We start from the raw sequence: 115,343 nt of genomic DNA, 5'->3' as shown, positions 1-115,343 counted from the left end.
GCCCCGCCCCTTCGGAGCGCGAGACAAAGTCCGATTGCCGCGCTTTCAGCAATGCCCGTTCAGAGGCGACGATATCGGGCGTGCGCGTGGCATAGGCGTCGGGCACGTCAAAGTCGTACTGCCCGGCCAGCTCTGCCTCCAGACGCAGACGGCGGATTTCAAAGGCGCTGATCTGGTCGCGCAGGTCGTCCACGGCAGATTGGAACTGGGTACCATGCAGACGGGCCAACACGTCGCCCTTCTCCACATGATCGCCCTCGCCCACGGCAAGTTCTGCCAGAATACCACCTTCGAGGTTCTGGATAATCTGGGGTCGCGAGCTGGAAATCATCGACCCTTCGGCACGCACGATTTCGTCGACCCATGCAAAGGCAGCCCACAGCAGGAAGACCAGCACGGACGCGCCGCAGAGCCAGATCACCATGGACGGCCCGCGCATCTGCCCCGTCATCTGCGCGCCCAGTGGCGTGGTGCTGAGACTGCTCATGCGACGTGCCCCTTCTGTCCCGCCAGATGGGCAAGCACTTTTTCCTTGGGCCCGTCGATGGTCATGCGGCCATCCTGCAGCACCAGCGTGCGTTCAGTCAGCGCAAGGATCGGGGCGCGGTGGGTCGCGATGATCGCGGTGCGCCCTGCCATCCAGCTTTGCAACCGCGAGACCAGCGTTGCCTCCAACCTTTGGTCCAGCGCTGCTGTGGGTTCGTCCAGCAGGCAGATCGCCGGATCCTGCAACCACAGGCGCGCCCAACCGATGGATTGACGCTGCCCGATGGACAGGCCGGCGCCCGCGTCCTTGATCTCTAGGTCCAGCCCCTTGTGGTGGTTGCGCACGAAAGGCCCCAGACCTGCGAAATCAAGGGCGGCGTGGAGGCGGTCGTCGTCGCGTTCCAGCATGGTGAGGTTCAGGTTGTCGCGCAGCGTGCCCGAGAACAGGCGCACGTCCTGTCCCAGATAGCCGATCAGCCGGCGCAGGTCGCGCGGCTCGATCTGGCCCAGCTCTGTGCCGTCCACCAGAATGCGCCCTTCGGTCGGGGCATAAAGCCCGCTGAGCATCTTCAGCAATGTCGATTTGCCCGATCCATTGGCCCCCAGCACGGCGACATGCTGCCCCGGCTGGATCAACATGGCTTTGATGTCCACCGTCGGGGCACCGTCATCCTCGTAGCGGAAGATCACGTCGCGCAGTTCGAACTGGCCTTTCAGCTTTTCCCGGCGCAGATAGGTGCGCGCCTCTGCAGTGTCCTGCGGCGCGGCGACAATCGCGTCGAGCCCGTCAAGCGCGCCTTTGACATTGCCCCACCGCGCCATCGTGCCCGACAGCTGCGTCAGCGGACCCAGCGTCCGGCCCGTCAGGATACCGACCGCGATGATCGACCCCACGGTAAATTCCCCCGCAAACACCAGATAGGTGCCCACGATGACCGCCGCGACATAGGTGGCCTGCTGAACACCTTGGCTCCAGAACGTGAGGAAGGACGCGAGCTTGCGTTGTTCTGACGATTTGACGGACGACAGGGTGTTCAGCTCGGTCCACAGGCGCAGCACGCGGTCCTCTGCCCTTTGGGTCTTGACCGTATCAAGCTCGAATATCGCCTCGTGCAGCAGCCGCGAGGATTTGGTCGACGCGCCTTGGGTCTCCTGCGTCAGTTGGATCGCTTTCTTTTGCAGAAAGAACCCCGGCACAAGCATCAGGATACCGCCAAGCACCAGCACCCAGACGACATTCCCCGCAATGCTGGCCACGAGGAAGAGGAACACGAAGATAAAGGGGATATCCGCGATCGTGCCAATGGTCGACGCGGTAAAGAATTCACGCACCGATCCGAATTCGCGCATCGCGGAAAACAGCTGGTTTGGGGCGTGGCCGCGCGTGTCGGACCGCATCCCCAGCAACCGGCGCATCAGGATGTCCTGCACCGACAGCTCGATCTGCCGCCCTGCCCCATCCATCAAACGCGCCCGCGCCATCTTGAGGAAAGCTTCCATCAGCAACGCGAGCCCCGCACCGGCGGCGAGCACCCAAAGCGTCGCTTCGGACTGATGCGGGATCACGCGGTCATAGACCTGCAAGGAAAACAGCGCCACAGCGACGGCTAGCAGGTTCGCCACAAACGACCCCGTCGCAACCTCTATCAGCTGGCGACGAAAGCGCGGGAACTGCCCCCAGAACCAATGCGCAGGTGCGCCATCGGTCTTATGGGTTTCGGCCACCGTTTTCAGCGAGGCTTCGGCCCGCAGGATCAGCCCCGCAAAGAAGGGTTTGAAATCGCTGATCGGCACCATCGCGCGATTGTCGGTGCACGTCGTGTCATACAGGATCAGATCACCACGCTGCTGCCCCATGACAAGCAAGACCTGCCCCGAGGTCATATAGGCAAGCGCAGGCCACATATCCTTAGAGATCCCCCGCGCACGGCTGACTTGTGTCACCAGCCCTGCGCTTTCCATCCCGCGGGCCAGTGCTTCGGCCTCTGCCTGCGGATCATTGCCCTGCAAGGGGGCCGTGGCGACGATTTCAAAGATGTCGCGTGGCGCGGTGGTGACGCCCAGCAGTCCGGCATAGGTCGCGGCCAGTTTTGCCCGCGCCATCAGACGGTCTTCGGGGCGGTTGGCGTTCTCTGCCTTGGGCCGGGCTGCATCCGCCGCCGCCATCCGACCCTGATTGCCGTTGGTGATTGTCAGCGTAAAGGTCGGCTTCTGGGTCAAATCGCGCTCCCGTCCGCCAACACGCCCTGTATCTGCGCCATCTCGATCTTCAGACGCACGGCCTCGTACTTGAGGGTGATCTGCGACTGCTGCTGACGCGCATAGGTCTCGTAGACGCCGACGACATCCATGACCTGACGCTGACCGGCGTCATATTGTTCCTGAAACAGGTCGAGGTTGCGTTTGGCCTGTGCCGCAAGGGTCGCGGCCTCGGCAGCCTGACGGGTCTTGGCGGCAAGCTGTTTTTCCAGACGGCGCAGCACGCGGTTGGCATCCTCGACCGATTGCCGGACCTTGCGGGTCGCGGTTTCCTCGGCCATGGCCGACGCATCAAGCGAGGCTTTTGTGCCCAGACCCAGCAGCTGATCCGATTCAAGGGTCAGCCCTGCGCCGCCCCCTTCACCGATGGTCGCACCCGCCGACAGCCCCGGCAGCAATCCGGCGCGTTCCACCTTGGCGGCGGCGATGGCGCGGGTCTTTTCGGCCTCGGCACGCACAACGGACAAAGGCGCACCGGCAAAGCTGTTCACGGGCACTTCGGGCAAGCCGTGCAGCGTATCCAGCGGGCGGATCGACATGGCGTTCAGCTCGGACATCGACGTGGCTTCGCGTTCGACGGAGGCATCAAGCGTGGCGCGGATTTCAAGGAGCTTCTGGCGCAGGATCGTCAGGTCGGACACATCGGACACGCCGCCTTTGACCCGTTCCTGCATCACCCATTCGAAATGCGTCATATCCTTAAGCGCGACACGGTTCAGCGCGGCGGTATCGCGCGCCTCGATCGCATTGGTATAGAGCTTCAGCGCAGTCGCCACGCGGTCGTTCGTATCTTGCGCCAGCGACACGGCAGCGACCTCGACATCGGCCACGGCAAAGGCGCGTTCACCCGCACGGCGGCCATTGTCAAACAGCACCTGATCCACCACCAGATTGGCCGCCAGCGACCCCAAGGATGTCAGGCTGACCTGCGGCCCGATCTTGGGCAACCAGTTCTTGCTTGCCGCTTCCGAGCGGAGGGTGGCGGCGCGCAGCTCTGCTTCGGCGGTACGGCTGTTGGCGGCCAACACGGCAGAGGCCACCTGATCCGACACGGTGTCATCCGGCAGAACAGAAGACCGCAGCGCCAGACCCTGAATGATCTGGCTGTCTGCGGTGATTTTTTCGGCGTAGGTGGGTTTGATCGCCTGCGAGGCATCGGGGGTGCGGAACCGGGTAACGATGTCAGATTGCATCAGGTCACCGGGCACCATGCCGCTGCCGAAATCCGACATGCAGCCGGATAGGGCCAGCGCTGCTGCGCACATGCCCCCTGCCCGTTTTACACTCTGCCTCATTATCCTGCCCTTAACGTGCCGGTTTTTTTATTCTGGAAACGCCTGCGGTCGTTGCCGCCTGCGTGTGCCAACCGCGCCCCCTTGAACAGAGGGCGCGGTGCAATCTTTAGACGATGACGTTGATATCGTTGTCGATCATCAGCGTGGCTTCGTCGCCCAGTGTATAGATGTCATAGGTTTGATCCCCACGCACCTCTGAACCGCCACGTACCGCGCCTGTGATCGTCACGGTGTCGTCGTTATGCCCGTCGATGATCAGTTCGTTCGTATTGCTCGACAGGTTGACCAGCGCGGTTTCCGTGATCGTCAGATGCGCCTCTTCGGCGAACTGGAGATCAACGGTTTCGATGTTGTAGTTTCCCAGGTTCGGGTTGGTCAGGGTCAACTGCGTGTTCGCCGCTTCATCATCCAGCGCCAGATACGTGCCGGAAAAGTTTCCCGCAGCGTCCGTGGCCGTGACAATCAGGTCGGACCCGTCTGGCACATTGCTTTCGAACTGGAAGTTACGCTCGCCAATGGCGTCGATGTCAAAGCTGGTCGATTCCACTTCCGAGATGGAGCGGTCTGCGTTCACCTGATGCACCTCAAGCGTATCGGGGCTGATCTCGGTCGAGATGCCACGGATACCGTCGCCGTCGCGGGTATAGGACGCGATGACGGGGCCTTCGGGCGCATAGGTATCGATTGCGAGCGTGTCGGTGATCGACGCGATGTTGCCCACATGGTCCGTCGCGGTGACAGAGATGTCGGCATCATAGGTGCCCTGACGGATTTCCGAAGGCGGGATCGTGACCGACCAGTTGCCCGCGCCGTCCACAAACGCGGTGTAGTTGGTGCCGTCAAAGTTGACCACAACGCTAGATCCCGCTTCGACCTGACCGTTCAGATCAATGCCGGTCTGGGCTTCGCGTGCGCTGACCACAGCGTCGCTGCCGCCCGCTTGGTTCATGTCGAGCGGATCCACGACCGTGTCGATCAGCACCGCGTGGCTTGCCGTGGCAGAGTTGCCCGCGGCATCCGTCGCCTTGACCGAAACGGTGGTGTTGATCGTGCCCTCGGGCACTTGACCCGGCGCAAAGGTGACGGACCAGTTGCCATTCGCATCCACCGCGCCGTTCACCGATGCCGCGCCAAGCGACACGACCACGGACGAGCCGATTTCAGAGGTGCCGGTGACCAGAACGCCGCCATTCGCCAGACGCTCTGCCCCGCTCACGATGTCATCGCCTTCGACGGTGTTCAGCGACAGATTGTCGACGCGGGTGTCCACGCGCACGCTGTCAGAGGCGCTGCGGCTGTTGCCCGCCGCGTCGGTCGTGGTTGCGGTGATGTCGGCGGTATAAACGCCTTGGGCAACTTCGCCCGCGGCGTAATAGGCAGTCCACTGACCGTTCCCATTTGCCACAACCGTATGGGTAACACCCGCCAGCGTGACCTGCACAACGGTGCCCGCATCGGCGGTGCCCGAGATCGCCACACCGTCGCTTGCCTCGGCCGCGTTCACCACGTCGTCGCCCTCAACGGGCAGCGGGCTGATGGTCAGCGAACCGGCTTCGGTATCGACTGATACAGACTGCGATACGCTATCAACGTTACCTGCCGCGTCGGTGGCGGTGGCGGTCATTGTGCTGGTGTAGGTGCCTGCGGGGATGTCGCTGGGGGCGAAGCTGACGGTCCATGTGCCGTCCGCCGCAACCGTGGCCGCACGCGACACTTGGCCAAGCTGGACCATAACAGTCGAGCCGGGTTCAACTGTGCCGGTCATCACGATGCCCTGCGCCGCCTCTGCCGCGTTCACGACCCCGTCGCTGCCGCCGGTCTGGCCGGTGAAGGCAAGGTTGTTGACCAAAGTATCGACATCGACTTGGCCGGTTGCGGTGGCCGTGTTGCCCGCCGCATCGGTCGCGACTGCGGTCACTGTCGCCGTCGTCTCGCCCGTCGGAATTTCGGAGGCCGCGAAATCCGCGGACCAGTTGCCGTTTGCGTCAACCACCGCGTCACGGGTCACACCCCCAAAGGTGACCTGAACGGTCGACCCGGGCTGCGATGTGCCGGTCAGCGTCACGCCGTCGCCACGCTCTGCCGCGTTGATCACGCCGTCGACTTCGACAGTATCCGCCGCAATCGCGACTTCAGAGACGGTATCGACGACCAGCTGCTCGGTCGAGGTGGAGCTGTTGCCGAAAGCATCGGTGGTCACGATGGTGACATCGCTGACGTATTCGCCTTCGGGCAAGGTGCCCGCCTGCCATGTCGCGGACCATGTGCCGTTGTCGCCCACAGTTGCGGTGCGGGTGATGCCACCGATGGTCAGCTGCACAGTCGAACCGGGCTCCCCCGTGCCGTTCAGGGTGACACCGTTGCCAAACGATGCGGCATTATAGCTGTCGCCCACGGATTGCGTGCCCGATGTTACAGCGACGGTCGGTGCGATGGTATCAACCACCAGCGTTTCGGTGGTGGTGGAGGTATTGCCGTATTGATCGGTGGTCTTGATCAGCACCTCTGTCTCGTATTCGCCCCCCGCCAGCGTGCCGGGTTCGAATGTGACGGACCATGTGCCGTCTTCGCCGACGGTGGTGCTGCGTGTGACATCCGCGACGGTCACGTCAACGGCCGCGCCCGCTTCACCGTTCCCGGTCAGCGTGACGCCATTCGCAAAGGATTCGCCGTTAAAGAAGTCGCCGACACTCTGCGTGCCTTCGGACATGGTGACCGTGGGGGCTGTGGTGTCGATGACAAAGCTCGGCCCGTCAAGCACGATCTCATTGCCGTCCGTGGTCACGACGACTTCGGCTTCATAGGTGCCGTCGTCGGGGAAGTTATCGCCTTCGAACACGGCTTCGAATGTGCCGTCGTCACCAACTGTTGTTGTGACTTCTTTATCGCCGATGGTGACCACGACCTCGGACCCGGGCTCGCCGCCGCCAGTGACAACGACCTGCTCTACCGCGCCGTCGCCGCCGACCGTGCCGGTTGCGTCGGGTTCATTCACGAACGGAGGTGCGACCGAAGGGCTGCCGCCATTGCCGCCACCGCCGCCGCCACCGATGACAGCTGCACCACCGACAACCGCCGCACCGGCTGCTGCCGCGGCACCACCACCGCCAACGACGCCGCCCAGCAAGGGTGCCGCCAACATCGACACTTCGTCGTCACCCGCGCCCGGCATGACACCGCCCGGCACAGACGCCACATCGCTGCGGCCCAGATAGATCAGATCGTCAGAGGGGCTCCATTTGCCCCACTGCTCGGTCGGGCCGTATTGCGCATAAAGCCCGCCGCCTTCGGCCTCGACGAATGCGACTTCGTTCAGATAGCCATCCGACGAAATGAACAGGCGGTTCGCGGCACCGGTTTCGTTAAAGTAATTTTCGATGGTGATGACCGACCCGTCATTCAGCGTGAGCACAAGATCGTTGCGCGACCGCTGATGCGATTGGAAATCGGTCTGACGCAGGTTCAGCGAGATTTCCTGACCTGATGTCGCTTGGATAACATGGAAGTTTGCGTATTCCGCAACCGTGCCACGCTGCAATGCGCCCGCTTGATCGCGAACGACGAAATCTATCGTCTTCATAATATCTGCTCCACCTCGGTGCGCATTCTGCGCGCGACACCTGAGAAATTTTATGACCGCCAACGCGTTGATCGCATCGTGCAGCCGCCTGATTATGTCCGTCGTAAAAAACGAAACGTATTATTGAGGCAGAAGGTAGCCGCTTAGACACATAAAAGCCAAGGTTAAAGTGAAACGCCACATTCTTGCCTTATTTCAACAGTGCAACACGGCCACAGTTTCTACCACTGCGGGAAAGCGTTAATAATAGTTAACGTTGCCAGATAATTAACCACCTCATTTCACTCAGGAAAAATCCCCATGAGTGCCACACTGCAAGCCCGTGCAAACGGTTGACAATATTGGGCTCCCCCCTGACCTTTGCGGCATGGATACCGCCCAGAACACCCCGCTACCACTGATCGAAGACCCCGACATGGGCATCACCCTATCGGATGGGTGCCGGCTTTCCGCACGAGTCTGGCGCCCTGAAAATTCCGATACCGCGCCTGTGCCCGTGATTCTGGAATACCTCCCCTACCGCAAACGCGACGGCACCACCGCACGGGATGCGCTGACCCACCCTTGGTTTGCCGAACGCGGATATGCCTGCGTGCGGGTCGATATGCGCGGCAATGGCGACAGCTATGGCGTGATGGAGGATGAATACACCCCCCAGGAGCAGGCCGATTGCATAGAGGTGATCAACTGGCTTGCCGCGCAACCGTGGTGCAGCGGAACGGTAGGCATGATGGGCATCAGCTGGGGCGGCTTTAACGGGCTGCAGGTCGCGGCCCATGCGCCAGAGCCGCTTAAGGCGGTGATAACGCTGTGTTCCACCGTCGACCGCTTTGCCGATGACATCCACTATAAGGGCGGGTGCCTGTTGAACGAGAACCTTGGCTGGGGGGCGACGATGTGGGCCTATTCCAGCCGCGCGCCCGACCCTGCCCTGCGCCCCGACTGGCGCGAAATGTGGCTGGAGCGGCTAGAGGCAGAACCGTTTCTCCCCGCGCTTTGGCTGCGCCACCAATCGCGCGACGCCTATTGGAAGCAAGGGTCGGTGATCGAGGACTATAGCGCGCTCAAAGCCAAAGTGCTGGCGATTGGCGGCTGGGGCGATTCCTACAAGAACGCGGTCCCGCAGTTGGTTGAAGCCTTGCCCGGTGCGAAGGGGATCGTTGGGCCTTGGGTGCACAAATACCCGCATTTCGCCATTCCAGAACCTCGTATCGGCTTTCTGCAAGAGGCGCTGCGCTGGTGGGATAGGTGGCTCAAGGGGATCGACACGGGCGTCGAGGACGACCCCGATTATCGCGCGTATCTGATGGACGGCATGCGCCCTGCCACGTGGACGCATGAACGCCCCGGCCGCTGGATCACCGAACCCACAGGCGCGACATCGCATCTGCCCACCAAGACGTTGCATATGACGGATGAGGGCCTGCAAGACACCGCTGCCCCGCTGGACCGCAGCGTCGCCTCCCCCGCGCATTGCGGCGCGGATGGCGGGGAATATTGTGCGATCTGGCTTGGCCCCGAAATGCCCGGCGACCAGAGGCAAGACGATGCGCTATCGGTCTGCTTTGACAGTGGGCCCCTGGCGCAGCAGATGGATATCCTTGGCGCGCCGCGTCTGCGCCTGCGTCTGGCCTGCGACAAGCCACAGGGCCAGATCGCGGTGCGGTTGAACCATATCCACCCTGATGGGGCCTCGGCGCGGATCACCTATGGCGTGCTGAACCTGTCCCATCGCGACAGCGCCGAACATCCGCAGGCGATGGCGCCCGGCACCATGACCGACATCACGCTGGACCTTGACCACATCGCCTATCGCATCCCCAAGGGGCACCGGCTGCGGGTGTCGATCTCTACCGCCTATTGGCCCCTGCTCTGGCCTGCGCCCGAAGCGGCAGAGGTCACGCTGTCGTCAGGCCAGATCGACCTGCCGCAGCGCCCGACCAGCGGCGGGGACGAATACAGCTTTGCCCCGCCCACCTCTGCCGCCGCGTGGGAGACAGAGACACTGCGCCCCGAAAACCACATCCGCCGCCAAGAGATCGACCGCGTCACGGGCATCGTCTCTCTGATCATCGAGGATGACTTCGGCAAGCTGCGCGATGCCGATCACGGGCTGATCGCGGGCTCTGTCGCGCGGGAGGAGTGGCGCATTCACCCCGACGATCCGCTGTCCGCAAAAGGCACCTGTCACTGGACCGAAGAGCTGGAGCGGGACGACATCATCCTGCGCACAGAAACCCGGTCGCAGATGTGGTCGGACGCGACCCATTTTCATCTGACGGCCCGCCTTGAAGCGTACGAAAACGACAAATTGATCTATGAACGCGACGTGACGGAAGACATTAAGCGACACTTTATGTAACAAACTCGTCACATGGCCGCCGGTATTACCACTTGCGACACGGGCCGAAATGCTTAACGTTGTGCCACCAGTCAATAAAAAAACCTGCGCACGAATGCGTGGAAGTATCACCTAAAACAGGGAGTTCTCATCATGGATGATCAACTGAAACATATGACCGGCCAAGTGGCCAAGGGCACTATGACACGCCGCGAATTCGTCGGGCGTGCCGCTGCTTTGGGCGTGACAGCCGCCGTCGCCAACTCGATGTTGGCGAACCACGCGCAGGCTGCGGCCCACGAAGCACCGATTCGCGGTGGCACACTGAAAATCGGGTCGTCGGGCGGTGAATCCACCAACACGCTTGATCCTGCGCTGACCGCCTCCGAAGTGCCGCTGAACAACCTGCGCCACCTGTACGAAAGCCTTGTCGAGGTCGATCCCAACGGGGAAATCGAAAACCGCATGGCCGAAAGCTACGAGGCCTCGGCCGACGCGAAAACCTGGGCGTTCAAGATCCGCAAGGGCATCCAGTTCCACAACGGCAAGGAAATGACACCCGAAGACGTGCTGAAAACCATGCAGCGCCATTCGGATGAAAACAGCCAATCCGGTGCCTTGGGCATCATGCGCGGCATCGAGAACATGAAGGTCGATGGCGACAACTTCATCGTTGAACTGGGCGTCGGCAACGCTGACCTTCCCTACCTGCTGGCCGACTACCACCTGATGATCCAGCCCGATGGCGGCATGGACAACCCCGGCGCGGGCATCGGCACCGGCCCTTACACGCTGGAAGTCGACGAGCCCGGCGTGCGCCACGGCTTCAAGCGTAACGAAAACTACTGGGACGCCGACAACCGCGGCTTTACAGATTATAACGAGGTGCTGGTACTGAACGATGCCACCGCACGGACCGCGGCGCTGCAGTCGGGTCAGGTCAACATGATCAACCGCGTTGATCCCAAGGTTGCCGCCCTACTGGACCGCGCGCCCAACCTGACGGTGAAATCCGTTGCCGGTCGGGGCCACTATGTGTTTATCGCCCATGTCGACACCGCACCGTTCGACAACAACGACCTGCGTCTGGCGCTGAAATATGCGATCAACCGCGAGGAAATGGTCGACAAGATCCTGCGCGGCTACGGCACCATCGGGAACGACATGCCGATCAACGCCTCTTATCCGCTGTTCGATGAATCGATCCCGCAGCGCGAACATTCCATCGAGAAGGCGAAAGAGCATTACGCCGCCTCCGGTCACGATGGCAGCCCGATCATCCTGCGCGTTGCAGACGGTGCCTTCCCCGGTGCGGTCGATGCGGCATCGCTGTTCCAGGAATCCGCCAAAGCCGCCGGTATCCCGCTTGAGATCAAACGCGAGCCGAACGATGGCTACTGGTCCGAGGTCTGGAACAAACAGCCGTTCTGCGCCTCTTACTGGGGTGGCCGTCCGGTGCAGGACCAGATGTATTCGACCGCCTATCTGTCGACCGCGGACTGGAACGACACCCGCTGGAAGCGCCCCGAGTTCGACGAGATGCTGCTGTCGGCCCGCGCCGAACTAGACGAGGCCAAGCGCAAAGAGACCTACTCCAAGATGGGTCAGATGATCCGCGACGAAGGCGGGTTGATCCTGCCGATGTTCAACGACTTTGTGGATGGTGTCGCCAACAATGTCGGCGGCTGGGTCGAAGATCCCAACGCGGAACTGTCCAACAACAAAGCCGGGATCAAATGCTGGGTCAAAGACGCATAAGGTAAACCCAGCTTATGCATCCCATCGTCAAACTGATCGCCCAACGCTTAGCGTTGGGCCTTCTTCTCCTCTTTGCCGCGTCGATCCTGATCTTCGTAGGCACCTCGATTTTGCCCGGCGACGTGGCACAATCCATCCTAGGTCAATCCGCCACGCCCGAAGCGCTTGCGAACCTGCGCCGAGAGCTTGGCATGAACGATCCCGCCATGACCCGCTATTTCGCCTGGCTGGGCGGCGTGCTTCAAGGAGACTTGGGCACCGCGCTGACCAATGGCCGCGACATCGCAGAAAGCCTTGGCGGGCGTCTGAAGAACACGCTTTTCCTCGCCTTCTGGGCTGCTGCAATCTCTGTGCCGCTGGCGATCTTTCTGGGCCTGCTGGCCGTGCGCTACAAAGACCGCTGGCCCGACAAGCTGATTTCGGCCGTCACGCTGACCACGATCTCTATCCCCGAATTCATGATCGGCTATGTGCTGATCTATTGGGTGGCGATCAAATGGCGGCTGTTTCCGTCGGTGGCGATCATCAACGATAGCATGAGCCTCGGGGCCAAGCTGAACGCGATTGCCATTCCGGTGATGGTGCTGACGCTGGTCGTATTGGCGCATATGATGCGCATGACCCGCGCCGCGATCCTGAATGTGATGCAATCGGCCTATATCGAAACAGCCGAGCTTAAGGGCTTGGGCATGTTGAAGATTATCCGCAAGCACGCCTTCCCCAACGCCATCGCCCCAATCGTCAATGTGGTGATGCTGAACCTCGCCTATCTGGTCGTCGGCGTCGTGGTGGTAGAGGTCGTCTTTGCCTATCCCGGCATGGGGCAATATCTGGTCGATCACGTCAGCAAACGCGACGTGCCCGTGGTGCAAGCCTGCGGTCTGATCTTTGCCGCCGTTTATATCGGGTTGAACCTTGTGGCCGACATCGTGTCGATCCTTGCCAACCCGCGCCTGAGGCATCCCAAATGAGCGCCGCGCATCTCCCCCCGAGGCAATGCGCGACGCACGGGGCCGCAGTTCAGCTTCGCATCAACGCGACCCCCTGCCGCATGCCCGTATCGCCACCTGACGTTGACCCATTCATTTGTTTGGGAGCGAACCCATGAAAAACATTCCAATCTCCGCCATGATCGGCCTGTTCTTTACCAGCGTCTATTTCATCATGGCCGTCTTTGCCCCCTGGCTCGCCCCCTATGGCATGGCTGAAATCGTCGGCGATGTGTGGGAGCCTTCGTCGTCGGAGTTCCTGCTGGGCACCGACAGCATCGGGCGCGATCTGCTGTCGCGTATGATCTACGGCGGACGCACCACGATCTTTATCGCCACTGCAGCCACCATCCTCAGCTTTACGCTGGGGTCCATTCTGGGCTTTTTCGCAGCCGTCTCGGGCGGTTGGGTCGACCAAGCCATTTCGCGCTTTGTCGATCTGATCATGTCGATCCCGTCGCTGATCTTTGCGCTTGTCGTGCTGTCGGTGATGCCGACCACCGTGCCGATCCTGATTATCCTGATGGGTCTGTTGGACAGCACCCGTGTCTACCGTCTGGCGCGCGCTGTGGCCGTGGACATCACCGTGATGGACTATGTCGAGGCCGCCCGCCTGCGCGGCGAGAAGATCGGCTGGATCATTTTCCGTGAAACCCTGCCGAACGCGCTGTCGCCGCTGATCGCCGAGATGGGCCTGCGGTTTATCTTTGCGGTGCTCTTTGTGTCGACGCTGTCGTTTCTGGGTCTGGGCGTGCAGCCCCCTCAAGCTGACTGGGGCGGCATCGTGAAAGAGAACAAGGAAGGCATCAACTATGGTATTCAGGCGGCGCTCTACCCGGCCTATGCCATCGCCACGCTTTGCATCTCTATCAACCTTGTTGCGGACTGGATTTTGAACCGCACCACATCGCTGAAAGGGGGCCGCGGATGACCGAGCCACTTCTCAAGGTACGTGGCCTGAAAATCGGCGCGACCGCCTATCCGCCCGGCGAAAAGCCGATTGATATCAAGATCGTGCACGGCGTCGACTTTGATCTGCAACCCGGCAAGGTGCTGGGGCTGATCGGGGAATCCGGCGCGGGCAAATCTACCATCGGGCTGGCCGCGATGGCCTATGGCCGCGGCGGGGTAGAGATCACCGGCGGCGAGGTTTGGGTCAACGGGCGGGATATCCTCAAGGAGCGCCTGCGCGCCGTGCGCCGCCTGCGCGGCGCCGAGGTGACCTATGTCTCGCAATCCGCGGCGGCGTCTTTCAACCCCGCGAAAAAGATCATGGATCAGGTGACCGAAGCCGCGATCTATCAGAACAAGTTTACCAAGGCCGAGGCCGAGGAACGCGCGGTTGATCTGTTCCGCAAGCTTGGTCTGCCGGACCCAGAAACCATCGGCAACCGCTACCCGCACCAGGTGTCTGGCGGGCAGTTGCAGCGCTGCATGACCGCGCTGGCACTGTGTCCGCAGCCCGATCTGGTGGTCTTTGACGAACCCACCACTGCACTGGATGTGACCACGCAAATCGACGTGCTGGCCGCCATAAAAGAAGCCATCGCTGCCACCGGCGTTGCCGCGCTCTATATCACCCATGACCTCGCGGTTGTGGCACAGGTCAGCGATCATATTATGGTGCTGCAACAAGGGGATATGGTCGAATACGGCACCGTTGATCAGATCATCAACGCGCCCAAGGAAGACTACACCAAAGCGCTTGTATCGGTCCGGTCGATCCGCCACGAGGAAAAGACACCGACCGATACCCCTGTTCTGCGGGTCGAAAACGTCACCGCCCGCTATGCCGGCACGGATTTTGACGTGCTCAAGAAGATCAACGTCGATATTCATCCGGGCCAGACATTGGCTGTCGTGGGGGAATCCGGCTCGGGCAAATCCACGCTGGCCCGCGTGATCACCGGCCTGCTGCCTCCAAGCGACGGGACGATCACCTTTGACGGGCGCGAGCTTGCCCCCGCCCTGGCGCAACGCCCCATCGAAGACCTGCGCGAGATGCAGATGATCTACCAGATGGCCGATACCGCGATGAACCCGCGCCAGACCGTGGGCACCATCATCGGCCGCCCGCTCGAGTTTTATTTCGGGCTGAAAGGCAAGGCAAAGCAGAAGCGTATTCAGGAACTGCTGGACGAGATCGAATTGGGCGACGGGTTTCAGGACCGCTATCCGGCAGAGCTGTCGGGCGGGCAGAAACAACGTGTCTGCATCGCCCGTGCGCTGGCCGCCAAGCCCAAGCTGATCATCTGCGACGAGGTGACAAGCGCGCTTGACCCGCTGGTGGCAGATGGCATCCTCAAGCTGCTGTTGAACCTGCAAAAGATCGAGGATGTCGCCTATCTGTTCATCACCCATGACCTCGCGACAGTAAAAGCCATCGCAGACAGTATCGCTGTGATGTATCAGGGTGAAGTGGTGCGGTATGGCACCAAAAGTCAGGTGCTGTCACCGCCCTTTGACGATTATACCGACCTGCTGCTGAGCTCTGTCCCCGAGATGAAGATCGGCTGGCTGGAAGAAACCATCGCACATCGCAAAATGGAAAGTGCTGGCAATTAGGCCTGTGGGCAACGAGGCGGTTTGTATCGGACAAATACAAGCGCTGTGGCCCGCCGAAGAGGTATCGACATGAAGAACAAGCTGCTTTTGATCATCCTCGACGGTGTGCCCTACCGCAATTTCCGCCGGCTGTTCGGCAATCTGGAAGGCTGGGTCGATAGTGGCGAGGCGCGGGTCTGGACCCAGCGAGCGGTGCTGCCGTCAATCTCTGCCTCCTGCTATGCCTCGATCCACACGGGTGTGGCACCGGCTGAACACGGCTGCACCGGCAACGGAAATGTGTTCCGGCTAAAGCACAAGGACGTCTTCGCCCAGACCCGTGCGGCGGGCGGTGTGACAGGGGCCGTGGCCCATTCTTTCTGGTCGCAATTCTTCAATCGCCACCCCTTCGACTATGTGCGCGATGTGGAATACGACGAACCCGATAGCGACACGATCAACCACGGGCGGTTTCACACGATGACCGGCTACGGGCTGGTGAACCAGATGACCCCTTCGGATGTGGATCTGTTTGGCTCCCTCACCAATCTGGCGCTGCGGTTCGGGCTGAACTACGGAATGCTGCACACCTGCACGCTGGACAGCATGGGGCATCGGTTTTTCCACGACTGTCAGGAAATGGACCACGCCTGCGCCGTCATGGACGAGATGCTGGCCCCCTTCATACCGAAATGGCGCGCCCTGGGGTATGAGGTGATCGTCACAGCGGATCACGGGCAGGACGAACGCGGGCACCACGGCGGACGCAGTGCGTTGCAGCAGGAAACCGCGCTGTATTACTTTGGCGATGCCGAAGGGCCGTCCGAAGATACGGTGATCGACCAGCTGCAGCTCGCGCCGACGATCCTTGGCCGTCTGGGTGCGCCTGTGGCCGATACGATGAAGGCGCAGTCTTTCCTGAAATAATGCCTTTTCTTAGGCCGTGCTGATCGCAGGCCACTGCCCTGCCCCGACAGCGCTGATCGCCGCTGTCACCTGATCAAAGAATGCCCCCGCCTTGCGTGACATCACCCGCGCGCGCAGACAGCCGTGCACAAGGCCCGCGGCCTCGTGCCAATGGGCCTGCCCGCCTGCCCCGTTGATCGCGGCGGCATAGGCTTCCCCATCGCTCGACAGCGGGTCACAGGCGACCGTGAGGATCACCGTAGGCGGCAGGTCGGTAAAGTCGGTATCGTGCAGCGGGGCGTAGCGTGGATCGTCCACAGGCGGCACCCCACCGGATCGCACCTGCTGGTAAAACTCCATATCCGCAACCGTCAGCTGCGGCGCGTTGGCGTGGGTGATATAGCTGCCCTTGCTGCGATCTCCGCCCAGTCCGGGATAGATCAGAACCTGACCCGCTATGCGCCCGTCATGAGTTCCTCGCGCGGTATGGGCGACGGCGGCAGCAAGATTGCCGCCCGCACTGTCCCCCGCCAATACAATCCCGCCGTCATATGCGGCTGCAATCGCCTGAAACGCTGCCCATGCGTCGTTGAAGCAAGCGGGAAAGACGGCCTCGGGGGCGAGCGCGTAGTCGACAGAGATCACACGGTAGCCGGTCGCGGCGCAAATTTCGGCGCAGACATCATCGTGACTGTCGAGCCCGCCAACAACAAACCCGCCGCCGTGATAGTAGACGACCGTGATCGCGGATGTGTCGGCCTCGTAAACGCGACATGGGACGCCGCCGAAGGCCACGTCCCATGTGCGGACCCCATCAGGGTGGGGTTGGTGAAAAGCAGCGCACATCCGGTTATAGACAGCGCGCTGCTGGTCGATGGTGAGTGACACCGCGTCCGGTGGATAGAAACTGTCCGAGCGGTCCATATAGGCCCAGATTTCCTCATCCAGTAGAACGCGGTAGTCGGGTTGGATCACGCGGCCTCCCAACCGAAGGTAAAGACGTCCAGCGATGCGCCGACATCAGCCTCGCTTGCGCCATTCATGGCGATTTGCGCAACCAGACCGCGTTTCTTGTCATCGGTGACAGAGGCAACACGCGCGGGCAGACCGGCGGCTTCCAACGTCTCGTCATAGACGCGCGTGATCGCGTTTTTGCGCAGGTCGGGCTTGAAGATCTTGCCGACGGCGGTTTTGGGCAGCTCGCTCATGATGGTCATGTGCTTGGGCTGCGCCGCGCGTTCCTGCACGTGCTCTTTGCAGAACTCAAGCAGTTCGGCTTCGGTGATCGACGCACCTGCGACCAGTTCGACAAAGGCGCAAGGTACCTCGCCCGCGTGGGCATCGGGCTGGCCGATGGCACCGGCAAAGGCGACCGCCTCGTGACCCAGAAGCGCCTCTTCGATCTCGGCGGGGTCGATGTTGTGACCGCCACGGATGATCAGGTCTTTGGCGCGGCCTGTGATCCAGAGGTATTTGTCGCTGTCGATACGGCCCAGATCCCCTGTCCGCAGGTGCGTGCCCTGATAGTAGAGATCCTTGTTCTTATCGGCTTCGGTATAGGTATTGCCCGCATAGACGCCGGGGTTCGAGATACAGATCTCGCCGATCTCGTCGACCTCTGCCTCCACCAGCCCGTCGCTGGTGCTTTTGACAATCTTCACATCCGTATAGGGGAAGGTGATCCCGATACTGCCCACTTTGCGCACGCCGTCCGTCGGGTTCGACGACACAAGGCAGGTCGCCTCTGTCAGGCCGTAGCCTTCGATCAGCGTGATGCCGGTGGCCTTTTCAAAGCGGCGGAACAGTTCCAGCGGCAAGGGTGCCGAGCCGGAGAAGGCGGTTTTCACGGTCGAGATATCAGCGTTGATCGGGCGCTGCATCTTGGCGGAAATCGCCGTAGGGACAGTGATGATGAAAGTGATTTTCCAGCGCTCGACCAGCTTCCAGAAATTGTCGAACACGCCGTCCCCACGATAGCCCTGAGGCGTCGGGAAGACCACATGCGCACCGGATTTCACCGCCGCCATAAGGATCACGTGGCAGGCGAAAACGTGGAACAACGGCAGCGGACACATGATGTTGTCGTTTTCCGTATACAGCAGCGTATGCCCAAGCCAGCCGTTATAGACCATGCCGGAATACTTGTGCTGCGCCACTTTCGGCATGCCCGTTGTCCCGCCGGTGTGGAAGTAGAAGGCGACGCGATCCTCTTGCGGATCGTCGAATGTCAGCTCGGCCGGTTGCTTGGCGATTTCGGAATTGAAGTTCTTGTAGGTCGCTTGATTGGTGACCTTCAACTTTGGACGGATCAGCGGCACAATCCACGACTTTGGCGCGGTCAGATAGCGGCACAGGTCCACTTCGAGCACGGTCGTGACATTCGGTGCCAGCTTGACCGCCTCGGCGGTTTTCTCGGCCACATCCGTCTTGGGGAAAGGCCGCAGGGTCACAACGACCTTGGCATTGGTTTCACGCAGGATCGATCCGATCTGCTCTGCCTCGAGCAACGGGTTGATGGGGTTCGCGATCCCTGCGACCGCACCGCCCAGAAGCGTGATGACCGTCTCGTTACAGTTTGGCAGGACATAGGCGACCACATCGGTCGGCCCCACACCCAGCGACCGGAACAGATTGGCCGCACGGCCCACCTGCCCCCGCAACTGCGACCAGCTTAGGGTTTCCGCGTGATCTTTCGGCCCAGAGAAAATCTGGTAGCTGATCGCGTCGTGGCTTGGAAACTTTCCGGCGGTTTCGCTCAACATGCTCCAAAGTGTTTTGGGCACGTCGCGGTCAGCCCACGGCATTTCTGCTTCGATTGCGTTACGGTCTTCTACACCGGCAAATGACATTATGTTCCTCCCTTAGTGGTGCGGTTTGCCCGCATCCCGTTATTCCCTGTTGTCAAAGATGATTGCTAATTTCAGCTTTCGCAAGCATTTGCAGGCGCTCAAACGCTGCGTTCAAGCCCACTGACCCAACGGAAGGCTCGAAAAAAAGCGGCAGACGCCGCCTGCCGCTCTCTTTTATGGGGTAAAAGCGCGTGGCACACCCCTTTTGTGTAGTGCGATTACTTGGCAGGAATACGCAGCATCTGACCGGGATAGATTTTATCGGGGTGGGTCAGCATGGGTTTATTCGCTTCAAAGATTTCTTCATAGCGCGCGCCATTGCCAAGGGTCTTGGCCGCGATGGCCCAAAGCGTGTCGCCTTTTTCAACGGTGTGGAAGGTGCCGTCCCCCTCGCCGCCGTCCATGTCTTCTTCAACCGCGGCAACGCCTTCGACGTTCCCCACGGCCAGAATGACCTTTTCTTTCATCTCTTGGCTCGCTGCCTTGCCCGAAACCTTGACCTTGTCGCCTTCGACAGAAATATCGAGCCCTTCTGCATCAAGCCCGAGGTCTTTCAATTCATCCTGAAGCGCGGCTCCGGTGACTTCGGTATCATCACCGCCGCCAAACACTTTCTTGCCGGCGTCTTTTACGAAACTCCACAAACCCATGTTGTTCTCCTTCTGGATCCATTCGGGTGTGATTGTTTCCATTTAACCGTGAAATTCACAAGGTTTTTTATACGTCCGCGCGCCCATCGGTGAATTGCAGCCGCGCCAGGCGCGCATAGAGCCCCCCCTTGGTGACCAGCTCGTCATGGGTGCCCATATCGACGATCCGCCCTGCTTCCAGCACGACAATGCGATCAGCCTTTTTCACCGTCGCCAAACGGTGCGCGACGATCAGGGTGGTGCGGTCCGCGCTCAACCGATCCACGGCGGCCTGCACGGCGCGTTCGCTTTCGGCATCCAAGGCGCTTGTGGCTTCGTCCAGCAGCAGCACCGGCGCGTCGCGCAGGATGGCGCGGGCGATGGCGATACGCTGCTTTTGCCCGCCCGACAGCATCACCCCGCGTTCGCCCAGATAGCTGTCGTAGCCGTCGGGCAATGCGCTGATGAACCCGTGGGCGGCGGCGGCGTCGGCCGCGGCGTCAATCTCGGCGTCTGTGGCGTCGGGGCGGCCAAAGCGGATATTCTCGCGGGCAGAGGCGGCGAAGATCACCGGATCTTGCGGCACCAAGGCGACCGACCGGCGGAAGGCCGCACGCGAAACATCGCGCAGATCGACCCCGTCAAGGGTGATCCGCCCGGAGGCAGGGTCATAGAACCGCAGAATCAACTGGATGATCGTGGTCTTGCCTGCACCCGAGGGCCCGACGAACGCGACCGTTTCACCGGGGTTGATCGACAGGTTGATCCCGTCCAGTGCCTGCACATCAGGTCGTGCGGGGTATCTGAAATGCACGTCCTCAAAGGCAATCCGACCGGCGACAGGGCTGGGCAAGGCGATGGCCGCAGCGGGGTCTTGCACGGTGTCTTCGGTCCGCAACAGCTCTACCAGACGTTCCGTGGCACCGGCGGCGCGTTGAAGTTCACCCCATATCTCGGACAGCGCCGCGACCCCGCCTGCCACCATCACGGCATAGATCACGAATTGCACCAAGGCGCCGGGGGTCATCTGGTCGGCACGCACATCCCGCGCGCCCATCCACAAAACGCCCACGACGCCGGCAAATACCAGAAAGATCACAATAATCGTCATCAGCGCGCGGGTCTTGATCCGACGCTGCGCCGCATCATAGGACGCTTCGGTCATCTGTGCGAATTGCGATTGGCTGGCGGCTTCATTGGTAAAGGCCTGAACGGTCTGCACCGCGCCCAAACTCTCGGACGCATTGCCCGAGCTGGCCGCGATCCAGTCCTGATTTTCACGGCTCAGCACCCGCAAGCGCCGCCCCAGAACAAGGATCGGCACAATGACCGCCGGTACGATCAACAACACCATCGCCGTCAGCTTGGCCGAGGTGAACAGCATCAGCACCAGCCCACCGGTCACGATCAGCATATTGCGCAGCGCGATGGACACGGACGACCCGATCACCGACAGGATCAGCGTGGTGTCCGTGGTGATCCGGCTCAGCACCTCGCCGGTCATCAGGTTCTCGTAGAACGCCGGGCTCATAGAGATCACGCGATCGAACACCGCCTTGCGGATATCGGCAACGACCCGTTCGCCAAAGCGCGTCACCAGCGCATAGCGCAGCCCCGTGCCCACGGCCAGAAGGGCCGCGATGATCAGGGCGGCAACGAAGTACTGGTCCAGCAGTTCGGCCTCGCCGGTGCCGAAGTTATCGATCACGCGGCGCACGGCCAGCGGCAGCGTCAAAGAGATCATCGCCGTGAGCACCAGCGCCAGAATGGCCGCGATCATCAGCCCGCGATAGGGTGCAAGAAACGGCAGCAGCGCACGCAGGGCCCCCAACTCACGCGATTTTTCGCGTTCTTCGGTGCCGGGGCCGGGCGTCGGGGTACGTGCCATGAGATATCCTTTGGAGTGCTGCCGTGTCATCGCCCGCACATCGCGCGGGGTCAAGGGCTGCACCCCTAAGGCGCTTGCGACAAAAGCGCATTGATCCAGCGCAAATAGCCAAAATCAAAAGGATGTCGGGAAAGGAGTGGAGCGGGCGGCGGGAATCGAACCCGCGTCTTCTGCGTGGAAGGCAGAGGTCTTACCATTACACAACGCCCGCGCTACGGGAGGAGGGGTAAGTCATACGCTGCGGGTCGTCAAGGCCGTCTGCACGCGCGAAATGCAGCAAAGATCAAAATGCGCCATTTGCCGCCCTTTACCTGGCCCTGCCGATGGCGCAAATTCCGCGCTACCAAAGGTCAGAAGGAGACGACGATGCCCAACCCGCTTTACGACGCTTTATTCGGTCGCCACATCGGGCAAAACACGCCGTTCCTGATCCTGCCGGACGGGCGCACCATCACCCACGACCAATTCATCCGCTCTGCCGCGCGCTATGCCAATGCGTTTTCGGACAAGGGGCTGACAGCGGGCGACCGTGTCGCGGTGCAGGTCGGCAAATCGCCGGATGCGCTGGCGCTTTATGCCGCTTGCGTACAGGCAGGGCTGGTGTTCTTGCCGCTCAACCCCGGCTACACCGCGTCCGAGGTGGATTATTTCGTCGGCAACTCGGGCGCGCGGCTGCTGGTTTGCGATCCTGCCGATGTTCCCGAACTCACGCCGGTCGCTGCCGCCGCCGGTGCTGCGGTAGAGACGATGGACAACACCGGCCGCGGCACGCTGCGCGATCTGGCGGCCACCCTGCCCGACACATTCGATACCGTCGACCGCGGGGCCGAGGATCTGGCCGCCTTCCTCTATACCTCGGGCACCACAGGCCGATCAAAAGGCGCGATGCTGAGCCAGCGCAACCTGCTGAGCAACGCCGAAACGCTGGTTGATGTCTGGCAATTCACCAAGGCTGATGTGCTGCTGCATGCGCTGCCGATTTTCCACACGCACGGGCTGTTCGTGGCGACCAATATCATGCTGCTCAGCGGTGGCGCGATGGTGTTCCTGCCCAAGCTCGATATCGATCAGTTGATCCGTTTCATGCCGCAGGCCACCGCGTTGATGGGCGTGCCGACCTTCTACACCCGTTTGCTGGGCTCTGATGACTTCACCGCCGGGTTGACGGCGCATATGCGTCTGTTCATCTCGGGCTCTGCCCCCTTGCTGGCCGAAACGCACAAGCAGTTCGAGGAACGCACAGGCCACCGTATTCTGGAACGCTACGGGATGACGGAAACCAATATGAACACGTCGAACCCCTATGACGGGCCGCGGCGCGGCGGGACCGTCGGCACACCCCTGCCGGGGGTCGAGCTCAAGATTTGCGACCCCGATACCGGCGAGACCCTACCACAGGGAGAGATCGGCGTCGTCGAGGTCCGCGGGCCGAATGTTTTCCAAGGCTATTGGCAGATGCCCGAAAAAACCGCCGCTGAACTGCGTGCGGACGGGTTCTTTATCACCGGCGATCTGGGGCTGATTGATGAAGACGGCTATGTGCAGATTGTCGGGCGCGGCAAGGATCTGATCATATCCGGCGGCTATAACATCTATCCCAAAGAGGTCGAACAGGTGCTGGACGATCAACCCGGCGTGCTGGAAAGCGCCGTGATCGGCGTGGCTCATGGGGATCTGGGCGAGGCACCGGTTGGTGTGCTGGTCGCCGATGGCAGCCGAGATCTGGACCTAGAGGCGCTGTCGCAGACCGTCGCGCAATCGCTGGCGCGGTTCAAATGTCCGCGCAAGCTGGTGGTGATTGATGCCCTGCCCCGCAATACGATGGGCAAGGTGCAAAAGAACCTGCTGCGCGAAACCTATGGGGATCTGTTCAAGGGCTGACTACGGGTGCGGGTCGCCCACACAGGGCGTGCCGCCTGCCACCCAGATCGCCAGCGCCTCCTGCATCTCGGGGATGCTACCGGGGGCCGCCTCGCGCCCTGCGCCGGGGTCAAAGCCCCATGCAACAAAGGCCGACGTTCGCAGGTGATCGGACAGGTCTTCGGGCGCAAAGGCACCGTTGCTGTCGGGGTCACGCAGTTGTGCGCATATCTCGGCGCTGGTCTTGCCTTTCCACGCCATCTCAATCGGGGGAAGCCGCCATGCGTCCGCAATCATCGGCGGCGCGTGCGGGACGTTATTTTCCGACGCGGCGCTGATGTGGCAGGTACGGCAGGGCATCGTCTCGGCCCCGATGCGGCTTTCATCGGCAAGGATGTTCATGCCGTGCACGGGCGCTTGGTCGGCTGCCTCCTCGTGGCCCAACCCCTCCCAGAGCGGCACGCCAGCAGGGCCCACGTGGCAATTGGTACAGCGCGGATGTGAAACGACCGTGTGGATATCATCCCACGCCGCCAGCGCCGCTGCGCGATCGGGTGCTTCTTGCGCAAAAGCACCACCCGCGCAGACCAGCGCGATGATCCCCCCGCGAAGGGAGATCATACAAAATCAATCGACTTGGACAGCGGCAGTTCGCGGATACGCTGCCCCGTCGCGGCAAAGATCGCATTGGCCAAAGCAGGTGCTGCGGGGGGGACGGCGGGTTCACCGATGCCCCTGATCTTGTCGCCATTCTCAAGCCCGCGCACCATGATCAAAGGCGTCTGATGCAGGCGCATCCCTTCGTAGGCGTGGTAGTTATCCTGCTCTGCCACGCCGTCGCGATAGGTCAGCTCGCAGTTCATCGCGTGGCCCAGGCCAAAGATCACACCGCCTTGCAACTGCGCCTCAAAGTTCACGGGGTCCAGCACGCGGCCCACATCGGCGGCGACAAATACCTTGTCGATACGGATGCCGTCGGGGGTGTTGGTGACCTCGACCACCTCGGCCACGGGCACGCCAAAGGCCAGCGTAAACGCCAGCCCCCGCCCCCGGTTCGGCCCCAGATCGCTGCCCCATTCCGACATCTCGCCCACGGCCTCCAGCACCTTGCGCGATGCGTCGTGCCAACACAGGCGCAGCCGCTCTTGCAACGGGTCTGCGCCCGCGGCGTGGCACATCTCATCCATGAAGCTTTCGTGCATGAACCCGTTGCCCGACGCACCGACCGACCGCCAAGAGCTGATGGGCACCATCGCTGGCGTGCGGTAGCCGGTGACGCGGTAGTTGGGGATCTGGAACGGCTGGTCCCAGGCCCCCGCGACAATCGCCACATCAGGACCGAAGGCGGGCTGGTTCAACCTTGCGAGCGAGGATTCAGCGACCGAGGGGGCCGCGATCGACAGATCAAACGCCGCGATACCGGCATCCGCCACAGCACCGCGCCCGCGCGCAATGGCCAGCGGGCGGGGGAAATCATGGGTGAAGTCTTCCTCGCGCTGCCAGATCATCTTGATCGGCGTGTCAGGCATCTGCATCGCGATCTCGACCGCTTGGGCGATATAATCATCCTCAAGGCGCCGGCCAAAGCTGCCACCGGACATCAGCACATGCACGTGGATGTCATCCCCGTCCAACCCCGTCAGCCGCGCCATATTCGCCTTGACGAAACGGGGGATTTGCGTGCCGGTCCAGATATCCAGCCGCCCCTCGGTGAGCTTGACCACGACGCTCATCGGTTCCATCGGGGCATGGGCCAGATAGGGGATGCGGTATTCCGCCTCGACCACCGAGGCATCTTGCAACGCCTCTTCTACATCGCCTTCGTCCTTGAACCGGCTGTCGCGGTGATCCTCGGTGAAAGAGGCCGCCACAGCGGCAAACTGGTCAGCGCTGTCACCGATATAGGGCGACGGACCCCAGTCACATTCAACCGCCTGAGCCGCCTGAAACGCGCGCCATGTGTTATCCGCCACCACAGCGATGCCGCCGGTGATGGGCAAGACTGCGCTGACCCCGCGCATCTGGCGTGCCGCCTCGGCGTCAAAACCGTTCAGCCCGCCGCCAATCGACGGATTGGTGCGGGTCGTGGCGATCACCATACCGTCCATCTGCATGTCGATGCCGTAGATCTGCCGACCGGTGGATTTCGCCACGATGTCGGTCCGCTTCTGCGGCTTGGTCAGATAGCGCCATTCCGATGGATCACGCAGGGTGACATCCTGTACCGGCTCGATCTCAGCGGCGATGCTGGCAAGGTCGATGTATTCGATCTTCAACCCATCGGGCAGCACGATGCAGCCGTTCTCTGTCCCCAGTTGGTCGCGCGGCAGGCCGGTCTGCTTCATCGCGGCCTTGATCAGCGTCTCGCGTGCGACGGCACCGGCCATGCGCAGGCGATCATACATATCAGGCACGGTGGACGAGCCGCCGGTGATATGCAGCCCCATCAGCTTGCCCATGACATCGACCGCACCGCGCCCGCCGCGTGCCAGCATCGTGTCAGAGGTCGCCGCAATCGGCAGCGCCTCTGCCCCGACAACGCCGTTGTAGTAAATCGCATCCGCCGGACCGGGCGACAGCTTGGCGCTGCGTGGGTCAATGTCGAGCTCTTCGGCGATCATATGCGCCTGCATCGACCACGCGCCCTGCCCCACATCCGCGCGCGGCGTGATCAGCGTGATCCCTTGAGCGTCGATCTTGACGTAGGGGGTGATCGCGGTTTCGCCGGGTTTCAACCCGTCGAGCAGCGGGTTCTCCCCCTCGCGTTTGTAAAGATAGGTGCCAAAGACGACGCCGCCTGCAACAGCGGCAGAGCCAATCAGGAAGCTGCGGCGCGCAATTGTTTTCACACGTCCCATATCACACCGCCTTGAGCTTGATCGCGGCGGATTTAACCGCCTCGCGGATACGGGGATAGGTGCCGCAACGACAGAGGTTCCCGCTCATCGCGGCGTCAATCTGGTCATCCGTAGGGGTCGGGTTCAGCTCGAGAAAAGAGGCCGCCTGCATGATCTGCCCCGATTGGCAGTAGCCGCATTGCGCGACCTGCAGGTCGATCCAAGCCTCCTGCACCGCATGGCGCACCGCCGGAGAGCCCAATCCTTCGATGGTGGTAATCTCACCCTCGACATCGCCCGCAGCCAACTGGCACGACCGGACCGCGATCCCGTCCATATGCACGGTGCAGGCCCCGCATTGCGCGATCCCGCAGCCGTATTTCGGGCCGGTGATCCCCAGAACGTCGCGCAAGACCCAGAGCATGGGCATGTCTTCCTCGACGTCCACATCATGGGTCACGCCATTTACTGTAAGTTTCATGCCTTGTCTCCCGACGTTCACTCTATAAATACCAGCGGAATCGGGGTGGTAAACCCAATCTGTCCCGCATCCCTTCGTGCCCTCACGTCAAAACATCGTGTCACGAGGGGTTTCAGAAAACATAAAACGCCGCCCCCGTGAGGACGGCGTTTGTCGCAAGTTTTACGAATTCGCGCTTAGAATTCAACGACGGCGCGAATGGATTCACCCTTGTGCATCAATTCGAACCCTTCGTTGATCTGGTCCAGCGTCAGCTTGTGGGTGATCATCGGGTCGATCTCGATCTTGCCGTTCATGTACCAATCCACGATCTTGGGCACATCGGTGCGGCCCTTGGCCCCGCCGAATGCCGTGCCTTTCCAGACGCGGCCCGTGACCAGCTGGAACGGACGGGTCGAGATTTCGGCCCCCGCCGGTGCAACACCGATAATGATCGACTCCCCCCAGCCCTTATGCGCGGCTTCAAGCGCCTGCCGCATGACCTTGGTATTGCCTGTGGCATCAAAGGTGTAATCCGCGCCGCCTTTGGTCAGCTCGACCAGATGCGCGACCATATCGCCCTCGACCTTGGTGGGGTTCACAAAGTCGGTCATGCCGAAGTAGCGGCCTGTCTCTTCCTTGTCGTCGTTCAGATCGACGCCGACAATCTGGTCGGCCCCCGCCATGCGCAGGCCCTGAATGACGTTCAGCCCGATGCCGCCCAAACCAAAGACCACGCAGCGCGCGCCGATCTCTACCTTGGCGGTGTTGATCACCGCGCCGATGCCCGTAGTCACACCGCAGCCGATATAGCAGATCTTGTCAAAGGGCGCGTCCTTGCGGACCTTGGCAAGGGCGATCTCAGGGATGACCGTGTGATTGGCGAAGGTCGAACAGCCCATGTAGTGGTGGATCGGCGTGCCATCCATCATCGAGAACCGCGTGGTGCCATCGGGCAGCAGCCCTTGGCCTTGGGTCACGCGGATCGCCTGACAGAGGTTGGTTTTACCCGACAGGCAATATTCACACTCGCGGCATTCTGGCGTGTAAAGCGGGATCACGTGATCGCCGACCTCGAGCGTGGTAACGCCCTCGCCGACCTCAAGCACGACGCCTGCGCCCTCGTGGCCCAGAATGGCCGGGAAAATCCCTTCGGGGTCGTCGCCCGAACGGGTGAATTCATCGGTGTGGCACAGGCCGGTGGCCTTGATTTCGATCAGGACTTCACCCCGCTTGGGGCCTTCGAGATTTACGTCCATCACTTCAAGCGGTTGCCCTGCGGCAACGGCGACGGCGGCGCGTGTTTTCATCATAAGAAGCGTCCTTTTGCTGTTTCGGCCAAAAGGACGAAAAAGCGCTGCGATGTCAAGGTCAGGGGGATGCCGGACAGGCATAAGGGGGCGCTGCCCCCGGCACCGCTTTGCGGCCCCTCCCCCGGGATTTTCATCCATTTGGAAGGGCGGATATGCGTTTGCGCGCCGCGTGTTTTTCCTGTCCAATCGGCAGCGCGACAATGAACACCCACCGTGACCGAGGAGAAAAACATGGCCGACCGAACCGAGATCGGTATGACCACCCGCCGTGCCGTTTTGGGCGATGCCCATGTGGACCGCGCTGAAGCCGCCAAGACCGAGTTGGACGCGCCGTTCCAAAGTCTGATCACCGAAGCGGCCTGGGGCACCGTCTGGGCCAGCGACAAGATCAGCCGCCGCGAACGGTCGATGCTGACGCTGGCACTGCTGGCGGCAACCGGCAACTTCGAGGAAATCCCGATGCACATCCGCGCCACCGCCAATACCGGTGCCAGCAAATCCGATGTGATCGAGGCGTTCCAGCATGTTGCCATTTATGCGGGGGTGCCAAAGGCGAACCATGCGCTTAAACTCGCCAAACAGACCTATCAGGAAATGGAAGCCGCCGAATGACCGATCAGAACGGAGCGTTCTTTCACCGTGACCGGAGCTGGCACCCGCCCGCGCTGGCACCGGCCTATAAGACATCGGTGGTGCGGTCGCCGCAAAAGGCGCTGATCTCGATGAATACCACGCTGAGCGAGCAGACCGGCCCGGTCTTTGGCCACAATATGCTGGGGGCGCGGGATAATGACCTGACCCTCAACTACGCCGCCCAAGGCGAGATGGCGATTGGCCAGCGGATCATCGTGCATGGTCGTGTGCTCGACCAGAACGGGCGCGGTGTGCCTGGCGTGTTGCTCGAATTCTGGCAAGCCAATGCGGGCGGGCGCTATCGCCACAAGAAAGAGGGCTATCTGGCCCCGCTCGACCCCAATTTTGGTGGGTGTGGCCGCACGGTGACCGATGAGAACGGCGGCTACAGCCTGCGCACGGTCAAACCGGGTGCCTACCCCTGGCCCAATGGGGTGAATGACTGGCGCCCTGCGCATATCCACTTTTCCGTTTTCGGGCAGGGTTTTGCGCAGCGCTTGATCACGCAGATGTATTTTGAGGGCGATCCGCTAATCTGGAAATGCCCCATCGTGCAGACGATCCCGTCGCGCGCCGCGGTAGAGCAGTTGATCGCGCCGTTGGACATGGACAATACCGTGCCAATGGATGCGCGGGCCTATAAATTCGACATCGTGCTCAGGGGCCGCCGGTCCACCATGTTTGAAAACCGGATGGAGGGGAACTGATGCAAGAGCTGACCCAGTTGAAAGAAAGCCCGTCGCAGACCGCAGGGCCCTATGTGCATATCGGCTGCGTGCCGAATTTTTGCGACATCACCGGCGTCTACCCCGAGGATCTGGGCGCGCGTATGGTCAGTGCCGAGACCAAAGGCGAACGGATCACGGTGAAGGGCACGATCTATGATGGCACCGGCACGCCGCTGAAAGACGCGCTGGTCGAGATCTGGCAGGCCGATGCGGCGGGGCTCTATCCGGGCAATGACCCCCGTGGGGCCGCCGATCCGAACTTTACCGGATGGGGGCGCAAGGCGAGCGATTATGACACCGGCGAATGGCAGTTCGACACCATCCGCCCCGGCGCCGTGCCCTTTCCCGACGGGCGTATGATGGCCCCGCATATCAGCTTGTGGATCGTCGCGCGCGGGATCAATATCGGCTTGAATACACGTATGTATTTCCCCGATGCCGATAACAGCGCCGACCCGTTGCTGACCCGTATCGAACATCAAAACCGCGTTGCGACCCTGATCGCGGAGAAAGAAACCGATGGCGTCTATCGGTTTGATATTTACCTTCAGGGCGAGAAAGAAACAGTGTTCCTAGATGTCTGATCCATGCATTCTTTGCGTTGCCATCACCGGCAGCGTACCGACCAAAGCCGCCAACCCCGCCGTGCCCGTCACGATCACCGAGCAGATTGAAAGCACGCATGAAGCTTTTGAAGCCGGGGCGAGCATCTGCCACGCCCATGTGCGCAATGACGACGAGACACCCTCCTCTGACCCTGAAAAATTCGCGCGGTTGAAAGAGGGGCTGGAGAAACACTGCCCCGGGATGATCATCCAGTTCTCGACCGGCGGGCGGTCAGGTGCGGGCAAGGCGCGCGGCGGCATGCTGTCCCTGCGGCCCGATATGGCCTCGCTGTCGGTGGGGTCGAACAACTTTCCCACACGCGTCTACGAGAACCCGCCGGTTCTGGTGGATTGGCTGGCGTCCGAAATGCGCGCCCATGAGGTTGTGCCCGAGATCGAAGCCTTTGATCTGAGCCACATCCTACAGGCGATCCAGCATCACAAGGACGGCAAGCTGTTCGGGCGGCTTTATGTGCAATTCGTCATGGGGGTGAAAAACGCCATGCCAGCGGATAAAGAGGTTTTTGACTTCTACGTCGCGCAGTTGAAAGCCCGCGCGCCCGAGGCCGCGTGGTGTGCCGCAGGGATCGGGCCGAACCAGATCGTCGTAAACGAATGGGCGATTGCGGCGGGCGGTCACACGCGGGCCGGCCTGGAAGACAATGTGCGTCTGGACCGTAACACGCTCGCCCCATCCAACGCGGCGCTGATCAAACGCGCCGCGGATCTATGCGAGAAATACGAACGCCCCGTGGCGACCTGGCAGCAGGCGCGCGAGATTCTGGGGCTGCGCAGCGCCTAAGGCATCCGCTGTCGCCCCGGGCTTTCGGCGGGCGACAGCACTTTCATCGGCTTTGCTGGATTTGCGACTGTAATTGACTGGCGCTGACGGCGGCGTTGATCCGCACGACGGCGACGCCGAGCCTCAGTTCCGCACCACGGCCTTCGTCGATTGTGATGGTCGGGGCGGCCGGCCAGTCGGATAGGTCGAGCGTATAGTCGTCCTCCCATCCGGTAAGTGTCGTCACGCCGCCATAAGCCACGTGGAAGGTCGCACGCCCTTTGCCGGGTTCAATCGTGTTGTGCCCGCTGCCGATATAGATCTTATCATCCCCGCCTGCGGATTTCACGCGGTTACGGCCGGGGCCAGTGTGGATTTCGGACCCGCCTTCGCCATCGGAAATATCGTCATTGCCCGGCCCGCCGTAGATCTTGCTGCGCCCTGCCCCGCCACGGATCACGTCGTTGCCCGCGCCCCCGTCGAGGATGTCGCGCCCATTGCCGCCGATCAGCGTGTCATTGCCCGCGCCTCCGTAGAACAGGTGCACATCCTTGCCGCGCCCTGATTTGGCGATCAACATATCGTCGCCGGCACCGCCATAGAAGGTCGCGCCCGCGTATTTTGCACCGATCATCACATCGGCCCCGCGGCTTCCTTGGACGTTCACCGCGACCCTTTCGGAGGTTTCGAAGTTCATCGGGGTATCGGGATGCGCCACAACCGCAATGGGCTTGCCCTTCGATGGGTCTTGCTCTTCCCGGGCGACGACAGTGGCGATGCGGATATTCTCGATATAGGCGGGCATGTGCAGCACATAGTCATCTGGCCCCGCCATATACCACAACGTATCATTGCCGCCGTCTTCATCTTCCGAAATCTTTTCGGCATTGGCCCCATAGGCCCAATAATCATTATCCGCCGTGCCCCCCGCCAGCACCACAGAGCCGTCCAGCGCCATCATCGCATTGACCCCGCGCTGCGGGTTCTCGAACCCGCGCAGGTCAAGCCCGAGGTCCAGCGCATTATCCACCATCGTCCGGCGCAACGCGTCGAGAGGGGCCGTTTCCACGATATTCGTCGTCTCGCCGGGGTCGGCGACCAGATCATAGATATGCTCTTCGCCGTTGGGGTAGCGGAAGTAGCGGTATTGGCTCAGATCGGGATCGGCGGCGCGCACGGAGAGCGTGCCGAAAACGCTCGTCACCGGAGATTTGCTGTCGTCATACGATCCGAAACTGTCATCGATCAGCGGCAGCAGACTTTGGCCCGACGTCCAGTCGGGGCGGTATGGCAGCCCCGCCAGGTCCATGATCGTCTTGGGCACATTGTGCAGCGATACGGGCATCTCGACCACGCGGCCCTGCGTCATGCCTGCGTGCCAGATCCCCAGCGGCACATGGGCGGCGCTGTCCCACTGGCTCATCTTGTGGAAACTGTCGTGGGTGCCAAGGTTGAACCCATTGTCTGACAGCAACAGGACGGTGGTATTTTGCGCCAACTCCGAACCGCGCAAGGCGTCCATGAAGCGGCCGATTTCCGCATCCACATGGCTGATGGCCGCGAAATAGGCGCGTACAACCTGTCGCCACGCATGATCGCCCGCCTTCTCCGGGGTCCAGGGACCGTTGGCGATATAGGCGGCCTCGTAGACGGCCATGCCCTCCTGCGGGCCAAAGTAATCTTCCGGCGCGGCTGACTTGGGCCAGACAATCTGGTCGGGATCATACTGCTGATAGAAGCGGTCGGGGCATTGCAGGTTGTAATGCGGGTGCTTGAAGCCCAGCTGGATCAGGTGCCGCCGCGCAGGGTCGGCCCGATCCAGATAGTCGATCGCGTTCTGCGCCACCCTATTGTCGTAGAAGCGGTCATCCTGGCTGCCATCGTCATCGGGATGGTTGACGCCCGCGATCCCCGGCCCCTTGTCGAGGTATTTCTTGACCTTGGATCGCCGCCCCGCATCCTTTGCCTCAGGCTGTTCGTGAAAGAGGATGCGCGCATACTCATGGGGCATGGGTTTGTAGTTGCTGTCGACCTTGCCCGTTGTGAACGTGCGAAACCCGTTGCGGCGCAAATCATATTGCCAGCCCGCCGTTGGCGGCAAGATATCGCGCCAAAACCGGTTGAGATCGACCAGACCCGTGCGAAACGGTGACAAGCCCGTCGCCAGTTCCGCCCGGCACGGCGCACACAGCGGCACGGTGGCATAGGCGTTGGAAAACCGCGTCCCCTCGGACATGAAGCGGTCGATATTGGGCGTGCTGATCTGCAGCCCGAAGGCCGTTCGCCACGTGAAAATATCGATCATGTCATCGATCCAGATGACACAGATATTGCCACCAGCGGTGTCGGTTCTGGTAAAGCTCATGGGCGTTCCCCTGTGTTTCGGGGCGCTTCGGCATAGCGGCAAGTGCGCGCGACCTGTTCAAGGGCGGCGGGCGTGCTGGCAGCATGATCAAGCCAGATCAGCACGTCATGCACCACCGATGTGCCCAGGGTCTTGAGGATCCCCTTGCGGTGGGACCGGCAGCCGATGAACAGATCAGCCACACCGTTCAACGCCGCCGCCAGTTCAGCGCTTGGTCGGGTGCTCTTCTGCGGGATTGGAAACACATCCCCGACCGGTGCGGCGGTCAGGTGCAACTGCCCTTGGTCAAAACCTGCCAGCACCCAATAGTCCTTACCCGGTGCGGGGATAGAGACCTCGACCATACCCGCATCATCCCGCCAGATCAGCCGGCCCTCGCTTTCGCTGAGAAACAGGTAGTTGTCGCTGGCGTCGGGGTTCACCGTCAGGAGGCTACGCGCCTCTGCGTCGGGCGAAGTGACGCGGATGGCAAGGCAGAAGCAGTCCTGCTCGACCAGTGCCGCATCAACGACAAAGCCGCAGTTCACCCCGCGCGTGAATGCCACCCCGCCGCCCTCCAGCAACGTGCCATTGTCGTCATTCGGATCGACAGGGCGCGCGCGCGGGCCAAGTCCGTTCTCGGCGGCCCATTGGGTAATCGCCTTTTGCGCATTGAAGGTCATGGCGGGGGCATGGGCATGGTACCAGACCGCCTGCGCATCATTGGGGTGACAGGCGTCCACGACGCTGGCCTGCGCTGCGTCATCGCGCAACAAGGCACCTTCGGGCAGGTCGATATCGACATAAAGGGGCGTGATATCTTGCATCAGTGCACCGGCAGCGCGGCAGGCAGCGCCCAACGGTGTAACATCTCTCCGGTTCGGCTGGCATAGCAGAACCCGTCGCGCAGCGCCCCTCGATTGGCGGGCATCCCGTCGTCGCTGGGTGCGGCCCCGATGGCGTAACACAGCGTCAGCCCCTCCCCCGTCGGAGGCTTGTCACAGGTGATCAGCAGATCGTTACGGTCTTTGGCATCAACCTGCACGCTGGTAATCTTGGCACCGGCACTGTCCCCTTCAAGGCGGAAACCACAGGCACCACCGGCATTCAGCGGGTCGGCGGCATCCAGCACAAAGGGGCCCATCCCCTCCCCGCGGCAACGGATCACGCTGGGGTTGTCGAGCTCACGCTCTGCCAGCAGAAGAACGGGGCAGTTCCACGGCTGGTCGCTGTTGCGCGCCTCGATCGCGCAGGCTTCCATCTCGGCCATTTGCAGCCGCGCGATATCTGTGGGCCGGCCAAATTCATCCAGCGCGAACATATAGCCCGGTGCCGCGTAGACGTGATCGTGCCCGCCCTTGTTCCATGCCAAATCCCACTGCGCGCGCAGCACGTCCGAGTCCGATACATCCCGCGTCCCTGCATCAAAGACAGCCGTAAACAGCGGCTTGCGCAAGCCGTGGTCGGCGAAGATATCCGTGATACGGCGCATCAGCGCGTGCATGGCGGCGCACCATTCAGGTCCGGTGCTCAGAACATCTTCGAGCGTGAAATCAAGCCCCACAGACAGGACCTTGGCCGGTTTACCCAATGCGCGCGCGGCGGCACAAAGGTTGGCGACAGTCTGATGAAAGCTGGTAAGGGCGGCCCCGTCGATCAACGCGGTGATGCTGGCGCTGCTATCGGTTTCGGTGCGCGCATAAAGCAGTGGCAAGGCCCGGTGCTCCGCGTGCCTGCGACGCAGAATTTCGTCGGCGATCAGGCTGTCGCGGGTCTGTTCGGTCAGGCGCTGCATCAGGTCAGTGGGTGCCAGCGTTTCTGTCCCCGCAGCCCCAGCGGGCCCCAGGTCATCACCGGTGGTCACCACGTGGTAGGGGAAGGACAGTGTTTCATCCGCAGTCACCGCCCGCCGCGTGCCCCCGATGGCCAGAACACCAAAGACCGCACCCGACGTGTCGGCGATAATGTCAGGCGCGCTGGCGTCCGGGGCAGCGGTGATTTTGCGGCGGAATTGCCGCGTGCCTTGGGCACCGGGCAGGTTCGCGTCAAACACGTACCATTCCCCCTGCTCTCGAAGGTTCCACGCATCGACATCGCCCAACACAGCCGCATCGACGGGCAGCACCTGCCCCCCAGCGGGCAGGCGGCGGTGGATATCCGCGATGACACTGTCCGAGAGGTTCAGGCGCAGGCCCGTTTCGTCAAAGCCGATCACGTCGCCGTTCTTTGCCCGAAGAAGGACACCGCGTTTACTGGGGGCGTGGTCTGGCATTTGATACGTTCCTATTGGCGGGTCGGGCGCCGTTTCGCGCCCCCTTCAGCATCGTTTATGTCACCATCCCCGAGGCGGCAAAAGCACCGTAGCCGCCATCCCCTTCGGGAAAGCCGTCTCAGGTCGCATGGGCAGTCTGCTTTGGCTCGATGATAACAAACTCGGGCATGCTTTGGTCCTGGTCGGGCGAAAGGCTCGGGTCTTTGACCTTGCTCCGTTGTGCATGGAACGCGGCCACGGCAGGCCCGAACAACACGACACGCGTCACAGGGCCAAGCGTCACCCGGCTAAGCAATCCGCCGCCCAGTTCCTCGTAGCTGATGCGCAGAACATCCGGCTGATGGTCCGCGATCATCTGGTTCACCCGCGCAAGGGTTTCGGCATCGTTGTCGCAGATCACCGGCGCGTTGATCATGGACAAACGGTCGCCCATTTCAAGCGCGTTATGGTCCAGCACGTCGCGCATGATCGCCAAGCGCGAGCTGTTATCCTCTTGCGCCAAAACCGTCGCACCTGACACCGTTTGCGCGGCATGAATCGACAGAAAACCGATCCCCGCGCCAAGGTCGAGCACCTTTTGGCCATCCTCGACCATGCGCCCGGTCATGCGCGCCATGCGTCTTTGGTATTTGCCGCGCATCACAAGCTCGAGCGTGCTTTGCGCAAAGATACGTACATCCGCAGGCAGGGCGATATCGTGGTTGGGCACCCAGTCCACCGCCGTTTGAACTGATACGTCAATGTCGCCCGGAACGAACCCGTCGCCGCCCTCTGCGACATCCGCGAATGCGGCTTCCGGCACGCTACGGCGTTCCTCGGCGGGGCGGTCGGCGACGTTTTTCTCGACCTGAGACATCAGCTTGGCGATCTCTTCGGGGTCGCGGGCCTTGGGCGGCTTGGCCACGATCTGCGTGATCGGCACCTCGGATGCCTCAAGCAGCGATTGCTTCAGCTCTGCATAGGCGTCGGTCGCGCGGTATTCTTCAAGCCGTGCCTCGACCTTTTCGATAGCGGCATAATGGAGACGCGACAGAACCGGATCAGTCAGCAGCTCCTCCATGATCTGCTTGCGCCGTTCAGTATAGCGCAGGATCTTGTCGTCGTAGACCTCGTTGCGGTCCTGCAGCGACCAGTAGTCGGCGTTATACTTGTCTTTCTTGTTGTTCACATTGCCGCGAAACTTGCGGATCGCATAGCTGTCGACCGATTTGACCGCATAGTGGTTCATCTGCGCCCATTGATAGCCCACGGTGCGCCGGATCGACCGCCAGCCGCGGAACTTGAAGTAATCCTCCATCGGCTGGCCGGATCCGTTGAGCCATTTCACAGTGTCGGGAAAGCCGGTCTCCAGATGCTTGTTCTTGATCGACGGGCGATGGATGCCGATTTTCCATTTGTCAGGGTCAAACTTGAACAGCGTCTTGACGCCCCAGCCCTTGTTCCACGTCGGCGGGGCCGCATAGAGGTATTGTTCGGTCACCGGATCGCGCGACCAATCGACCACATTGCCAGAGCCGAAGATGCGCCAGGTGATCACGATGCCGTTGGCATCCCCCGCCGCGTCCAGCATCGGGTCCAGCGTGCCGTCGCCATAGTTGATGCAGAGGAATTCATCGGCATCGAACATCAAGATCCAGTCGGCCTCGGCGACTTTGGGTTCGGCCTGCGCGTATTTCATCGCAGATGGCTGCGGCTTCACCCCTTCGGGGATATCGTTGCGCCGGTGGTAGCCCAGACCCAGCTCTTCAAGCCGGATCAGCATGTCATCGGTGCCATCGGAACAATCGTTTGTGTAAACGAGTATCTTGGTGAACCCCACGGCAAGGTGATGGGCGTACCACTCCAGCAGGAATGGTGCCTCGTCCTTCATCATAGAGATGGCCAGCAGCTTGCCGTGCCGGCTGGTGTGCGGTTTCAGATTGATGGCAAAGGCCCTTCGTAACGCGGCTTAGCGCAGCGCTTTGGACGGGTCGATCCCGATCTTTTCGCACATCCGCGCGGCATAGGAACCGGGCAGAGGTTCGTTCTTTTCCCACCACGGTTTCGTGCCATTGGTATAAAGGTGCACAGACAGGGTTTTGCCGGTGAAATGCCCTTCGACGCGGCCATGCGGGTCATAGAAGATGTCGTTCAACTGGAACGGCACCGGATACAGCACCTCGCGTTCGCTGGCTTTTTCATACTGGCCGGTCTGCTTGGCGAAATAGGTAAACGCCTGTGGGCCAAAGGCCGTACGCTCGGCATTATAGATGCGGTGCGCGTGGGTCAGTTTGGGGTCTTGGCGGTCGTATTTTTTGCGCTGGTTCTTGTTCCACCATGCGGGATAGTCCGGCAGGTTATCGTAGTAATCCAGCAGTTGATCCATCAACTCGCATTCCTGCGGCAACCCCACGACACCACAGTTGAGAGCGCCAGACATGCCGTGGCGGCCAAAGATATATTCCTGATCCTCGGGGAAAGGCTGGTGGCAGAAAGCGTCGCAGTCGATCCAGATCGCGCCGGTCTTCTGGATCATCTTGTAGCGGAACACATTCGACAGAAACGAGGCGCTGGTCGCGGCGACCAGCTCGCGGTCAATGTCCATGATCTCGGACGCGGGGCGCACCTCGACCCCTTCGGGGGCGTTGTCGACTTTATCGGCGCAATACAGGATCGTTTTATGACCTGCAACGACATGGGACTTGAGGCAAAGCTGGTTCAGATAATGAAGCTTTTCGCCAATCCAAAGGGAGGCGACAGGGCGACGGGTGTTCATGATATATGGGGCCTCTCTGGTGGCGCGAAACGCGGGGCTGAAATGCACCGTGGTGGTTTCAAATACATTGGCAGAACGATAGCTTAGCCGACCCCGGCTTGTAAACAATCCTAAGCCGACGCGGCATCGCCTGTGGCAACGATTGACTTGCCCTGACCCGCATGAGAGTCATTTACCCAACCTTTGATATCCTGACCCAAGGGACTGCCCGCCCGTGACACGTATCCTTGCCGTAACCTGCATGCGTAACGAAGGGCCCTATTGCCTAGAATGGATCGCGCATCACCGCGCGGCGGGGGTGACGGATTTTCTGATCTTTACCCATGATTGCACCGATGGCACGCCGGCCCTGCTGGACCTGCTGGATGATGTGACCCATGTGCCCTTTACCCCCGAGGGCGACACATCGGTGCAATGGCAGGCCATGCGTCTGGCCGATCGCCATGATCTGATGAAACAGGCCGATTGGGCGCTGTTTTTCGACGCGGATGAGTTTCTAACCCTCGCAGCACCGATGCGCGGGCTGCCCGATCTGATCGCCTCTGTCCCCGCGGATACCGACGCGATTGCCCTGCCGTGGCGGTTTTTCGGCGCGGACGGGCAAGAGGCGTTGCAAGATATGCTCACCCCGCTGCGGTTTCGCCATGCGGCCCCTGATCCGTTCTTTCTGCCTGCGGGAAGCTTCTTCAAGACCCTGCACCGGCCCGCTGCCTTTCAGAAGCTCGGCGTGCATCGGCCCAAGAAAAAGCGCGGTGTCAGCCCGCTGTGGAATCTCGGGGGTGTTCAGGCCGCCCCCGGGGGCTTTGCCGAAAATGACAACCGGATCAACCTGTTCGGCGTGATGCAGAGCCAAGCGCGCGCGCGGCTGAACCACTATTCCCTGCGCTCGGCGGGCGAGTTTATGGTCAAGCGCGGGCGCGGCCTGCCCAACCGGACGACAAAGCGGCTGGATCTGCATTACTGGGCGGAGCGTAATTTCAACACCGTCGCTGACACGATGATCGACCCGATGCTGGACGCCACAATGGCAGAGGTCACCCGCCTGCACGCCCTGCCCGGTGTGGCCAATGCGCACGCGCGGGCGGTGCAGTGGCACCATGACAGCTTTGCCGCATTGATGACCGATCCGGCAGAAGTGCAATTCTACTGGCATCTGCTGTTGCTGGGCAGCAGCACCCCGCCCACGGCAGAGCAGGCACAGGCCCATCTGCTGCGCCACGCGGGCAGCTAAGCCCTGTTTCATCTGACACCACGACACAAAAAAGGGCGCGACCGGATACCGGCCGCGCCCCTGGCACTCGTTACCTACCCTTAGGCGAGGTCAAAACGGTCGAGGTTCATCACCTTGGTCCAGGCGGCGATGAAATCGGTCACGAATTTGTCTTTCGCGACATCACCTGCATAGACCTCTGCAATCGCGCGCAGCTGCGAGTTCGACCCGAAAAGCAGATCAACAGCGGTCCCGGTGTGCTTCAGCTCACCCGTGGCGCGGTCGCGGCCTTCATAGATGTCGTCCGTCGCGGTCTCTTCCGCCTTCGACCACACGGTGCCCATATCCAGCAGCGTGGTGAAGAAGTCGTTGTTCAGCGTGCCGGGCGCATCGGTGAACACGCCGTGTTTGGCGCGGCCCACGTTCACGTCCAGTGCACGCATCCCCCCGACCAGAACCGTCATCTCTGGCGCGGTGAGCGTCAGAAGCTGGGCGCGGTCGACCAGCAGCTCTGCCGTGGTGACCGAATAGCGGGTCTTGGCAAAGTTGCGGAAACCGTCGGTGACGGGTTCAAGATAGGCAACCGAGTCAACCTCGGTCTGTTCAAGCGAGGCATCGCCGCGGCCCGGTGCGAAGGGCACGGTCACGTCATGGCCCGCGTCCTTGGCGGCTTTCTCGATACCGGCGGCACCGGCCAGCACGATCAGGTCAGCGACAGAGATTTCTTTGTCCCCCGACTGCGCGTTGTTGAAGTCTGCGCGGATCGTTTCCAGCACGCCAAGCACTTTGGCCAACTGATCGGGTTCGTTCACTGGCCAGTCTTTCTGCGGTGCCAGACGGATGCGCGCGCCATTTGCACCGCCGCGCTTGTCGGACCCGCGGAAGGTCGCGGCAGAGCCCCAAGCAGTGGCCACCAGTTCCTGAACGCTCAGCCCCGACTCCAGCACTTTGGCTTTCAGCGATGCCACATCTGCGTCATCGACCAGCGTATGCGTCACGGCGGGGATCGGGTCCTGCCAGATCAGCTCTTCGCTGGGAACGTCCTTGCCCAGATAGCGGGCAATCGGTCCCATGTCGCGGTGGGTCAGCTTGAACCAGGCACGGGCAAATGCGTCTGCAAATTCCTCGGGATTCTCGTGAAAGCGCTTCGAGATTTTGAAATATTCGGGGTCTTCGCGCAGCGCGAGGTCAGAGGTGAACATGATAGGCGCGTGACGCTTGGACGGGTCATGCGCATCCGGCACGGTGCCTGCGGCGTCGCCGTTCTTTGGGGTCCACTGCACGGCACCGGCAGGGCTTTTGGTCATTTCCCACTCGAGCCCCAGCAGGTTGTCGAAATAGGTCATGTCCCAGCTTGTCGGAGTTTGCGACCATGCGCCTTCAAGCCCGCTGGTCAGGGCGTGGATGCCGTGGCCTGTCTCGTGCTTGTTGGTCCAGCCAAAGCCCTGTGCTTCCAGTGGCGAGGCTTCGGGATCGGGGCCGGCATTCTCGCCACCCACGGCACCATGCGCCTTACCAAAGGTGTGACCACCCGCAATCAGTGCGACCGTTTCATAGTCGTTCATTGCCATCCGGCCAAAGGTGTCGCGGATGTCATTGGCAGAGCCTTGGAGATCGGGTTTGCCGTCCGGCCCTTCGGGGTTCACATAGATCAGGCCCATCTGCACAGCGGCCAGCGGGTCTTCCAACGCGCGCTCTTCGCTGTAGCGTTTGTTGCCCAGCCATTCGTCTTCGGGACCCCAATAGACATCCTCTTCGGGTTCCCAACGGTCCACGCGGCCACCGGCGAAGCCGAATGTTTTCAGTCCCATCGATTCCAGCGCGATATTCCCGCACAGGATGATCAGGTCACCCCAAGAAATCTGGTTGCCGTATTTCTGCTTGATCGGCCACAGCAAGCGGCGCGCCTTGTCGAGGTTGGCGTTATCCGGCCAGCTGTTGAGCGGCGCGAAACGCTGCGTGCCCGTGCTGGACCCGCCACGGCCATCCGCCGTCCGGTAGGTGCCTGCCGCGTGCCATGCCATACGGATGAAGAACGGGCCATAGTGACCATAGTCCGCGGGCCACCAGTCTTGCGAATCCGTCATCAGCGCATGCAGGTCAGCCTTGACCGCGTCAACGTCGAGCTTCTTGAACTCTTCGGCATAGTCAAAGTCTGGCCCAAGCGGGTTCGAATCGATGGTGTTCTGGTGCAGCAGCTTGAGGTTCAGCTGGTTCGGCCACCATTCGTTCAACGACCGCGCACCGCGCTTTGAGTTGCGGCCGTGGCTGCCGACGACCGGGCATTTGCTGATGTTTTCGACGTCATTTCCGTCCATGGTGGTCTCCGATGTTATCTGTCTGGTGCGCGGCTTTGCACCGCGTCACGGGGGATGGATGTCGGGGGCGCGATACGGTCTGCCCCGTCTTTCTGGAATTGTTCTAACAGCAGTTATTGATTAGTTTAAGTTGGCATTTCCTATCAGTTTGATAATAATTAACTATGACCAACATCACCCTTAAACAGCTTCGCTACTTCGAGGCCGTTGCCCATCACCGTCACTTTGGCCACGCCGCCGAGGCCTGCGCGATCTCGCAGCCCGCCTTATCCGTGCAAATCAAGGAGTTGGAGCAGAACTTGCAAACGCCCCTCTTTGATCGCGGCGGGCGGAATATCACGTTGACCAGCTTTGGCGTCGATTTCGCGCCGCGCGCGCGGGCGATCTTGCAGGGGGTGGACGAGCTTCAGGATATGGCGCGCGCCTCCAAGGACGGGCTGATGGGCCGGCTGAGAATCGGCATCATTCCCACCATCGGCCCCTATCTGCTGCCCTCGATCATCACCAAGCTGACCCGGATGAACCCCGCGCTGGATATCCACGTGCGCGAAACCATGACCCCGCGGCTGATCACCGAGCTGACTGAGGGGCGGATCGACACCGCCATCGTCGCCCTGCCCGTGTCAGAACCCTCGCTCACCGAAGTCACCCTGTTTGACGAGAAATTCATGCTGGTGCGCCCCGAGGCTGATCGCGGCAAGCCGATCCCCAGCAGCGCACATCTGAACGAGATGAAGTTACTGCTGCTTGAGGAAGGGCATTGCTTTCGCGATCAGGCACTGTCTTTTTGCGATATGCAGTCGGAAACCGCGCGCGAGGGGCTGGATGCGAGTTCCCTGTCCACGCTGGTGCAGATGGTCGGCGCGGGCATCGGCGTGACGCTGATCCCCGAGATGGCCGTCGCCGTGGAAACGCGGTCGGCGCAGGTGGCGGTCAACGCCTTTCCCGCGCCCGAACCGACGCGCCGTGTGGGGATGATCTGGCGCAAGACCAGCCCGCTGGCCAGCAAACTGTCCGAAATCGCCGACCTGATCCGCCCGACCTAAGCGAGCGGATCATCGTTTCATCGCGGTATCAGCCCAACCGCGCCAGCAGCTCGCGCGACGGGTCGCCGGTTGCGGGCAGCCCCTGGCTTTGCTGATAGGCGGTGATCGCCTTGCGGCTGTTCGGGCCGATCACACCATCGGTGCCGTCCGTGTCAAAACCGCGGGCGGTCAGCCGTTCTTGCAACGCCTTGCGGTCGTCAATGGTCAACCCGTATTTATCGGGGCCAAAGCTGGCCTGAATAGGCCCGCCCCCTGCGATACGGTCCGACAGATGCCCGACGCCAATCGCGTAATTGTCCGAGTTGTTATAGCGCTTGATCGCCTTGAAGTTGTTAAAGATCGCAAAGCGCGGCCCGCCTGCATCCGGCTGGAGGATCTGCACCGGCGTCGCAGAGCTTGCCGCCGCGGTGCCCATCTCTGCGCCCCATTTCTGGCCGGACTTCCAGCCCGACTTCGCCAGATAGGCGGCGGTGGAGGCAAGTGAATCCGACGGGTCGTCAGACCAGATGTCGCGTTTGCCGTCGCCGGTGAAATCTACCGCAAAGGATTGATAGGATGTGGGGATGAACTGCGTGTGGCCCATGGCGCCGGCCCAGCTTCCGGTCAGACCGGCAGCCGAAACATCGCCGCGCTCAAGGATACGCAGTGCCGCGATCAGTTGTTTCTCGAAGAAGGCCCCGCGACGCCCGTCATAGGCCAGCGTCGATGTCGCCGACACGACCGGCACATTCCCGCGCCGTTCCCCGTAAAAGCTTTCCAGCCCCCACACGGCGGTAACAACTTCGGCAGGCACGCCGTAGCGCGCCTCTATCTGGCGCAGCACGCCCTGGTGGCGCGCGAATGCTGCGCGTCCTTTGGTGACACGCTCGTCCGATGCTGCAATGGCAAGGTAATCTTCAAGCGAGCGGCTGAATTCCGTCTGGTTACGGTCCCGTTTGACCACCCCCGGTAGATAGCCCGCCCCCGCAAAGCCACGACGCAGCGTGCTGTCGGAAATGCCCTGCGCCGCAGCGCGTGACTTGAACGCCGAAACCCACGCGTCATAGCCCGCGTTCGGTTGGGGTTGCAGGTCCGGTGCCAGCCCCGCATCGCTGCGCGGCGCAAAGCTGCCTGCCCTGTTGCCGGTGCTACAGGCCGCAAGACCCAATGCTGCCAATCCGACGGTGAAACTTCTTCGAGAAATGCTCATACTGCCCGCGCCCTTGTTTGTTATGACTTCGGCATAGAATAGCCGAAGCACGGGGGCGGGCAAAGCGGATGATACGCCTTGGCAAAGCTTTGCCTATTTGGTCGGCACGTAGAGCGGCACGGTCGACATCGACATTTTGGCAGATCCGTTCTGCACATCGCGCGCGTGGCTGATATAGACCAAGGTGTTGTTTTCCTCGTCGAAAATCCGTTTGACCTTCAGCGTCTTGAAGATCACGGACCGGCGTTCGCTGAACACCGTCTCGCCCTCGTCATCGCGCGAGATGTCCCCAATCTCGATCGGGCCGGTCTGGCGGCAAGAGATGGAGGAATTCGATGGGTCCTCGAACCAATTGCCCTTTTGCAGCCGGTCGATCAGACCGCGTTCAAAATAGGCCAGATGGCAGGTAACGCCCTTGACCTCGGGGTCTTGGACCGCCTCTACCACGATGTCATTGCCCAGCCAGTCCACATCGACATTGCCCACCACATCAGCGGTAGCTGCAAGAGGAAGGGAAAAGCCAAGGGCGGCAATGGGGGCGAAGGCGGCGCGTTTGAAAATACTCATGCATCCATACGCGCGGCGTGCCTGTTGGTTCCCGCGTCGCCGCAAGAAAAGACCCAGCACGCGCAGATCAGGTGACCCGCGTCCAGAACCCCGCCTTATGGGCATAGCGTTTGCGCAGGCGCCGGACAAAGGCGTCGTGGCCTTCGAAAACTCCGTAATCCTCGATCTCGATATCCGCGGCGGCGCAATCCATCAGGTGATCTGCCGCCTGCGCGTAGCGCGACTTGGCGCTTTCCCACAGCGCGGCTTCGATCATGGCGCGCCAACACAGCGCTGCCGCCAGAGGATGGCGCGCCCGCAGCGCATCGGCGGCATCAGAGAGAGGGGCGACATGGGTGCCGTTCAACGTCTCGGCGCGTGCTTCAATCATCGCTGCAAGCCCGCGCAGGTCGGGCCACGCGAGGAAAAAGGCGATCGCCGCGTTGAGATCCTTGAACGTGGCCGCATGGGCCTTGGCGGCCTCCTCTACCTCAAGATCATCGAAATCCGGTAGCTGTTTGAGGTGCGCCCGCAGCATCTCGGGGTCGAGCGTTTCGGTAAAACAGCGCCAGCGGTGGGCTTGCGCCTCGTCCTCGCGCCCCGATGCGATCAGCGCGTGGATATAGGCCGCGTCCCATGCCTGCCGCCCCGCCTCTTTCCCCTTGGGGCGCGCACCCTCAAGAACATCAAGCGCGGCATCGTGATTGCCAGCGGCCGACCAGAGCGCCGCCACCTCGACCGCGACGGTGGGCCGCGCCAGATCGGTGGGAGAGAACAGCGAGATGTAGGTCTCCGTATCCCCCTGCGCCAAGGCCACCTCGCGCAGATGCATCTGGACAAAGCGTTTTTTGCGTTGTGCGGCGTAGTTCGCATTGCGCCCGCGCAGCTCGCGCAGGAATTGCAAGGCGGGGTGATCCTCTGTCGCGTCCAGCGGCGCGGCCTCGAATATCTGGATCAGCTCCTTCAGATGTGCGAGCCCGCTGTCGCCCAAGGACGGGGCCATGCGCGTGATAATCCCGTCAAAAGCGCCATCCGTATTCCCCTGCACCGCCTCCCACGTGCGTTCCGCCAGCGCGATCGGGTCCAGCGGGGCGCGGGCGGCAATCTGGCTGATCTCAGCAAGCGCATCGGCAAAGACGGCCCCCACGTCCCCCTTGCTGTCGTCCACCCGATCCATGACCGAAGGGGCAAGCGCTAGAAACTCCCACAGCAGGTCGAAGGCGTCGGCGGGGGCGTCTGGGGCGATATTGTCGATGATCATCGCGGATTGGGTGCGCAGGTCTTTGATCAGCGCCGTCCGCTTGCGCCACCCGACATAGCTTTTGGCCCGCCGGATTGTGACCAGCCGCTTGCGCACATCACGCGCGAGTTCAGCAGGGCCTAGGTTGTGGCTCAACTCAAGCCGCAGACGACGTTTCATATCGGCACTGCCGGTGCTGACCTCGATCAACAGTTCGGCCAGCCGCTCCGCCCCGAGGGCGGCAAGATTTGCGGTGTTCAGGGTCTTTTTCGACATGGGGCCTTGCTACATCGGATTTGCGGCCCGTCAAAGGGGGCACGCGGCTCGGACGCGTCAGGCAAAGAGATAGACGGTGACGCCCCAGCCCGCCAGTTCGGCCAGTTTCTGCATCGCGCCGATCACGTCGCCGGTCTGCCCGCCGATTTGCCGCAGCGCCAGCGCGGCCACCAGCGCGGTGGCCACGACGACCCCCGCAAAGATCACCGCCGCCGCGCCAAAGCCCAAGGGCAGCAGCCCAATCAAGCCAAAGGCGACCGCGATATAGACGCAAGTCGCCGGCACCTGCGCCGCGCCGTGCCCCAGCCCGTCGGCCCGCGCGGCAGGCATCCGCGCCAGCCAGAACGGCAGCATCGCGCGGCTGGCCATCGACAGACCAAGCGCGGCAGGCACGACCAGTGCAGGATGATCCAGCCGTGCGATCAGCGCCACCTGCAGCGCCACCGTCAGGATCAGGGCCATCACCCCGTAGCTGCCAATGCGGCTGTCGCGCATAATCTCGAGCTTGCGCGCGCGGGTCTGCCCGCCGCCGAACCCGTCGGCCATATCGGCCAGCCCGTCTTCGTGCATCGCGCCGGTCAGCAGTGTCGTGGCAAAGATCAGACCAAGGGACGCAACCGTCGGGCCAAAGCCCGCCGCGTGCAGCACCCAGTAGATCAGACCGGCAGGCAGCATCGCGACCGCCCCCGCCAAAGGCCAGCCCCAGGCCGAGGCTCCTGTCGCCGGGATCGGATCGCGCAGATATCCCACGGGGATACGGGTCAGCAGCAGCATCGCCAGCCGCGCCTCTGCCACCCGGGCGCGCAGCATCAGCCGTCCGCCACGCCGGCTTCGGCAAAGGTCGCCATGCCGCTGTGGCACGCCAGCGCCGAGCGCAGGATACCAAGCGCCAGCGCGGCGCCCGATCCTTCGCCCAACCGCATGTCGAAATCAAGCACGGCCGTCTTGCCGATCGCATCCAGCAGACGTTTATGCCCGGGCTCGACGCTCAGGTGCCCGATCAGACAATGGTCCAGCGCCGCAGGGGCCAGCGCGAAAAGCGGTGCGACAGAGGCGGTGCAGATGAACCCGTCAAGGATCACCGGAATACGCCGTTGCCGTGCGGCCAGCACCGCGCCGCAGATCGCCGCCTGCTCGCGCCCGCCCAAGGTCATCAGGATAGACGCCCCATCCTGCGGGGTAGCGGCGTGGCGGGCAAGTCCGCGGGTGATGGCGTCGACCTTGCGGCGCAGACCTTCGTCGTCCGAACCGGTGCCGCGCCCGACCCAATCTTGCACAGCCCCACCAAAGACCGCCGCCGTCAGCGCTGCCGCGACCGTCGAATTACCAATCCCCATTTCGCCCAGGATCAAGACACTGGCCGCCGGATGCAGCGCCGCCGCCCCTGCGTTAAGAGCCGCGACACAGTCCGCCTCGCTCATCGCGGGGCCTTGCGTGAAATCGGCCGTGGGGCGGTCAAGGTCCAGATCAATCACCGACAGCTGCGCGTCGTTGGTGCGGCACAGCTGGTTGATCGCAGCGCCCCCCGCCTTGAAGTTCTGCACCATCTGGGCTGTCACCTCTTGCGGGAAAGGGTTCACCCCCTGCGCGCAGATCCCGTGGTTACCGGCAAAGACGAGGGCCTGCGCCATGTCGATCTGCGGCATCGCCTGTTGCTGCCACCCCGCCATGAACACCGCCAGTTCCTCCAGCCGGCCCAGTGATCCGGGCGGTTTGGTCAGCGCATTCTGCCGGTCGCGCGCGGCGTCTTGGGCGACGGCATCAACCTGAGGCAAATCGCGGGTCAGCGCGTCAAGGTCGGACAGGGAAGTCAGGGGAAAAGTCACATGCGCCATGCAAAGGGGTCTCTTTCGTTTGGAAATCTATCGTATGTCGGGATCATGGGTCAGGCAAGCGAGGCCGGAGCCTGCGCACTGCCCTTCAGCGTCAGGGGCAGACCACAGCTGACCAAGACGACATGCCCCGCCACCGCTGCAATGCGCTGGTTCATCAGGCCCGAGGCATCGCGGTAGCGCCGTGCCAGCGCGGACATCGGCACGATGCCCCCGCCCACCTCATTCGTGACCAGCACCACCGGAGAGGACTGTGCACGCAAGCTGTCCAGCACTTTTTCAAGCTCCGCCTGCCAGTCGCGTTCGGCGTGCATCACGTTGGACAGCCACAGCGTCATGCAATCGACCAGCCGCGCGCCCGCCCCATCGGTACGCTTCAGCGCGCCGCATAGATCAAGGGGCTCCTCCACCGTGTCCCAACCGTCACCGCGTTGCACCCTATGTGCGGCGATGCGGTGCTCCATCTCGGGGTCGAAGGCCTGGCTGGTGGCAATATAGACCAGCGGCAGCCCGTAGGCGCGTAGGTGGTTTTCGGCAAAAAGGCTCTTGCCCGATTTTGCACCGCCGGTGACCAGCGTGATCTTGTCCATGATATCCGCCCTTTGCCAAGCGGGGCGCGGGCGAATGCCCTGCCCCGGTGGCGATCAGAATTCCACACCGGCCTGTGCGGCGATACCCTGTTTGCGGAAAGGATGTTTGATTTCCTTCATCTCGGTCACCAGATCCGCAATCTCGATCAAGGCGTCGGGCGCGTTGCGGCCGGTGATCACCACATGGGTCATATGCGGCTTCTCGGCCTGCAGGAAATCGACCACATCCTGCACGTCGATATAGCCATAGCGCAGCGCGATGTTGAGCTCGTCGAGCAGCACCATGCGGTTGTTGGGGTCGCGGATCAGCTCTTTGGCTTTTTCCCATGCGCGTCCGGCGGCGGCGATGTCGCGTTCGCGGTCTTGCGTATCCCAGGTAAAGCCCTCGCCCATCACATAGACCTGACAGATATCGCTAAAGCGGTCCTCAAGCAGTTGACGGTCCGCGGACACCCGTGCGCCCTTGATGAACTGCACCAACGCGCAGGGGAACCCGTGCCCGATGCAGCGCATGATCATCCCGAAGGCAGAGCTGCTTTTACCCTTGCCGGTCCCGGTGTGGACGATGATCAACCCCTTGGTCACGGTCTTTTCCGCCATCATCTTGGCGCGGGCCGTCTGGACCTTCGCCATCTTTTCGGCGTGGCGCTTGTTCTGGTCTGGGGTGCTGTCGGTCATCTGTTATCTCTCCTCGTGCCGTATCTGGTTGCCTGCCCTGCGTACGTCTTGCACCGCCCGCAACGCCAACGGCGTGCCGCAGACCCAATCGGGCGAGCTATACACCATCCGGCCGGTCTTGGCGTATTGTGCGAGCGCAGGATGTAGCATGATCTCTTCGGATCGGGAACCTCCGGGATAGGGTGTCGTGGTGACCAGCACATCGGGGGCGTTCATCACCAGTTCTTCCAGCGCCAGACGCCCGCTGGTCCGGCGTCCGAGTTTCTGCGAGAGGTTGCGCAGTCCGCCGGTGGTCACGATGTCGTGGCCCAAAGTATCCACCCCCAGCGAATAACCGTTCGGGTAATAGAACGCCGCAACAGGGGCATCGGGGGCCAATGCGGGCTGTGCGGCCAATGTCTGTTCGACGTCGCGGGCCATCGCCTCTGCCCGCGCGGGCTGTTGCAAGAGGTCGCCCATCCACCGGATCTGCGCGGGAATATCGTCAAGCGCCTTGGTGATCGGCATCTGCTCTACCCGCAGGCCAAGGTGGCGCAGCATCGCAAGGGTCGCTTTGTCGGAGTATTGCCCCGCCAACACCAGATCCGGCGCGGAAAGGTATATTTCTTCAGCACCGCCCGCGTTCTGCGGATGTGCCGAGGCTTCCTGCGCCAACGACGACGATCGCGGATCGCGCGCCAATCGGCTGAGAGAGGTGATTTGATCAGAATCCGCCAGTAGCAGCACCATCTGGTCCGTGCACAGGTTCATCGACACCACACGGGGCAGGTCTGCGGCGCTGGCTGACGTGACGGCTATCAGAGCGGCCACCAGCCCCAGCAGCACCCGCCGCCCTGTCAGAGTGATCCGCCGGATCACGCGCCGTCTTCCAACGCGGTCTCTAACCGGGCCCAATCACCGGCCGGTCCGGGCAGGCCCAGACGGATCCAGCTGTCGGAATAGGGGAAGATCCGCGACCAGATGTGATGTGCGGCCAAGCCGTTTTGCGCAGCCCTGGCATCCGGCGTCGCGTAAGTGCGAAACAGCGGGGTGCCGCCTACCAGCCCCCACCCTGCCCGCGCCGCCATCGCATCCAATTGCGCCGCCTCGCCTTGCAGGCGCGCGGTGGTCTGTGCCGCCCAATTCGTGTCGTTCAGTGCGCGCAAGGCGACCTCTATCGCCATGCCGGAAACGGGCCATGGCCCCGTCATCGCGCGCAGCCTTTCGGCCAAAGGCGCTGCCGCCAGCACAAAACCCAAGCGCAGCCCCGCCAGCCCGTAGAACTTGCCAAAGGACCGCATCACAAGGATATTTCTCGGCAGTTCGGCCCCGCCGCGGACCAGCGACACCTCTGGATCAGGGTCGGCAAAGCTTTCATCCACGATCAAAAGTTCGACCGTTTCGGCAAGCGCGCGCAAGGTGTCAGGGGCGTGGCGCTGCCCGTCGGGGTTGTTCGGGTTGACCACCACGGCAAGGGCATACCCTTCAAGCGCCGCAAGATCGGTGGCCTCGGTGACCTGCCAGCCTTCGGCCCGTAGTGCGGCGGCATGTTCGTTATAGGTGGGCGACAGGATCGCGGCTTGCCCGGGCGCGATCAGACGCGGCACCAGCTGGATCGCCGCCTGCGCCCCTGACACAGGCACAACAGCACAGTTTGCGTCATAGGCCCTCCGCGCGGCGTCTTCCAGCGCGGCAAGGGCACTGCGTTCGGGCAGACGGGTCCATGCCTCTGGCGAGATCGGCCCCACCGGATAGGGCACCGTGTTGATCCCCGTGGACAGGTCGATCCAATCAGCGCGGTCGCCGCCGAACGCCTTGATCGCCCCATCCAGATTGCCGCCGTGGTCCCGCATCGCTTGCCCCTGTCAGATCAGCGCCACCAGCGCCAACACGACTGCTAATACGAACATGGCGCGAAGGTAAAGCGTCAGCGCCCGTCGCAGGGTGGTTGCATCGGCCGCTGTTCCTTCGGCATTGAGCCAGGGTTCATCCGCGATCTCTTCGCCGTACACACGCGGGCCGGACAGGCGCACGTTCAGCGCACCGGCCATCGCTCCTTCGGGCCAACCGGCATTGGGGGACCGGTGGTGACGCGCATCGCGCAGCATCACGGCGGCGGCGCGGCGTGGCTGGCCCGACACGATCACGAACAGCAGCCCCGTTGCCCGCGCCGGGATCAGATTGACCAGATCGTCGAGCCGCGCAGCCACCATCCCGTAGTGACGGTAGCGCGCGGACCGGTGCCCGATCATCGAATCCATCGTGTTGATCGCCTTATAGGCCACCAGCCCCGGCAGCCCCAGCAGCACGCCCCAAAACACCGGAGCCACCACCCCGTCCGAGGCATTCTCGGCCAGGCTTTCGATCGAAGCACGGGCAATCGCGGCAGCGTCCAGCTGATCAGGATCGCGCCCGATGATCATCGAGACGGCATAGCGTGCCCCTGCAATATCTCCCTGTATCAAAGGCGTAGCGACGGCCTGGACGTGGTCGAACAGCGACCGCGGTGCCAGAAAGGGCCACGCCAGCAGCCCGCCGACAACGTAGCCCGCCCAGCCAGACGGCAGCAACGCGGCGACCACAATGGCAGGCAAGACCGCAAGCGCAAGCACGAGGCAGACCCCGACACCGCCCAACAGGCGCAACCGTGCGGGCGATGTATTGGCGCTATTCAACCGCGTCTCGATCATGCGAATGGCGTGGCCGATCCAGGACACCGGATGGCCGATTATCGCATAAAGCGGCGCAGGCCAGGACAAAGCCGCCTCGATCACAAACCCCAGCATGATGCCCGCCGCACCGATCATGCGTCCCCTCCGGTTGTGAACCGCATCGCACCGGTGAGCCCGTGGTCTGACAACAGCTGTTCAGCATCATCGGGGGCGGTGCCCGGCGCAAAGATGAACGCGCGCGCGGACCCTGTGTGCGCACGCGCATAGCCCAAAGCACCGAGCCGCTGCGCCAGTATCGTGCTCGGGTCGTTCAGGGGGCCGCGCAACGCGGTGGTGCGATCTGCGCTGATGCGCGCCAACCGCGCCACCTGAGGCAAATCACCCTGCGCCACGGCGCTTTCCCAGGCTGGCAACAGGTCGGCAATATCCGCAAAACCGCTATCCGCCGCATCGGTCCGGATCGGTTCGCCAAAGTAGCCGCCGATGATGTCAGCCCGTGGCGGCGCGCCCAGCGCCCCCTTGCTTTGCGCCAACCGCGAGGCCCAGATCACGCGGTCCGGATGCGGTAACATTAACGGATCGGTGGCCCCTTCCACCGCCAAGCACAGCGACGGCAAACGGTCTTCAGCAATACCCGCAGCCCGCGCCAAAGCCACCAGCGCCGCAGTGGATGCACCGGCCCCGACCCCGACGGGAAGGTTACCAGACAAGGTAAAACTGCCCCCATTTTCCCCTGCGGCCTCTAGCAGGTGTCGAAGCTGCGCGAGGCTCACCGCTGCGGGTTTACCCTGCGTCAGGTCCAATGCCCCCCCGCGGGTAAACCGCGCCCGCACCCCATGTGCACGGCACAGCATCGTGACCAGAACCACAGGGCCCTCCGGCCCCAACCGCCCCTGCACCCATTCACCGAAGTGACCGAAAACAGGTGGAGTTTCTGCAGACGCTCCTGATTTGTCGAAAATTGTCTGCAAAATACTGGCTTTCGTGCGGCGCGAGAGAATTGGTGCCGACATATTCACCATCCGCGGGCAAACGGCAACAGAGCAAGGGCCTATGGATTCAAGGCTTTTCCGCATCTCGCCGCCTACCGATTCTGGGTGGGACGCTCTCGAAAGTATAGGGCGCTATTCTGGAAGGCAGGGGGATTGTACCTGCGCATTGTCGCTCGCGTTAACCTTGTATGAGAACTTTAGACATATCCCGGGGGGCAGGAAAGACGGCGAGGTCGTCTCCGGCCAATGTACAAGGTGTTTGGGACACCGCAACAAGAGGTCCGTCTGATGTCGATTTCAAAGTTAACCTTTACAACACTGAATTGTGCTGCCGCTTTGGCGGCTTTGGTCGTTACAGGCTCCGGCAAAGCTGATGCCGGCGAGTTCGAACTTGATTGGGGCACCTACGACTGGCCCGGTGGCAATCTTGGCCCGCTGACACGCACCCTGCGGGACCAATATGGGTTCGAGGTTGACCTGACCTTTGAACATACGGGCAACTACACCGCCTTCAGCGGCGAAGGGACACCCAACGATTCTGCTATCTTTGGGGGCAATGTGGAATCGCTCGTAGTCATTTCCAACGCGCCGCGAAACCGCGGGCGTATCGGGGATGCGCGGACAACTTCCTCCATCTCCTCCAGTTCGGGCGGGGTCGCCTTTCCGATCGACAATCTACAGGTCGACATTTTGGATATTGACGCCAGCGATAGCAACGCCGGGTCTGACCGATGCGATCTTGTGACCGCCTTTGGCGATAACGGCAATCCGACGCTGGCACCGGTTAGCGCGGCACCCGCACTTCTGGTCGGCCCCGGTCCCGGGTCTGGCTTCACCGGCACCATCGGCGCGAACCAGGCCCAATGTATCTATGTCGAAGGGTTCGGGGCCTCGCCCACATCGAACAACGATGACACCGGCACCGTGCGCGCGACCTTCCCCGACAGCACCTCGACGGTCACCTTCTGGTATGATGAATCTATTGCCGACGTGCGCAATTATAACCAGTTCACCAATTATGATCCCGCCCCGCGGGGTATCGGGATGTTTGGTGCGGCAACGTTCAATGTGGATCAAAGCATTTCATTGACACGTACCGCCAGCCCCAGCACAGGGACGCAGGGTGAGACTGTGACCTATACCTACACGGTCACAAACACCGGCGCGCTGCCGTTCAACACCGGGCAGGACATTGTGATCAACGACGATCTGCTGGGGCCTGTGCTCTGCCCCGCGATCACCACGCCTGTCGCCCCGGGTGGAACGGTCGTCTGTCAGGAGGACTACACCATTCAGGCGGCCGATGTGCTGACGGGGTCCGTGGACAGCAACGCGGTTGCGGGCATTGGCCGCATCGGCCAGCCTTTTGTTTCACGGTTGCAGTCGAATTCTGAATCCCTGTCCATCGTCAGCAGCGTGCTGTCAGGCGAGACCGGTTCGCAAAGCTGCACGCCTCAGTCCGTCTTCCGCCAGCCATCGACCCAGTTGGCAGGGTCCGGCAGCCGGACGAATGTAACCCCGTCAGACATCTTCCTGTTCGACGACGTGACAACCGATATAAACGGCAACCCGATCGATGTCGTCATGCAGGTCACCAGCATCAATAATGCGACCGCGCTTGAGCTGGACACCTCGCTTGAGGCGCGCATGACGCCAGAGGACGACGCATACATCACCTACCGTCTGCGACTGGTCCAGGATGGCACGGCCACGGCGGCCAACCCGCAAGGTCTGGCCATTGACCAAAGCCGCATCAACGGGGTCATTGTACAGCAAACGGATGTCGACAGCCGCGGCGAGGGCGATGACTCTTCGGATGTGGTGGGCTCGCTCACCAACCCGACGGTGACCTCTTTCTTCAACACCGCGCCCTTATCCTCCTTTCCCGCCGGACCGAACGCGATCGCGATGGATCCTGCAAAGGTGGGCGACCCGTTTGATTGGGAAGACGAGCCGAATGAATCGAGCTTTGACAACTACGCCACCTATGAATTCAACACCTTCGTCGAAGCTGAATTTATCCACGGCTACACAGGGTCATCCGACCGTCGCGCGACGCGGGGGTCCGGCATCCAGCTTTGCGCAATCTCGAACACCTCGCCCGATATTGTGGCGCAAGACGACGACTACACCGCGTCGCCCGTGAACACCTTGCTGGGCGGCACCGCAGGCGAAGTCATGTCGAATGACACAATCAACGGCCTGCCCGCCGCCTTCCCGACCGCGACGCTGACTGTACTGACCGAAGCCGTGCCGCAGAACACGGGCGATCCTGTGCCGGTTCTGGAAACAGCCGGTGCCGAAGCCGGTCGCGTTATTGTGCCCGCGGGCGTTCCCGCTGGCGTCTACACCATCGAATACCAGCTCTGCGATGCGCTGGACCCCGCAGATTGTGACCGCGCGTTGGTCACGGTGGCGGTCTTTGCCGGGCTGGGTGTGGATTTTGGCGATGCACCGCTTAGCTACCTCACACCGACCCACGGCGTTGATGCCTCTCCGGGTGTGTATCTGGGCCTGATCGAGCCGGATATCGAGCTGGTTGCACAATCGGATGCCACGGCAACGGCGGATGACCTGATCGGCACCGACGACGAAGACGGGATCACCTTTCCCGTCCTGACCCAAGGCACGATCAGCACGCTCGACGTGACCGTAACAGGCAATGGTAACCTGCAGGCCTGGATCGATTTCAACGGCGACGGTCTGTTCGAAGAGACACTCGGCGAGCGTATCGCGCTTGACCTCAAGGATGACGGCACGCAATTCGACAATGTCGCGGGCGATGGCGTGATCCAGATCGACGTTACCGTGCCGTCGGATGCGACCACATCGACCACCTACGCGCGCTTCCGCTACGGCTCCGAGACAGGGTTAAGCACATCGGATTTTGCCGTAGATGGCGAGGTAGAGGATTATTCGCTGGTCATTGCGGCTGCTGATCTGTCCGACCGCGGCGATGCGCCCGCGACTTATGGCGATCCGCGTCACATCGTGGTCCAGGACATCTATCTGGGTGCCGGCGAACCCGACACCGAACAGACCCCTCAGCATAGCCCCGATTCCGATGCAGATGACCTGTCGGGCTTTGACGACGAGGATTCCATCGCCGTCTTTCCCATCCTGGAGGCCGGCACAACCGTGCCCCTGACCATCGTGACCCATGAAACCCTGAGCGCTCAACTCGCCTTGGGCATTCCGGTAACCGCGGGGATCACGAACCTGCAGCTTTGGGTCGATTTTGACCAAAGCGGCACCTTCGATCCCTCAGAACACATCGCGGTCGACTACCGTGATGGGGGCGCGGGCGATACGGATGGGGTGTTCAACAACCAGATCACCCTGAACATCCCTGTCCCTGCGAATATCACCAGCGGCTTTACCCATGCACGTATCCGCTGGTCGACCTCCAGCGCCGTCGCGGCGGACCCTTTTGATGGTCTGAATTTCGACGGTGAGGTCGAGGACTACAAAGTGATCCTCTCGGCCGGGGCGGTGCCCTTTACCTGCGATGGCTCGCTCTACCGTGTGACACAGACGGATACGCAGCTGCAGCGGCTCAGCTTCGCGGAAAGCGCTGGCGTGTACAGCATCACCGCGACCGACATCGGTACCCCTGCGGGCGTGCAGTATGACGGCGGCTGGGGCTATAATGCGCTCGACGGGTTGTTCTACGGGGTGCGCAGTGCAACGCGCGAGCTGATCCGCCTGGACTCCACCGGCAACTACGAGGTGGTCTCGACCCTCCCCGCGTCGGCGGCGGTGGGCTCCACCGCGGGCGACATCCTGCCCAACGGGGTGATGGTCTATCGTGTGAACGGGGCCAACGCGTTGCAGCTGCTGGATCTTTCCGATCCGTCCGCGCCCGTTGATCTGGGCCTGATCACGCTGTCGGCTGCGGTTGAACCCTCCGACATCGCCTATAATCCGAACGACGGCATGTTGTACGGTGTCAACGAGGCCTCTGACCGTTTGTTCTATATCGACCCTGCGGATGGTACGTCTGGCACCCGCGCGCCGGTTGAATTCGGCCCGACCGCCTGGACAGGGTCCTATGGCGCGGTGTGGTTCGATTTCTACGGCCGCATGTACATCAACCAGAACGTCACAAACGAGGTCTATGAGGCCGACGTAGGACTTCAGGGCTCCGGCTCGGGCGGGGGGCAGTTGATCAATACGGTGCCTGTCGGCGAGGGTGGCCTGAACGACGGTGCCGCCTGCCCGTCGCGCTTTGGCCCGCTGCCGCCCGAAGGTGACCTGTCCGGCGTCGTCTACCGTGACACCAACTATTCGGACAGCTACCAGCCCGGTGAAACCGTGCTCAGCGCCGTGACCGTGTCGCTGTACGACGACAATGGCACAGCCGACACCGCGGATGACACGTTCCTGACCAGCGTAGAGACAGCCAGCAACGGCACCTATCTCTTCTCTGACCTATCTGCCACAGCGACCTACCGCGTAGAGGTCGACGCAGCCGATCCCGACATGCCCCCCGGGCTTGTGGCCGGTACCGTGAACCCGCAGACGGGCGTATCAATCACCGCCGGCAGCGTGCGCACCCTTGATTTCGGGTTTGTGAACGGCGGGGCGACGGCGGACCTGTCCCTGACCAAGGGCGTGTTCGACACCAGCGGCCAGCCGGTGACCCAAGCGGGCCCGGGCACAGAGCTTGATTTCGTGCTCACCGTGACAAACGACGGCCCTGACGGTACCACCGGTGTGCGGGTCCGTGACCTGATCCCCGACGGGTTCACCTTTGTCTCTGCCACACCGGCGGATAGCACCGATACCTATGACGCCAACACCGGTACATGGGACGTCGGCGAGGTGGCCAATGGCGCGAGCGAAACCCTGACCGTGCGGGTCACGATGAACGCCACAGGCGAGCATACCAACGTGGCCGAGATCATCGCCTCTGACCTGCCGGATCCCGATAGTGATCCGCTGGTGGGCCCGCTGACGGACGATCTGGGCGACGCGGTTGTCGATGACGACGAAGCCGCCGTGAGCGTGAGTTTTGCCGGGTCCGGCCCAAGCTTGTCTGGTAAGGTCTTTATCGACAATGGTGCAGGTTCCGACACGGCCTATGACGCGCTGCAAGGGGCCTCGGAAGCCGACACCGGTGCTGCCGAAGTCCGGATCACCGATAGCAGCGGCACGTTGATCGGGTCGCCGCAGGTTGCCAGCGACGGCAGCTGGAGCCTGACCCTGCCCGAAGGCTTTGCCGATAACGTCACCATCACCGTGGTCCCGGACAACGGCTTGCTCACCGTGTCCGAAAACCCCGGTGCATTGCCCGGCCTGGTCAACCCGGCCAGCGGCGATGGTACCTTTACCTTCACGCCTGCGGCGGGGACATCCTATCCTGATCTGGATGTCGGCCTGATCGAGGACGCCCGGCTGAGCGAAAGCCAGCAAAGCGCGATCCGTCCGGCACAGGTGGTGACCCTGCGGCATGAATATCTTGCCGATGCAGAAGGCTCTGTGGTGTTTGACACCGATATCCAGTCGATCACCGCGCCGGGGCTCTTTTCCGTCGCCCTGTTCGAGGATGCCGCCTGCGACGGGACGGCCACCAGCCCCATCACCACCGCCCTGCCCGTGACCCCTGACACGCGTATCTGTCTGGTGGCGCGTGTCGCCGCCTCGGGTGCGGCGGCACCGGGGTCGACCATCGCCTTTGATGTGGTCGCCGACACGACCTATGGCGCGACCGGCGCGACCGAGCAGGACCGCAACACCGATCTGGTGCGGGTAGAATCCTCCGAAGGGGTACTGAAACTGCGCAAGACGGTCCGCAACGTCACCCAAGGCACGCCCGAAGGCGTCAGCAACGGTGCCGCTGCGGGGGATGTGCTTGAATATCGCATCTTCCTCGACAACCCTGGCGAACTGCCCGCGACCAACATTGTGATCCACGACCGCACGCCGCCCTACACAGAACTGGCATCCGCCATTCCAAGCCCCGTCTCCATCGGCGGCGATGTGGTCTGCACGATGACCACGCCCGGGGCGGATACGGCGGGCTATGCGGGGGCGCTGCAATGGGACTGCACCGGATCACATGAACCGGGTGCAACGGGGTCTGTGTCCTTTGAGGTGCGGATCGCCCCCTAAGGCGGCGCTTATGGTCAGGCACGGAAGGGGGTTTTTCCGCGCCCCAAACGAACAAAAATCCCCCCGTACCGCGGATGCGGCGCGGGGGGATTTGCAATAGGAATAGGCTTCAATTCCGCTGAGCAGGTGCCAGAATATCACCCGAAGAGCCGTACCAGCATCCAAAGCCCCATGCCCAGCATCATCACGTTCTCGGTCAGCGACACAAAGCCAAGCGGCACATTGCTGCTGCCGCCCACGCAGGCGCATTTCAGCTCGCGTTTGTCGATATAGACCGCCTTGATCACCGAGATCGCCCCGATACCACCGATCACGATCGCGATCGGTGCCGCCAGCCACAGCAGCGCCCCTGCGGTCATGGCGATGCCTGCAAAGGCCTCTCCGAACGGGTAGATCTTGCCGTAGGGCACCCAGCGTTTCGCCAGCAGGTCATAATTCAGGAACATGGTCGAGAAACTCTCGATATCCTGCAATTTCTGCACGGCGAGGAAACACATGGAGATCGAGATAAACCACTGGAACGCCTGCACGGTAAAGATGCTTTCGAAGGCAAACCACGACAGGCCAAGCGCCATCAGAAAGGCGACCGAAAAGATGGCGATCACCGGCTGGTACGACGTGTCAGATTGCTGATCCTTGGGTTTATCCAAGCCAAAATAGACCCGCAGATCGTCATAGCCGCCGATCCGTTCCCCGCCGATAAAGCTCTGCGGCGTCGTTTCGACATCATGCTCCGCCTTGAACGCGTCTGTCTCTTCGCGCGTTGTCAGGTGATGATCCTCGACCTCGAAGCCCTGACGCTCCAGCAGGTCTTTGGATTTCAGACCGTAGGGACAGGTATGGTCAGGCATCACCATACGGTAGAGTTTTGCCGGTTGTGTCTGCTGTTGCGTCATTATGTCCTCACTTCCCGTCGATTTCCGGTGTTGCGGTTGGCCCGCCTTCAAGATCCGCGATCAGGGCCTTCATCTCGTCGATCTCAAGCCGTTGCGCTTCGATGATATCATCCGCCAGCTTGCGCACCCGCGGGTCCGAGATATTGGCACGCTCGCTCGTCAGGATCGCAATGGAATGGTGCGGGATCATCGCACGCATCCACGCCGTGTCATCGACCGTGGACTGGCTGCGCACCAAAAACAGCGACACCGCAAAAACCAGCGCGCTGCCTGCAAAAATCGCGATATTCACCCCACGGTTGCTGTACATCCCCAGCATAAACGCCAGCATGATGACCGCCATCACCGCGCCCATATACAGCGCCATATAGCTGCGGGTTTCGCTAAAGAACACGTGATCGATTGCGTAGGTGTTCAGATACATTAAGCCGAACATCACCACGGTAGAGGTGATGATCATTGCAAAGAAGCGCCAGTATGACATGAGAAGACCTTTCGTGATGTTGCTATGACAACAAAACCGCCTTCCCGCGCAGGAGGGTTCCCGCCGACCTGCATTATTTGACATATCTTGCGCTGATGACTGCGGGCGAAAGCCCTGCATTCGCCCGCAGAACAGACTTGAGTTTAGCTATAGGCACCGGCGGAATAGGTCAGCTCGTAGCTGTGGCTGTACAGCTCGAACACGATGCCAAAGGGGTCTTCGACATAGACCATGCGATAGGGTTTATCGTCGGGGAAGTATTCGCGCACCGGCATCCGCTGCTTGCCCCCTGCCGCGACAATCTTGGCCAGCAGGTCTTCGAGGTTGGGATCCTGAATGGCGAAATGGAACGTGCCGTGCTGGCGGAAATTCAGCGGGTCTGCGGGGGCGTGGTTGCCGTCAAATTCGAACAACTCGATCCCGATACGGTCTGCCGTGGCAAGATGCGCGATACGCAGGCGGCCCCAGCCTTCGCCAAAGACATCGGTACACATCTGCCCGATATCGCTGCCGTCTTCGACAACCTCTGTCGGTTGCATGATGACGTAAAACCCCAGCACGTCGGCGTAGAATTTTACGGCTTGGTCCAGATCCGGCACGGAAAGCCCGATGTGAGAGAAACTGCGTGGTGTCGGTGTCATGGTCTATCCTTTGTTCTGTGATACCCCGTGATTTAGGTGGACCACGCGCAAACATAAAATTATCATATGGAATTAAATTTATAACTTTATGGAATGATCCGCATGTTAAACGCCTCATGGCTCGAAACCTTCACCACCCTATGTGACATCGGGCATTTCACCCGCACCGCAGACCGGTTGGCCATGACCCAGCCGGGGGTGTCGCAGCATATCCGCAAGCTGGAACAACAGGTCGGCCAGCCGTTGATCCTGCGCGAGGGAAAGTCCTTTACCCTCACCCCCGCCGGAGAAGAGCTGCTGTCGATCGGACGTGCCCGCCGGACAGAGGAGCGCGCCCTGCGCGAAAGGATGCAGCGCGATGATCCCTTGTCAGGCACGGTCAGGATCGGCTGTTCTGGCAGCTTTGCGTTAAGGCTGTATCCGTATCTGATCGCGCGGATGCAGCAGGCCCCGAAGCTCAAGATGCATCTCAGCGCCGCCCCGCAGGCGCGTATACTGGCGGATATACTGGCAGGGACGCTTGATCTGGGCGTGGTAACCGCGGTGCCCGATATGCCCCGCGTTCAGGCCACGCCCCTGTCGCAAGAGGAACTTTGCCTCGTGCTGCCCGCCACCTTTAACGCGGCGGATCTGACACTGCAGAAGCTTGATGACTTGGGGTTCATCGCGCATCCTGATGGCAATGCCTATGCCGATGATCTTCTCGGGCGCAACTTTGATGACTACCGCGGGGCAGAGCATTTGCGGCTGCGCAGTTTTATCAACCAGATCGGGCAAATCCCCCTGCCCGTGGCCCAAGGACTGGGCTATACCATCCTGCCGCGATCAGGGGTGGAGGGGTTTGCGCACCGCGACGCGCTAGCGGTGCATACCCTGCCCCAACGACGGTTTCATGACCTCTGGCTGATCGCACGTAAAGACCGCGCCGCATTCGCCCGCGTTGCCGCCACCGCTGACGGTATACTTGGGCTGCAATAGCGCGTTGGCGGTGCCCCGACCTATCTGACCACATGCACCGCGCACTTGGCGTGACGCACCACATATTGCGCGACCGACCCCAGCAGGATGTCAGACAACGCGGGCTGATGCGACGCGATCACGATACAGTCGGTCCCGTTTTCCTCGGCCCAGCGTGTCGCCCGTGGCCCGGCGCGCCCGTCCGCAATCGCTGTCGCGGCCCCCGGCAAGCTTAGCGCCAGCGCATCCAGCCGCGCCTGTACCGCCTCGCGGGTGGAGGTCACGACGTCGGTGGGGATGTATTCGGCGACATAGACCGGCACTGCCTCTATCACATGCAGCAGGGTCAATCTGGCGTCCGGTGCCGCCAGCGCCTGCGCCGCATCAAAGGCGGTCTGGGTGATCTCGGGGGTCTCGAAAACAACGGGGATCAGGATATTCTTGTACATGCTGCACTCTCCTATGAAGGTGCAGACAGTGAACGCCTTGGGTCGCCCTGCGTCGTTGATACAGATCAAATCAAAGGGAATATTTCCCTAGTCGCAATCGTCGCCCGAGGCCGCGTGCAGCGCCTCCACATCGGCCACGCGGAAACGGCGACGGTCGACAAAGCTCAGGATACCCTCTTTCTTCATCGCGCCAAGCTGGCGGCTGACCGTTTCAAGCGTGAGCCCCAGATAGTTGGCGATCTCGTAACGTGTGAGAGGCAGGACCAGCTCTTGCCCAGGGGTATCCGCATTGGCCAATTGCTGCCGCCGCGCCAGCATTTCAATGAAGGTCGCGATCTTTTCGCGAGCGGTTTTACGGCCCAGCAACAGCATCCAGTCACGCGCCGCGTCCAGTTCATCGAGCGCCATCTCCATCAACCGTTGGGCGATATGCGGCGTGGTTTCGATCAGCGCCTCGAAGGGTTTGCGCTGAAAGCAGCACAGCGTCACATCAGTAACGGCGACCACGTCGAAATCAATCGCCGCGCGGCCCGGACGGCCGATGAAATCCGACGGGAAAAGTAGCCCGACCATCTGGGTGCGCCCGTCCTCCATCGTTTTGCCAAGGCTCGCGACGCCCGACACGACCGACGCAACATAGGTCAGCCCGTCGCCACGCCAAAGCATCGGATCACCCGCCTTGAACGACCGATAGGTCTTGATCTGCTCCAGCATCAGCAGTTCATCATCATCGCACCGCGCACAAACGGCGCGGTGGCGGATCGGGCATTCACTGCATTTCGGGCGCGACTGAAGATCAAGCATGGTGCGATCATAGCGTTCATTCGCGCGGACCACCATCACCAAGACGCACCGCCACCGCGCTGCGTCCCGATGTCGCTTGGCCCTTCAGGTCACGTCGCGCTTCTGGTGATACTCGGGCCGGTCCCAACTGCGGGTCGCAAGGATGTCGGCAAGGATGTCGACCGCGCCGCGCACGTCACCTTCGTCGATGTACAAAGGCGTGAAGCCAAAGCGCATGATGTCAGGCGCGCGGAAATCACCGATCACGTCCCGTGCGATCAACGCCTGCATCACCGCATACCCGTTCTTTGACGCGAAAGACACCTGACTGCCCCGTTGGTCTGCATCCCGTGGGCTGGCCAGCACAAGCTCGGGGCATTTTTCTTCAACCAGCGCGATGAACAGCTCGCTCAGCGCGACAGACCTCTCCCGCAGCTCGGCCATATCCACCGCGTCCCAAAGCCCAAGCGCATGCTCCAGCGCGGTCATCTGGATCACGGGGGGCGTGCCGACGCGCATGCGCTCGATGCCCGCAGCGGGGCGGTATCCGGTCTCGAAGGCGAAGGGCGCATCATGCCCCAGCCACCCGGCCAAAGCGGGCTGGATGTCCGCGACGATATCGGGGCGCGCATAGATGAACGCAGGGGCCCCCGGCCCGCCGTTGAGGTATTTATAGGTGCAGCCGACGGCGAATTCCGCGTCGCAGGCGGCCACATCGACGGGCACCGCGCCTGCGCTATGGGCCAGATCCCACAGCATCACTGCCCCTGCCCCATGGGCCGCCGCGGTCACTTGCGCCATGTCATGCATGCGGCCCGTGCGGTAGTCGACTTGGGTGATCATCGCGACAGCCACGTCATCGGTCATGGCGCTGGCGACTTCCTCGGGGGCGACGATGCGCAGCTCGTAGCCTTGCCCCAACTGCTGGATCAGCCCCTCGGCCATATACAGGTCCGACGGGAAGTTGCCGCTGTCCGACAGGATCACCCGCCGGTCGGGGCGCATCTTGAGAGCGGCAGACAGGGCCTGAAACACTTTGACCGACAGCGTGTCGCCCATGGTGACCGCCCCCTCGGGCGCGCCGATCAGGCGGGCAATGCGGTTGCCGACCCGTGCGGGCTGCGCCATCCAGCCGTCAAGGTTCCAGCCCTTGATCAGATGCGCGCCCCATTGCGCCTGCACCACATCCTGCACCTTTTCGGCCGTCCCCACAGGCAGCGGCCCAAGCGAGTTCCCATCAAGGTAGATCATGCCGTCGGGCAGGGAAAAGCGGTCTTTCATCGGCAATCGGGTCACAGGGCACCTCGTACGTTCCAGAGTTCGGGGAAAAGTTCGACCTCGAGCATCCGGCGCAGGTATTTCACCCCCGACGTGCCGCCCGTGCCGCGTTTGAAGCCGATGATGCGTTCCACCGTGGTCACATGGTTGAAACGCCAGCGGCGGAAGTAGTCTTCGAGATCGACGAGCTTTTCGGCCAGCTCATAGAGCTGCCAATGGGCGCGCGGGTCTTGGTAGACGCGCACCCATGCCTGCATCACCGCGTCATCCGCCGCATGAGGCGTGTCCATCGCATAGGCCTGCGGGTCAAAGCTTTGCCCCGTTGCCTCTGCCAGCAGATCAAGCGCCACATGGTACAGGGATTTTGTCCCCAGTTCCTGCGTCAGCATGTGGTGCAGTTCGGGGCGGTGTTCATGCACTTTCATCATCGCGCGGTTGCGGTTGCCGAGGATGAACTCGATCAGCCGGTATTGATGCGACTGAAACCCCGAGGACGCGCCAAGGTCGTCGCGAAAATCGCTGTATTCACTGGGGGTCATCGTGCGCAGCACATCCCACGCGCTGTTGAGCTGTTCAAAAATGCGCGCCACACGGGTCAACATCTTCATCGCAGGCGCAAAATCGCCCGCCGCGAGATGGGTGCGCGCCGACGACAGCTCGTGCAGGCACAGGCGCATCCATAGTTCTGAGGTCTGATGCTGGATGATGAACAGCATCTCGTCATGGGCGTCGGATTTGCAATTCTGCGCCCCGAGGATCGGGTCGAGCGACAGGTAGTCGGTATAGGACATATCCTTGGCAAAGGACATTTGCGCCCCTTCGTCAGCGGGGTTGTAGCCGGTCATGCGGGGGTCTCCGATTGGGGGCCGAGGGTTCTTGCAAAGGGTGAATGGGCCGGCATCAGCGTCGAAAGCTCCTCGAAGGCGGCGATGCTCAGGCCGGTGTGATGGCGAAAGGCCGCAAGCGCCGCCGCCGGATCATGATCAACTGCTGCCTGATAGAGCGCGCGATGCGGCTCTAGCGCCATACCGGCAGAGAATACCTCTGCCGCTTTGGCCGCCAGCGGGGGCGCGCTTTGGGTCAGATCGCGCAGGCCCGCCTGAATAAAACGGTGGTAGCGCCCCAGCTGGTCCTGCAACTGCCCCGCAAACCGCGCCATCCAATCAGAGCGCGCCCCCGCCACCAATGCCTGATGAAAGGCCAGATGCCGCCGCGTCCATTGGGCCAGTGCCTCGTCATTATGGATCACCGAGGGCACGGGCGTTTGCGACAGGTGGTGATAGGCACCGATCACCCCTGCCTCCCACGTGTCATCGGCGTGGCTGACGGAATGGGCCAGCATCGCGCCTTCGATGGCATCGCGGCTGCGTTCCAGGTCCAGAAGATCGGCACGGGTCAACGGGGTGACGCAAAAGCCCTTGTTATGCTCGGGCACGACAAGCTGTTCAGCCGCCAGCCGGTTCAGACATTCGCGCAGCGGCGTCAGGCCGATGCCATAGTGTTCCGACAGGGCCGGTAGGCGCAGCGCCATGCCCGGTGGCAAATCCAGCGACAGGATATCATGGCGCAGCCGGTCGAATAGAATGTCCGATTTCGATTGCCGAAGTGTCATGATGCGCCCCTTTCGAAACACACCATGACAAATAAATACGATCGTGTAAATCGTATACGATTTTTTTCGCGTAGGTCCGCATTGAGTTCTTCGGACCCCTTCTAGACTAGAGCGCGTTCGGCGGGGACTCTCCACGGAAGAACGCGTCAAGATTATCCAGTGCCTTGAACCCCATCGCATCGCGGGTCTGCACCGTGGCGCTGCCCACATGGGGCATCATCATCACGTTGTCATAGGACGCGAAGGCCGGATTGCCCCCCGGTTCGGTGACAAAGCAATCCAGCCCCGCCGCCCCGATATGCCCCGCATCCAGAGCGTCGACCAAAGCGGCCTCGTCGATCAGATTGCCGCGGGCCGTGTTGACCAGAACCGTCCCTTTGGGCAGCTGCGCCAAACGGTCGGCGTTCATGAGCCCGACCGTCTCGGGCGTTGCGGGGCAATGGAGCGACAGGAAGTCGGACACCGCCAGCAGGCTTTCCAGCGTCTCGTGATAGATCGCGCCCGCTTCATCCTCGGGCGACAGACGGCTGCGGTTGTGATAGTGGATCTCCATGTCAAAGCCGCGCGCCTTGCGGGCAAAGGCACGGCCCACACCGCCCATCCCTACGATCCCCAGCCGCGCACCGGTCAGCTGTTTGCCCACCAGAAAGGCCGGCGACCAGAAATCCCATGTGCCGGACCGCACAGTCCGATCCCCCGCGACCGCATTGCGCGCAGCCCCCAGCATCAGCATCATCGCCAGCTCTGCCGTGGCATCCGACAGCACATCGGGCGTATTGGTCACGACGATCCCATTGTCGCGCAGCGCGCCCAGATCGCAATGGTCCACCCCGACCGAATGGTTCGCGACGATTTTCAGCCGCGGGTCGAGCTGCGCCACGACATCTGCGCTGAAATGTTCGGAGTGGCACGGGATGATCCCGTCGACGGATGCGCTCATCCTGATGATATCCTCGGCGCTGCCGGGGGTGTCGGCGGCATCCCAGATCACCTCGTAGTCGCGGCGGGCGCGTTCCAGCGTGGCATTCGACAGGGTGCGGGTGATCCAGATCACGGGCTTGGACATCGGCTAGTCTTTCTTGTTGCGACTGGAGGTGAACAGATCAAAGGCGATGAACGCCAGCGTGATCGCCACGATGATCACCAGATCGGGGCTGGGCACCTTGACGGCCAGGATCAGAAGAAAGGCGGTGATGGTCGCAAAGGCCACAAGTGCGAGAAGTCGGTTCATATCAGATATCCTTTATGCAGAGGCACCGGCGGCCCAGTCGGTCAGCCATTGTGCCGTGCGCAGCAACCGCGCGTCATTGTGGCGTGCGCCGACCAGCTGGACGCCCATGGGCAGCCCTTCGGTCGAGGTGAAAAGCGGCAGGTTGATGCAGGGTGTGCCGCAGAAGGTCCACAGCCCGTTGAACACCGGATCGCCCGTGGTTTCCAACCCTTTGGGGGCCGGACCGGGGGCCGAGGGGCACAGGATCACATCGCAGCGGGTGAACATCTCGTCCAGCGCGGCGTTCAGCACCTTGGGCATGTCGCGGGCCGACAGGTAATCGCGGGCAGGCACGGCGTTGCCTTGCTCTATCGCATCGCGGGTGATCGGCCCCAGCGTGTCCGCGCCCCGGTGCCAATAGGGGTAGTAGTGATAGGACATCTCGGCCAGATTGATCAGCTTGCGCTGGTCTGCTGCCGCGTCGAACACCGCGGGCAACGGAAGCTCGAACGCCTGATCGCCAAGCGCGTCCAGAAGCTCGGCAAAGGCGTCATGCAGTTGCGGCTCCGCATCCTCCCATCCCGGCGGGCGGATGAAGCCGAACACGGGCGGCAGCGGCGGGGCCGAGGTCGCCGCCGCATGTAAGGCGGGCGCGGCGCAAAGCGTGGTCGCGCTGTCTTCGTCATCCTGCCCGAAAAGCACCTCGGCCAGCAGTGCTGCCCCTGCGGGGTCGCTGGCAAAGACCCCGATCGTATCAAGCGAGGGCGATTGCGTCAGCACCCCCCGCCGCGGAATCGCGCCGAAGGTGGGTTTATATCCGGTCACCCCGCAGAAGGACGCCGGGCGGATCACCGAACCGCCGGTCTGGGTGCCGATGGCAAGCGGGACCATTCCGTCCGCCACCGCCGCGGCAGAGCCTTGCGACGATCCGCCGGGCGTATGCGCCAGATTATGCGGGTTCGCGGTCTTGCCGGGCTGCATGAAGGCAAGCTCGGTCGTGACCGTCTTACCCATCAGGATCGCCCCTTCCTTGCGCAGCCTCTCTACCACAAAGGCGTCGCGCAGGGGCACGCGCCCCGCATCCTGCGCGCAGCCGTTTTCCGTGGGAATGCGTTGGGTGTCGATCACGTCCTTCAGCGCGACCGGCAACCCGTGGAGCCGGCCCAAGGGACGCCCTGCCCGGCGATGCGCATCCAGCGTGCGGGCCTGTGCGCGCGCGAATTCGGGATCGAACCACGCCCATGCACCGACCTGCGGCTCGCGCGCCTCGATCCGTTTGATATAGCTGTCGACCAGCGCCAGCGCATCCAGCGCGCCGGACGCCAGCCTGTCGCGCAGCAGCGTCACGCTGGGGGTGCCGTCCACCCCGTGACCTGTCATCCGATTACCGTCCATAAAACAGATCCGGCAAATAGAAGACGATCTGCGGGAAGACATACATCAGCACCATCGACAGGATCACGCAGAAGAGGAACGGCATGACCCCCTTGAATATCTGCGTCAGCAGGAGCGACGGCGGCGCGATGCCCTTGAGGTAATAGGCCGACATCGCCATCGGCGGGGTCAAGAAACTGGTCTGCAGGTTCAGCGCCACAAGGATACCGAAGAACAGCGGATCAATCTCGAAGACCGCGAGCAGCGGCAGGAAGATCGGCACGAAGATGATGATGATCTCGGACCATTCCAGCGGCCAGCCCAGCAGGAAGATGATCAGCTGCGCCATGATCAGGAACTGGATCGGCGACAGGTTCATGGATTGCACGAACTCCGAGATCACATGCTCCCCCCCGAGATAGGAGAACACGGCAGAGAAGGTGTAGGAGCCGACGAACAGCCAGCAGACCATCGCCGTGGTGCGCACGGTGAGATAGACGCTTTCACGCAAACGCTGCCATGTCATCGCGCGGTAGATAAAGGCAAGGAAGATACCGCCCAATGCACCGATAGATGCCGCCTCTGTCGGGGTGGCGAGACCGAAAAGGATCGACCCGAGCACCGCAAAGATCAGGAAAGCCAGTGGCACGAAAGAGGTGATGATCATCATCACCAGCTTGCCCATCGGCATATCCGGCACCTCATCCGCCGTAGGCTTTGGCGCCGACGATGGCTGCAGCAAAGACCGCCCGATGATATAGACCAGATACAGCCCCACCAGCGTCAGCCCCGGCAGCAGTGCCGCCGCATAAAGGCGCACGATCGACACATTGGTCGCCGCCGCATAGACGATCAGCATGATCGACGGCGGGATCAGGATGCCCAGGGTGCCGCCCGCACAGATAATGCCCGCCGCAAAGGACGGGTCATAGCGCGCTTTCAGCATCGCCGGCAGCGCCAGCAGGCCCATCAAGGTCACAACCGCGCCCACGATCCCTGTCGCCGTGGCAAACAGCGCGCAGGTGATCAGCGCCGCCACCCCCATCGATCCGGGGACATTCTTTGACGCGATGTTCAGCGTGGTGAACAAACGGTCAACGATGTTGGAGCGTTCGACGATATAGCCCATGAACAGGAACAAGGGCACAGCCGTCAGCACCTCGTTCGACATCACGGTAAAGGTCTGGTTCACGAAGAGGTCAAATATTCGGTTGTTATAGAACCCCTCTATCCAACTTGACCATTGTTCCCATTGTCCGGCGGTTTCATCCAGCCGGTCAAAACCGCGCCACATGCGGCGCGCATCGAAATAGGCGTAGTAGCCAAAGCCGATGCCCATGGCCATCAGGGTAAAGGCGATCGGGAAGCCCAGAAAAACAAAGATGATGAACAGCCCAAGCATCATCAGGGCGATTTGCGGATCGGTCATGTGATATGGTCTTTCTCGGCCATGTTGGCCTTCTGGATCAAAAGATCTTCGGTCTCGAAAACGTCTTCGTCCGCTTCAAGCCAGTAATTGTCCCGGATCGCGATAATGCAGCGGCATACCTGCGCGATCCCCTGGATAAACAGCAATATGCCCGCCGCCACGATCACCGCTTTGAACTGGTAGATCGGCACACCCGCGGGACTGTTGACGGAGACCTCTCCGTATTGCCAGGACCGCGCGGCGTATTTCCAGCCGGAGAGGATCAGGGCCAGCACACCGGGGAAAAAGAAGACGATATACAGCACGATATCGATCTTGCCCTGGGTCTTGGGTTGCAGCAGCCGGTACAGGAAATCGCCCCGCACGTGCCCGCCACGCGACAGCGTATAGGCCCCGCCCATCATGAACAGCGTGCCGTACATGATAAAGGAAACGTCCAGCGCCCAGGCCGTCGGGCTATTAAGCACATAGCGTACGAAAACCTCGTAGCCCGTGCCGATGGACATCAACAGGATAAGCCACGCGAATGACTTGCCAAACCATGCCGACAGGCTGTCGGCGAACCGTATAAATGAAATCATGATGTCCCCATGCCTCGTCTGAAACCCCGGCACACAAAGGTGCCGGGGTTCTGTACTTTACCTTTCAGCGGGATCAGAGCTTGATCTTGCCAGGGAAGTAATGCTCGTAGGCCAGACCGTAGTCGGGCGAGTTCATCAGCTCGTAATACGACACACGGCTGACCCACTCGCGCTGGCTGTCGAGGGTCTTTTTCATGAACGGATCGGCTTCCAGCTCGGGGATCAGTTCGTCCCATGCCTTCAGCTGTGCGTCCAAAATCTCTTTCGAGGTGCGGCGCACGGTAACCCCTGCTTCATCCTGCAAGAACTGAAGATCCGCAGAATAGCGGTTCATCGCCTTGGCTGTGTTCGCGGTAGAGGCCGCTTCGACAGCATATTTCAGGATCGCCTGCAGGTCCGGGTCCAGATCCTCAAGGAAGGTCCGCGAGAACAGAAACTCGAAGCTTTCCGACGCCTGGTGATAGGACGACAGATAGTAGTTCTTTGCCACGTCCTGCGCGCCAAAGTCCTTGTCCGACGAGGGGTTGTTGAACTCGAAAGCGTCGATCACGCCACGCTCCATCGCAGGCACGATTTCGCCGCCCGGCAGCTGAGCGACGGACATGCCGAGTTTGGCCATCAGATCGGCCGCCAGACCCACGGTACGATATTTGAACCCTTGCAGATCCTCGACCGAATTTACCTCTTCCTTGAACCAGCCAAAGGGCTGCGCAAACATCGGGAAACCCATGTAGCCAACCACGTCGAGGCCCATGATGTCCTGTGTCAGCTCGTTATACAGCTCTTGGCCGCCGCCTTCGTAGAACCACGACAGCATGGTCGTTGCGGAGCCGCCGAAAACCGGACCTGTGCCGAACAGCGACGCGGCCTTGTTCTTGCCGTACCAATAGACAGGCACCGAATGCGCAGCATCGATCAAGCCGTCATTCACAGCGTCCAGCACTTGGAACGCCGCAACAACCGCGCCCGCAGGCAGCACATCGACCTTGACGCGCCCGCCCGACATTTCTTCGACGCGGGTGGCATAGTCGCGTGCGAAGTCCTGCCAGATGTTGGCATCATTCCATGACGTTTGCATTTTGATAACCAATGGCGCTTGCGCCAGAACCGCCGGAGCCGCCAGCATGCTGCCAGCCGCAGCCCCGCCAGCGACCGCCGATTTGGTCAAAAACGAACGTCGATTAATAGCATTATTAGTCTTCATTTTGTTCTCCTCCCAGAGCGACTGCGCGGCCCTTTTTCAAGTTCCCTACCGGCAATCGTGTCCCGACCTTACTGCCTTGACTGATTTAATCAAGAATTCTGATCATTGCTCTCCGCATGGCTTGCCTTTAGGGAAATAGTTACGTTATAACATAACGGATCACTTCTCTACCGATCCTGAATGGAGCCCATGATGACCCGCATCCACACCGCATTTCTTTCCGCTCTGGCCGCGACCTCTCTTGCCGCCACAGCCCTGCCCGCCCTTGCGGATCACGCCAAAGACAAAGCGCATGACCACGAAGCCCATGATCACGACCATGATCACAGCCACGACCATGATCACAAGCACGACCACGGCGACGACGACATCTACAAAGGCTACTTCGACGATGCGCAGATCAAACCGCGCCCGCTGGCCGATTGGGAGGGCGACTGGCAGTCCGTCTACCCGCTGTTGCAAAGCGGTGATCTGGACGCGGTGATGGCGCATAAGGCGGCCAAGGGTGACAAAACCGCCGAGGAATACAAAGCCTATTACGCCACCGGCTATGCCACCGATGTCGACCGGATCGTATTCTCGGGCGATACCGCAACCTTCTACACGGGCGAGACATCGGTGCAGGGGCGGTATGAAAGCGACGGCTTCGAGGTGTTGACCTATGAAAAGGGCAATCGCGGTGTGCGCTATATCTTTGAAAAGATCAGCGGCGACGCCGAGGCCCCGATGTTCTTCCAGTTCAGCGACCACAAGATCGCGCCCGCCAAGGCAGATCACTATCACCTATATTGGGGGGATGATCGCGCGGCCCTGCTGAAGGAAGTCACCAACTGGCCGACATATTACCCCGCGGCCCTCAGCCCCGCTGACATCTCTGCCGAGATGCAGGCGCACTGACATCCTGCGCCGCTGCCTGCCTTGACGGTGGCGGCGCACCCCTTGCTTCCAGCGACAAAAGTACCATGACGAAAACCACCCTTCGCCAGCCCAACTGCCGCAGCAGCCTTGCCGCACGCCGTCGCACACAAGACCCGATGGCCGCCTATGACCGCTTGCCGCCGGAACTGCGCGGCTGGCTGGCCCAAGCGGCATTGCCTTGGTCCGCACGCTCTGCGCTGCGGGCGTGGCAGCGCGCCTTGCAGCGGTTCAGTGGCGATACGGATGCCGCAAAACAGCACCTATCGCGCTGTGAGCGCAACACGCTGACCCGCGACCGTCTGCATATGCCGGACGCCCCTGCCAAATGCGCAGGTGTTCGCCCCCTCTGATCCGCTGAACTGGCCTTTGGCCCGCGCCGCCCTACCTGAGCTGACAGAATGTTACGGGATGCCGCCGCTCGGTGGTGCCCTAGATCGACCCTTGATGTGATAGGAAAGCTATGTGCCGCGTTCTCGCCTATATCGGGCCCGAAATCCCGCTTGAAAGCCTGCTGATCAAGCCGGAAAACAGTCTGATCAACCAAAGCCTTGACCCCGAGCTGCACCCGAACCTGCAGCTCGCCGGTTGGGGCTTCGGATTATGGAGCGCGCATCTGCTGAAGCCCGAGGAACCGCTGCTGTATCACCGCCCCATGGCCGCGTTCCACGATGACAACGCCCCCGGCATCATCCCCAGCTTGCAGACCAGCACCATGCTCGCCCATGTCCGCGCTGCGGCCTATGATGCACGCAATGTGCTGGCGGACGAGAACTGCCACCCGTTCTCGTTCAAGGGCACCCCGTGGATCATCGCGCAGAACGGAGCCCTACCCCATTGGCGGCTGCTGCAGCGCGAATTGCTGCCCCTGTGCAAAGACGATTTCCTGCGGCAGATGAAAGGCACGACGGACACGGAATTCTTCTACGTGCTGCTGCTGTCCCTGCTGGAGGGCGATAGCGATGACGCCGTGCAGACGGCGTTCGAGAAGCTGCTTGATGCCGTATTGCAGGCGATGCGCAAACTGGATCTGGTCGCCCTGACCAAGTTGAAGATCGCGCTGGTATCCACCGACCAGATCATCGGCGTGAACTATGGGGCCGGCCACAAAGGCGAAACCGCGCCCGAAGGCGACTGGAAAGAGCTGCGCAAAGCCGGCCCCGACACCGATGACTACGCCCTGTCGATGCTGCTGGAACCGATGTACCTGTTGATGGGCAAGAATTTCGAGGACTACGCCGACAGCTACAAGGTCGATGCCAGCCCCGAGGGCGAAGCGACCTCGGCTATTTTCGCGTCGGAACCGCTGACCGAGGATGGGTCAGACTGGCTGCACATCCGCTTCGGAGAAATGGTGAGTCTGCGTCGCGACGGCGGCAAGATCAGCAAGACGATCACCAAGCTGGACGTATAGACTATGGCCGACCGCTACCCCGATTTCGCCACGCTCGCCGCGGCGCATGAGCAGGACCGGGACTACCGTATCACCGTGCAGGATCGTCTCACGCGCGTCGTGATCCTTGCGCCCCACGGGGGGACGATCGAACCGGAAACAGCAAGCATCGCACGGGCTGTCGCCGGGGATAATCTGTCGTTCTACTTGTTCGAGGCGCTGCGCGCCGGGGCGCATGGCGATTACCACATCACCTCGCATCGGTTTGATGAACCTCGGGCGCTGGCACTGGTGGCTGGGGCGGACACGTCGATTGCCACTCACGGGCGCAAGGATGATGGCTCCGACACGGTCTGGCTGGGCGGGCGTGACGAAACCCTGCGGGATGCTGTGGGCGACGCATTGCGCGCGGCGGGGTTCGGGGCCGCGCTAAATACGGCCCTGCCCGGCGTGCATCCCAGCAACATCTGCAACCGCACCCGCAGCGGCGCGGGCGTGCAGTTGGAGCTGCCCCGATCCCTGCGCCGCAACTTGGCAGAGGATGGCGCGATGATGGCGCGCTTTAGCACAGCGCTTCGGGCGGCAATTTCAGCGGCGGGCCTGGACGGCGACGGGGCTACCCGCCCAGCTTGATGCTTACCGGTCCGACCGACAGGGATTGCGGGGCCAGCGCATCGGCGTCTCGCAATCCCTTTATCAGCGCTATGGCAGAGGCCGAGGTGCCCGGCAGGAAGTGATTGCTGCCCGTGTCGGCGATGCCCGTCATATCCACCACGAAGACGCCAAGCCCTTCAAGCTGGTCCAGATCCTCTACCGATCCCAGACGCGCAGCCCCCCCTGACAAGCCCGACGACAGGCGCAGCAGCCGGTCGTTCTGCGCGATCGCCACGGTAAAGGGCTGCGGCAAATGGCCAAGCGCATGGGCCTGCGCGCGGAACAGGTCCATATCGATATCGGGCGAGATCAGCGTCGTCGCAGACAAACGATCCAGCAGGGCGCGGTCCCCGCTCAGCGCGATCTGGCGCAACGTCTCCATAATCAGCAGCCCGCCCATCGAATGCCCCACCAGCGACACGCGCAGCCCGTCCTCGCGCAGCAGGCGCCGCAGCAAAGTCGCCAGCGCATCGCGGGCGATCAGCACGCTGTCGCGGTCATAGGTATATTCGAAGGGGTTCGCCGCTGACGACCACGAAAAGTGGATCTGCGGCCCCTTGAGTTCATAGTCCCAGGCCACCTGCGCATGACGGTATGCGGCTTTGGCAAAGCCGTTGTTATAGCCATGCACAAAGACCACCGCCTCTTGCCCCGGTGTCGACGCGGCGCGGGCGGCAAAGACCAGCGCCTCCAGATCCGGCAAGGTCTCTGCCCCGGTGAGGGCGAAATGGCGTGCGGGGTCGGCCCGCGATCCGCGGCTGCGTTCGATCTGCCCGACCGCGTGGTTCGGCGGGATCGAGATGGCAAGCCGCGCGAAATCCAGCGTTTTCGCCCGCCCCGCCCCATAGGCGATCGGCGCGGGATCGGCGGTGCGTGTGGTCGCAACGAGCAGCTGTTGCACGCCCGCGCCCACATCCGCCCCGACACCTGCGCTGGCGTGGTCCGGATCAACGACAGAGAACCCGCCCTGCCCGCCGCATCCGGCGACGGCACCCGCACTGGCAAGGGCAATAAAATGGCGGCGGGTCGGTGTGCGCATCAGGGGGCCTTCCGGTCGTGTCGGGCGTATATACGCGCCGCCGCACCCTGCCCGTCAAGCCGGATGTCACGTCATGGCGGCTTTAGCCCCATGCGCTGACGGCAAGCAGGCTTGACAGCGACGGGCGCTTCTGGTCCGCCTGCGGCAGTTTTTGCAGGGCTCCGGACGGGGCATATTGGGCGGCAATCAACACAAAGGGCGCAGCATGGCGACACTCTTGATCCACACGGGCGGCACGATCGGCATGGCCCAGACCCCTGACGGTTTTGCCCCTCGTGACGGGGTGGTCGAAGATGCGGTCGCAGCGCTGGTGGCCAGCGGCAAGATCACCGGAGAGGTCGACGTGCTGCGCCTTGATCCGCTGATCGATTCCGCGCTCGCCACGGCGCAGGATTGGGCGCGCATCGCGCAGACCATCCATCAGCATCGGGGCCGCTTTGACGGCTTCGTCGTGACCCACGGGACGGATACGCTGGCCTATACCGCCGCCGCCCTGTGCCTTGCGCTGCCCGGTCTGGCGCAGCCTGTGATCGTGACCGGCGCGATGCGACCGCTGACTGTGGCTGACACGGACGGCACGGCCAATCTGATCGATGCGCTTGCCGCAGCGCGTACCGCATCGGCGGGGGTCTGGGTGCAATTCGGAGGCAAACGGCTGCATGGCGGGCGGGTGCGCAAAGCCCATTCGCAGGCGCTGGACGCCTTTACCGCCGTGCCAACCGACAGGGAACCGCGTGTCACCGCACCCGACCCGCAGCTCAGCCCCCTGCGCCCCCACGAGGTTGCCCTTCTGACCGTCACCCCCGGTTTCAGCGCCGCCCCGCTGGATCATGCGGCGATCACCTGCGACGGGATCGTTCTGCGCTGCTTTGGCGCGGGCACGGTTCCCGACAGCCCCGCCCTGCGAGCCGCCTTGCGCAAAGCGCAAGGCAAGGGCGTGCCTGTCGTGGCCGTCAGCCAATGCGCCGAGGGCGGCATGCAGATCGGCACCTATGCCGCGGGCAAGGCGCTGCGCGATAGCGGGGTGGTCGACGGCGGCCAGATGACAGCCGAGGCGGCCTTCGTCAAAATCCACCTCGCGCTAAGCTGCTTTGCGCAGTTTGACGCGCAACACGCCTATCTGGCTGCGGATCAATGCGGAGAAATGGCCGATTAACGCGCGAAGAGCCAACCCGCTAGAGTTGAATTGCGAAATAACCTGTATAAGGATCAACGCACTAGACGTCGCACCGGGGCTGCGTGCTTCGCGCTGCGTCATTCGGCTTTACGCTTTGGCCAAGAACACCGTAAAACGCGGCAAAACAAAGGGACATGTATATGGAATTTCTACAAACGCTCTTCGGCTGGATCGGAGACTTCACCTGGGGATGGTCGCTGATCCCGATCCTCGTCATTTTCGGTATCTTCATCACCATTGCGACCGGTTTTGTGCAGATCGAATACTTTGGCCGCATGTTCCGCGTGCTGTCGAACAAGAACAACGCGGATGATTCCAACCAGATTTCAGCGCGCGAAGCCTTGCTGGTGTCGGTCGGTGGACGTGTCGGCGGCGGCAACATCGCGGGCGTCGCGGTTGCGATCACCCTTGGCGGCCCGGGTGCGGTCTTCTGGATGTGGGCCATCGCGTTGGTCGGTATGGCCACCAGCCTTGTCGAATGTTCGCTGGCACAGCTGTTCAAGCGCAAAGTCGGAGAGCACAGCTACCGCGGCGGTCCGGCAGCGGCCATCATCCACGGGTTGGGCAAGGAATACCGCTGGCTGGCAGTGATCTATGCGATCTGCCTGATTGCGGCCTTCGGTCTGGGCTTCAACGCGTTCCAAGGCAACACGGTTGCAGGTTCGATGCAGGACAGCTTTGGCATTGACCGTCTGTGGACCGGGATCGCGCTGGCGGCCATCTCGGGCTTTATCATCTTTGGCGGCATCCACCGTATTGCCAAAGTGTCGGACGTTGTCGTGCCGATCATGGCCATCGGCTATCTGGCAATGGCGCTGATCGTGATCCTGCTCAACATCACCAGCCTGCCCGGCGTGATCTATGACATCGTGACCAATGCCTTCGGCCTACAAGAAGCCGTTGGTGGCGGTATGGGTGCTGCGGTTGCGCAGGGCCTGCGGCGCGGTCTGTTCTCGAACGAGGCGGGTCTGGGCTCTGCCCCGAACGTCGCGGCCACCGCCGAGGTACGTCACCCCATCAGCCAAGGCATCACGCAGTCGTTTTCGGTCTTTATCGACACGATCATCATCTGCTCGTGCACGGCTTTCGTGATCCTGCTGGGCGATGTCTATGTCCCCGGTGCCGAAGGCATCGACGGCGTGGCGCTGACACAGCAAAGCATGGTGTCGCATCTGGGCACATGGGTGCAGTATTTCCTGAGCGGCGCGATCCTGCTGTTCTCGTTCTCGTCGATCATCTACAACTACTATCTGGGTGAAAACGCGATGACGGTACTGACCAAGAGCCCCTTGGGCATTCTGGGTCTGCGGATCGCGATCATCGCGATTGTCTTCCTGGGTGCGACAGCACCGGCGGCGACTGCGGTGTTCTTCTTCTCGGATCCGATGATGGGTATTCTGGCGTTGGTCAACTTGCTGGCGATCATGATGCTCTTCCCCGTGGCCATGCGCCTGCTGCGCGACTTCCGTCGTCAGCTAAAGGCAGGCGTCGAACGCCCCGTGCTGAACCCGGACGATTATGCCGATCTGGATATCGACCGCGACGCATGGAAGCTCCCGGCAGAGTGATCCGGACGCATCCTACCTGAATTCGAGACGGGCCGTAGCATCTGCTGCGGCCCGTTTCTTTTGCCCCCCGACGCAGCGTTCTGAAACTCGGCAATGGTCAATACCGCCTGCGCTGTCCCATAGTCGGCGCAAAGACATGCAACCAATCGGGGAGGAACGGCACATGGCTGAATTCGATATCATCATCTACGGCGCGACAGGGTTTACGGGGCGGCTGGTCGCGGAATACATCCACGCGACCTATCCGGACCGTCCTTGGGCGATGGCAGGGCGCAGCGCGTCCAAGCTGGCGCAGGTGCGCGACGAGATGGGCCTGCCCGCCGATACCCCCCTGATCGAGGCCGATGCCTCTGACCCTGCCTCGCTTGACGCGATGGTCGCGCGGGCGCGGGTGATCATCACCACGGTCGGCCCCTATCTGCTGTATGGCGAGCCGCTGGTCGCGGCCTGTGTCAAGGCGGGCACCGATTACGTCGACCTTTCGGGCGAGCCGCCCTTCATGTGGGACATGATCGAAAAGTACAACGACGCCGCCAAGGCCAGCGGGGCCCGGATCGTACACTCCTGCGGCTTTGACAGCATCCCCTTCGATATGGGCGTCTATTTCCTGCAGCAAGAGGCACAAAAACGCTTTGGCGCGCCGCTGAAAGACGTCAAAGGACGCGTGCGCGGGATGAAGGGTACGTTCTCGGGCGGGACGGCGGCGTCGGGCAAAGAGACGATGAAGCTGGCCATGGGGGATCCCGATGTGATGAAGCGTCTGGTCTCGTCCTTCGCGCTGACACCGGGGTTTGAGGGGCCGACACAGCCTTACGGCAACAAGCCCTACGAAGACCCCGATTTCGGCATCTGGGTCGCCCCCTTCGTGATGGCGTCGATCAATACCAAGAACGTGCATCGTTCCAATATGCTGATGGGCCACCCCTACGGTACGGATTTCACCTATGAAGAGATGATGTTCACCGGCAAGGGCGAAAAAGGCGAGGCGATCGCCAAGAGCATCGCCAAATCCAACCCTATGGGCGACGATGATATCAAACCCGGCGAAGGCCCGTCGAAAGAAGAACGCGACAACGGCAGCTATGACCTGATGTTCACCGGCACCTCCGCTGACGGAGAGCGGCTGACCGTTGGCGTCAAGGGCGACCGCGATCCGGGCTATGGCTCCACCTCCAAAATGCTGACCGAAGCGGCGCTGTGTCTGATCGAGGAAGCCGCCGACACCCCCGGCGGCGTGCTGACGGCGGCCCCTGCCTTTGGTGGTGCGATCATTGACCGGCTCACAGCCAATGCGGGGCTGACGTTCGAGGTAGAGAGCTAAGCAAAACCCCCTCGCGATGACCGCTATTGCGAGGGGGGCACACGACCGCGCACGGGCCACAGCGGCTGACAGAAATCCCGCGATCCTGCCTCTTGCGCCTGTCCGAGGGATCGGCAACCCTACGCTGTGCGCCACCACTTCGGCGCGAACTCTGGGGAGGAGATCACCGATGAAAAAACTATTTACACTACTGGGCATCGCCCTGCTGGCCTTGCTTGCCTACCTCGCGTTCTGGCCCGTATCCGTCGCCCCCGTCGCGTGGGAGGCCCCGCCGGATCAGGGCTACACCGGTGATTTCGCGGCCAACGACCGTTTGACCGCATTGAAGATCGTCGAGCTTGAGGGCCGCAGCGGGCCGGAGGATGCCGATATAGGCCCGGACGGGCTGGTACATGTCGCCACCCACGATGGTGAAATCCTGCGGATCGAAGAGAACGGGGCCATCACCGTTTTTGCGCAGACCGAGGGCCGCCCCCTTGGGATCGAATTTGACGACAGCGGCACGCTTTACGTCGCCGACGCCTATCGTGGCCTGCTGTCGGTGGACCGCGGCGGCAAGGTGACCCTGCTGGCCGAGACGACCACGGACGGCAGCCCGATCCTTTACGCCGATGATGTGGATATCGCCGCCGATGGGAGCGTCTATTTCTCGGATGCCTCGACCCGCTTTGGTGCGCAGGATAACGGCGGCACGCTGGCGGCGTCGGTGTTGGATCTGGTGGAGCATTCGTCGAACGGCCGCATTCTGAAATACGACCCCGCATCCGGCGAAACGACTGTCTTTGCCGATGGTCTGAACTTTGCCAACGGGGTGGCGGTGGATGACGCGAACAGCGCGGTATTTGTGGTCGAAACCGGCAACTACCGCGTCTGGCGCTTCCCCATGGACGGCAGCGCAGGCACGGTGGTGCTAGAGAACCTGCCGGGGTTTCCAGACAATATCAACAACGCCCCCGATGGCACATTCTGGGTCGGTCTGGTCAGCCCGCGCAACCCCGTCATGGATCAACTGGCAAACAGCCCCTTCCTGCGCCGCGTGATCATGCGCCTGCCCGACGCGATGAAACCCGCGCCGCTGCGCTATGGCTTTGTCCTGCGAATGGATGCCTCGGGCAAGGTGCTGGAAACGCTTCAGGATCCGGCAGGTGACTATGCGTTGACCACGGGTGCCGTGACCCTGCCCGACGGGCGCATTGCCGTGACCTCGCTGACAGAGCCGCGTCTGGGGATGCTCGACGCCGCTCCGCGCTAAGACCTACTGACGCTGGCCCAAGGGGCGGGCCAGTGTCACGCCTGTGACACATCCCGAAGCGCCGCCGCGACCTGTTCGATCTGCGTGCTGCGCAGACCGGCGATATTGATCCGTCCGGTGGCCGTGCCATAGATCGCGTGGTCATGGCGCAGGCTCTCCATCTGGTCGGGCGCGAGGGGCAGCAGGGAAAACATCCCCTGATGGTGCCGCAGCGCTTGAAATGCGGGGGGCGCACCTATCGCGGCCAGCGCATCGGCCAACTGCTGCCGCAGCGATTGGACACGGGCGCGCATGCTGTTGAGCTCTTCCTCCCAGATGGTGCGGGTGTCAAAGACGTGGCAGGCGACAGCGGCACCATGTTCGGGGGGCATCGAATAATTCGCGCGGGTCAATGTCTCTAGGTGGCGGCCCACATGGGCGATGGACGCCGCATCCGGCCCCAGCACCATCGCCGCCCCGATACGTTCGCAATATAGCCCCATGTTCTTGGACCCGCTTGCCGCAACCATCGCCACGGGCACCGCGTCGACCATCACCCGTAGCCCCGCCGCATCTTCGTCGAGCCCGCGGCCAAAGCCCTGATAGGCAATGTCGATCAACGGGATCAGCCCCCGCGCCGCGCAAAATCGGGCCAGCGCATGCCACATATTCGCATCGGGATCGATGCCCGTGGGGTTGTGGCAGCAGCCGTGCAGCAGCACCACATCCCCCGGCTTCGCCGCCGCCAGATCCGCGAGCACGCGGTCAAGATCCAGCGCGTCGCCCTTGGCCTGCCAGCGATATAGCTGCAGCGTCAGCCCGGCCCCCTCGAATATCGGACGATGGTTCACATAGCCGGGGTCCGTGCTCCAGACCGTGGTGTCGGGGCGCAGGCTGGCCAGCATATCCCCCAGGACGCGCAAGGCACCTGTCCCGCCGACCGTCTGGATCACATGGCTGCGCGCGATCCGCGCGGGCGCATCGCCCAAGACCAGCCGCGCCATGCCCGCGTTGAACACCGCATTGCCCGCCAAAGCGCGGTAGGTTTTCGGCGCACTGTCCTGCGCCAAGGCGCGCTCGGCCATGCGCACCGCCTTCATATTCGGCGTGGCCCCGTTGTCATCGCGGTAGACGCCGATGACCATGTCGATCTTGTGGCTGCGCGGATCGGCGCGAAAGGCAGAGGTCAGACCCCAGATCGGGTCTTCGGGAAGGGCGGCAAGCGCGTCGAGCATCGGGGTTACTCCTTGGGGCGGTTGGCCAGCATGACGCCGGCGCAAATGATGAGAACGGCCAAAATCGTGCCAAGCGTCAGGGCCTCGTGCAGCAGCGGCACGGCAAGCACCGCCGCAATCGCAGGGGCGAGCGACCCGATCGCGGCACATTTCGCGACCCCAAGGCGGGCGATGGCGATGGCATAGGTCAGGCTCGAGACAAGGCCGACGCCGACCCCTTGGGCAAGGATGAACGGCATCGCCTCGGCCAGTCGCACCTGCGTCAGATTGCTGGGCAACACCCCCGTGGCGAGCAGCGGCAGCAGCACCAGCGTGGATGGCAGTGCCAGCACCAGCGCGCAGCCGATCGGGTCCAACCCGCTGCCCCGCAGCCCTAGCGTATAGCACCCCCAGAGCAGACTGGCCGACAGCAGCAGCGCCACGCCGGTCAAACTGCCTGCCGCAAGATTGCCCGAGGCCCCGATCAGCGCCGCCACCCCCACAAGGATGATCCCCAGCGGCAGCAACACCGCGGGGCGCTGGCGGTAGATCACCCACGTCAGAACCGCCACCGACACCGGTGTCGTCCCGGCAATCAACGCCCCCACATGCGTGGCCGAGGTCTGCGCCCCGCCCATAGCCGCGAGCCAAAAGAACGGCAGCCCCGCCCCCGCCGCGATCATCAACCAGCGCCGCGCGGGCAACCGCCTTAACACAGCGATACGTTTTGGCAGGAAGGGCAAAAAGAACAGCGCCGGAATACCCGACCGGATCAGCGCCACATCGCCAAACGTCAGCTGCGCCCCGCTGGCGGCACGGGTGGACAGCGCGAACCCCGCCCAGACCAGCACGGTCACCGCAATCGCGAGATAGCCAACCAAGGGTCGAAGGGGGATCTGCCGCGGACCAAGTCCATGTGCGGCGGGCAGTGAGGGGGAACTGAGCATATTCGTCCTGCGCGTTGTATTTGCGCTGTTTTACGCTGTATCCACGGGCAGATGCTTGCTAATGATTGCGCGATATTATGAATTTGGGGCATATCCTGCCCTTAGAGGGCCAAGATGGACAGTAAAGATCGCGAGATCATCAAAGCGCTGCAGCGTAACGGGCGTCTGACCAATCAGGATCTGGCAGCTCAGGTGAATCTGTCGCCCTCACCCTGTTTGCGGCGCACCCGCGCGCTTGAGGAAAAGGGCGTGATCAAGGGCTATACCGCGATTGTGGATGAGCGCGCGTACGGGCTGCCCGTGACCGCGCTGGTGCGCATCCGGCTAAGCAGCCACACGGGCGACGTGGTAAAACTGTTCGAGAAGAAGGTGCACGAGACCGAACAGATCCTCGATTGCTATGTTATCACCGGCAGCGAGGATTATCTGCTGCGCGTGCTGGTCGAGGATCTGAAAAGCTACGAGGAATTCGTGCGCCACAAGCTGCACAACATCCCCGGCATCGCGTCGATTGATTCCAGCTTTGCCTATGGCGTGCTGAAGCAGTCGAACGTCTTTCCCGTGGTGACCTGAAACACCCTACGGATCGTCGAACCGGTCGTGAACCCCTTCAAGCAGCGTATCCAGCGCGGATAGGAAATGCGCCGCCGCTTGGGGGGCGAGCTTGTCCAGAAACCGCGCCTGATGCGCGTCGACCAGCACCCGCGCACGCGCCAGCAGGTCTTGCCCCGCCTCGGTCAGCGTGATCGCACGGGCGCGCCCGTCGCCTTCTGTCAGGTTCTGCACCAGCCAGCCTTTGTCGCGCATCTGCTTGAACGTCCGCGACGCCGTGGGGCGGGTGATGCCGATATTCTCGGCGATACCGGAGGGCGCGGTGATGCCTTCCAGCGCGATACTGGCCAAAACGCACCATTCCAACCGTGTCAGCCCAAGCTGCGAAAGCTCTGCATCCAGACTGGCACGCATAACCGCGGCCAGCCGCGACACGCGAAAGCCCAGCCTGTCGTGCAGACGATAGGAGGCAGGGGCAGAGGTGTTCTCGGGTCCGGTCATAAGGCATGAATACTTCATTTTTGCCGCACCGCTACTGTTTGCTTGCAAAATAGTTGATCTAGGACAACTATAACGCCGAATTAAGAGGCAATACCCATGACCCCACGGCTGCGTTCCCGCAAAAACCGCCCCATCCATATGGGTGCCTACCCGACTGAAAAGCTGCGGCGGGCGGAGGGTGCTTCGGGGCCGGTGCCGGCCTTCACCCCCTTGGGAGTGACGGAGAACGCGCGTCCGCTTGCACAAGCGACGCGGGATCACCGCGCCATGCTGGATGCGATCCGCGAGGGTCTGGTGAACAAGGCCTTGGCCGAAATTCCCGCCGATCTGACCGAGCGGGCGCAGCATCTCAAGGCGTTTGCCCATTTCAACGATGCGACGATGGTGGGGATTTGCAAACTTGCCCCCGACCACCATCTGGCACAGCCCCTGCGCAATGCGGATGTCGCGCGGCTGGCGCAGGATTTGCAGACGCGTCAGGTCAAAACGCTCGCCTCTGGTGTGGATGCGATCATGGCCGACCTGCGCGACTCCGTCACCGCACCCGAGACGGATATCGCAGGCCATACCCATGCGCTGGTGCTGCTTTTCGCGCATCCCCGCACGGTCGAGCAGGATGAACCCGGTGCGACATGGATCGCAGGAATGGAGGATCACCGGTCGTCCCTACTGGCCGCGGAATCGGCGGCGGTATTGTCGAATTACATCCGCCTGCTGGGGCGTCCGGCACGCGGGCATACGATGACGGCAAGCGATGTGGACCTGAACCAGCTGGCGGTAGCGGCGGGTCTGGCGCTGCCCCAAGACGGTCAGCTGACCGCTCCTTTTGTCGGCACGCGCTTTTCGCTGGCCGCCGTCACCATGGCGATGGATCTGGCCTGTGATCGCCCTCTGGCCGCCGCTGCCCTGCCCCGCACGCCGCCCGCCTATGCAACCCGACGCTTTGTCGATGGCGCGCAGCCTTTTGAAAAGCTTAAACGCGTAGACAGCCCCACGACCTATATGGACGAACCGCGCATCCCACGTCTGCCCAAGCGCACCGATATGTTCAGCCGTGCGCTGTTCGGGGACATGGGCAAAAAGCTGCAAGACGGGGCCACCGGCGGGCGCTACATCCGCAAGACGCCAACCTCTATGGCGCAGCGGCGCGCGCTTGGGGCCTTTGGCCTGCTGCAAGACGGGCAAGCTGCCGAGACGCAAACCGCCATCGCCCCGCAACAGGCGGCAGAGATGGTCAAGGCGGTTGCCTATTTCCTGGGGGCCGATGCCGTGGGCGTCAGCCGATGCCCCGATTGGGCATGGTACAGCCATGACGCCACCGGCACCGCGATCGACCCGCCCCATGATCAGGCGATCAGCCTCGTTATTGATCAGGGTTTCGACACGATGGAGGGGGCTTCGGGCGATGACTGGATCAGCGTGGCGCAATCCATGCGCGCCTATCTGCGGTTCAGCCTTGTGGGCGGCGTGCTGGCGCGGTTGATCCGCGATCTGGGATATCCGGCCAAGGCGCATACGGTGATGGATGGCGATGTGCTGCAACCCCCGCTGCTGCTGCTGTCGGGATTGGGCGAGGTCAGCCGCATCGGCGAAGTGATCCTGAACCCCTATCTTGGCCCGCGTCTGAAATCGGGCGCGGTGACGACCACCCTGCCGATGACCCATGACAAGCCGATCGACTTCGGCCTGCAGAAATTCTGCGAAAGCTGCCAGAAATGCGCGCGGGAATGTCCCTCGGGGGCGATCACGGCGGGGCCGAAGCTGATGTTCAACGGCTACGAAATCTGGAAATCCGACAGCCAGAAATGCGCCACCTACCGGATCACGACCGAGGGCGGTGCCATGTGCGGGCGCTGCATGAAGACCTGCCCCTGGAACCTTGAGGGGATCTTGGCCGACAGCGTGTGGCGCTGGACCGCGATGAAGCTGCCCGCCACCGCGCCAGCGCTGGCCAAGCTCGACGATCTGCTGGACCGTGGCGACATCAACCCCGTCAAGAAATGGTGGTGGGATCTGGAGGTGCAGGATGACGGCGGCTACCGCCCCACGGACAAGCCGGTGAACACCCGCGGTCTGCAAAAAGACCTGAAGCTGCGCGCGACGGACCAGACGCTGGCCGTCTACCCTGCGCCGCTTGCCCCGCATCCCTACCCCTACCCCGACCCGATGGACCGCGAGGCCGGCATCCGCGCCTATGGCGCGATGATCCCCGCCGCCACACACCGCGCGCGGGTCGCAAGCGGAGACACGCAAGGGCTGGTCCCTGCGCTCAAGCCCTTGGCGGATAGTCCGGTATTGCCGCTGACCGTCACCCGCGCGGATGTGTTAAGCGACGGCATCACGCGATATGAACTGCGCGATCCCGACGGGGCCGATCTGCCCCTGTGGCAGGCAGGGGCGCATCTGGATGTGGTGATCGCGCCCGAGTACCTGCGCCAATATTCCATGTGCGGCGATCCCTCGGACCGGTCGCGCTATGTCATTGCCGTCCAGCGCGAGGATCAGGGCCGCGGCGGCAGCGCTCTGATGCACCGTATCTTCACGCAGGGGCGCAAGATTTTCGCGGCGCGTCCGATCAACCATTTCCCCCTGACCGAAGACGCCCCCTTCAGCGTGTTGATGGGCGGTGGCATCGGTATCACCCCGATGATTGCTATGGCGCACCGCCTGCACCATTTGGGCCGCGACTTCGCGCTGCATTATTCTGCCCGCACCGCCGCTGATCTGGCCTTTGCGGCAGAGATCGCTGCCGCCCCCTGGGCCGCCCATGCCGTGCTACACGTCAGCGATCAGGGCAGTCGGGCAGAGTTTGACACGATCCTGTCGGGCCATCCTGCGGGCAGTCACGCCTACGCCTGCGGCACCCCTGCCTATATGGAGGCCGCAATGACCGCCGCCGCGCGCGCGGGCTTTGCCGAGGATCAGTGTCACATCGAATACTTCGCCGTCCCCGAAGCCCCCCCGCGCGAGAACCACAGTTTTACGGTCCATCTGGCCAAGACCGGCAAAGACATCCACGTCCCCGCCGACCGCAGCCTGTCGGATATGCTGACAGAGGCAGGCGTGCCCGTGGATGTGAAATGCGCCGACGGGATCTGCGGGGTTTGCGCTTGCGGGCTGGTCGAGGGTGACGCCGATCACCGCGATTATGTGCTGTCACAGGCGCAGCGTGAAACCACGTTGATCACCTGCCAGTCGCGCGCGGCGGCAGCGGAGGGGCATCTGGTGCTGGACCTGTGAAAACCTAGCGTTCAGCACATCGGTAAAGTCAGGGCGGGTATGCGAAAACTGCGCTTGCAATACCCCCTGCCTTTCTGTCTACGGGCGCCACCGCAACCGACCGCAGGCTGGACCGATCATGACAGAACCCAACGGCGCTTCGATCACGTTTGAGAACGTGGGCAAAGCCTATTCCAAATCCGGCGGCACGACTGTCACGGCGCTTGAAGGCGTCTCTTTGGCGATGGAGCCGGGATCAATCACCGGCATCATCGGACGGTCGGGGGCTGGCAAATCGACGCTGCTGCGCATGGTCAACGGGATCGAGCGGCCTACGACGGGCTCGGTTCTGGTGGGCGGGCAGAATGTGGGGGCTGCAAAAGGGTCCAAGCTGCGTGCGATCCGTCGCGATGTGGGGATGATCTTTCAGCACTTTAACCTGCTGGCCTCGCGCAGCGTGGCGGGCAACATCGCCCTACCGCTGGAAATCGCAGGTGTGCCGTCCTCGCAAATCAAACCCCGCGTGGCCGACCTGATCGAACGGGTCGGCCTAAGCGCGCACGCCACACGCTATCCGGCAGAGCTGTCGGGCGGGCAAAAGCAACGCGTCGGCATCGCGCGGGCACTGGCCACCGGCCCCAAAGTGCTGCTGTCGGACGAGGCGACATCCGCGCTGGACCCTGAAACGACGCAAACGGTGCTGTCGCTGCTCAAGGACATCAACCGCGAGCTGGGGCTGACCATTCTGCTGATCACCCACGAGATGGCCGTGGTCCGTGACATCGCGAGCCACGTCGCCGTGATCGACGGGGGCCGCATTGTCGAACATGGCGAGACCTACGATATCTTCACCGCGCCTCAGCATGCGACCACGCGGTCTTTCCTGTCGGGGGTGACCGGCGTCACCCTGCCCGCTTTCGTCAAGGATCGTCTGGTCCCAAACGCCCCCGCGCAGGGCGGCGAAGAGGTGATCCGCGTGACCTTTGCGGGCCAGCACGCCACCGACCCGATGCTGGCGCGGCTGACGCAGGACATGGGCATTCCGGTCAATATCCTTGCCGGTGCGGTCGAGGAAATCGGCACCCGCCCCTTCGGCAACCTGCTGGTATCGCTGCCTGTGGCCAAGGCCGCAGAGGCGCGTTCATTTTTGGAAAGCCACGGGCTTATGACGGAGGTGCTTGGCTATGTCGGCTAACCTTATCAACCTACTGATCGAGGCCACGGGCCAGACGCTTTATATGGTCGCCATCTCGGCGCTTCTAGGGACGCTGCTTGGCCTGCCCTTGGGGTTGTTTCTGGCGACCTCGCAGCGCGGCGAGCTGCTGTCGGCCCCGTGGATCAACAAGGTGCTAGGGCTGGTGGTCAATGCCACGCGGTCGGTGCCGTTCATCATTCTGGTGGTCGCGATCATCCCCTTCACGCGGATGGTTGCGGGCACGTCGATCGGCACGACAGCCGCGATTGTGCCATTGACGATTGCCACCGTGCCCTTCATCGCGCGTCTGGTGGAAAACGCGATCCGCGAGGTTGACTCCGGCCTGATCGAGGCGGCGCGCGCCATGGGGGCGACCCCGTTGCAGATCATCCGCAAGGTGCTGCTGCCCGAAGCGCTGCCCGGCATCACGCTTGGCCTCACCCTCGCCATCGTGAGCCTGATCGGCTATTCCGCCATGGTCGGTGCCGTGGGCGGCGAAGGTCTGGGCGATCTGGGCATTCGCTATGGGTATCAACGGTTTATGCCCGACGTTATGGCGGTTGTCGTGATCATCCTCATCGTCTTGGTGCAGCTTGTGCAATCGATCGGCGAACGCATCGCAGCCGCTGTCGACAAACGCGCCACCAAAAGCGGCGGGCAATAGCGCCCGTCTCCTCCTCCCAATTTCGTTTCCCAGTTAAAGGAGCATATACATGCTACGCATTGCGACCCTGACCTCTACCCTCGCGCTTATGGCGACATCGCTGATGGCCGAGCAGATCAAAGTCGGCGTTTCCCCCGGCGAGCACGCCGAGATCATGGAAGAGGTCGCCCGTGTGGCCGAACCGATGGGCCTTGAGATCGACGTTGTCGAATTCTCTGACTATGTGGTGCCGAACCAGGCGCTGGCCGATGGCGACATCGAGGCGAACTCCTTCCAGCACGTGCCTTACCTTGAGGCACAGATGAAAGACCGCGGCTTTGCGCTGGCGGTTGTCGGCAACACGATCACCACGCCGATGGGCATCTATTCGGACAAGATCACCGATATCGCCGCGCTTGAAGAAGGCGCGACCTTTGGCATCCCGAACGACCCCACCAACGGCGGGCGCGCGTTGCTGGTGCTGCAACAGCTTGGCATGATCAAGGTCGACCCCGCTGCGGGTCTGGTGCCCACCGTTCTGGACATCACCGAGAACCCCAAAGACCTGTCGTTCAAAGAACTTGACGCGGCGCAGCTGCCCCGTTCGCTGGCCGATCTGGATGCGGCGCTGATCAACACCAACTACGCCATCGCCTCGGGTCTTAGCCCCAAGGAAGATTCCATCGCGATGGAAAGCGCCGACAACCCCTATGTGAACGTGATCGTTGTACAAGAGGGCAAGGAAGACGCGCCTTGGGTCAAGACCCTGCTAGAGGCGTATCACTCGGACGAGATCAAAGCCTTCATCGACGAAAGCTACCACGGGACCGTCATCACATCTTGGTAAAGTGACGCACCGGATACCGCCAATGACGCGGCGGTATCCGGTCTCTTGGGCCGCGCCCCTGTGGTCAGACCGGCACACGCAGAACGCCCGCGGCGGGCAGTTCGACACCGTGACAGGCAACCTCTGCATCTGAATAATTGAACCAGAACCGTTCGCCCCCCGTCGTGCGGGTACGTACCCCTTCGGGCATCGGCAGCACGTCGATCCCTGCCTCGCCGCACAGACCGCTGACGAATTGGTCGAGCGTGTCCTCATCCAGCCAGCCCCCCAGATAGATCTGCTGCCCGTCGCGCATGGCAACCGGCTCTGCGTCAGTGGTCTGCAAGATCACCTCTGCCGTGCCGTCCAGCACATCACGGTAGCGGATCACTTTCCCACCGCCCTCCAGCGGTACAGAGATGTCATGCCGCAGACTTTCGACCTGCGTGACCGTCACGTCCAACCCGTCGATTGCGGGGGGCAGCGGCACGGGGATCGCCATCTCGGACGTGCGCGCGCCGCTGCGGGGGCCATAGACGACCGTCGCCGCGCTGCGCGCCAGCGCCCGTTTCAGAGCGTCCGGCATGTGCATCACCCCCGGTGCCATCACCAGCCCGTAGCCGCCAAAATCGCGGCAGGTGGCGGGCAGGATATCAACCGACAGCCCCTGACGCCGCAGCGCCTTGTAGGTGTGAAAGACCAACCCGAAATAGCTTAGATCCGCACCATGGGGCTGGGTCGCCCATGCGAAATCCGCGTCATAGTCGAACAGCAGCGCGACCGGTGCCTGCGCGGGCTGCACATCCGGAGCCTTGGCCATCTCTGCGCCAACCTGCCGGACCTCCGCCATCGCGAAGGCGTCGGCACTGTCGGGGCGCAGCAAGCCGGCGTGCAGTTGCTCTTGGGCGAAAGGGGCCTGTCGCCAGCGGAAATAGCACACCGCTTCGGCCCCGTGGGCGAAGGCCTCCCATGTCCACAGACGCACCATACCGGCCAGTGGCACGGGGTTGTGCGGGGCCCAGTTGACCGGCCCCGGCTGCTGTTCCATCACCCACCAGCGCCCCTTGCCCACGGCGCGGTAAAGATCGTGGTGGAACGCCTGAAAGTCAGGGTCACCCTGCCGCGCATAGCGGTGCTGCTGCGCCGCATCCGCGCCCACCCGATCCTCGAGAAAGCCCAGCGGGTAGCTGTCCCATGTGGCGATATCAAGATTTTCACCCACCGCGAAATGGTCAAAGTCGGTGATCCGGCCCATGTAGTTATGGCTCACGGGGGCGGCGCTGTGCTGGCGGATCACGTCAAGCTGAAGCCGGTTGAATGCCACCACCTGATCCGAGCTGAACCGCCGAAACGCCAGACGATGCGCAGGGTTGGCTTCGGTCACGGTCAGATTGGGCGGGTCGATGTCGTCAAAACTGTCGTAGTCCATCGACCAGAACGTATTCCCCCACGCGGCGTTCAGCGCGGCGGGGGTGCCGTAGCGTTGTGCCAGCCAGCCGCGAAAGGCATGGGCTGCCGCGTCACTATACGAGATCACCGTGTCATGGCAGCCGTATTCATTGTCGATTTGCCACGCGGCCACATGGGGGTTCGCGCCATAGCGTTTCGCCATCAACGTGGCAATCGTGACGCATTCCTTCTGATAGCCTTCGTGGCTGAAACAGTAGTGCCTGCGCGACCCGAACTTGCGCGGACGCCCTTCAATATCCACGGCAAGCATGTCGGGGTGGCGTTTCAGCATCCAGCGTGGCGGGGTGGCGGTGGGGGTGCCCAGCACAACCCGCAGACCAGCAGCCCCTAAAACCTCGATCGCGCGGTCCAGCCACGCCCAGTCATACTGGCCGGGTTGCGGTTCTAGTTTGCTCCATGAAAACTCGCCGATGCGCACCCATGTCAGGCCGGCGTCTACCATGCGGCGGGCGTCGGTTTCCCACATCTCTTCGGGCCATTGTTCAGGGTAGTAGCAAGTCCCTAGGGTTCGTTTCATCACGCCTCACAAAATTATCCGGTGTTCCAACTGGCCTCGCACGTCCGATGCAAGCTGGAAGGTCTGGCCATCCTCCGCCCCGTCGCGGCCCTGCGCGGCAGAGGTGACAAAGAGCGTCCGCAGATCCGCATCGCCAAAGGCCGGACAGGTGGCCTGCGCTGCGGGAATATCAAGGGTCTGCAACAAGGTGCCATCGGGGCTGTAACGGGCGACCTGCCCGGCCCCCCATTGCGCGTTCCACAGGCAGCCGCCGCTGTCGACAACCGCGCCGTCGGGGTTACGCTTGTCTTTCTTGAGATCGACAAACACCTCTGGCGGGGCCGAGGGCCAGCCCTCTGTCGCATCAAGGGGCACGCGCATGATCTGGCGCGTGGGCGTGTCAGTGTAATAGGCAAATCGTCGATCGGGCGAAAAGCAGATCGCGTTCGAAATGGTAATCTCCGCGAAAAGCTGTCGCAGCGCGCCCTTGTAGTAGCGGTAGATCGCCCCCGCCCCCCGCTCTGCGTTGAAGCCCATTGTCCCGATCCAGAAACCACCCCACGGATCGGCGCGCCCGTCGTTTGACCGGGTCAGGGGCTGATCCGCCTCAAGTGGCACGACGAGGGAACGCTCCGCTCCGTTTAGGTCGAACCGCCACAGCGCGGTTTCGGACGCGACAAGCAGGGTATCCCTATCGATCCACCCCGCGGCAGAGACGCATTCGTCAAACCGCCACGAGAGCGTTTTGTCACCCTGCCGCGACATCAGGGTATGCCCGAGGATGTCGAACCAAAACAGCTGGCCACGTTCGGGGTGCCACAGCGGCCCTTCGCCCAACGCGCACGCCCGCGCATCAAAGAGTGTGGCGTTCAAGAGAGGGTCGCCTTGTCATAGGCGCTTACCGCCGCGCGCGCGCTTTGCGCCACATCAGCCGCGCTTTGCCCCGGTTTATACAGGCTGGACCCAAGGCCAAAGCCCGTCACCCCTGCCGCAAGCCATTCCGCAAAATTCGACGGGCCGACGCCGCCAACCGCATAGGTTTCGGTCTGCGCCGGAAGCACCGCCCTGATCGCCTTGAGCCCTTCGACCCCCAGCAGGAAAGACGGAAACAGCTTGAGCCCATCGGCCCCGGCCTTAAGCGCGGCAAAACATTCCGTGGGCGTCATCACACCGGGATAGGACATCATGCCCGCCCCCTTGCTTGCCGTGATAACAGAAGGGTCCGCATTCGGAGAGACAATCATCCGCCCCCCCACAGCCGCCACCGCCGCGACGTTTTCAACGTCCAACACCGTGCCCGCGCCGATCAACGCGTCGGCCCCATAGGCTTGGGCCATCGTTTCGATGGATTTCAGCGGTTCTGGCGAATTCAGCGGCACCTCGATGCGGGTGATGCCTGCGTCGATCAAGGCGGCGCAGATGTCGGCGGCCTCATGCGGCTGGATGCCACGCAGAATGGCGATGATATTGCGGCTCATACAAGGGCCCCTTTCAATGAACGATAGGCAGAGGTCAGGCCCGCCAGCGTCAGACCCGCGTTATCAAGTGTTTCGGCCTGCACACCCTGTGCCGCCAATGCGCACCGGTAATGCGCGGCGACGCTGTCTGCGCCCAGAATGGCGACATGGCGGCCCAGCCAATAGGGGCGCGTGCCGGCCAGCTCTAGCCCCACAAGCAGCCCTGACAGACGCGCCCGCGCCGCCCCTCCAGATGTGCCCTGCAACAGCCCCCCTGCACGTAAACCGAACAGTCTGGAGGCAAAGCTTTGCGGGCTGTCCATCGCCTGCGTGACGCCGTCGATAAAGCTGTCCTCGTCCCACTCTGCCGTGGTGACCGAATGGCGCAGGACCGACTGGCTGGCCAGCAGCGCGAAGATCTCGCCGGTCATGCAGGTCTGGAAGCTCACGATCTCGCCCGCGCTGATGTGGACCCATTTGGTGTGGGTGCCGGGCAGACAGAGGATGCCGTCAAACGCCGGCTGACTGTGCAGCACCCCTGCGATCTGGGTTTCCTCGCCGCGCATCACGTCAGGGGCAGCCATCTGTTTCACGCCGGGCAGGATGTGCACTGCGATCCGCGGGTCATGGGCTTGTACAGCAACCGCCGCCCGCGCATCCGGAGGCGCGCAGGGCGTGGCGACGTAGGGGGCCTCGCGCCAGCCTTCGCGGGCGCCCACCATACCCGCGCAGATCACTGGGGTCACATGGTCCGGATTTAGGTAGGGGTCTATCAACGAAAGCAAGGCAGGTTCGAACCCGTCCTGCGTCAGCCCCGCCATCCCCTTGTCAGACCTGTCAGAGGCAAAAGGCTTGCCATCGGCCCCCATCATCCAGACCCGCAGGTTTGACGTGCCCCAATCGACAGCGATCCATTCAGCGTAGTGTTGCACGGTATCCCTTCCTATCCGGTGACCACGACGCCGCCATCGACGGCCATCAACTGCCCCGTCATCATGCGGCTGGAGGCAGAGGATAAAAACAGCACCGCATCCACGATGTCTTGCGGCTTCAACGTATCCTTAAGGCATTGCCGGTCAATATGCGCCGCCAGTGCTTCGGGCGTGACCCATTGTTCGATCTGCTTTTCCGTCAGCACCCACCCCGGTGCCAGCGCGTTAAAGCGGATCTTGTCCGGCCCGAATTCCCGCGCCAGCGAACGGGTCATACCGTTGATGCCGGCGTTGGCGGTCGTATAGGCAGGATAGCCCGCATTCCCCATCATATACGAGATCGAGCTCATGTTCACCACGGCCCCGCCGCCCGCGGCGCGCATCCCTGCGACCACGGCCTGACAGGCGAAGAAATAGGACTTGAGGTTGATCGCCTGCGACTGGTCCCAGAAGTCTTCGGTGACTTCCTCGGCGGTGTGGCGGGCATCATTGGCGGCGTTGTTCACCAGAACCGTGACAGGGCCGTGTTCCTTGGCAGCCGCGGCCAGACTGGACCGAAGTGCAGCAATATCCGAGATATCGCAGGTCTGCGCATGGGGGCGCAGGCCGTGTTTTTCTTCCATCTCGTTGCAAAACGCGGTGGCGTCGCTGCGTTGGACAAAGCTGACCTTGGCCCCCTGCGCCAGAAAGCCGTCGGTCAGAAAGGCACCGATCCCCGCGCCGCCGCCGGTGATGAACACCGACCGGTCGCGCAGATCGGGAAATGTTGCGTTCAGGGTCATCAGTGGCTCTCCCGTGTGACGGGGCGGGTGTCTTTACCCACCAGAAAATCAAGGTCCGCGCCTTTGTCTGCTTGCAATACCGTTTCGGTATAGAGCTTGGCATAGCCGCGGTCGTATCGGGGTGGTTCGGGTACCCAGGCAGCGCGGCGCTCTGCCAGCACCTCGTCAGAGACAAGCACGTCCAATGTGCCCTGCCCCACCGAGAGCCGGATACGGTCGCCGGTCTGTACCAGCCCCAGATTGCCGCCTGCGTTGGATTCAGGGCTGACGTGCAGGATCACGGTGCCATAGGCGGTGCCGGACATACGCGCGTCGGACACACGCACCATGTCGCGCACGCCTTCTTTGACCAGACGCGCGGGGATCGGCATATTGCCGACTTCGGGCATACCGGGGTAGCCTTTTGGGCCGCAGCCCTTGAGCACAAGAACCGTATCCGCGGTCACCGGCAGATCCTCGCGGTCGATATTGGCTTTCATATCCTCGATATTCTCGAAGACATATGCCTCGCCCTCGTGTTCCAGCAAGGCGTCCGTCGCCGCCGAGGGTTTCACGATCGCCCCGTTGGGCGCGATATTGCCGCGCAGCACCTTCAACCCGGCCGCAGGGCGCAGCGGATTATCCAGCGGGCGGATCACATCCTCGTTGTAGCATTCGGCCCCTTCGGCATAGGCAAGGATATCCCCGCCCATGACGGTCTGCGCGGGCCGCAGCTTGTCGCGCAGATGGGACAGCACCACGGGCATCCCGCCCGCATAGCAGAAATCTTCCATCAGATATTTACCCGAGGGCATGCAGTTGACCAGCAGCGGGATATCCGACCCAAGCTCGAAATCATCAAGCGTCAGATCGATGCCGACGCGGCCCGCAATGGCCAGCAGATGGATCACGGCATTGGTCGATCCGCCGACAGCGGCATTGGCCAGAATGGCGTTCTCGATAGAGGCACGGGTAACCACCTGCGACAGCTTGATATCTTCCTCGACCATCTCGACGATGCGCTTGCCGGTCAGATGCGCCAGCGCCATGCGGCGCGCATCAACGGCAGGCAACGCGGCGTTGGTGGGCAGCGACATCCCCATCGCCTCTACCACGCTTGCCATCGTAGAGGCCGTGCCCATAGTCATACACACGCCCTTGGACCGGCTCATGCCGGATTCAGCGGCCATGAAATCCTGCAAGGTCATCTCGCCCGCGCGCACATCTTCCGAGAACTTCCACACATCCGTGCCAGAGCCGATGTCCTTGCCCTTCCACTTGCCGTTCAGCATCGGGCCGGAGCTGACAACGATCGTCGGCAGATCGACGCTTGCCGCGCCCATCAGCTGACCCGGCGTGGTCTTGTCACAGCCGCCCAGCAGAACCACCCCATCGATACCATAGGCGCGGATGCTTTCTTCGACGTCCATCGCCAGCAGGTTGCGAAACAGCATGGCGGTCGGCTTCATCTGGGTCTCGCCAAGGCTCATCACCGGAAATTCGACCGGAAAGCCCCCTGCCTCCCACACGCCGCGCTTCACCCCTTCGGCCAGATCGCGCAGGCCCGAGTTGCACGGGGTCAGTTCGGACCATGTATTGCAGATACCGATAATGGGACGGCCATCAAACGCGTGGTCGGGAAAGCCCTGATTTTTCATCCAGCTGCGGTGAATGAACCCGTCCCGATCATTCTTGCCGTACCAAGCGCGGTTGCGTTTCTCTTTTGTCATAGCCGTGTTCCTTCAATGACCCACATGCGTTCAGGGAACGACCATGGCAGGGTCACGCCATGGTTCATGAGGTACTGGCCCGACAGCACCAGATCGCGGGTCTTGAGCGCGGCATCGCCCCGTGACAGCGCGACCGCATCGTCGCGGTTTGCCAGCGTGATCCGGTAGCGCGCCTGCGGGTCAAGTGCGGTCAGCCGCAGCGGGCGCGGTGAGATCTGGGCCGAGGTCGCGGCCTTGCCTGCGAACACCACGAAACGCGCACCATCGGCGGCCTGTTGCTGCTCTGCGATCACCGCTGGATCAGCGCTGTCGAGCCGCAGGATATCCGCGGTGCGCATCCATCCGCGATTGTCCTTCCACCACTGCGTGACCTGTTCCAGCACATCGGTTTCGCGGGCGTCGAGTTCGCGCGGGTCCATCTCGAACCCCATGTGGCGCTGCGCGGCGACCCAGGCGCGAAAACTGATGTCCAGCGCGCGCCCAGAGGTGTGGCAGTGGCGTGGGCCGACATGGCTGCCGGTCACAGCAGCGGGCAGGAACAAGGCGGCGTCATGCTGGATGCGCAGCCGTTCCAGCGCGTCGTTGCTATCCGACAGCCAGACCCGCTGAGTCCGCGCCATGATCCCGAAATCGATCCGCCCTCCGCCTGACGCGCAGCTTTCAATCTCGACCAGCGGAAAATCGGCGCGCAACCGGTCCAGCAGCGCATAGACGCCGCCTGTCTGCGCCGCGTCGGGTGCGGGCAACACGCGATTATGGTCCCATTTGATATAGTCGATGGCGTTGTCGCGCAGCACCGTGGCGATACGGTCGCAAAGCAGGTCTTGGACCTGCGGCAGCGCCATGTTCAGCACCAGCTGCTGACGCCCCTCTATCTGGTCCTGCGGGCCCAGAATCCATTCGGGGTGGGCGCGATAGAGGTCGCTATCGCGCGAGACCATCTCGGGCTCGAACCAGAGACCAAAACGCATCCCCAAGCCCTGAACATGGTCGATCAGCGGGGTCAGCCCCTTGGGGTATTTGCGCGGATCGATGATCCAGTCGCCCAGACTGCTCGTGTCGTCGTCGCGCCGTCCGAACCAGCCGTCATCCAGCACGAAACGCTCTGCCCCTAAAGCGGCAGCACGGTCGGCGATATCGGTCAGGACAGACCAGTCGTGGTCGAAATACACCGCTTCCCAACAGTTGTAATGGACGGGGCGCGGGGTGTCGGGCTTGGGCCATGTCACGATGCGGTCGCGCAGATGACGCTGAAAGCTGACGGCACAGCCGTTCAGGCCGGTGTCAGAATAGGTCAGGTAAAGCGGTGCCGTCTGGAACTGTGTCGCGGGGGCGTCCTGGGTGCCAGTCGCATGGCCCCATTGAACCTGCCGCCGCCCGTCCGGAAGCTCTTCGGCGATCATCGTATGACCGCCCGACCAGCCATAGTGGAACCCGTAGCATGTCCCTTGGGTGTTTGTGGTCCCCGTGGTCGGGATCAGCAATCCGGGGAAGTGTTCGTGGCCCGTGCGACCCGTGCGGTTGTCGCGCGCGTGGATGCCTGCCCGCCACGCGGTGCGGTTCAACTGGAATTCACCGCACCATCGGCCCGAGACGTCGATCATCTCTGTGCTCAGCTGCGGCGCGGGCACCACCGGCGCGGCAAGCCAGTGCAGGCGCACGGGCTGCGCGGCCTCCAGTGTCGTCTGGCAGGTGATCACGCCGGTTCCCGCATCAACCGCAAAGTCAAAGGTCAGCGTCAGCCCATCGTCCGGTGCCGCGCAGGTAAACCGCAGCCCTGCATCCTGCACCACGTTGCGCAAGTGAAACACAGGGCGCAGCGGCGTGCCATCGGCGCGCGCAACCGCGATCCCCGCCTGCCCCGGAAAGCTACGCCCGGCTTCGGGGCACAGCGACAGATCAGGGGTCTCGTCCAGCATGCCGCCTGTGACGTCGATGGCATGGGCGGCGCAGATCTCTTCCAGATTTTCGCCGTCGGGCAGCGGGCTGCCCCAATAGACCACCTGCGGCAAGCGGTCGTGCGCAGAGGCCAGAACAAGCGTCTGGTGCCCGTCATCAAGGCGGTAGGTCTGTGTCATAACTCTCTACTTTACTGCGCCAAGCGTGAGACCGGCGATGAAGTGTTTTTGCATCAGAAAGAACATCGCGACCGGCGGAAAGGCGGCGACAATCGATCCCGCGCTCATCAGGTGATAGGCTGCGCGGAACTGCGAGTTGAATTCGGTGATGCCCGCGGTGACAGGTTGCGCGCTTGGCCCTTGGGTCAGCACGACCGCCCAGAAATAATCGTTCCAGATGAAGGTAAAGACCAATACCGCCAGCGCGGCCAGCGCGGGCTTCATCAATGGCAGCACGACAAAGAAGAAGATGCGCCACTCGGCCACGCCTTCGACGCGGGCGGCCTCGATCAAGGGGAAGGGCAATGCGCGGATGAAGTTGCGCATGAAGAGCGTGCAAAAGCCCGTCTGGAACGCCACGTGAAACAGGACCAGCCCCTGAATGCTGTCATACATCCCCAGCGATATGGTCAGGTCGCGCACGGGCACCATCAGGATCTGGAACGGGACAAAGTTGCCCGCGATGAACATGAAGAAGATCAGCAGGTTGCCCTTGAACTTGTAGATCCCCAAGGCGAACCCCGCCATGCTGGACAGCGCGATCGCCCCCAGCACAGTGGGCAGCGTGATAAAGACCGAGTTCATCAGATAGCGCGGCATATTGCTTTCAAAGAAGACCTTGCCGTAGTTCGTCAGCCCCTCGAAGCTGGACGGCCATCCCCAGTAGTTCCCGGCGGCGAAATCCGACCCCGGCTTGATAGAGAACAGAGCCACCGCGATCAGCGGCAAGAGCCACAGGATCAGCGCGACGGGCAGCAACGTCTGATAGGTCAGCTGGCGGCTGCGCGATTGTTTGGCGATCGGTGTAGGGAACATCAGCGAGCCTCCCGCTCTTCGCGCCACATGGCATAGAGGAAATAGGCGATGAACCCGAGCATGATGAGGAACAGGATCACCGCGATGGCAGAGCCGTAGCCCATGCGGAAGCCGAACTCGGACAGCGCTTCTTCGAACATGTAGAACGACAGCACGCGGGTCGATCCGAAGGGGCCGCCGTTGGTCATGACGCTGATCAGGTCAAACGACCGCAGCGCGCCGATGATGGTGACGACAAAGGCGATGAACGTCGCGGGCTTGAGCTGCGGCAGGATGATGTACCACAGCATCTTGCGCCCCTTGGCCCCGTCCAGTCGCGCGGCCTCGATCTGTTCGGGGTCCACCGCATTCAGACCCGTTAGATAGAGGATCATGCAATAGGCCGTCTGCGGCCACAGCCCCGCCGCGATGATCCCGTAGGTCGCCGTAGAAGGATCGCCCAGGATATTCACCGGCCCTGCCCCGAAAATCGCCAGCATCGCGTTCAGCAGCCCTTCGCGTGGCAGGTAGAACCACGAGAACACCAGCCCGACGACCACCTGGGAAATGACAAAAGGAAAGAAGAACAACGACTTGTAGATACGGATGCCGCGCACGGTCTGGTTCAGGAACAAGGCGATGAACAGCCCCGCAGGCACCGCCAGCAAATACAGCACCAGCCATTTGAGGTTGTTCCAGAACGAGATCTCGAACTTGCGGTCCATCTTCTGGTCGCCGATCCCCAGCAACCTTTCATAGTTCGCGGTGCCGACAAAGGTCTTTTCCCCCAGTCCGTCCCACTGGTAGAAACTGATCGCCACGCTTTGGCCGATGGGAATGATCACATAGACCGCAAAGAACAGCATCGCCGGCAGCAGGAAAAGCCACGGCGTCAGCGCGATCTCGTTGCGTTTGTACCAACTGCGTGCGGGGGGCGGTGTTGTTGCTGCCATGCCGTGGTCTCCGGTAAATCAACACATGCGAAAACCGGCCGTCGGCGGGCTTGCGAATGGATTGAAGCGGTGGGTTGCGCCCCCCCAATGCGGGAGGACGCGACGCTTTAGCGTTATTCGTAGATGCGCTGACGCGTTTCTTCGAGACGTTCGAGAATGTCGTCGAGGTTGTCGGGAACCACCATGAATTCCTGCAACCCCTCCATGCCGACGCTGGCCATCTCGGCGCTGAAGTCGCGGTCAAAGAACTGGGCCACGCCGCCTTTGGCGCTGGTGTTCAGCATCTCGAAACCCTGCTCGAGGAACTCGTCCTTATCGACCGAGGATTCAGAGTTGATGGGCAGCTGCCCCAAGGCGTCGCCTGCGTTGATCTTGGTCTGCACATCAGCCGATGTCACATACTGAAGGAACGCGCGGGCGTTTTCCTTGTTCTTGGCTCCTGACGGGATGTGGAACGTGTCGGTCGGGGCATCCTCGCCCTGTGGCACATCCGCGATCTTCGGGAACTGGTAGAAGTCGATCTGGCTGTCGTCCAGACCGCCTTCGCGCATCGCGGCAACGGCGAAGTTCCCCATCAGATAGGCCACCGCATCGCCTTCGATCATGAAGTTCAACGCTTCCTGCCAGGAATAGGATTGGTGATCGGCGACATAGCCACCCATGTCGATGATCTTGCGCCAGTTGGCAAAGGTTTCGCGGACGCGCGGATCGGTCCAGGGCACCTCGCCACGGGCGAGTTCCATGTGGAAGTCGAAGCCGTTGGTGCGCATGTTCAGATAGTCGAACCAGCCGCCAGCGGTCCACAGGAACTTGGTCCCGATGGCATAGCACGCACGGCCCGAGGCAACGATCTTTTCGCAGTTCGCAAGCTCTTGCTCAAAGGTTTCAGGCTCGGTCAGTCCCAGTTCCTTGAAGATATCTTCGCGGTAGTACATGCCCCACTGATAGTAGGTATAGGGCACGCCATATTGCTTGCCGTCGATGGTCAGCGCACCCTTGACAGACTCAAGCCCGGGCAGATCGCCGTTGGCGTACATATCAGAGATGTCTTCGAACAACCCGGCAGAGACATAAGGGCCCATGCGGTTCGCGGCATACCAGTTGACCACATCGGGCGGGTTCGCACCCAAGGCGTTCCGGATCTGCGTCTTCCACGCTTCGCGGTCGACGATCGTCAGTTCGATATCGACGTCCGGATGCAGCTCTCCGAAACCGGCTGCCAAACTCTCCATCACCGCGCGCGGCGCTGGGTTCGACATGTCAGAGGTGATCTTGAGCTCCCCTGAAAGCTGACTTTCGTCCGCGACAGCAAACGATGTTGAAAATCCCGCAGCGACAACAGCCGCGAGTGACCTCTTGAGAATGGAATGCATGGTATCCTCCCTGATGCTTCCGCAATCCAAAACTGTCTCATTATTTGAAACTTAGTTTTGTATATTGATATATAAGATCAAGCTCGCTAGCCTTGTCAACAGTTTGGTGCGCCGCATGGGGGATGGGTCAGTCAAAAGACCCCACAGGATGCAGCGCCCTAAGGGACGGAGAACGATATGAATGTGGTGAACAGCGACGGGACTGTTGCAAAGGCGCTGAGCGTGCTGGATCAGGTGACAGCAATGGGCCGCCCTGTCCGCATGCGCGAATTGCTGGAGACATCGGAGTTTCCAAAACCGACGCTGTACCGGCTACTTCAGACGCTCACCAGTCAACGTATGCTAAGCTATGACAAGGATCAGCAGACCTATGCGCCGGGCATCCGTCTGGTCAGCCTTGCCCATTCCGCATGGTCGCAAGCCTCGCTTGCACCGATTGCCGCCCCCTATATCAGCGCCCTCGGCGAACGCCTGCGCGAGGCGATCCACCTTGCGCAGATCGACAACGGTCAGGTCGTGTTCGTCGACAAGCGTCAGGCCAGCAGCCGCTTTGCCACGCTGGCGCGCACCGGTCAGGTCGCCCCGGCCTATTGCACAGGAGTCGGCAAGGCGATTCTCGCGCATCTTGAACCCGAGGCACAGGCGCAGGCGCTACAGCAGCAGGCGTTTTTGAAATATACCGATGCCACCCATACCAGCACCGAAACCCTTGTGCGCGAGCTGGAACAGATCCGCGCTGAGGGCATCGCCTTTGACCGCGAGGAACACGAGGCCGGCATCATCAGCATCGCCGCCCCCATTCTGACCGACGCGGGTCGCGTCGTGGGTGCCGTATCCATTGCAACCGCAACACACCGTCATACGCTGGACGGTCTGAATGCGTTCCGCCCTGCCCTGCTTGAGTGTGCCACCCGCATCGGGGCCGAGGCGCAGTCCTGGCAGTCCCCCTCTGTCCCCTCATAAAAGGAAGTCGTATATGGCCGGTGTCGTCATGAAAGATGTCGTGAAACGCTATGGCGGTGTTCAGGTGATACACGGGATCGACCTTGAAATCGAAAATGGCGAGTTTTGCGTTTTTGTCGGCCCGTCAGGCTGCGGCAAGTCGACCTTGCTGCGCATGATTGCCGGGCTGGAAGAAACCACCGAAGGCAGCATGAGCATCGGCGACCGGGATGTGACCCGCATGGACCCGGCAGAGCGCGGGGTCGCGATGGTGTTCCAGACCTACGCGCTCTATCCGCATATGACCGTGCGCGACAACATGGGGTTCGGCCTAAAAATGAACGGCCATCCCAAAGCCGAGATCGCCCAGAAGGTGGCCGAGGCGACGCGGATCCTGAAGCTGGAAGAGTATCTTGACCGCAAGCCCGCCGCCCTGTCGGGGGGCCAGCGGCAACGCGTATCTATCGGGCGCGCAATCGTACGCGGCCCCGAAGTCTTTCTGTTCGACGAACCGCTGTCCAACCTCGACGCCGAGCTGCGTGTCGAAATGCGCGTCGAAATCGCCCGCCTGCATAAGGAAATCGGGGCGACGATGGTCTATGTCACACACGATCAGGTAGAGGCGATGACCCTCGCCGATAAGATCGTGGTGCTGCGCAAAGGCCGGATCGAACAGGTCGGCGCACCGCTTGACCTGTACCGCGATCCTGACAACCGCTTTGTGGCCGGCTTCATCGGTTCGCCCGCGATGAACTTTCTGGATGGCACCACCAGCGGCGGCAAGGTCGTGCTGGACGGGTTGGACGGCAGCTATGCCCTGCCCGTGACCCCACCCGAAGACGGCCGGGACATCACCCTCGGCATCCGGCCGGAACACATCGAAATTGCCCCTCAAAGCAAAGGCTTCACCGTCGAAATGACCGAGGCCCTTGGCGGCGTGTCCTACGTTCACCTGCTGTCCGACACCGGTGCCAAGATCATCGTCGAGGAACGCGGCGACGACCGGTCTCGTGAAGGGGCGCAGGTTGGCGTGAGAATCCCGCCAGAGCGGGCGATGCTGTTTGACGCCAACACGGAACAACGTCTGCGCTAAGGCGCAGGCGGGTCACCGGTCACGTAAACCTAGACAGAACCAGACATTCCTGAAAAACAGTTGGGGCGTGCAAGCGAGCCTTGCGCGACAGTCCCGCCGGAGCCGACCGCCCGGGCGGGACGGGCACCGTAGATAGGGAAGCAGATTAATGGCGAAACCGAGACTTACGCTCACCTATATCGTGGAACCGCCCTCTTACGACATCATGGCCTGTAGCCTGCTTGCCTCTATCCGCGAGCAGTTTTCCGAAGACGTGGCCTGCATCGGCTATGTGCCCGAACATCGCATGAACGACGTTCACCCCTCGGTGTTCATCGCACACGAGAAAATGGGCGCGGAGCTGCGCCCGATGAAAACGGAAGGCATGTGGCGCGAGCCCTATCCCCATGGCAACAAGATCATCGCCGCGATGCAGCCCCGCGAGAGCGAGTTTTCCGCCTTTGTGGATTCCGACGTCTTGTTTATCCGCCCCAATACAATCGACAATATCGTGAAATCCGGCCATGTTTCCTGCTCTGTCGCGGCCAGTATGTATTGGGCGCAGAAAGACATCTGGGACCTGATCTACGGGGCCTTCGATATGGAGATCCCGGAAGAGCGTGTGTATCTGATGCGCCAGTCGCGCCGCCCCAAAGTGCCCTATTTCTCGTCCGGTTTCGTCCTTTTCCCCGAAGCCGAAGGACCACAGGGCCGGTTTGCCGATGTCTGGTACGAGACGGCCCGACGAATTGACGAAATCGACACGCTGGAAAAGCGACGCCCCTATCTGGATCAGATGAGCCTTCCTGTCGCCATCCGCCGTGCGGGCCTGACATGGAACCCGCTGGCGGAAGAGCAACATTATATCCTGGGCGGCAAGATACGGGGGGAGCCCCTGCCCGAAGATCGCGATATCTTCACGGTGCATTACCGCAACCCCAAGGTGCTGGAAGAAGTCGGCCTAAAGCATAAATCCCGACGCATGCTGAGCCGTCAAACGGGCGTCAGCTTTGTGCGCCGCTTGGCCCGGACAGACGAGCCCACGCCCGAGTAATCCTGCCGGACTACGCAAACCATTGATATTGGCGCGCCTTGCGCCATCTTGACCCTCAGCGGTTGTTGACGATGACGACCCTGAGGGAAGCGGTATGTCCAATCAATGAACAGTCTACGCAGTACGATTAAAGCTTTATACGATGGGCAGAACACGCGCTCGCGGCGGTTTCGATACGGGTTGATCCTATTTGATTCGCTGACGATCATCTATTTCATCGCCACCGCCGCGCTGCCGTCAACGCCGGTGATTACGGCGGTCAATGCGTTCTTTGGTCTGTTCATCCTGTTCGACCTTGCCGCGCGTCTTTGGATTTCCACGAACCTGCGCAAAGAGCTGACGCGCATCTACACCCTTGCCGATCTGGTCGTGGTGATATCGCTGGTGCTGGCACCGCTTATGGCGGAAAGCTTTGCGTTCCTGCGGGTCTTGCGCGGTTTGCGGCTGATCCATGCCTATCATCTGCTGCACGACCTGCGGCGCGAAAGCGCGTTTTTCCGCAAACACGAGGACGCGATCCTTGCGGCGGTCAACCTGCTGGTGTTCATCTTTGTCATCACATCGCTGGTGTTTGTGCTGACCTTTGAAGAGGACGCGGGCGTCGCGGGCTATGTCGATGCACTGTACTTTACAGTGGCGACGCTGACGACAACGGGTTTTGGCGACATCACGATGACGACAACGGGTGGCAAACTGCTGTCGGTGTTCATCATGGTGGTCGGGCCCGCGCTGTTCGTGCAATTGGCGCGCACGATCTTCCAACCCTCCAAGATCAAGCACACCTGCCCCGAATGTGGCCTGAACCGTCACGAGACAGACGCCGTTCACTGCAAACACTGCGGCACCACGCTCAAGATCGAGACGAAGGGCGATACGGGCGGTTAATGTCGCGGGGTATCAGACACGCGCGTGGCTATTCTAGCGCGCGGTTCCTTTCATAAATGACGCACGCTGATCTTTCTTGATGAACGTCCAGGCGATGAACCGGCTGGTTTTTTGCCCCTGCGCCATTTCGACCACATCGCAGTTGGCGACTTTGGCCTTTTTCAGGATTTTATAAAGCGTCTGCACGTTGTCCTTTTTTGACACAAGCGACGTAAACCACAGACATTGCCCCGCAATCGCGCGGCTTTGGTCGACCATGCTGGCGATGAACCTGATCTCGCCGCCGGGGCACCAGAGCTCGGCGTTTTGCCCACCGAAATTGAGCTTGCCTGAACGCCCTTTGCCAAGGTTCGCCCACTTCCGTTGCGTGCCCTTCGTCGCCCTTTCCATCGAGGCATGAAAGGGCGGGTTGCACAGGGTGACGTGGAAACGGTCGTCAGGATTGATCACCCCGTCGAAGATATCCTCGCGGTTCTCTTGCAGCCGCAGGTCCACGTCCAGCGCGTTGGCCTTTGCAATCTGTTGCGCAGACTTGATGGCAACAGGGTCGATATCGACACCGGTAAACTGCCAGCCATAGGCGCTTTGCCCTGTCAGCGGGTAGACCAGACTTGCGCCGGTGCCGATGTCCAACGCCTTGATCTGCGGCCCGCGCGGGATCTCGTTGTTGTTGCTGCGCGCAAGCAGATCGGCCAGATGGTGGATATAATCCACGCGCCCCGGAATGGGCGGGCAAAGGTAGTTCGGCGGGATATCCCAGAAATCAATGCCGTAGTCCGCCTTGAGCAGCGCCCGATTGAGCATACGCACAGCCGCCACGTCCCGGAAATCGATGGTGGTCTGACCTGCTGGATTGGGGCCGGTAAACGGCCCTAGCTCGGGGAGGGCCGCAATCAGACGCGCGAAATCATACCCCTCGTTGTGGAGGTTGCGGGGGTGCAGGTTGGTTTTGGTGGCCATGGGAAAGCCTTTGTTGAAAGTGGTGAAAAGCAGCCAGGCCGTTGGCCTGTCTTACCCCCTGAAGGCCCCATAGTAAAACCGAAGACGCGGCCGTTGGCCTCGGGGAAGACCCAAGCTCCCTATTTTCAGCGTCTTACCGCCCCGCCATCGTGGACAGGACATCATCACGCTGGATCAGGCGATGCCAAACGACTGCCATGAAGATATGCCCAAGCACCACAAGGGCAAGGATCCAGCCCAGCTCTCCATGCCATTCCGCGGGCGCTTGCATCCAGGCGACCTCGGCGGTTTGGCGCGAAAATATCTTCACCCCGAAATAGCTCAGGCCACGGGTGCCGCCCGCTGCGGCCAAGAGCCGTACGCCCGGGACGATCACCATCAAGGCATATAGAACCACATGACCCGCGACAGCCGCCTGCCCCATCAAACCGGCATGCTTCGGCCGCCGTTGGATGTTGGCCAGCCCCCACAGACCGCGCACCAAGATTAGCGCAAACAGTGTCACCCCCAGCGTCGTATGGTAGCCCCAAAGAAGCTCGCGCAGGGTGTTCTCTCGCGGAAGCGCCCAATGCGCCGCGGCGGAGATAAACTGCGCCGCAAACAATGCGGCCATGCCCCAGTGAAGCAGCCGGCTTACGGTGCCGTAACGGGTTGGTGTATCAGATAGTTGTGTCACAAAATGCCCCTGTCTCTGGCGATATCACGATCATTATATGCAGCCGCTGCGCGGTCACCTTAGGCAGGCAACTGCGCTGGATGAAGCTTTAACAGACCATCCAGTTTAACAGACCATCCAGCGCAGCTGTCGCGCAAATCATTCAAGCCGCGTCCCGTTCAACATACGGATATTTCTGCCCCTGCGGTCGACAAATCGGTCAGATCGACTTCTGGTTCACGCGCTTCGACAGCTCGGCGGCGCTTTCCTTCCGCTCGCTATAGCGATCCAGCAGGTAGTCTTTCCTGTCTTTGGTCAGCATCGTGAACTTCACCAGCTCTTCCATGACATCAACGACCCGATCATAGAATGGCGATGGCTTCATCCGATCCGCGTCGTCAAACTCCAGAAAGGCTTTGGGGGTGGAGGACTGGTTCGGGATCGTGAGCAACCGCATCCAACGCCCAAGAATGCGCAGCTGGTTCACGGCGTTAAAGCTTTGCGACCCCCCGCTGACCTGCATCACGGCCAGCGTTTTGCCCTGCGTCGGACGCACACCGCCCAAGGACAGCGGAATCCAGTCGATCTGGGTTTTCATGATGCCGGTCATGGCCCCGTGGCGTTCGGGTGAACACCAGACCATACCGTCCGACCACGTGACCAGATCGCGCAGCTCCTGCACTTTGGGGTGACTGGCGTCGGCATCATCCGGCAGCGGCAGGCCAGACGGCGAATAGGTACGCGTCTCGGCCCCCAGCCGTGTCAGAATGCGCGCGGCTTCTTCGGTCATGAGCCGGCTGAACGACCGGTCCCGCAGTGATCCGTAAAGCAGCAGGATACGCGGGCGGTCCGCGTCTGCTGAGGGTTCGAAAAGACGCGCCGCATCAATCGCTTTGAAATGGGTGTCATCAAGGTTCGGGGTATCAGGCAACTCGGTTTCCTTCCGCGTCAATCAGTAAAGAGCCGTCTTCCTTGGTCAGCGGCCCCTGTGGGAGGTGGTCAAGCAAGTCCAGCACGGCCTCGCTTGGGCGGCACAGCCGGACGCCTTTGGGTGTGCAGACAATGGGGCGATTGACCAGAATGGGGTGTTCCAGCATGGCGGCCAGAAGGGCTTCGTCCCCCACGTCAGGATCCAGCAGCCCCAACGCCTCTGCCGGAGATCGCTTTATCCGCAAAGCCCTGCGCGGTGTCAGACCCGCCGCCGCGAAAAGCCCCAGAAGCTGTCCGCGCGTCCAGCCGGTATCAAGATAGGGGATCACAACGGGCTCCACGCCCGATGCTTTTATGATGGCCAGCACATTGCGGGACGTGCCGCAGTCGGGATTGTGGTGAATGACAACACTCATGCTGACCCCTCCGAGGCAGGGAACCAGTGCCGGGTTCTGTTTGCAAAAGCGACAAGCGACAGCATAACAGGCACTTCAACCAAGACACCGACCACCGTCGCCAATGCCGCACCGGACCCGAGCCCGAAGAGGCTGATCGCAACCGCGACCGCCAGCTCGAAAAAGTTGGAGGTGCCGATCAAGGCGCAGGGCGCCGCGACGTTGAACGGAATACCCCAGGCCCGCGCGACCCCATAGGCCAGAAAGAATATCCCGTAGGACTGGATCAGAAGCGGCACAGCGATCAGGGCAATCACCAGCGGCCGGTCCAGGATCACCTCGCCCTGAAACGCGAAAAGCAAGACCACCGTCACAAGCAGACCGATGATCGAGAACGGCTGCACACCCGACTTGAACCGATCCACCGCCGCTTCGCCGCCTTGCGCAATCAGCCGCTGGCGCGTCAGATATCCCACGAAAAGCGGCAGCATCACGTAAAGGCCCACGGATAACAGCAACGTATCCCAAGGCACGACGATATCCGTGGCCCCCAGCAAGAAGGCAACGATGGGCGCGAAGGCGAACACCATGATGACGTCGTTCACGCTCACCTGCACCAGCGTATAGGTCGCATCCCCCCGCGTCAGGTTCGACCAGACGAACACCATCGCGGTACAGGGCGCGGCCCCCAGCAGGATAACGCCCGCAAGATAGGCCTGCGCGTCATCCGGCGGGATCAGGCCTGCGAAAAAATAGTTGAAAAACAATACGCCAAGGGCGGCCATGGTGAAGGGTTTGATCAGCCAGTTCACCACCACCGTGACAACCAACCCTTTCGGCTTGTCCCCCACCTGACGCAAGGCTCCGAAATCCACACCGACCATCATCGGGAACACCATCGCCCAGATCAGCACCGCAACGGGCAGGTTCACCGACGCCACCTCAAGCCCGGCAAGCATACCAAACGCAGTCGGGAACAGATTTCCAAGCAGCAGCCCCGCGCCAATCGCCAGCGCCACCCAGACGGACAGCCATTTTTCAAACGTGCCCAGACCCGCCGCCGCGGGAAGTGTCGTATCAGTCATGTCGAACCTTCAAAAATTGCAGCCCGTTGGCCGTGAATATGTGGTTGCCCGAGGTCAGCACAGGAATGTTACAGGACCAATGCGGCACCTCCCCCATGTGCGCCTAACAGGGGCAGGCGAGCTCGTTTATGATGGGCTGGCAGAGTTCCGGGCGCCCGCCGCAGCAGTCCTCCATCAGAAAGGCAAGCAAACCGCGCAGCCCCTCCATATCGGCAAAGTAACGAATGCTTCGCCCTTCGCGCTTGCTGCGAATAAGGCCCGAACGTGCCAGAATCGCGAGGTTGGTCGACATCGTGTTCTGCCGCACCCCCAAGGTGTCGCCGATATCGCCTGCCGACATCCCCCCTTCTCCGGCTGTGATGAGAAGACGGAAGACATCAAGGCGGGTGACCTGACTGAGCGCCGCAAAAGCGTCGAGAGCATGATTCTTATCCATATATCGGGAATTATTGATTCATTCGACGCAGGTCAAGCCCTGATCAGCAACCCGTTGCGCTTGCGCGAAACTATGGGCAATCAACGCGCCCCTTCAAAGGCGCAAGGGACGCGGGGGCGTGGCGTGAACATGGCACGACGCCCCCGCGTGATCTCTATTGCTTAAAGTCCGCCAAGCACCTGTTTGCCAATCACGCGACCGCTTTCCTGCCGCAGATGCGCCGCGCGCAGCGCCTCGACCGTCAGCGCCTCGCCGCGTTCGGTGACTGTCGACTGCAATGTGCCTGCGTCGATCATCGCTGCGACGCGGTTCAGCAGGTCTTGCTGGGCATCCATATCGTCGGTTTCGAACATCGAACGGGTGAACATGAATTCCCAATGGACGCTCAGCGCCTTGGGTTTAGCCACCTTGATATCCAGCGCCTCGGGGTCGTCAATCAACGCGATCTGGCCGCGGGGCGCGATCAAGTCGATGATTGCGGGCCAATGCTGATCCGTGGCCGTCAACGCGGCGACATAGCTTGGGGTCTGGCCCAGCTCTGCCAGCTGCGCGGCTAGGTCACCGCGATGGTCAACCACGTGATCCGCCCCCATCTTGCGCACCCAATCCTCGGTCTCGTGCCGAGAGGCCGTCGCAATGACGGTAAGCCCGGTCAGCGCTTTGGCCAACTGGATGAGGATAGAGCCGACGCCGCCAGCGCCACCGATCACCAGCAAGCTTTGCTCCGCGCCGCCCCCTTCGGTCAGGCGGAATGCGTCGAACAACATCTCCCACGCGGTGATCGAGGTCAGCGGCAGCCCCGCCGCTTCGGTAAAGTCGAGGCTGGCCGGCTTGCGCCCGACGATCCGTTCATCGACGGCATGGAACTCCGCATTGGTGCCCGCGCGCGTGACGTCGCCCGCATAGAAGACCTCATCGCCGATCTTAAAGCCGGTGACCGACGCGCCCACCTCGGCCACGACGCCTGCCGCGTCAAAGCCCAGAACGCGCGCCGCGCCCTCGGGTTGGGCGGCTGCGCGCAGCTTTACGTCGACCGGATTGACCGAGATGCCTTTCACCGCGACCAACAGATCACGCGGTCCCACCTCGGGCCGGTCGATTTCAATCATATCGAGCGTGTCCGCAGGGCCCGCCGCGCTATAGCCAATGGCTTTCATTTCTTTCTTCCTTCATTGTGTCGCTGAAAAATAGGTCTTGTGAAACGGTAGAAAACCGGCATTTTTCCGATTTGATTATTCGGATAACGGAGATAATAGCGGTGGATACTGACAACCTGCGCCTTTTTGTGATGGCCGCCGACCGGCTGAACATCTCTGCTGCCGGACGGAATCTGGGCCTTGCGCCTGCGGTCGCCAGCGCCCGCCTTGCCAAACTGGAACAAGAGCTTGGCGTAGAGCTGCTGCGACGCACCACCCGTAAAGTGTCGCTGTCGCTTGAAGGGTCCGACTTCCTTCCTTACGCGCGGGAGATTCTGGCGCAGGCAGAGGCCGCGAAGGCCGTTCTTGGCAGTCATGAAACCAGCCCCAAAGGCACCATCCGATTTGCCGCGCCAAGCAGTTTCGCGCAGCGCCACATCATGCCGCTTCTGCCGCAGTTTCACGCGGCGTTCCCCGACCTTACGCTCGAACTTCGCCTGTCTGACGCACGGTTTGACGCGATCGAGGGCAGTTTTGACCTTGCGTTGCGCGCGGCCCCCCTGACCGACAGCAGCCTCAAGGGGCGCAAGCTGGCGGGTGATACCCGCGTTCTTTGTGCCTCTCCTGCATATCTTGAGGAACACGGCGTACCGCAGTCACCGGCAGAGCTTCGGGGGCATCGGTTTCTGGCATGGATCGACCTTGAGCCGCGTGAATTGATCGGCCCAGAGGGCGAAACCGCGCCGCTTGACCCAGCCCAGATGATCTGCCGGACTATCGTTGACGATGGTGACGCTCAGCGTGAGGCCACGCTTGCGGGGGCCGGTCTGTCGATCAATTCTCTCTGGAGCGTCTCGGACGAGCTGCGCTCGGGCCGGTTGATCCGTGTCCTGCCGGAATGGAAGCTGAACGACAGTTCGGTCTTGTGGTTGATGTACCCGCGCTCAAACGTGCTTACCCCCAAGACGCGCATCCTGATCGACTTTCTTATCGCGCATCTTGGGTCACATGCAGAATGGGGCGCGTAGCAGCCAGACCCGCGCCCACAACACGCCCGGTATCGGTATAACCGTCACTCATGCCGCGGACTGGCACAACGCCGATCCTATGCGGTCATCGTCGCGCTGAACGAAAGCGACCTGCGGTCCACGGGGTTGATCACCGGTGGCTCTGCCGTGGCATTGGGCCTGCCGGATGATTTTCATCCGCGCAAGACACCTCACACGTTGTAGCCGCCATACTGCCGGATACGGTCCTCAAAATTCGATACCCGCTCTGCCGCGTCATCCGAACGCGCGGCCATTCCGACCAGCAGCATCTCCACCGCTAGAAACGCCGAATTGAGCGACGGCAGGAAATGAGGTCCGGCCATCGGCAGCGGTACCACTTTCCATGCGCCAACCGCGATTGGGGAGGCATGACTGTCCGTCAGCGCCAAAACCCGCGCACCGCGGGACTGGGCGATCTGGCAGGCCTGAACCACCTCTGCCGCGTAATGTTCATAGGTGATCCCGACAATAATATCCTCGGACGTGGCCTGAGACAGTACATCGACAATGCCCCCCGGCAGGGTCGGCACGTCTACGAAGTTCGAAAACGCCATGCCGCCCACATACGAGAAATAATGCGCGATCGCATAGCAGCTGCGCACGCCGACCACATAGACTTTGCGCGCCCCGAGCAACGGGTCGATGCACGCATTCAACGTGTCCATAATATCTGCCGAGAAAAGCATCGCCGTGTTTTTACCATGCGCTTCCATGAGCGCGGCAAACGCGCTGTCGCGATGTTCGTGTCTTAGTGTCTGGGCACGCGCGCCGTAGTTTGGCGCAGGTGTCTGGATCGTTGCCTGCACATCCGTGCGGAAGGCGTCAAAGCTGGTATAGCCAAGCTCCTTCGCCATACGGGTCACGGTATTCGGATTGACCCCTGCCTGCTTGGCCAGCCCGCGAATCGAGCTAAAGGCCACGACCGAAAGGTTATCCAGAAGCCACCGCGCAAAGGACCGAAGCGCGGGCGTACCTTGCGCACTTACCTGTGACAAGCGGTCTTTCAGCGTTTCATCGTTGCTCATCAAACCCTTACCTTCTGTTTATGCGTGCCGGCGTTCACGTCGCTGTCACATCCAATGCACAGCAAAAATACATTTGCTTAATCTATAGCAATAAAATAATACAAACGCATTATCGCGCAGGCAAGTGCTGATGTCACGTCACCCAAAGCGCGTCTTCAAGCAAGGACTACAGTCATGAAAAGTCATATCTTCGGCAGATCCACCAAAGGCGCGCTGCCGGTCGCCACCAAGGGGGACGGCTGCTATCTGATCGATGCGGACGGACGCAGATATCTTGATGGCTCGGGCGGCGCTGCTGTTTCCTGTCTGGGCCATTCAAATCAGGCAGTCCGCGCCGCCCTGCACGCCCAGATTGACCAGCTTGCCTTCGCGCACACCGGCTTTTTCACCTCTGATCCGGCAGAGCGTTTGGCCGATCGCCTGGTCGAGAACGCGCCGGCGGGCATTGATCGGGTATATCTCGTCTCTGGCGGCTCCGAAGCGGTCGAGGCATCGATCAAGCTCGCGCGGCAGTATTTTCTGGAAATCGGGCAGCCCAAGCGCCACCGCGTCATTGCCCGCCGCCAAAGCTATCACGGGAATACATTGGGCGCTTTGGCAGCAGGGGGGAATGCGTGGCGTCGTACCCAGTTCGCGCCCCTGCTTGCCGACACCACCCATATCAGCCCCTGCTATGAGTACCGCGACCGGCAGGACGGCGAAACTCAAGAGGCCTACGGCCTGCGCGTGGCGAACGAGCTGGAAACCGAAATCCTGCGGCTTGGCCCTGATACGGTGATGGCCTTCCTCGCGGAGCCTGTCGTGGGTGCGACCTCGGGCGCGGTACCTGCCGCGCCGGGGTATCTCAAGCGCATCCGCGAGATTTGCGACCAATATGGCGTGCTGCTGATCCTGGACGAGGTGATGTGTGGCATGGGCCGTACCGGCAAACTGTTCGCCTGCACCGAGGACGGCGTCGCCCCGGACATGATCACCATCGCCAAAGGACTTGGGGCGGGCTATCAACCGATCGGCGCGCTGCTGACCTCGGCCGCCATCTATGATGCGATTGCGGCGGGCACCGGTTTCTTCCAGCACGGCCACACCTATATGGGGCACGCCTTGGCGGCCACGGCGGCCAATGCCGTGCTCAGCGAAATCCTTGACCGCGATCTGCTGGCCCATGTTACCAGCCAGGGCGACAAGCTTGACGCAGCACTAAAGGCGCAGTTCGGCGATCATGACAACATTGGCGATATTCGCGGGCGCGGGTTGTTCCGCGGGATCGAACTGGTTGCCGACCGCAGCACCAAAGCACCATTCGATCCGTCCCGTGGCCTTGCCGCGCGGATCAAGAAGGAGGCCTTTGCCGCCGGTCTGATCTGCTATCCGATGTCTGGCACAATCGATGGTCAACATGGCGACCACGTGCTGCTCGCGCCGCCGTTTATCATCGAGGACGCGCAGATCGATGAGCTGGTGGGCAAGCTATCAACGGCCATCGACAAGGCGCTTGCCGCATGACCGCACTGCCCAGATTTATGGTCGCGCCGAATGGGGCGAGGCTGA

The 115,343-nt window shown here is 61.9% G+C and carries 100 protein-coding genes and 1 tRNA gene (2 of these 101 cut by a window edge); 35 read left to right on the top strand and 66 right to left on the bottom strand.

The genetic code is table 11. The features are described from left to right. From ACTRWK_RS09095 to ACTRWK_RS09080, 4 genes are all read right to left on the bottom strand, one after another. A protein-coding gene (locus ACTRWK_RS09095; RefSeq protein ID WP_005852257.1) for an HlyD family type I secretion periplasmic adaptor subunit crosses the window boundary here: on the bottom strand, window positions 1-487 show its 5' portion. It extends 704 nt beyond the left edge of the window; only the first 487 of its 1,191 coding nucleotides appear in the window; its start codon is at window positions 485-487; its stop codon lies beyond the left edge, outside the window. Next, window positions 484-2,706, bottom strand: a complete 2,223-nt coding sequence (locus ACTRWK_RS09090; RefSeq protein WP_289081904.1) for an ATP-binding cassette domain-containing protein — start codon at window positions 2,704-2,706, stop codon at window positions 484-486. The genes ACTRWK_RS09095 and ACTRWK_RS09090 overlap by 4 nt, the downstream gene beginning before the upstream one ends. Continuing rightward, window positions 2,703-4,010, bottom strand: a complete 1,308-nt coding sequence (locus ACTRWK_RS09085; protein WP_462843916.1) for a TolC family protein — start codon at window positions 4,008-4,010, stop codon at window positions 2,703-2,705. The genes ACTRWK_RS09090 and ACTRWK_RS09085 overlap by 4 nt, the downstream gene beginning before the upstream one ends. A 136-nt stretch (window positions 4,011-4,146) precedes the next feature. Beyond that, entirely contained in the window at window positions 4,147-7,620 is a 3,474-nt protein-coding gene (locus tag ACTRWK_RS09080; protein ID WP_462843886.1) for an Ig-like domain-containing protein, read from the bottom strand. A 367-nt stretch (window positions 7,621-7,987) separates the two neighbouring features. Between ACTRWK_RS09080 and ACTRWK_RS09075 the strand changes: the two genes are divergently transcribed. The 6 genes from ACTRWK_RS09075 to ACTRWK_RS09050 all read left to right on the top strand — a co-directional run bounded on the left by ACTRWK_RS09075 (window position 7,988) and on the right by ACTRWK_RS09050 (window position 16,179). Continuing rightward, window positions 7,988-9,982 carry a CocE/NonD family hydrolase gene (locus ACTRWK_RS09075; RefSeq protein ID WP_289081907.1) on the top strand — a complete coding sequence of 665 codons (1,995 nt, stop codon included), beginning with the start codon at window positions 7,988-7,990 and terminating at the stop codon, window positions 9,980-9,982. 132 nt (window positions 9,983-10,114) lie between these two features. Further along, window positions 10,115-11,719: an ABC transporter substrate-binding protein gene (locus ACTRWK_RS09070; RefSeq protein WP_037943738.1), complete on the top strand. Its 1,605-nt coding sequence runs from the start codon at window positions 10,115-10,117 to the stop codon at window positions 11,717-11,719. A 14-nt stretch (window positions 11,720-11,733) separates the two neighbouring features. Then, the gene (locus ACTRWK_RS09065) at window positions 11,734-12,690 is read left to right on the top strand and encodes an ABC transporter permease (protein ID WP_005852247.1); all 957 of its coding nucleotides are present in this window, start codon (window positions 11,734-11,736) and stop codon (window positions 12,688-12,690) included. A gap of 133 nt (window positions 12,691-12,823) precedes the next feature. After that, window positions 12,824-13,639: an ABC transporter permease gene (locus ACTRWK_RS09060; RefSeq protein ID WP_009826461.1), complete on the top strand. Its 816-nt coding sequence runs from the start codon at window positions 12,824-12,826 to the stop codon at window positions 13,637-13,639. Then, window positions 13,636-15,273 (top strand): ABC transporter ATP-binding protein, encoded by a 1,638-nt coding sequence (locus ACTRWK_RS09055; protein ID WP_005852242.1) that lies wholly within the window; start codon window positions 13,636-13,638, stop codon window positions 15,271-15,273. The genes ACTRWK_RS09060 and ACTRWK_RS09055 overlap by 4 nt, the downstream gene beginning before the upstream one ends. Window positions 15,274-15,342: 69 nt before the next feature. Next, entirely contained in the window at window positions 15,343-16,179 is an 837-nt protein-coding gene (locus tag ACTRWK_RS09050; RefSeq protein ID WP_037943735.1) for an alkaline phosphatase family protein, read from the top strand. Between the two features lie 9 nt (window positions 16,180-16,188). On the opposite strand, the gene ACTRWK_RS09045 is transcribed toward ACTRWK_RS09050, so the two are convergent. The 5 genes from ACTRWK_RS09045 to ACTRWK_RS09025 all read right to left on the bottom strand — a co-directional run bounded on the left by ACTRWK_RS09045 (window position 16,189) and on the right by ACTRWK_RS09025 (window position 21,735). Further along, entirely contained in the window at window positions 16,189-17,133 is a 945-nt protein-coding gene (locus ACTRWK_RS09045) for an alpha/beta hydrolase (protein WP_289081908.1), read from the bottom strand. Continuing rightward, complete coding sequence (locus tag ACTRWK_RS09040) at window positions 17,130-19,007, bottom strand: acyl-CoA synthetase (protein WP_009826457.1); 1,878 nt, start codon at window positions 19,005-19,007, stop codon at window positions 17,130-17,132. Before ACTRWK_RS09040 ends, ACTRWK_RS09045 begins: the two co-directional genes overlap by 4 nt. Before the next feature lie 218 nt (window positions 19,008-19,225). Next, window positions 19,226-19,657: a peptidoglycan-binding protein LysM gene (lysM, locus tag ACTRWK_RS09035; protein ID WP_037943733.1), complete on the bottom strand. Its 432-nt coding sequence runs from the start codon at window positions 19,655-19,657 to the stop codon at window positions 19,226-19,228. A 67-nt stretch (window positions 19,658-19,724) separates the two neighbouring features. Further along, the gene (locus ACTRWK_RS09030) at window positions 19,725-21,524 is read right to left on the bottom strand and encodes an ABC transporter transmembrane domain-containing protein (RefSeq protein ID WP_037943732.1); all 1,800 of its coding nucleotides are present in this window, start codon (window positions 21,522-21,524) and stop codon (window positions 19,725-19,727) included. A gap of 137 nt (window positions 21,525-21,661) precedes the next feature. Next, a tRNA-Gly gene (locus tag ACTRWK_RS09025) sits at window positions 21,662-21,735 on the bottom strand. A 155-nt stretch (window positions 21,736-21,890) separates the two neighbouring features. Between ACTRWK_RS09025 and ACTRWK_RS09020 the strand changes: the two genes are divergently transcribed. Beyond that, a complete protein-coding gene (locus tag ACTRWK_RS09020) occupies window positions 21,891-23,405 on the top strand; it encodes a malonate--CoA ligase (RefSeq protein ID WP_037943731.1) in 1,515 nt (504 codons plus the stop codon). Here ACTRWK_RS09020 and ACTRWK_RS09015 read toward each other — a convergent pair whose 3' ends face one another. The 4 genes from ACTRWK_RS09015 to ACTRWK_RS09000 all read right to left on the bottom strand — a co-directional run bounded on the left by ACTRWK_RS09015 (window position 23,406) and on the right by ACTRWK_RS09000 (window position 27,991). Beyond that, a complete protein-coding gene (locus ACTRWK_RS09015; RefSeq protein ID WP_037943730.1) occupies window positions 23,406-24,005 on the bottom strand; it encodes a hypothetical protein in 600 nt (199 codons plus the stop codon). It abuts the gene before it with no gap. Continuing rightward, on the bottom strand, window positions 24,002-26,242 hold the full coding sequence (locus tag ACTRWK_RS09010) for a xanthine dehydrogenase family protein molybdopterin-binding subunit (RefSeq protein ID WP_289081941.1): 2,241 nt from the start codon (window positions 26,240-26,242) through the stop codon (window positions 24,002-24,004). The genes ACTRWK_RS09015 and ACTRWK_RS09010 overlap by 4 nt, the downstream gene beginning before the upstream one ends. A 1-nt stretch (window position 26,243) precedes the next feature. Then, on the bottom strand, window positions 26,244-26,702 hold the full coding sequence (locus ACTRWK_RS09005) for a (2Fe-2S)-binding protein (RefSeq protein WP_005852225.1): 459 nt from the start codon (window positions 26,700-26,702) through the stop codon (window positions 26,244-26,246). Between the two features lie 176 nt (window positions 26,703-26,878). Next, the gene (locus ACTRWK_RS09000; protein ID WP_005852224.1) at window positions 26,879-27,991 is read right to left on the bottom strand and encodes an S-(hydroxymethyl)glutathione dehydrogenase/class III alcohol dehydrogenase; all 1,113 of its coding nucleotides are present in this window, start codon (window positions 27,989-27,991) and stop codon (window positions 26,879-26,881) included. A 234-nt stretch (window positions 27,992-28,225) separates the two neighbouring features. Between ACTRWK_RS09000 and pcaC the strand changes: the two genes are divergently transcribed. From pcaC to ACTRWK_RS08980, 4 genes are read left to right on the top strand one after another with little or no spacing between them, the layout of a single operon-like run. Beyond that, a complete protein-coding gene (pcaC, locus tag ACTRWK_RS08995; protein ID WP_037963220.1) occupies window positions 28,226-28,606 on the top strand; it encodes a 4-carboxymuconolactone decarboxylase in 381 nt (126 codons plus the stop codon). Further along, the gene (pcaH, locus tag ACTRWK_RS08990; RefSeq protein ID WP_289081942.1) at window positions 28,603-29,334 is read left to right on the top strand and encodes a protocatechuate 3,4-dioxygenase subunit beta; all 732 of its coding nucleotides are present in this window, start codon (window positions 28,603-28,605) and stop codon (window positions 29,332-29,334) included. The genes pcaC and pcaH overlap by 4 nt, the downstream gene beginning before the upstream one ends. After that, window positions 29,334-29,939 carry a protocatechuate 3,4-dioxygenase subunit alpha gene (gene pcaG, locus ACTRWK_RS08985; RefSeq protein ID WP_289081943.1) on the top strand — a complete coding sequence of 202 codons (606 nt, stop codon included), beginning with the start codon at window positions 29,334-29,336 and terminating at the stop codon, window positions 29,937-29,939. Before pcaH ends, pcaG begins: the two co-directional genes overlap by 1 nt. Next, complete coding sequence (locus ACTRWK_RS08980) at window positions 29,932-30,762, top strand: 3-oxoadipate:acetyl-CoA acetyltransferase (protein ID WP_289081944.1); 831 nt, start codon at window positions 29,932-29,934, stop codon at window positions 30,760-30,762. The genes pcaG and ACTRWK_RS08980 overlap by 8 nt, the downstream gene beginning before the upstream one ends. Before the next feature lie 43 nt (window positions 30,763-30,805). Here the strand turns inward: ACTRWK_RS08980 and ACTRWK_RS08975 are convergent, their stop codons facing one another. The 5 genes from ACTRWK_RS08975 to ACTRWK_RS08955 all read right to left on the bottom strand — a co-directional run bounded on the left by ACTRWK_RS08975 (window position 30,806) and on the right by ACTRWK_RS08955 (window position 38,112). After that, window positions 30,806-33,106 (bottom strand): sulfatase-like hydrolase/transferase, encoded by a 2,301-nt coding sequence (locus tag ACTRWK_RS08975; protein WP_289081945.1) that lies wholly within the window; start codon window positions 33,104-33,106, stop codon window positions 30,806-30,808. Further along, window positions 33,103-33,912: a hypothetical protein gene (locus tag ACTRWK_RS08970; protein ID WP_235183762.1), complete on the bottom strand. Its 810-nt coding sequence runs from the start codon at window positions 33,910-33,912 to the stop codon at window positions 33,103-33,105. The genes ACTRWK_RS08975 and ACTRWK_RS08970 overlap by 4 nt, the downstream gene beginning before the upstream one ends. Continuing rightward, window positions 33,912-35,357 carry a hypothetical protein gene (locus tag ACTRWK_RS08965; RefSeq protein WP_340270474.1) on the bottom strand — a complete coding sequence of 482 codons (1,446 nt, stop codon included), beginning with the start codon at window positions 35,355-35,357 and terminating at the stop codon, window positions 33,912-33,914. Before ACTRWK_RS08965 ends, ACTRWK_RS08970 begins: the two co-directional genes overlap by 1 nt. A 118-nt stretch (window positions 35,358-35,475) precedes the next feature. After that, complete coding sequence (locus tag ACTRWK_RS08960) at window positions 35,476-37,230, bottom strand: glycosyltransferase family 2 protein (RefSeq protein ID WP_289081947.1); 1,755 nt, start codon at window positions 37,228-37,230, stop codon at window positions 35,476-35,478. Between the two features lie 75 nt (window positions 37,231-37,305). Continuing rightward, the gene (locus ACTRWK_RS08955; protein ID WP_289081948.1) at window positions 37,306-38,112 is read right to left on the bottom strand and encodes a glycosyltransferase family 32 protein; all 807 of its coding nucleotides are present in this window, start codon (window positions 38,110-38,112) and stop codon (window positions 37,306-37,308) included. 214 nt (window positions 38,113-38,326) lie between these two features. On the opposite strand from ACTRWK_RS08955, the gene ACTRWK_RS08950 reads away from it, so the two are divergent. Further along, window positions 38,327-39,343, top strand: coding sequence for a glycosyltransferase family 2 protein (locus ACTRWK_RS08950; RefSeq protein ID WP_289081949.1), 1,017 nt, complete (start codon window positions 38,327-38,329; stop codon window positions 39,341-39,343). Window positions 39,344-39,423: 80 nt separating this feature from the next. On the opposite strand, the gene katG is transcribed toward ACTRWK_RS08950, so the two are convergent. Then, window positions 39,424-41,640 (bottom strand): catalase/peroxidase HPI, encoded by a 2,217-nt coding sequence (gene katG, locus ACTRWK_RS08945; protein ID WP_289081950.1) that lies wholly within the window; start codon window positions 41,638-41,640, stop codon window positions 39,424-39,426. 164 nt (window positions 41,641-41,804) lie between these two features. On the opposite strand from katG, the gene ACTRWK_RS08940 reads away from it, so the two are divergent. Next, window positions 41,805-42,686: a hydrogen peroxide-inducible genes activator gene (locus ACTRWK_RS08940; protein ID WP_037963245.1), complete on the top strand. Its 882-nt coding sequence runs from the start codon at window positions 41,805-41,807 to the stop codon at window positions 42,684-42,686. Window positions 42,687-42,714: 28 nt separating this feature from the next. Here the strand turns inward: ACTRWK_RS08940 and ACTRWK_RS08935 are convergent, their stop codons facing one another. From ACTRWK_RS08935 to ACTRWK_RS08885, 11 genes are all read right to left on the bottom strand, one after another. Further along, the gene (locus ACTRWK_RS08935) at window positions 42,715-43,875 is read right to left on the bottom strand and encodes a lytic murein transglycosylase (protein WP_064217377.1); all 1,161 of its coding nucleotides are present in this window, start codon (window positions 43,873-43,875) and stop codon (window positions 42,715-42,717) included. A 93-nt stretch (window positions 43,876-43,968) separates the two neighbouring features. Next, window positions 43,969-44,442 (bottom strand): CreA family protein, encoded by a 474-nt coding sequence (locus tag ACTRWK_RS08930; RefSeq protein ID WP_037943717.1) that lies wholly within the window; start codon window positions 44,440-44,442, stop codon window positions 43,969-43,971. A 67-nt stretch (window positions 44,443-44,509) separates the two neighbouring features. Continuing rightward, window positions 44,510-45,937: a DUF6880 family protein gene (locus ACTRWK_RS08925; protein WP_037943716.1), complete on the bottom strand. Its 1,428-nt coding sequence runs from the start codon at window positions 45,935-45,937 to the stop codon at window positions 44,510-44,512. A 57-nt stretch (window positions 45,938-45,994) separates the two neighbouring features. Continuing rightward, on the bottom strand, window positions 45,995-46,747 hold the full coding sequence (locus ACTRWK_RS08920; protein ID WP_037943715.1) for an adenosylcobinamide-GDP ribazoletransferase: 753 nt from the start codon (window positions 46,745-46,747) through the stop codon (window positions 45,995-45,997). Next, window positions 46,747-47,772, bottom strand: coding sequence for a nicotinate-nucleotide--dimethylbenzimidazole phosphoribosyltransferase (gene cobT, locus ACTRWK_RS08915; RefSeq protein WP_289081951.1), 1,026 nt, complete (start codon window positions 47,770-47,772; stop codon window positions 46,747-46,749). The genes ACTRWK_RS08920 and cobT overlap by 1 nt, the downstream gene beginning before the upstream one ends. 50 nt (window positions 47,773-47,822) lie before the next feature. Beyond that, the gene (cobU, locus tag ACTRWK_RS08910) at window positions 47,823-48,359 is read right to left on the bottom strand and encodes a bifunctional adenosylcobinamide kinase/adenosylcobinamide-phosphate guanylyltransferase (RefSeq protein WP_289081952.1); all 537 of its coding nucleotides are present in this window, start codon (window positions 48,357-48,359) and stop codon (window positions 47,823-47,825) included. Window positions 48,360-48,413: 54 nt separating this feature from the next. Then, window positions 48,414-49,037 carry a cob(I)yrinic acid a,c-diamide adenosyltransferase gene (cobO, locus tag ACTRWK_RS08905; protein WP_037943712.1) on the bottom strand — a complete coding sequence of 208 codons (624 nt, stop codon included), beginning with the start codon at window positions 49,035-49,037 and terminating at the stop codon, window positions 48,414-48,416. 3 nt (window positions 49,038-49,040) lie between these two features. Beyond that, window positions 49,041-49,895 carry an ABC transporter substrate-binding protein gene (locus ACTRWK_RS08900; protein WP_235183760.1) on the bottom strand — a complete coding sequence of 285 codons (855 nt, stop codon included), beginning with the start codon at window positions 49,893-49,895 and terminating at the stop codon, window positions 49,041-49,043. Beyond that, the gene (cobD, locus tag ACTRWK_RS08895) at window positions 49,892-50,869 is read right to left on the bottom strand and encodes a threonine-phosphate decarboxylase CobD (RefSeq protein WP_037943711.1); all 978 of its coding nucleotides are present in this window, start codon (window positions 50,867-50,869) and stop codon (window positions 49,892-49,894) included. The genes ACTRWK_RS08900 and cobD overlap by 4 nt, the downstream gene beginning before the upstream one ends. Window positions 50,870-50,881: 12 nt before the next feature. Then, complete coding sequence (cbiB, locus tag ACTRWK_RS08890; protein WP_037943710.1) at window positions 50,882-51,823, bottom strand: adenosylcobinamide-phosphate synthase CbiB; 942 nt, start codon at window positions 51,821-51,823, stop codon at window positions 50,882-50,884. Continuing rightward, window positions 51,820-52,701, bottom strand: coding sequence for a hypothetical protein (locus ACTRWK_RS08885; RefSeq protein WP_235183759.1), 882 nt, complete (start codon window positions 52,699-52,701; stop codon window positions 51,820-51,822). The genes cbiB and ACTRWK_RS08885 overlap by 4 nt, the downstream gene beginning before the upstream one ends. Window positions 52,702-52,968: 267 nt before the next feature. Here ACTRWK_RS08885 and ACTRWK_RS08880 point away from each other — a divergent pair, with 267 nt between their 5' ends. Further along, entirely contained in the window at window positions 52,969-58,794 is a 5,826-nt protein-coding gene (locus ACTRWK_RS08880) for a GEVED domain-containing protein (protein WP_289081953.1), read from the top strand. A 137-nt stretch (window positions 58,795-58,931) separates the two neighbouring features. Here the strand turns inward: ACTRWK_RS08880 and ACTRWK_RS08875 are convergent, their stop codons facing one another. The 3 genes from ACTRWK_RS08875 to ACTRWK_RS08865 all read right to left on the bottom strand — a co-directional run bounded on the left by ACTRWK_RS08875 (window position 58,932) and on the right by ACTRWK_RS08865 (window position 60,815). Then, complete coding sequence (locus tag ACTRWK_RS08875) at window positions 58,932-59,690, bottom strand: glutaredoxin family protein (RefSeq protein WP_260005106.1); 759 nt, start codon at window positions 59,688-59,690, stop codon at window positions 58,932-58,934. 7 nt (window positions 59,691-59,697) lie between these two features. Continuing rightward, on the bottom strand, window positions 59,698-60,174 hold the full coding sequence (locus tag ACTRWK_RS08870; protein ID WP_037943706.1) for a DUF305 domain-containing protein: 477 nt from the start codon (window positions 60,172-60,174) through the stop codon (window positions 59,698-59,700). 143 nt (window positions 60,175-60,317) lie between these two features. After that, window positions 60,318-60,815, bottom strand: coding sequence for a lactoylglutathione lyase family protein (locus ACTRWK_RS08865; protein WP_074635437.1), 498 nt, complete (start codon window positions 60,813-60,815; stop codon window positions 60,318-60,320). Between the two features lie 102 nt (window positions 60,816-60,917). On the opposite strand from ACTRWK_RS08865, the gene ACTRWK_RS08860 reads away from it, so the two are divergent. Continuing rightward, window positions 60,918-61,793: a LysR family transcriptional regulator gene (locus ACTRWK_RS08860; protein WP_037943704.1), complete on the top strand. Its 876-nt coding sequence runs from the start codon at window positions 60,918-60,920 to the stop codon at window positions 61,791-61,793. Between the two features lie 20 nt (window positions 61,794-61,813). On the opposite strand, the gene ACTRWK_RS08855 is transcribed toward ACTRWK_RS08860, so the two are convergent. The 11 genes from ACTRWK_RS08855 to ACTRWK_RS08805 form a co-directional block, all read right to left on the bottom strand. Beyond that, window positions 61,814-62,221, bottom strand: coding sequence for a universal stress protein (locus ACTRWK_RS08855; RefSeq protein ID WP_037943703.1), 408 nt, complete (start codon window positions 62,219-62,221; stop codon window positions 61,814-61,816). Window positions 62,222-62,308: 87 nt separating this feature from the next. Beyond that, complete coding sequence (gene fnrL, locus ACTRWK_RS08850; RefSeq protein WP_184582974.1) at window positions 62,309-63,061, bottom strand: transcriptional regulator FnrL; 753 nt, start codon at window positions 63,059-63,061, stop codon at window positions 62,309-62,311. Between the two features lie 48 nt (window positions 63,062-63,109). After that, complete coding sequence (gene kynU, locus ACTRWK_RS08845; RefSeq protein ID WP_462843915.1) at window positions 63,110-64,285, bottom strand: kynureninase; 1,176 nt, start codon at window positions 64,283-64,285, stop codon at window positions 63,110-63,112. Between the two features lie 11 nt (window positions 64,286-64,296). Next, window positions 64,297-65,127, bottom strand: a complete 831-nt coding sequence (locus tag ACTRWK_RS08840) for a tryptophan 2,3-dioxygenase (RefSeq protein WP_005852163.1) — start codon at window positions 65,125-65,127, stop codon at window positions 64,297-64,299. Beyond that, entirely contained in the window at window positions 65,124-65,894 is a 771-nt protein-coding gene (locus tag ACTRWK_RS08835) for a GntR family transcriptional regulator (protein WP_289081954.1), read from the bottom strand. The genes ACTRWK_RS08840 and ACTRWK_RS08835 overlap by 4 nt, the downstream gene beginning before the upstream one ends. A 106-nt stretch (window positions 65,895-66,000) precedes the next feature. Beyond that, window positions 66,001-66,960: a 2-hydroxyacid dehydrogenase gene (locus ACTRWK_RS08830; protein WP_462843885.1), complete on the bottom strand. Its 960-nt coding sequence runs from the start codon at window positions 66,958-66,960 to the stop codon at window positions 66,001-66,003. A 3-nt stretch (window positions 66,961-66,963) separates the two neighbouring features. Continuing rightward, the gene (locus ACTRWK_RS08825) at window positions 66,964-67,125 is read right to left on the bottom strand and encodes a hypothetical protein (protein ID WP_184582721.1); all 162 of its coding nucleotides are present in this window, start codon (window positions 67,123-67,125) and stop codon (window positions 66,964-66,966) included. 12 nt (window positions 67,126-67,137) lie between these two features. Next, on the bottom strand, window positions 67,138-68,484 hold the full coding sequence (locus ACTRWK_RS08820) for an amidase (RefSeq protein ID WP_462843914.1): 1,347 nt from the start codon (window positions 68,482-68,484) through the stop codon (window positions 67,138-67,140). A 4-nt stretch (window positions 68,485-68,488) separates the two neighbouring features. Beyond that, window positions 68,489-69,907, bottom strand: coding sequence for a TRAP transporter large permease (locus ACTRWK_RS08815; RefSeq protein WP_005852158.1), 1,419 nt, complete (start codon window positions 69,905-69,907; stop codon window positions 68,489-68,491). Continuing rightward, on the bottom strand, window positions 69,904-70,488 hold the full coding sequence (locus ACTRWK_RS08810) for a TRAP transporter small permease subunit (RefSeq protein WP_005852157.1): 585 nt from the start codon (window positions 70,486-70,488) through the stop codon (window positions 69,904-69,906). The genes ACTRWK_RS08815 and ACTRWK_RS08810 overlap by 4 nt, the downstream gene beginning before the upstream one ends. A gap of 73 nt (window positions 70,489-70,561) precedes the next feature. Continuing rightward, window positions 70,562-71,692 (bottom strand): TRAP transporter substrate-binding protein, encoded by a 1,131-nt coding sequence (locus ACTRWK_RS08805; protein ID WP_289081955.1) that lies wholly within the window; start codon window positions 71,690-71,692, stop codon window positions 70,562-70,564. A 192-nt stretch (window positions 71,693-71,884) separates the two neighbouring features. Here ACTRWK_RS08805 and ACTRWK_RS08800 point away from each other — a divergent pair, with 192 nt between their 5' ends. The 4 genes from ACTRWK_RS08800 (at window position 71,885) to ACTRWK_RS08785 (ending at window position 74,633) form a co-directional block, all read left to right on the top strand. Beyond that, the gene (locus ACTRWK_RS08800) at window positions 71,885-72,589 is read left to right on the top strand and encodes a ZinT family metal-binding protein (protein WP_289081956.1); all 705 of its coding nucleotides are present in this window, start codon (window positions 71,885-71,887) and stop codon (window positions 72,587-72,589) included. 65 nt (window positions 72,590-72,654) lie between these two features. After that, a complete protein-coding gene (locus ACTRWK_RS08795) occupies window positions 72,655-72,960 on the top strand; it encodes a DUF6525 family protein (protein WP_289081957.1) in 306 nt (101 codons plus the stop codon). A 110-nt stretch (window positions 72,961-73,070) separates the two neighbouring features. Next, window positions 73,071-74,021, top strand: coding sequence for a class II glutamine amidotransferase (locus ACTRWK_RS08790; protein WP_289081958.1), 951 nt, complete (start codon window positions 73,071-73,073; stop codon window positions 74,019-74,021). A 3-nt stretch (window positions 74,022-74,024) separates the two neighbouring features. Beyond that, the gene (locus ACTRWK_RS08785; protein WP_289081959.1) at window positions 74,025-74,633 is read left to right on the top strand and encodes a poly-gamma-glutamate hydrolase family protein; all 609 of its coding nucleotides are present in this window, start codon (window positions 74,025-74,027) and stop codon (window positions 74,631-74,633) included. Here ACTRWK_RS08785 and ACTRWK_RS08780 read toward each other — a convergent pair. After that, entirely contained in the window at window positions 74,617-75,693 is a 1,077-nt protein-coding gene (locus ACTRWK_RS08780) for an alpha/beta hydrolase (RefSeq protein WP_289081960.1), read from the bottom strand. The two genes, ACTRWK_RS08785 and ACTRWK_RS08780, sit on opposite strands and share 17 nt — an antisense overlap. Before the next feature lie 205 nt (window positions 75,694-75,898). Between ACTRWK_RS08780 and ACTRWK_RS08775 the strand changes: the two genes are divergently transcribed. The 4 genes from ACTRWK_RS08775 (at window position 75,899) to ACTRWK_RS08760 (ending at window position 81,011) form a co-directional block, all read left to right on the top strand. Continuing rightward, window positions 75,899-76,849, top strand: coding sequence for an asparaginase (locus ACTRWK_RS08775; RefSeq protein ID WP_289081961.1), 951 nt, complete (start codon window positions 75,899-75,901; stop codon window positions 76,847-76,849). Between the two features lie 161 nt (window positions 76,850-77,010). Continuing rightward, complete coding sequence (locus tag ACTRWK_RS08770) at window positions 77,011-78,438, top strand: alanine/glycine:cation symporter family protein (RefSeq protein WP_037943691.1); 1,428 nt, start codon at window positions 77,011-77,013, stop codon at window positions 78,436-78,438. A gap of 163 nt (window positions 78,439-78,601) precedes the next feature. Next, window positions 78,602-79,759, top strand: coding sequence for a saccharopine dehydrogenase family protein (locus ACTRWK_RS08765; RefSeq protein ID WP_289081962.1), 1,158 nt, complete (start codon window positions 78,602-78,604; stop codon window positions 79,757-79,759). A gap of 169 nt (window positions 79,760-79,928) precedes the next feature. Further along, complete coding sequence (locus ACTRWK_RS08760; RefSeq protein WP_289081963.1) at window positions 79,929-81,011, top strand: SMP-30/gluconolactonase/LRE family protein; 1,083 nt, start codon at window positions 79,929-79,931, stop codon at window positions 81,009-81,011. 35 nt (window positions 81,012-81,046) lie between these two features. Here the strand turns inward: ACTRWK_RS08760 and ACTRWK_RS08755 are convergent, their stop codons facing one another. Both ACTRWK_RS08755 and ACTRWK_RS08750 read right to left on the bottom strand, forming a co-directional pair. Further along, the gene (locus ACTRWK_RS08755; protein ID WP_289081964.1) at window positions 81,047-82,225 is read right to left on the bottom strand and encodes an amino acid aminotransferase; all 1,179 of its coding nucleotides are present in this window, start codon (window positions 82,223-82,225) and stop codon (window positions 81,047-81,049) included. A gap of 5 nt (window positions 82,226-82,230) precedes the next feature. Next, window positions 82,231-83,151 carry a DMT family transporter gene (locus ACTRWK_RS08750; RefSeq protein ID WP_289081965.1) on the bottom strand — a complete coding sequence of 307 codons (921 nt, stop codon included), beginning with the start codon at window positions 83,149-83,151 and terminating at the stop codon, window positions 82,231-82,233. A 114-nt stretch (window positions 83,152-83,265) separates the two neighbouring features. On the opposite strand from ACTRWK_RS08750, the gene ACTRWK_RS08745 reads away from it, so the two are divergent. Continuing rightward, a complete protein-coding gene (locus ACTRWK_RS08745) occupies window positions 83,266-83,724 on the top strand; it encodes an Lrp/AsnC family transcriptional regulator (protein WP_037943687.1) in 459 nt (152 codons plus the stop codon). A 6-nt stretch (window positions 83,725-83,730) separates the two neighbouring features. Here ACTRWK_RS08745 and ACTRWK_RS08740 read toward each other — a convergent pair whose 3' ends face one another. Next, window positions 83,731-84,204: a MarR family winged helix-turn-helix transcriptional regulator gene (locus ACTRWK_RS08740; RefSeq protein ID WP_184582740.1), complete on the bottom strand. Its 474-nt coding sequence runs from the start codon at window positions 84,202-84,204 to the stop codon at window positions 83,731-83,733. Window positions 84,205-84,300: 96 nt separating this feature from the next. Here ACTRWK_RS08740 and ACTRWK_RS08735 point away from each other — a divergent pair, with 96 nt between their 5' ends. The 4 genes from ACTRWK_RS08735 (at window position 84,301) to ACTRWK_RS08720 (ending at window position 90,108) form a co-directional block, all read left to right on the top strand. Then, on the top strand, window positions 84,301-87,444 hold the full coding sequence (locus ACTRWK_RS08735) for a 2Fe-2S iron-sulfur cluster-binding protein (RefSeq protein ID WP_462843884.1): 3,144 nt from the start codon (window positions 84,301-84,303) through the stop codon (window positions 87,442-87,444). A gap of 118 nt (window positions 87,445-87,562) precedes the next feature. Continuing rightward, a complete protein-coding gene (locus ACTRWK_RS08730) occupies window positions 87,563-88,618 on the top strand; it encodes a methionine ABC transporter ATP-binding protein (RefSeq protein ID WP_289081967.1) in 1,056 nt (351 codons plus the stop codon). Then, window positions 88,608-89,282: a methionine ABC transporter permease gene (locus ACTRWK_RS08725; RefSeq protein WP_260005069.1), complete on the top strand. Its 675-nt coding sequence runs from the start codon at window positions 88,608-88,610 to the stop codon at window positions 89,280-89,282. Before ACTRWK_RS08730 ends, ACTRWK_RS08725 begins: the two co-directional genes overlap by 11 nt. Window positions 89,283-89,331: 49 nt before the next feature. Continuing rightward, complete coding sequence (locus ACTRWK_RS08720) at window positions 89,332-90,108, top strand: MetQ/NlpA family ABC transporter substrate-binding protein (RefSeq protein ID WP_064217347.1); 777 nt, start codon at window positions 89,332-89,334, stop codon at window positions 90,106-90,108. Between the two features lie 64 nt (window positions 90,109-90,172). On the opposite strand, the gene ACTRWK_RS08715 is transcribed toward ACTRWK_RS08720, so the two are convergent. The 10 genes from ACTRWK_RS08715 to ACTRWK_RS08670 form a co-directional block, all read right to left on the bottom strand. Then, window positions 90,173-92,074, bottom strand: coding sequence for a beta-galactosidase (locus ACTRWK_RS08715; RefSeq protein WP_184582747.1), 1,902 nt, complete (start codon window positions 92,072-92,074; stop codon window positions 90,173-90,175). A gap of 6 nt (window positions 92,075-92,080) precedes the next feature. Further along, the gene (locus ACTRWK_RS08710; protein ID WP_037943681.1) at window positions 92,081-92,926 is read right to left on the bottom strand and encodes an SMP-30/gluconolactonase/LRE family protein; all 846 of its coding nucleotides are present in this window, start codon (window positions 92,924-92,926) and stop codon (window positions 92,081-92,083) included. Beyond that, window positions 92,923-93,531: a 2-dehydro-3-deoxy-6-phosphogalactonate aldolase gene (locus ACTRWK_RS08705; protein WP_289081968.1), complete on the bottom strand. Its 609-nt coding sequence runs from the start codon at window positions 93,529-93,531 to the stop codon at window positions 92,923-92,925. The genes ACTRWK_RS08710 and ACTRWK_RS08705 overlap by 4 nt, the downstream gene beginning before the upstream one ends. Then, window positions 93,528-94,442, bottom strand: coding sequence for a 2-dehydro-3-deoxygalactonokinase (locus ACTRWK_RS08700; RefSeq protein WP_289081969.1), 915 nt, complete (start codon window positions 94,440-94,442; stop codon window positions 93,528-93,530). The genes ACTRWK_RS08705 and ACTRWK_RS08700 overlap by 4 nt, the downstream gene beginning before the upstream one ends. Before the next feature lie 11 nt (window positions 94,443-94,453). Continuing rightward, entirely contained in the window at window positions 94,454-95,224 is a 771-nt protein-coding gene (locus tag ACTRWK_RS08695) for an SDR family NAD(P)-dependent oxidoreductase (RefSeq protein ID WP_278375572.1), read from the bottom strand. Then, complete coding sequence (locus ACTRWK_RS08690) at window positions 95,224-96,933, bottom strand: IlvD/Edd family dehydratase (RefSeq protein WP_260005059.1); 1,710 nt, start codon at window positions 96,931-96,933, stop codon at window positions 95,224-95,226. Before ACTRWK_RS08690 ends, ACTRWK_RS08695 begins: the two co-directional genes overlap by 1 nt. Next, a complete protein-coding gene (locus ACTRWK_RS08685; protein ID WP_289081970.1) occupies window positions 96,930-99,011 on the bottom strand; it encodes an alpha-galactosidase in 2,082 nt (693 codons plus the stop codon). The genes ACTRWK_RS08690 and ACTRWK_RS08685 overlap by 4 nt, the downstream gene beginning before the upstream one ends. A gap of 6 nt (window positions 99,012-99,017) precedes the next feature. Continuing rightward, window positions 99,018-99,866, bottom strand: coding sequence for a carbohydrate ABC transporter permease (locus tag ACTRWK_RS08680; protein ID WP_005852118.1), 849 nt, complete (start codon window positions 99,864-99,866; stop codon window positions 99,018-99,020). After that, the gene (locus ACTRWK_RS08675) at window positions 99,866-100,798 is read right to left on the bottom strand and encodes a carbohydrate ABC transporter permease (RefSeq protein WP_005852117.1); all 933 of its coding nucleotides are present in this window, start codon (window positions 100,796-100,798) and stop codon (window positions 99,866-99,868) included. The genes ACTRWK_RS08680 and ACTRWK_RS08675 overlap by 1 nt, the downstream gene beginning before the upstream one ends. A 113-nt stretch (window positions 100,799-100,911) precedes the next feature. Further along, on the bottom strand, window positions 100,912-102,171 hold the full coding sequence (locus ACTRWK_RS08670; RefSeq protein WP_180828926.1) for an ABC transporter substrate-binding protein: 1,260 nt from the start codon (window positions 102,169-102,171) through the stop codon (window positions 100,912-100,914). Window positions 102,172-102,348: 177 nt separating this feature from the next. Here ACTRWK_RS08670 and ACTRWK_RS08665 point away from each other — a divergent pair, with 177 nt between their 5' ends. The 4 genes from ACTRWK_RS08665 to ACTRWK_RS08650 all read left to right on the top strand — a co-directional run bounded on the left by ACTRWK_RS08665 (window position 102,349) and on the right by ACTRWK_RS08650 (window position 106,124). Then, the gene (locus ACTRWK_RS08665; protein WP_009826389.1) at window positions 102,349-103,134 is read left to right on the top strand and encodes an IclR family transcriptional regulator; all 786 of its coding nucleotides are present in this window, start codon (window positions 102,349-102,351) and stop codon (window positions 103,132-103,134) included. Between the two features lie 13 nt (window positions 103,135-103,147). Beyond that, entirely contained in the window at window positions 103,148-104,206 is a 1,059-nt protein-coding gene (locus ACTRWK_RS08660; RefSeq protein ID WP_289081972.1) for an ABC transporter ATP-binding protein, read from the top strand. 148 nt (window positions 104,207-104,354) lie between these two features. Then, on the top strand, window positions 104,355-105,239 hold the full coding sequence (locus ACTRWK_RS08655; protein ID WP_289081973.1) for a hypothetical protein: 885 nt from the start codon (window positions 104,355-104,357) through the stop codon (window positions 105,237-105,239). A gap of 105 nt (window positions 105,240-105,344) precedes the next feature. After that, window positions 105,345-106,124: an ion channel gene (locus ACTRWK_RS08650; protein WP_462843883.1), complete on the top strand. Its 780-nt coding sequence runs from the start codon at window positions 105,345-105,347 to the stop codon at window positions 106,122-106,124. Window positions 106,125-106,157: 33 nt separating this feature from the next. Here ACTRWK_RS08650 and rlmF read toward each other — a convergent pair whose 3' ends face one another. The 7 genes from rlmF to ACTRWK_RS08615 form a co-directional block, all read right to left on the bottom strand. Next, on the bottom strand, window positions 106,158-107,084 hold the full coding sequence (gene rlmF, locus ACTRWK_RS08645; protein ID WP_289081974.1) for a 23S rRNA (adenine(1618)-N(6))-methyltransferase RlmF: 927 nt from the start codon (window positions 107,082-107,084) through the stop codon (window positions 106,158-106,160). Window positions 107,085-107,217: 133 nt separating this feature from the next. Beyond that, complete coding sequence (locus ACTRWK_RS08640) at window positions 107,218-107,760, bottom strand: cytochrome b (protein ID WP_289081975.1); 543 nt, start codon at window positions 107,758-107,760, stop codon at window positions 107,218-107,220. Between the two features lie 199 nt (window positions 107,761-107,959). After that, window positions 107,960-108,670 (bottom strand): arsenical resistance protein ArsH, encoded by a 711-nt coding sequence (arsH, locus tag ACTRWK_RS08635; RefSeq protein WP_289082073.1) that lies wholly within the window; start codon window positions 108,668-108,670, stop codon window positions 107,960-107,962. Further along, window positions 108,663-109,085, bottom strand: a complete 423-nt coding sequence (gene arsC / locus ACTRWK_RS08630) for an arsenate reductase (glutaredoxin) (protein ID WP_289082074.1) — start codon at window positions 109,083-109,085, stop codon at window positions 108,663-108,665. Before arsC ends, arsH begins: the two co-directional genes overlap by 8 nt. Next, window positions 109,082-110,149: an ACR3 family arsenite efflux transporter gene (gene arsB / locus ACTRWK_RS08625; RefSeq protein WP_288959877.1), complete on the bottom strand. Its 1,068-nt coding sequence runs from the start codon at window positions 110,147-110,149 to the stop codon at window positions 109,082-109,084. The genes arsC and arsB overlap by 4 nt, the downstream gene beginning before the upstream one ends. 103 nt (window positions 110,150-110,252) lie before the next feature. Beyond that, complete coding sequence (locus ACTRWK_RS08620) at window positions 110,253-110,585, bottom strand: ArsR/SmtB family transcription factor (RefSeq protein WP_005852102.1); 333 nt, start codon at window positions 110,583-110,585, stop codon at window positions 110,253-110,255. A gap of 161 nt (window positions 110,586-110,746) precedes the next feature. After that, complete coding sequence (locus ACTRWK_RS08615) at window positions 110,747-111,742, bottom strand: zinc-binding alcohol dehydrogenase family protein (RefSeq protein ID WP_037943667.1); 996 nt, start codon at window positions 111,740-111,742, stop codon at window positions 110,747-110,749. 101 nt (window positions 111,743-111,843) lie between these two features. On the opposite strand from ACTRWK_RS08615, the gene ACTRWK_RS08610 reads away from it, so the two are divergent. Next, window positions 111,844-112,749: a LysR family transcriptional regulator gene (locus ACTRWK_RS08610; protein ID WP_037943666.1), complete on the top strand. Its 906-nt coding sequence runs from the start codon at window positions 111,844-111,846 to the stop codon at window positions 112,747-112,749. A 191-nt stretch (window positions 112,750-112,940) separates the two neighbouring features. On the opposite strand, the gene ACTRWK_RS08605 is transcribed toward ACTRWK_RS08610, so the two are convergent. Then, window positions 112,941-113,795, bottom strand: coding sequence for a MurR/RpiR family transcriptional regulator (locus tag ACTRWK_RS08605; protein WP_037943665.1), 855 nt, complete (start codon window positions 113,793-113,795; stop codon window positions 112,941-112,943). A 174-nt stretch (window positions 113,796-113,969) separates the two neighbouring features. On the opposite strand from ACTRWK_RS08605, the gene ACTRWK_RS08600 reads away from it, so the two are divergent. Next, the gene (locus ACTRWK_RS08600) at window positions 113,970-115,298 is read left to right on the top strand and encodes an aspartate aminotransferase family protein (protein WP_260005037.1); all 1,329 of its coding nucleotides are present in this window, start codon (window positions 113,970-113,972) and stop codon (window positions 115,296-115,298) included. Continuing rightward, window positions 115,295-115,343: the beginning of a beta-keto acid cleavage family enzyme gene (locus ACTRWK_RS08595; RefSeq protein ID WP_289082075.1), read on the top strand. Its footprint extends 731 nt past the window's final position; only the first 49 of its 780 coding nucleotides appear in the window; it begins with the start codon at window positions 115,295-115,297; its stop codon lies off the right edge, out of view. Before ACTRWK_RS08600 ends, ACTRWK_RS08595 begins: the two co-directional genes overlap by 4 nt.

The organism is Sulfitobacter sp. G5_S2_6_S6, assembly GCF_054968505.1.
Note: the sequence above shows the minus strand (reverse complement) of the source record. Positions and strands in the feature narration are given on the sequence as shown.

Bases quoted from the DNA above. Each gene is read 5' to 3' on its own strand.
- ACTRWK_RS08790 (WP_289081958.1), top strand. From the start codon at position 73,071: ATGTGCCGCGTTCTCGCCTATATCGGGCCCGAAATCCCGCTTGAAAGC.
- ACTRWK_RS08720 (WP_064217347.1), top strand. From the start codon at position 89,332: ATGCTACGCATTGCGACCCTGACCTCTACCCTCGCGCTTATGGCGACA.
- rlmF (WP_289081974.1), bottom strand. From the start codon at position 107,084: ATGGCCACCAAAACCAACCTGCACCCCCGCAACCTCCACAACGAGGGG.
- ACTRWK_RS09030 (WP_037943732.1), bottom strand. From the start codon at position 21,524: ATGGCACGTACCCCGACGCCCGGCCCCGGCACCGAAGAACGCGAAAAA.
- pcaG (WP_289081943.1), top strand. From the start codon at position 29,334: ATGCAAGAGCTGACCCAGTTGAAAGAAAGCCCGTCGCAGACCGCAGGG.
- pcaH (WP_289081942.1), top strand. From the start codon at position 28,603: ATGACCGATCAGAACGGAGCGTTCTTTCACCGTGACCGGAGCTGGCAC.
- ACTRWK_RS08730 (WP_289081967.1), top strand. From the start codon at position 87,563: ATGACAGAACCCAACGGCGCTTCGATCACGTTTGAGAACGTGGGCAAA.
- ACTRWK_RS08755 (WP_289081964.1), bottom strand. From the start codon at position 82,225: ATGCTCGACGCGCTTGCCGCCCTTCCCGAAGACCCGATCTGGGGTCTG.
- ACTRWK_RS08655 (WP_289081973.1), top strand. From the start codon at position 104,355: ATGGCGAAACCGAGACTTACGCTCACCTATATCGTGGAACCGCCCTCT.
- ACTRWK_RS09040 (WP_009826457.1), bottom strand. From the start codon at position 19,007: ATGTCATTTGCCGGTGTAGAAGACCGTAACGCAATCGAAGCAGAAATG.
- cobU (WP_289081952.1), bottom strand. From the start codon at position 48,359: ATGGACAAGATCACGCTGGTCACCGGCGGTGCAAAATCGGGCAAGAGC.
- ACTRWK_RS08830 (WP_462843885.1), bottom strand. From the start codon at position 66,960: ATGTCCAAGCCCGTGATCTGGATCACCCGCACCCTGTCGAATGCCACG.
- ACTRWK_RS08955 (WP_289081948.1), bottom strand. From the start codon at position 38,112: ATGAACACCCGTCGCCCTGTCGCCTCCCTTTGGATTGGCGAAAAGCTT.
- ACTRWK_RS09020 (WP_037943731.1), top strand. From the start codon at position 21,891: ATGCCCAACCCGCTTTACGACGCTTTATTCGGTCGCCACATCGGGCAA.
- ACTRWK_RS09060 (WP_009826461.1), top strand. From the start codon at position 12,824: ATGAAAAACATTCCAATCTCCGCCATGATCGGCCTGTTCTTTACCAGC.
- ACTRWK_RS09075 (WP_289081907.1), top strand. From the start codon at position 7,988: ATGGATACCGCCCAGAACACCCCGCTACCACTGATCGAAGACCCCGAC.
- ACTRWK_RS08880 (WP_289081953.1), top strand. From the start codon at position 52,969: ATGTCGATTTCAAAGTTAACCTTTACAACACTGAATTGTGCTGCCGCT.
- ACTRWK_RS08795 (WP_289081957.1), top strand. From the start codon at position 72,655: ATGACGAAAACCACCCTTCGCCAGCCCAACTGCCGCAGCAGCCTTGCC.
- ACTRWK_RS08685 (WP_289081970.1), bottom strand. From the start codon at position 99,011: ATGACACAGACCTACCGCCTTGATGACGGGCACCAGACGCTTGTTCTG.
- ACTRWK_RS08650 (WP_462843883.1), top strand. From the start codon at position 105,345: ATGAACAGTCTACGCAGTACGATTAAAGCTTTATACGATGGGCAGAAC.
- ACTRWK_RS08715 (WP_184582747.1), bottom strand. From the start codon at position 92,074: ATGAAACGAACCCTAGGGACTTGCTACTACCCTGAACAATGGCCCGAA.
- ACTRWK_RS08740 (WP_184582740.1), bottom strand. From the start codon at position 84,204: ATGACCGGACCCGAGAACACCTCTGCCCCTGCCTCCTATCGTCTGCAC.
- kynU (WP_462843915.1), bottom strand. From the start codon at position 64,285: ATGAAAGACCGCTTTTCCCTGCCCGACGGCATGATCTACCTTGATGGG.
- ACTRWK_RS08705 (WP_289081968.1), bottom strand. From the start codon at position 93,531: ATGAGCCGCAATATCATCGCCATTCTGCGTGGCATCCAGCCGCATGAG.
- ACTRWK_RS08815 (WP_005852158.1), bottom strand. From the start codon at position 69,907: ATGACCGATCCGCAAATCGCCCTGATGATGCTTGGGCTGTTCATCATC.
- ACTRWK_RS08855 (WP_037943703.1), bottom strand. From the start codon at position 62,221: ATGTACAAGAATATCCTGATCCCCGTTGTTTTCGAGACCCCCGAGATC.
- cobT (WP_289081951.1), bottom strand. From the start codon at position 47,772: ATGGCGCATGTGACTTTTCCCCTGACTTCCCTGTCCGACCTTGACGCG.
- ACTRWK_RS08975 (WP_289081945.1), bottom strand. From the start codon at position 33,106: ATGAGCTTTACCAGAACCGACACCGCTGGTGGCAATATCTGTGTCATC.
- ACTRWK_RS08615 (WP_037943667.1), bottom strand. From the start codon at position 111,742: ATGAAAGCCATTGGCTATAGCGCGGCGGGCCCTGCGGACACGCTCGAT.
- pcaC (WP_037963220.1), top strand. From the start codon at position 28,226: ATGGCCGACCGAACCGAGATCGGTATGACCACCCGCCGTGCCGTTTTG.
- ACTRWK_RS08780 (WP_289081960.1), bottom strand. From the start codon at position 75,693: ATGCGCACACCGACCCGCCGCCATTTTATTGCCCTTGCCAGTGCGGGT.
- ACTRWK_RS08760 (WP_289081963.1), top strand. From the start codon at position 79,929: ATGAAAAAACTATTTACACTACTGGGCATCGCCCTGCTGGCCTTGCTT.
- ACTRWK_RS08970 (WP_235183762.1), bottom strand. From the start codon at position 33,912: ATGCAAGATATCACGCCCCTTTATGTCGATATCGACCTGCCCGAAGGT.
- ACTRWK_RS08605 (WP_037943665.1), bottom strand. From the start codon at position 113,795: ATGAGCAACGATGAAACGCTGAAAGACCGCTTGTCACAGGTAAGTGCG.
- ACTRWK_RS08770 (WP_037943691.1), top strand. From the start codon at position 77,011: ATGGAATTTCTACAAACGCTCTTCGGCTGGATCGGAGACTTCACCTGG.
- ACTRWK_RS08735 (WP_462843884.1), top strand. From the start codon at position 84,301: ATGACCCCACGGCTGCGTTCCCGCAAAAACCGCCCCATCCATATGGGT.
- ACTRWK_RS09005 (WP_005852225.1), bottom strand. From the start codon at position 26,702: ATGAAACTTACAGTAAATGGCGTGACCCATGATGTGGACGTCGAGGAA.
- ACTRWK_RS08670 (WP_180828926.1), bottom strand. From the start codon at position 102,171: ATGCATTCCATTCTCAAGAGGTCACTCGCGGCTGTTGTCGCTGCGGGA.
- ACTRWK_RS08725 (WP_260005069.1), top strand. From the start codon at position 88,608: ATGTCGGCTAACCTTATCAACCTACTGATCGAGGCCACGGGCCAGACG.
- ACTRWK_RS08965 (WP_340270474.1), bottom strand. From the start codon at position 35,357: ATGCCAGACCACGCCCCCAGTAAACGCGGTGTCCTTCTTCGGGCAAAG.
- ACTRWK_RS08745 (WP_037943687.1), top strand. From the start codon at position 83,266: ATGGACAGTAAAGATCGCGAGATCATCAAAGCGCTGCAGCGTAACGGG.
- ACTRWK_RS08960 (WP_289081947.1), bottom strand. From the start codon at position 37,230: ATGATGAAGGACGAGGCACCATTCCTGCTGGAGTGGTACGCCCATCAC.
- ACTRWK_RS08940 (WP_037963245.1), top strand. From the start codon at position 41,805: ATGACCAACATCACCCTTAAACAGCTTCGCTACTTCGAGGCCGTTGCC.
- ACTRWK_RS08600 (WP_260005037.1), top strand. From the start codon at position 113,970: ATGAAAAGTCATATCTTCGGCAGATCCACCAAAGGCGCGCTGCCGGTC.
- ACTRWK_RS08810 (WP_005852157.1), bottom strand. From the start codon at position 70,488: ATGATTTCATTTATACGGTTCGCCGACAGCCTGTCGGCATGGTTTGGC.
- ACTRWK_RS09000 (WP_005852224.1), bottom strand. From the start codon at position 27,991: ATGAAAACACGCGCCGCCGTCGCCGTTGCCGCAGGGCAACCGCTTGAA.
- ACTRWK_RS08765 (WP_289081962.1), top strand. From the start codon at position 78,602: ATGGCTGAATTCGATATCATCATCTACGGCGCGACAGGGTTTACGGGG.
- ACTRWK_RS08775 (WP_289081961.1), top strand. From the start codon at position 75,899: ATGGCGACACTCTTGATCCACACGGGCGGCACGATCGGCATGGCCCAG.
- ACTRWK_RS08820 (WP_462843914.1), bottom strand. From the start codon at position 68,484: ATGACAGGTCACGGGGTGGACGGCACCCCCAGCGTGACGCTGCTGCGC.
- cbiB (WP_037943710.1), bottom strand. From the start codon at position 51,823: ATGATCGGTGCGGCGGGCATCATGCTGGGGTTTGTGATCGAGGCGGCT.
- ACTRWK_RS08665 (WP_009826389.1), top strand. From the start codon at position 102,349: ATGAATGTGGTGAACAGCGACGGGACTGTTGCAAAGGCGCTGAGCGTG.
- ACTRWK_RS08925 (WP_037943716.1), bottom strand. From the start codon at position 45,937: ATGTCGAAAAAGACCCTGAACACCGCAAATCTTGCCGCCCTCGGGGCG.
- ACTRWK_RS09070 (WP_037943738.1), top strand. From the start codon at position 10,115: ATGGATGATCAACTGAAACATATGACCGGCCAAGTGGCCAAGGGCACT.
- ACTRWK_RS08800 (WP_289081956.1), top strand. From the start codon at position 71,885: ATGACCCGCATCCACACCGCATTTCTTTCCGCTCTGGCCGCGACCTCT.
- ACTRWK_RS08675 (WP_005852117.1), bottom strand. From the start codon at position 100,798: ATGGCAGCAACAACACCGCCCCCCGCACGCAGTTGGTACAAACGCAAC.
- ACTRWK_RS08805 (WP_289081955.1), bottom strand. From the start codon at position 71,692: ATGAAGACTAATAATGCTATTAATCGACGTTCGTTTTTGACCAAATCG.
- ACTRWK_RS08690 (WP_260005059.1), bottom strand. From the start codon at position 96,933: ATGACAAAAGAGAAACGCAACCGCGCTTGGTACGGCAAGAATGATCGG.
- ACTRWK_RS08680 (WP_005852118.1), bottom strand. From the start codon at position 99,866: ATGTTCCCTACACCGATCGCCAAACAATCGCGCAGCCGCCAGCTGACC.
- fnrL (WP_184582974.1), bottom strand. From the start codon at position 63,061: ATGGTGGTCCGCGCGAATGAACGCTATGATCGCACCATGCTTGATCTT.
- ACTRWK_RS09010 (WP_289081941.1), bottom strand. From the start codon at position 26,242: ATGGGACGTGTGAAAACAATTGCGCGCCGCAGCTTCCTGATTGGCTCT.
- ACTRWK_RS09080 (WP_462843886.1), bottom strand. From the start codon at position 7,620: ATGAAGACGATAGATTTCGTCGTTCGCGATCAAGCGGGCGCATTGCAG.
- ACTRWK_RS08840 (WP_005852163.1), bottom strand. From the start codon at position 65,127: ATGACCGGCTACAACCCCGCTGACGAAGGGGCGCAAATGTCCTTTGCC.
- lysM (WP_037943733.1), bottom strand. From the start codon at position 19,657: ATGGGTTTGTGGAGTTTCGTAAAAGACGCCGGCAAGAAAGTGTTTGGC.
- ACTRWK_RS08785 (WP_289081959.1), top strand. From the start codon at position 74,025: ATGGCCGACCGCTACCCCGATTTCGCCACGCTCGCCGCGGCGCATGAG.
- ACTRWK_RS08825 (WP_184582721.1), bottom strand. From the start codon at position 67,125: ATGAACCGACTTCTCGCACTTGTGGCCTTTGCGACCATCACCGCCTTT.
- cobD (WP_037943711.1), bottom strand. From the start codon at position 50,869: ATGCGGGACCACGGCGGCAATCTGGATGGGGCGATCAAGGCGTTCGGC.
- ACTRWK_RS08930 (WP_037943717.1), bottom strand. From the start codon at position 44,442: ATGAGTATTTTCAAACGCGCCGCCTTCGCCCCCATTGCCGCCCTTGGC.
- arsB (WP_288959877.1), bottom strand. From the start codon at position 110,149: ATGACTGATACGACACTTCCCGCGGCGGCGGGTCTGGGCACGTTTGAA.
- katG (WP_289081950.1), bottom strand. From the start codon at position 41,640: ATGGACGGAAATGACGTCGAAAACATCAGCAAATGCCCGGTCGTCGGC.
- arsC (WP_289082074.1), bottom strand. From the start codon at position 109,085: ATGAGTGTTGTCATTCACCACAATCCCGACTGCGGCACGTCCCGCAAT.
- ACTRWK_RS09065 (WP_005852247.1), top strand. From the start codon at position 11,734: ATGCATCCCATCGTCAAACTGATCGCCCAACGCTTAGCGTTGGGCCTT.
- ACTRWK_RS09055 (WP_005852242.1), top strand. From the start codon at position 13,636: ATGACCGAGCCACTTCTCAAGGTACGTGGCCTGAAAATCGGCGCGACC.
- ACTRWK_RS08920 (WP_037943715.1), bottom strand. From the start codon at position 46,747: ATGCTGCGCGCCCGGGTGGCAGAGGCGCGGCTGGCGATGCTGCTGCTG.
- ACTRWK_RS08660 (WP_289081972.1), top strand. From the start codon at position 103,148: ATGGCCGGTGTCGTCATGAAAGATGTCGTGAAACGCTATGGCGGTGTT.
- ACTRWK_RS08620 (WP_005852102.1), bottom strand. From the start codon at position 110,585: ATGGATAAGAATCATGCTCTCGACGCTTTTGCGGCGCTCAGTCAGGTC.
- ACTRWK_RS08835 (WP_289081954.1), bottom strand. From the start codon at position 65,894: ATGACACTTCGGCAATCGAAATCGGACATTCTATTCGACCGGCTGCGC.
- ACTRWK_RS08935 (WP_064217377.1), bottom strand. From the start codon at position 43,875: ATGAGCATTTCTCGAAGAAGTTTCACCGTCGGATTGGCAGCATTGGGT.
- ACTRWK_RS08865 (WP_074635437.1), bottom strand. From the start codon at position 60,815: ATGACACCGACACCACGCAGTTTCTCTCACATCGGGCTTTCCGTGCCG.
- ACTRWK_RS08885 (WP_235183759.1), bottom strand. From the start codon at position 52,701: ATGTCGGCACCAATTCTCTCGCGCCGCACGAAAGCCAGTATTTTGCAG.
- ACTRWK_RS08750 (WP_289081965.1), bottom strand. From the start codon at position 83,151: ATGCTCAGTTCCCCCTCACTGCCCGCCGCACATGGACTTGGTCCGCGG.
- ACTRWK_RS08875 (WP_260005106.1), bottom strand. From the start codon at position 59,690: ATGACGCAACAGCAGACACAACCGGCAAAACTCTACCGTATGGTGATG.
- ACTRWK_RS08980 (WP_289081944.1), top strand. From the start codon at position 29,932: ATGTCTGATCCATGCATTCTTTGCGTTGCCATCACCGGCAGCGTACCG.
- ACTRWK_RS09050 (WP_037943735.1), top strand. From the start codon at position 15,343: ATGAAGAACAAGCTGCTTTTGATCATCCTCGACGGTGTGCCCTACCGC.
- ACTRWK_RS08870 (WP_037943706.1), bottom strand. From the start codon at position 60,174: ATGTCATACTGGCGCTTCTTTGCAATGATCATCACCTCTACCGTGGTG.
- ACTRWK_RS08860 (WP_037943704.1), top strand. From the start codon at position 60,918: ATGTTAAACGCCTCATGGCTCGAAACCTTCACCACCCTATGTGACATC.
- ACTRWK_RS09085 (WP_462843916.1), bottom strand. From the start codon at position 4,010: ATGTGCGCAGCAGCGCTGGCCCTATCCGGCTGCATGTCGGATTTCGGC.
- cobO (WP_037943712.1), bottom strand. From the start codon at position 49,037: ATGACCGACAGCACCCCAGACCAGAACAAGCGCCACGCCGAAAAGATG.
- ACTRWK_RS08695 (WP_278375572.1), bottom strand. From the start codon at position 95,224: ATGACCCTGAACGCAACATTTCCCGATCTGCGCGACCGGTCGGTGTTC.
- ACTRWK_RS09015 (WP_037943730.1), bottom strand. From the start codon at position 24,005: ATGATCTCCCTTCGCGGGGGGATCATCGCGCTGGTCTGCGCGGGTGGT.